Source organism: Streptomyces sp. XY006, assembly GCF_002237655.1.
GTDB lineage: Bacteria > Actinomycetota > Actinomycetes > Streptomycetales > Streptomycetaceae > Streptomyces > Streptomyces levis.
Window position 1 is genome coordinate 1 of sequence record NZ_NOKT01000031.1, and the last position, 107369, is coordinate 107369.

At 71.3% G+C, this 107369-nt stretch carries 104 protein-coding genes, 1 rRNA gene and 1 pseudogene; 65 read left to right on the top strand and 41 right to left on the bottom strand.

The features are described from left to right. The 9 genes from rrf to CHR28_RS29825 form a co-directional block, all read left to right on the top strand. Positions 1 to 92: ribosomal RNA gene (gene rrf, locus CHR28_RS29785) — 5S ribosomal RNA — on the top strand; the annotation flags it as partial. Positions 93 to 153: 61 nt separating this feature from the next. After that, positions 154 to 798: an HAD family hydrolase gene (locus CHR28_RS29790; RefSeq protein WP_094056814.1), complete on the top strand. Its 645-nt coding sequence runs from the start codon at positions 154 to 156 to the stop codon at positions 796 to 798. Positions 799 to 873: 75 nt separating this feature from the next. Continuing rightward, on the top strand, positions 874 to 2091 hold the full coding sequence (locus CHR28_RS29795) for an MFS transporter (protein WP_094056815.1): 1218 nt from the start codon (positions 874 to 876) through the stop codon (positions 2089 to 2091). After that, positions 2042 to 3214: an acetoin utilization protein AcuC gene (locus tag CHR28_RS29800; protein ID WP_094056816.1), complete on the top strand. Its 1173-nt coding sequence runs from the start codon at positions 2042 to 2044 to the stop codon at positions 3212 to 3214. The genes CHR28_RS29795 and CHR28_RS29800 overlap by 50 nt, the downstream gene beginning before the upstream one ends. Before the next feature lie 101 nt (positions 3215 to 3315). After that, positions 3316 to 4131, top strand: coding sequence for a phosphatase (locus CHR28_RS29805; RefSeq protein ID WP_094056817.1), 816 nt, complete (start codon positions 3316 to 3318; stop codon positions 4129 to 4131). A 129-nt stretch (positions 4132 to 4260) separates the two neighbouring features. Continuing rightward, complete coding sequence (locus CHR28_RS29810) at positions 4261 to 4473, top strand: helix-turn-helix domain-containing protein (protein ID WP_004984898.1); 213 nt, start codon at positions 4261 to 4263, stop codon at positions 4471 to 4473. A gap of 155 nt (positions 4474 to 4628) precedes the next feature. Then, positions 4629 to 4727 carry a 30S ribosomal protein bS22 gene (locus tag CHR28_RS29815; RefSeq protein ID WP_003948845.1) on the top strand — a complete coding sequence of 33 codons (99 nt, stop codon included), beginning with the start codon at positions 4629 to 4631 and terminating at the stop codon, positions 4725 to 4727. Between the two features lie 203 nt (positions 4728 to 4930). Next, entirely contained in the window at positions 4931 to 5992 is a 1062-nt protein-coding gene (locus CHR28_RS29820; protein WP_094056818.1) for an NAD-dependent epimerase/dehydratase family protein, read from the top strand. Positions 5993 to 6006: 14 nt separating this feature from the next. Further along, on the top strand, positions 6007 to 7062 hold the full coding sequence (locus CHR28_RS29825; protein ID WP_094056819.1) for a lysophospholipid acyltransferase family protein: 1056 nt from the start codon (positions 6007 to 6009) through the stop codon (positions 7060 to 7062). A gap of 56 nt (positions 7063 to 7118) precedes the next feature. On the opposite strand, the gene CHR28_RS29830 is transcribed toward CHR28_RS29825, so the two are convergent. The 3 genes from CHR28_RS29830 to CHR28_RS29840 form a co-directional block, all read right to left on the bottom strand. Further along, positions 7119 to 8369, bottom strand: coding sequence for a DUF5667 domain-containing protein (locus CHR28_RS29830; RefSeq protein WP_179272603.1), 1251 nt, complete (start codon positions 8367 to 8369; stop codon positions 7119 to 7121). Between the two features lie 236 nt (positions 8370 to 8605). Then, positions 8606 to 9376: an ECF subfamily RNA polymerase sigma factor, BldN family gene (locus tag CHR28_RS29835; protein WP_031117141.1), complete on the bottom strand. Its 771-nt coding sequence runs from the start codon at positions 9374 to 9376 to the stop codon at positions 8606 to 8608. 348 nt (positions 9377 to 9724) lie between these two features. After that, positions 9725 to 10642, bottom strand: a complete 918-nt coding sequence (locus CHR28_RS29840; protein WP_094056821.1) for an HAD family hydrolase — start codon at positions 10640 to 10642, stop codon at positions 9725 to 9727. 169 nt (positions 10643 to 10811) lie between these two features. On the opposite strand from CHR28_RS29840, the gene CHR28_RS29845 reads away from it, so the two are divergent. The 5 genes from CHR28_RS29845 to CHR28_RS29865 all read left to right on the top strand — a co-directional run bounded on the left by CHR28_RS29845 (position 10812) and on the right by CHR28_RS29865 (position 16604). Continuing rightward, positions 10812 to 11081 (top strand): glutaredoxin family protein, encoded by a 270-nt coding sequence (locus CHR28_RS29845; RefSeq protein ID WP_094056822.1) that lies wholly within the window; start codon positions 10812 to 10814, stop codon positions 11079 to 11081. A gap of 312 nt (positions 11082 to 11393) precedes the next feature. Beyond that, a complete protein-coding gene (locus tag CHR28_RS29850; protein ID WP_094056823.1) occupies positions 11394 to 12158 on the top strand; it encodes a redox-sensing transcriptional repressor Rex in 765 nt (254 codons plus the stop codon). Next, positions 12155 to 13909, top strand: a complete 1755-nt coding sequence (locus tag CHR28_RS29855; RefSeq protein ID WP_094056824.1) for a glutamyl-tRNA reductase — start codon at positions 12155 to 12157, stop codon at positions 13907 to 13909. Before CHR28_RS29850 ends, CHR28_RS29855 begins: the two co-directional genes overlap by 4 nt. After that, a complete protein-coding gene (hemC, locus tag CHR28_RS29860; protein ID WP_094056825.1) occupies positions 13906 to 14901 on the top strand; it encodes a hydroxymethylbilane synthase in 996 nt (331 codons plus the stop codon). Before CHR28_RS29855 ends, hemC begins: the two co-directional genes overlap by 4 nt. Continuing rightward, entirely contained in the window at positions 14898 to 16604 is a 1707-nt protein-coding gene (locus CHR28_RS29865; RefSeq protein ID WP_094056826.1) for a uroporphyrinogen-III synthase, read from the top strand. The genes hemC and CHR28_RS29865 overlap by 4 nt, the downstream gene beginning before the upstream one ends. Positions 16605 to 16730: 126 nt before the next feature. On the opposite strand, the gene CHR28_RS29870 is transcribed toward CHR28_RS29865, so the two are convergent. Beyond that, the gene (locus tag CHR28_RS29870; RefSeq protein WP_094056827.1) at positions 16731 to 18119 is read right to left on the bottom strand and encodes an FAD-binding oxidoreductase; all 1389 of its coding nucleotides are present in this window, start codon (positions 18117 to 18119) and stop codon (positions 16731 to 16733) included. A 211-nt stretch (positions 18120 to 18330) separates the two neighbouring features. Between CHR28_RS29870 and hemB the strand changes: the two genes are divergently transcribed. Next, a complete protein-coding gene (hemB, locus tag CHR28_RS29875) occupies positions 18331 to 19329 on the top strand; it encodes a porphobilinogen synthase (RefSeq protein WP_094056828.1) in 999 nt (332 codons plus the stop codon). 23 nt (positions 19330 to 19352) lie between these two features. Here hemB and CHR28_RS29880 read toward each other — a convergent pair whose 3' ends face one another. Further along, on the bottom strand, positions 19353 to 20090 hold the full coding sequence (locus tag CHR28_RS29880) for a DUF4232 domain-containing protein (protein WP_094056829.1): 738 nt from the start codon (positions 20088 to 20090) through the stop codon (positions 19353 to 19355). A 227-nt stretch (positions 20091 to 20317) separates the two neighbouring features. Between CHR28_RS29880 and CHR28_RS29885 the strand changes: the two genes are divergently transcribed. Then, positions 20318 to 21766 (top strand): helix-turn-helix domain-containing protein, encoded by a 1449-nt coding sequence (locus tag CHR28_RS29885; protein WP_094056830.1) that lies wholly within the window; start codon positions 20318 to 20320, stop codon positions 21764 to 21766. 61 nt (positions 21767 to 21827) lie between these two features. Here the strand turns inward: CHR28_RS29885 and CHR28_RS29890 are convergent, their stop codons facing one another. Next, on the bottom strand, positions 21828 to 22310 hold the full coding sequence (locus CHR28_RS29890) for a hypothetical protein (protein ID WP_094056831.1): 483 nt from the start codon (positions 22308 to 22310) through the stop codon (positions 21828 to 21830). Between the two features lie 371 nt (positions 22311 to 22681). Between CHR28_RS29890 and CHR28_RS29895 the strand changes: the two genes are divergently transcribed. Further along, positions 22682 to 23905: an aminotransferase-like domain-containing protein gene (locus tag CHR28_RS29895; RefSeq protein WP_094056832.1), complete on the top strand. Its 1224-nt coding sequence runs from the start codon at positions 22682 to 22684 to the stop codon at positions 23903 to 23905. A gap of 10 nt (positions 23906 to 23915) precedes the next feature. On the opposite strand, the gene CHR28_RS29900 is transcribed toward CHR28_RS29895, so the two are convergent. Genes CHR28_RS29900 through CHR28_RS29910 form a run of 3 tightly spaced genes read right to left on the bottom strand, consistent with a single transcriptional unit; the run spans position 23916 to position 26422 of the window. After that, on the bottom strand, positions 23916 to 24701 hold the full coding sequence (locus tag CHR28_RS29900) for a DUF4253 domain-containing protein (protein WP_094056833.1): 786 nt from the start codon (positions 24699 to 24701) through the stop codon (positions 23916 to 23918). 45 nt (positions 24702 to 24746) lie between these two features. Then, on the bottom strand, positions 24747 to 25598 hold the full coding sequence (locus tag CHR28_RS29905; protein ID WP_094056834.1) for a helix-turn-helix domain-containing protein: 852 nt from the start codon (positions 25596 to 25598) through the stop codon (positions 24747 to 24749). Further along, complete coding sequence (locus CHR28_RS29910) at positions 25595 to 26422, bottom strand: peptidoglycan-binding protein (protein WP_094056835.1); 828 nt, start codon at positions 26420 to 26422, stop codon at positions 25595 to 25597. Before CHR28_RS29910 ends, CHR28_RS29905 begins: the two co-directional genes overlap by 4 nt. Before the next feature lie 313 nt (positions 26423 to 26735). Here CHR28_RS29910 and CHR28_RS29915 point away from each other — a divergent pair, with 313 nt between their 5' ends. Further along, entirely contained in the window at positions 26736 to 27113 is a 378-nt protein-coding gene (locus CHR28_RS29915; RefSeq protein WP_256984490.1) for a peptidase inhibitor family I36 protein, read from the top strand. A gap of 112 nt (positions 27114 to 27225) precedes the next feature. Here CHR28_RS29915 and argS read toward each other — a convergent pair whose 3' ends face one another. Beyond that, positions 27226 to 28989, bottom strand: a complete 1764-nt coding sequence (gene argS / locus CHR28_RS29920) for an arginine--tRNA ligase (RefSeq protein WP_094056837.1) — start codon at positions 28987 to 28989, stop codon at positions 27226 to 27228. A 148-nt stretch (positions 28990 to 29137) separates the two neighbouring features. Here argS and lysS point away from each other — a divergent pair, with 148 nt between their 5' ends. Then, positions 29138 to 30886 (top strand): lysine--tRNA ligase, encoded by a 1749-nt coding sequence (gene lysS, locus CHR28_RS29925; protein ID WP_094056838.1) that lies wholly within the window; start codon positions 29138 to 29140, stop codon positions 30884 to 30886. A 71-nt stretch (positions 30887 to 30957) separates the two neighbouring features. On the opposite strand, the gene CHR28_RS29930 is transcribed toward lysS, so the two are convergent. The 3 genes from CHR28_RS29930 to CHR28_RS29940 all read right to left on the bottom strand — a co-directional run bounded on the left by CHR28_RS29930 (position 30958) and on the right by CHR28_RS29940 (position 34185). Beyond that, the gene (locus CHR28_RS29930; RefSeq protein WP_256984491.1) at positions 30958 to 32214 is read right to left on the bottom strand and encodes a DUF2637 domain-containing protein; all 1257 of its coding nucleotides are present in this window, start codon (positions 32212 to 32214) and stop codon (positions 30958 to 30960) included. Positions 32215 to 32338: 124 nt separating this feature from the next. Further along, complete coding sequence (locus tag CHR28_RS29935) at positions 32339 to 33232, bottom strand: DUF3558 domain-containing protein (protein ID WP_256984492.1); 894 nt, start codon at positions 33230 to 33232, stop codon at positions 32339 to 32341. A gap of 134 nt (positions 33233 to 33366) precedes the next feature. Continuing rightward, positions 33367 to 34185 (bottom strand): hypothetical protein, encoded by an 819-nt coding sequence (locus tag CHR28_RS29940; RefSeq protein ID WP_094056841.1) that lies wholly within the window; start codon positions 34183 to 34185, stop codon positions 33367 to 33369. A 171-nt stretch (positions 34186 to 34356) separates the two neighbouring features. On the opposite strand from CHR28_RS29940, the gene CHR28_RS29945 reads away from it, so the two are divergent. Next, a complete protein-coding gene (locus CHR28_RS29945; RefSeq protein WP_094056842.1) occupies positions 34357 to 35550 on the top strand; it encodes an RtcB family protein in 1194 nt (397 codons plus the stop codon). Positions 35551 to 35560: 10 nt separating this feature from the next. Here CHR28_RS29945 and CHR28_RS29950 read toward each other — a convergent pair whose 3' ends face one another. Further along, complete coding sequence (locus CHR28_RS29950) at positions 35561 to 36337, bottom strand: SDR family NAD(P)-dependent oxidoreductase (protein ID WP_094056843.1); 777 nt, start codon at positions 36335 to 36337, stop codon at positions 35561 to 35563. Positions 36338 to 36455: 118 nt separating this feature from the next. On the opposite strand from CHR28_RS29950, the gene CHR28_RS29955 reads away from it, so the two are divergent. After that, positions 36456 to 36890 carry an ester cyclase gene (locus CHR28_RS29955; RefSeq protein ID WP_094056844.1) on the top strand — a complete coding sequence of 145 codons (435 nt, stop codon included), beginning with the start codon at positions 36456 to 36458 and terminating at the stop codon, positions 36888 to 36890. 22 nt (positions 36891 to 36912) lie between these two features. On the opposite strand, the gene CHR28_RS29960 is transcribed toward CHR28_RS29955, so the two are convergent. Next, positions 36913 to 37248, bottom strand: a complete 336-nt coding sequence (locus tag CHR28_RS29960; RefSeq protein ID WP_094056845.1) for a YnfA family protein — start codon at positions 37246 to 37248, stop codon at positions 36913 to 36915. Positions 37249 to 37285: 37 nt separating this feature from the next. Continuing rightward, positions 37286 to 37693 (bottom strand): winged helix-turn-helix transcriptional regulator, encoded by a 408-nt coding sequence (locus tag CHR28_RS29965; RefSeq protein WP_094056846.1) that lies wholly within the window; start codon positions 37691 to 37693, stop codon positions 37286 to 37288. Positions 37694 to 37817: 124 nt separating this feature from the next. Here CHR28_RS29965 and CHR28_RS29970 point away from each other — a divergent pair, with 124 nt between their 5' ends. After that, the gene (locus CHR28_RS29970; protein ID WP_094056847.1) at positions 37818 to 38708 is read left to right on the top strand and encodes an NADP-dependent oxidoreductase; all 891 of its coding nucleotides are present in this window, start codon (positions 37818 to 37820) and stop codon (positions 38706 to 38708) included. 229 nt (positions 38709 to 38937) lie between these two features. Here the strand turns inward: CHR28_RS29970 and CHR28_RS29975 are convergent, their stop codons facing one another. Next, positions 38938 to 39762, bottom strand: a complete 825-nt coding sequence (locus CHR28_RS29975) for a helix-turn-helix domain-containing protein (RefSeq protein WP_094056848.1) — start codon at positions 39760 to 39762, stop codon at positions 38938 to 38940. A gap of 62 nt (positions 39763 to 39824) precedes the next feature. Here CHR28_RS29975 and CHR28_RS29980 point away from each other — a divergent pair, with 62 nt between their 5' ends. The 5 genes from CHR28_RS29980 to CHR28_RS30000 all read left to right on the top strand — a co-directional run bounded on the left by CHR28_RS29980 (position 39825) and on the right by CHR28_RS30000 (position 45512). Further along, a complete protein-coding gene (locus CHR28_RS29980) occupies positions 39825 to 40457 on the top strand; it encodes a TIGR03086 family metal-binding protein (RefSeq protein WP_094056849.1) in 633 nt (210 codons plus the stop codon). Between the two features lie 22 nt (positions 40458 to 40479). After that, the gene (locus CHR28_RS29985) at positions 40480 to 41556 is read left to right on the top strand and encodes an LLM class flavin-dependent oxidoreductase (RefSeq protein WP_094056850.1); all 1077 of its coding nucleotides are present in this window, start codon (positions 40480 to 40482) and stop codon (positions 41554 to 41556) included. 117 nt (positions 41557 to 41673) lie between these two features. Continuing rightward, complete coding sequence (locus tag CHR28_RS29990; RefSeq protein ID WP_094056851.1) at positions 41674 to 42396, top strand: response regulator transcription factor; 723 nt, start codon at positions 41674 to 41676, stop codon at positions 42394 to 42396. A gap of 54 nt (positions 42397 to 42450) precedes the next feature. Continuing rightward, entirely contained in the window at positions 42451 to 43875 is a 1425-nt protein-coding gene (locus CHR28_RS29995) for a sensor histidine kinase (protein ID WP_094056905.1), read from the top strand. A gap of 371 nt (positions 43876 to 44246) precedes the next feature. Beyond that, positions 44247 to 45512 (top strand): ArgE/DapE family deacylase, encoded by a 1266-nt coding sequence (locus tag CHR28_RS30000; RefSeq protein ID WP_094056852.1) that lies wholly within the window; start codon positions 44247 to 44249, stop codon positions 45510 to 45512. 29 nt (positions 45513 to 45541) lie between these two features. On the opposite strand, the gene CHR28_RS30005 is transcribed toward CHR28_RS30000, so the two are convergent. Then, positions 45542 to 46342: a GNAT family N-acetyltransferase gene (locus CHR28_RS30005; protein ID WP_094056853.1), complete on the bottom strand. Its 801-nt coding sequence runs from the start codon at positions 46340 to 46342 to the stop codon at positions 45542 to 45544. A 228-nt stretch (positions 46343 to 46570) separates the two neighbouring features. On the opposite strand from CHR28_RS30005, the gene CHR28_RS30010 reads away from it, so the two are divergent. Beyond that, positions 46571 to 47983 carry a condensation domain-containing protein gene (locus CHR28_RS30010; RefSeq protein ID WP_094056854.1) on the top strand — a complete coding sequence of 471 codons (1413 nt, stop codon included), beginning with the start codon at positions 46571 to 46573 and terminating at the stop codon, positions 47981 to 47983. A gap of 15 nt (positions 47984 to 47998) precedes the next feature. Here the strand turns inward: CHR28_RS30010 and ccsB are convergent, their stop codons facing one another. The 7 genes from ccsB to hemL form a co-directional block, all read right to left on the bottom strand. Then, positions 47999 to 49078 carry a c-type cytochrome biogenesis protein CcsB gene (ccsB, locus tag CHR28_RS30015; RefSeq protein ID WP_094056855.1) on the bottom strand — a complete coding sequence of 360 codons (1080 nt, stop codon included), beginning with the start codon at positions 49076 to 49078 and terminating at the stop codon, positions 47999 to 48001. Beyond that, positions 49075 to 50805 carry a cytochrome c biogenesis protein ResB gene (gene resB, locus CHR28_RS30020; RefSeq protein WP_094056856.1) on the bottom strand — a complete coding sequence of 577 codons (1731 nt, stop codon included), beginning with the start codon at positions 50803 to 50805 and terminating at the stop codon, positions 49075 to 49077. The genes ccsB and resB overlap by 4 nt, the downstream gene beginning before the upstream one ends. Positions 50806 to 50808: 3 nt before the next feature. Next, positions 50809 to 51582 carry a cytochrome c biogenesis CcdA family protein gene (locus CHR28_RS30025; protein ID WP_094056857.1) on the bottom strand — a complete coding sequence of 258 codons (774 nt, stop codon included), beginning with the start codon at positions 51580 to 51582 and terminating at the stop codon, positions 50809 to 50811. Between the two features lies 1 nt (position 51583). Next, positions 51584 to 52207: a TlpA family protein disulfide reductase gene (locus CHR28_RS30030; RefSeq protein ID WP_094056858.1), complete on the bottom strand. Its 624-nt coding sequence runs from the start codon at positions 52205 to 52207 to the stop codon at positions 51584 to 51586. A gap of 66 nt (positions 52208 to 52273) precedes the next feature. Further along, the gene (locus CHR28_RS30035) at positions 52274 to 53566 is read right to left on the bottom strand and encodes a polysaccharide deacetylase family protein (RefSeq protein ID WP_094056859.1); all 1293 of its coding nucleotides are present in this window, start codon (positions 53564 to 53566) and stop codon (positions 52274 to 52276) included. 174 nt (positions 53567 to 53740) lie between these two features. Continuing rightward, positions 53741 to 54472, bottom strand: a complete 732-nt coding sequence (locus CHR28_RS30040; protein WP_373453401.1) for a histidine phosphatase family protein — start codon at positions 54470 to 54472, stop codon at positions 53741 to 53743. Then, positions 54469 to 55785 carry a glutamate-1-semialdehyde 2,1-aminomutase gene (hemL, locus tag CHR28_RS30045; RefSeq protein ID WP_094056860.1) on the bottom strand — a complete coding sequence of 439 codons (1317 nt, stop codon included), beginning with the start codon at positions 55783 to 55785 and terminating at the stop codon, positions 54469 to 54471. The genes CHR28_RS30040 and hemL overlap by 4 nt, the downstream gene beginning before the upstream one ends. Positions 55786 to 56291: 506 nt before the next feature. Here hemL and CHR28_RS30055 point away from each other — a divergent pair. Then, complete coding sequence (locus CHR28_RS30055) at positions 56292 to 56729, top strand: hypothetical protein (protein WP_003974483.1); 438 nt, start codon at positions 56292 to 56294, stop codon at positions 56727 to 56729. Positions 56730 to 56806: 77 nt separating this feature from the next. On the opposite strand, the gene CHR28_RS30060 is transcribed toward CHR28_RS30055, so the two are convergent. Beyond that, complete coding sequence (locus tag CHR28_RS30060) at positions 56807 to 58144, bottom strand: tyrosine-type recombinase/integrase (RefSeq protein ID WP_058081476.1); 1338 nt, start codon at positions 58142 to 58144, stop codon at positions 56807 to 56809. A gap of 1 nt (position 58145) precedes the next feature. Continuing rightward, positions 58146 to 58442, bottom strand: coding sequence for a helix-turn-helix domain-containing protein (locus CHR28_RS30065; RefSeq protein ID WP_058081475.1), 297 nt, complete (start codon positions 58440 to 58442; stop codon positions 58146 to 58148). Between the two features lie 479 nt (positions 58443 to 58921). Between CHR28_RS30065 and CHR28_RS30070 the strand changes: the two genes are divergently transcribed. From CHR28_RS30070 to CHR28_RS30090, 5 genes are all read left to right on the top strand, one after another. Then, a complete protein-coding gene (locus tag CHR28_RS30070) occupies positions 58922 to 59164 on the top strand; it encodes a helix-turn-helix transcriptional regulator (protein ID WP_094056861.1) in 243 nt (80 codons plus the stop codon). Positions 59165 to 59301: 137 nt separating this feature from the next. Then, positions 59302 to 60552: a DUF3631 domain-containing protein gene (locus CHR28_RS30075; RefSeq protein ID WP_094056862.1), complete on the top strand. Its 1251-nt coding sequence runs from the start codon at positions 59302 to 59304 to the stop codon at positions 60550 to 60552. 220 nt (positions 60553 to 60772) lie between these two features. Further along, positions 60773 to 61630 carry a DUF2637 domain-containing protein gene (locus CHR28_RS30080; RefSeq protein ID WP_094056908.1) on the top strand — a complete coding sequence of 286 codons (858 nt, stop codon included), beginning with the start codon at positions 60773 to 60775 and terminating at the stop codon, positions 61628 to 61630. A 119-nt stretch (positions 61631 to 61749) separates the two neighbouring features. Then, positions 61750 to 62400, top strand: coding sequence for a MobC family plasmid mobilization relaxosome protein (locus CHR28_RS30085; protein WP_094056863.1), 651 nt, complete (start codon positions 61750 to 61752; stop codon positions 62398 to 62400). Next, entirely contained in the window at positions 62397 to 64106 is a 1710-nt protein-coding gene (locus tag CHR28_RS30090; protein ID WP_094056864.1) for a relaxase/mobilization nuclease domain-containing protein, read from the top strand. Before CHR28_RS30085 ends, CHR28_RS30090 begins: the two co-directional genes overlap by 4 nt. A gap of 94 nt (positions 64107 to 64200) precedes the next feature. Here the strand turns inward: CHR28_RS30090 and CHR28_RS30095 are convergent, their stop codons facing one another. Together CHR28_RS30095 and CHR28_RS30100 are read right to left on the bottom strand one after the other, a co-directional pair. Continuing rightward, positions 64201 to 64755, bottom strand: coding sequence for a flavoprotein (locus tag CHR28_RS30095; RefSeq protein WP_094056865.1), 555 nt, complete (start codon positions 64753 to 64755; stop codon positions 64201 to 64203). Continuing rightward, complete coding sequence (locus CHR28_RS30100) at positions 64752 to 66023, bottom strand: helix-turn-helix domain-containing protein (protein WP_094056866.1); 1272 nt, start codon at positions 66021 to 66023, stop codon at positions 64752 to 64754. Before CHR28_RS30100 ends, CHR28_RS30095 begins: the two co-directional genes overlap by 4 nt. 175 nt (positions 66024 to 66198) lie before the next feature. Between CHR28_RS30100 and CHR28_RS30105 the strand changes: the two genes are divergently transcribed. The 7 genes from CHR28_RS30105 to CHR28_RS30135 all read left to right on the top strand — a co-directional run bounded on the left by CHR28_RS30105 (position 66199) and on the right by CHR28_RS30135 (position 72512). Beyond that, positions 66199 to 66636: an ATP-binding protein gene (locus tag CHR28_RS30105; protein ID WP_094056867.1), complete on the top strand. Its 438-nt coding sequence runs from the start codon at positions 66199 to 66201 to the stop codon at positions 66634 to 66636. A gap of 2 nt (positions 66637 to 66638) precedes the next feature. Then, on the top strand, positions 66639 to 67958 hold the full coding sequence (locus CHR28_RS30110; protein WP_179272606.1) for a UDP-N-acetylglucosamine 1-carboxyvinyltransferase: 1320 nt from the start codon (positions 66639 to 66641) through the stop codon (positions 67956 to 67958). Further along, positions 67955 to 69190 carry a phosphatase gene (locus tag CHR28_RS30115; RefSeq protein ID WP_094056868.1) on the top strand — a complete coding sequence of 412 codons (1236 nt, stop codon included), beginning with the start codon at positions 67955 to 67957 and terminating at the stop codon, positions 69188 to 69190. Before CHR28_RS30110 ends, CHR28_RS30115 begins: the two co-directional genes overlap by 4 nt. Next, entirely contained in the window at positions 69190 to 69729 is a 540-nt protein-coding gene (gene dcd, locus CHR28_RS30120; protein WP_094056869.1) for a dCTP deaminase, read from the top strand. Before CHR28_RS30115 ends, dcd begins: the two co-directional genes overlap by 1 nt. Next, a complete protein-coding gene (locus CHR28_RS30125; RefSeq protein WP_094056870.1) occupies positions 69726 to 70262 on the top strand; it encodes a dCTP deaminase in 537 nt (178 codons plus the stop codon). Before dcd ends, CHR28_RS30125 begins: the two co-directional genes overlap by 4 nt. 23 nt (positions 70263 to 70285) lie before the next feature. Beyond that, positions 70286 to 71374 carry a glycosyltransferase family 4 protein gene (locus CHR28_RS30130; protein WP_094056910.1) on the top strand — a complete coding sequence of 363 codons (1089 nt, stop codon included), beginning with the start codon at positions 70286 to 70288 and terminating at the stop codon, positions 71372 to 71374. 94 nt (positions 71375 to 71468) lie between these two features. After that, positions 71469 to 72512, top strand: a complete 1044-nt coding sequence (locus CHR28_RS30135; protein ID WP_094056871.1) for a serine hydrolase domain-containing protein — start codon at positions 71469 to 71471, stop codon at positions 72510 to 72512. Between the two features lie 520 nt (positions 72513 to 73032). On the opposite strand, the gene CHR28_RS30145 is transcribed toward CHR28_RS30135, so the two are convergent. Continuing rightward, on the bottom strand, positions 73033 to 74907 hold the full coding sequence (locus tag CHR28_RS30145) for an ATP-dependent nuclease (protein ID WP_094056873.1): 1875 nt from the start codon (positions 74905 to 74907) through the stop codon (positions 73033 to 73035). Between the two features lie 322 nt (positions 74908 to 75229). Here CHR28_RS30145 and CHR28_RS30150 point away from each other — a divergent pair, with 322 nt between their 5' ends. From CHR28_RS30150 to CHR28_RS30160, 3 genes are all read left to right on the top strand, one after another. Next, positions 75230 to 76120, top strand: a complete 891-nt coding sequence (locus CHR28_RS30150; protein WP_094056874.1) for a phosphorothioated DNA-binding restriction endonuclease — start codon at positions 75230 to 75232, stop codon at positions 76118 to 76120. Between the two features lie 134 nt (positions 76121 to 76254). After that, on the top strand, positions 76255 to 77364 hold the full coding sequence (locus CHR28_RS30155) for an ImmA/IrrE family metallo-endopeptidase (RefSeq protein ID WP_094056875.1): 1110 nt from the start codon (positions 76255 to 76257) through the stop codon (positions 77362 to 77364). A 2-nt stretch (positions 77365 to 77366) separates the two neighbouring features. Beyond that, complete coding sequence (locus CHR28_RS30160) at positions 77367 to 78593, top strand: hypothetical protein (RefSeq protein ID WP_094056876.1); 1227 nt, start codon at positions 77367 to 77369, stop codon at positions 78591 to 78593. On the opposite strand, the gene CHR28_RS30165 is transcribed toward CHR28_RS30160, so the two are convergent. Beyond that, entirely contained in the window at positions 78563 to 79192 is a 630-nt protein-coding gene (locus CHR28_RS30165) for a hypothetical protein (protein WP_143655927.1), read from the bottom strand. The two genes, CHR28_RS30160 and CHR28_RS30165, sit on opposite strands and share 31 nt — an antisense overlap. 444 nt (positions 79193 to 79636) lie before the next feature. Next, positions 79637 to 79786 (bottom strand): annotated as a pseudogene (locus CHR28_RS39035) (helix-turn-helix domain-containing protein); the annotation flags it as partial. Positions 79787 to 80007: 221 nt separating this feature from the next. Between CHR28_RS39035 and CHR28_RS30180 the strand changes: the two are divergent. Beyond that, positions 80008 to 80487 (top strand): DUF7144 family membrane protein, encoded by a 480-nt coding sequence (locus CHR28_RS30180; protein WP_094056878.1) that lies wholly within the window; start codon positions 80008 to 80010, stop codon positions 80485 to 80487. A 12-nt stretch (positions 80488 to 80499) separates the two neighbouring features. On the opposite strand, the gene CHR28_RS30185 is transcribed toward CHR28_RS30180, so the two are convergent. Continuing rightward, complete coding sequence (locus CHR28_RS30185) at positions 80500 to 81228, bottom strand: MerR family transcriptional regulator (protein ID WP_094056879.1); 729 nt, start codon at positions 81226 to 81228, stop codon at positions 80500 to 80502. Between the two features lie 81 nt (positions 81229 to 81309). Between CHR28_RS30185 and uvrA the strand changes: the two genes are divergently transcribed. Both uvrA and CHR28_RS30195 read left to right on the top strand, forming a co-directional pair. Further along, positions 81310 to 83757 carry an excinuclease ABC subunit UvrA gene (gene uvrA, locus CHR28_RS30190; RefSeq protein ID WP_094056880.1) on the top strand — a complete coding sequence of 816 codons (2448 nt, stop codon included), beginning with the start codon at positions 81310 to 81312 and terminating at the stop codon, positions 83755 to 83757. An 88-nt stretch (positions 83758 to 83845) separates the two neighbouring features. Then, complete coding sequence (locus CHR28_RS30195) at positions 83846 to 84244, top strand: DUF6281 family protein (protein ID WP_094056881.1); 399 nt, start codon at positions 83846 to 83848, stop codon at positions 84242 to 84244. A gap of 15 nt (positions 84245 to 84259) precedes the next feature. Here CHR28_RS30195 and CHR28_RS38860 read toward each other — a convergent pair whose 3' ends face one another. Continuing rightward, the gene (locus tag CHR28_RS38860) at positions 84260 to 84868 is read right to left on the bottom strand and encodes a DUF7848 domain-containing protein (protein WP_094056882.1); all 609 of its coding nucleotides are present in this window, start codon (positions 84866 to 84868) and stop codon (positions 84260 to 84262) included. A gap of 105 nt (positions 84869 to 84973) precedes the next feature. Here CHR28_RS38860 and CHR28_RS30205 point away from each other — a divergent pair, with 105 nt between their 5' ends. Together CHR28_RS30205 and CHR28_RS38595 are read left to right on the top strand one after the other, a co-directional pair. After that, on the top strand, positions 84974 to 85924 hold the full coding sequence (locus CHR28_RS30205) for a helix-turn-helix domain-containing protein (protein ID WP_179272605.1): 951 nt from the start codon (positions 84974 to 84976) through the stop codon (positions 85922 to 85924). Further along, a complete protein-coding gene (locus CHR28_RS38595; protein ID WP_256984495.1) occupies positions 85872 to 85985 on the top strand; it encodes a DUF397 domain-containing protein in 114 nt (37 codons plus the stop codon). Before CHR28_RS30205 ends, CHR28_RS38595 begins: the two co-directional genes overlap by 53 nt. A gap of 1 nt (position 85986) precedes the next feature. Here CHR28_RS38595 and CHR28_RS30215 read toward each other — a convergent pair whose 3' ends face one another. From CHR28_RS30215 to CHR28_RS30225, 3 genes are all read right to left on the bottom strand, one after another. Continuing rightward, positions 85987 to 86331: a hypothetical protein gene (locus tag CHR28_RS30215; protein ID WP_094056884.1), complete on the bottom strand. Its 345-nt coding sequence runs from the start codon at positions 86329 to 86331 to the stop codon at positions 85987 to 85989. Then, positions 86328 to 86933 (bottom strand): DUF6232 family protein, encoded by a 606-nt coding sequence (locus CHR28_RS30220; protein ID WP_094056885.1) that lies wholly within the window; start codon positions 86931 to 86933, stop codon positions 86328 to 86330. Before CHR28_RS30220 ends, CHR28_RS30215 begins: the two co-directional genes overlap by 4 nt. A 105-nt stretch (positions 86934 to 87038) precedes the next feature. Next, complete coding sequence (locus CHR28_RS30225) at positions 87039 to 87359, bottom strand: PLD nuclease N-terminal domain-containing protein (RefSeq protein WP_094056886.1); 321 nt, start codon at positions 87357 to 87359, stop codon at positions 87039 to 87041. Positions 87360 to 87426: 67 nt separating this feature from the next. On the opposite strand from CHR28_RS30225, the gene CHR28_RS30230 reads away from it, so the two are divergent. From CHR28_RS30230 to CHR28_RS30240, 3 genes are read left to right on the top strand one after another with little or no spacing between them, the layout of a single operon-like run. Next, positions 87427 to 88878 (top strand): menaquinone biosynthesis decarboxylase, encoded by a 1452-nt coding sequence (locus tag CHR28_RS30230; protein ID WP_094056887.1) that lies wholly within the window; start codon positions 87427 to 87429, stop codon positions 88876 to 88878. Next, positions 88875 to 89777, top strand: coding sequence for a menaquinone biosynthesis prenyltransferase MqnP (mqnP, locus tag CHR28_RS30235; protein WP_094056888.1), 903 nt, complete (start codon positions 88875 to 88877; stop codon positions 89775 to 89777). The genes CHR28_RS30230 and mqnP overlap by 4 nt, the downstream gene beginning before the upstream one ends. A 46-nt stretch (positions 89778 to 89823) precedes the next feature. Further along, complete coding sequence (locus CHR28_RS30240; RefSeq protein ID WP_094056889.1) at positions 89824 to 90396, top strand: Uma2 family endonuclease; 573 nt, start codon at positions 89824 to 89826, stop codon at positions 90394 to 90396. On the opposite strand, the gene CHR28_RS30245 is transcribed toward CHR28_RS30240, so the two are convergent. Continuing rightward, entirely contained in the window at positions 90393 to 91007 is a 615-nt protein-coding gene (locus CHR28_RS30245; RefSeq protein WP_094056890.1) for a rhomboid family intramembrane serine protease, read from the bottom strand. The two genes, CHR28_RS30240 and CHR28_RS30245, sit on opposite strands and share 4 nt — an antisense overlap. Positions 91008 to 91098: 91 nt before the next feature. Between CHR28_RS30245 and CHR28_RS30250 the strand changes: the two genes are divergently transcribed. From CHR28_RS30250 to CHR28_RS30285, 9 genes are all read left to right on the top strand, one after another. Continuing rightward, positions 91099 to 91785 carry a UbiX family flavin prenyltransferase gene (locus tag CHR28_RS30250; protein ID WP_094056891.1) on the top strand — a complete coding sequence of 229 codons (687 nt, stop codon included), beginning with the start codon at positions 91099 to 91101 and terminating at the stop codon, positions 91783 to 91785. Between the two features lie 58 nt (positions 91786 to 91843). Next, on the top strand, positions 91844 to 92299 hold the full coding sequence (locus CHR28_RS30255; protein WP_094056892.1) for an Lrp/AsnC family transcriptional regulator: 456 nt from the start codon (positions 91844 to 91846) through the stop codon (positions 92297 to 92299). 37 nt (positions 92300 to 92336) lie between these two features. Then, a complete protein-coding gene (mqnE, locus tag CHR28_RS30260; RefSeq protein ID WP_094056893.1) occupies positions 92337 to 93500 on the top strand; it encodes an aminofutalosine synthase MqnE in 1164 nt (387 codons plus the stop codon). A 70-nt stretch (positions 93501 to 93570) separates the two neighbouring features. Beyond that, complete coding sequence (locus CHR28_RS30265) at positions 93571 to 94221, top strand: UdgX family uracil-DNA binding protein (protein WP_094056894.1); 651 nt, start codon at positions 93571 to 93573, stop codon at positions 94219 to 94221. A gap of 16 nt (positions 94222 to 94237) precedes the next feature. Then, positions 94238 to 94762: a GNAT family N-acetyltransferase gene (locus CHR28_RS30270; protein WP_094056895.1), complete on the top strand. Its 525-nt coding sequence runs from the start codon at positions 94238 to 94240 to the stop codon at positions 94760 to 94762. Positions 94763 to 94853: 91 nt separating this feature from the next. Beyond that, the gene (locus CHR28_RS30275) at positions 94854 to 95153 is read left to right on the top strand and encodes a DUF4229 domain-containing protein (protein WP_094056896.1); all 300 of its coding nucleotides are present in this window, start codon (positions 94854 to 94856) and stop codon (positions 95151 to 95153) included. A gap of 142 nt (positions 95154 to 95295) precedes the next feature. Further along, positions 95296 to 95397, top strand: a complete 102-nt coding sequence (locus CHR28_RS39040; protein ID WP_344540150.1) for a putative leader peptide — start codon at positions 95296 to 95298, stop codon at positions 95395 to 95397. Positions 95398 to 95472: 75 nt separating this feature from the next. After that, positions 95473 to 96783 (top strand): dicarboxylate/amino acid:cation symporter, encoded by a 1311-nt coding sequence (locus tag CHR28_RS30280; RefSeq protein ID WP_094056897.1) that lies wholly within the window; start codon positions 95473 to 95475, stop codon positions 96781 to 96783. Between the two features lie 94 nt (positions 96784 to 96877). Further along, positions 96878 to 97543 carry a TetR/AcrR family transcriptional regulator gene (locus tag CHR28_RS30285; RefSeq protein ID WP_094056898.1) on the top strand — a complete coding sequence of 222 codons (666 nt, stop codon included), beginning with the start codon at positions 96878 to 96880 and terminating at the stop codon, positions 97541 to 97543. Positions 97544 to 97562: 19 nt separating this feature from the next. Here CHR28_RS30285 and CHR28_RS30290 read toward each other — a convergent pair whose 3' ends face one another. Both CHR28_RS30290 and CHR28_RS30295 read right to left on the bottom strand, forming a co-directional pair. Continuing rightward, positions 97563 to 98489, bottom strand: a complete 927-nt coding sequence (locus CHR28_RS30290; RefSeq protein ID WP_094056899.1) for a MaoC family dehydratase — start codon at positions 98487 to 98489, stop codon at positions 97563 to 97565. Beyond that, the gene (locus CHR28_RS30295) at positions 98489 to 99799 is read right to left on the bottom strand and encodes a 3-oxoacyl-ACP reductase (RefSeq protein WP_094056900.1); all 1311 of its coding nucleotides are present in this window, start codon (positions 99797 to 99799) and stop codon (positions 98489 to 98491) included. The genes CHR28_RS30290 and CHR28_RS30295 overlap by 1 nt, the downstream gene beginning before the upstream one ends. A gap of 103 nt (positions 99800 to 99902) precedes the next feature. On the opposite strand from CHR28_RS30295, the gene CHR28_RS30300 reads away from it, so the two are divergent. The 4 genes from CHR28_RS30300 (at position 99903) to kstD (ending at position 106472) form a co-directional block, all read left to right on the top strand. Further along, positions 99903 to 101192: an acetyl-CoA C-acetyltransferase gene (locus CHR28_RS30300; RefSeq protein ID WP_094056901.1), complete on the top strand. Its 1290-nt coding sequence runs from the start codon at positions 99903 to 99905 to the stop codon at positions 101190 to 101192. Between the two features lie 229 nt (positions 101193 to 101421). Continuing rightward, positions 101422 to 103341: an AMP-dependent synthetase/ligase gene (locus CHR28_RS30305; protein WP_373453402.1), complete on the top strand. Its 1920-nt coding sequence runs from the start codon at positions 101422 to 101424 to the stop codon at positions 103339 to 103341. 115 nt (positions 103342 to 103456) lie between these two features. Continuing rightward, entirely contained in the window at positions 103457 to 104581 is a 1125-nt protein-coding gene (locus tag CHR28_RS30310; RefSeq protein ID WP_094056902.1) for a sugar ABC transporter substrate-binding protein, read from the top strand. Between the two features lie 100 nt (positions 104582 to 104681). After that, positions 104682 to 106472 (top strand): 3-oxosteroid 1-dehydrogenase, encoded by a 1791-nt coding sequence (gene kstD, locus CHR28_RS30315; RefSeq protein WP_094056903.1) that lies wholly within the window; start codon positions 104682 to 104684, stop codon positions 106470 to 106472. Positions 106473 to 106533: 61 nt separating this feature from the next. Here the strand turns inward: kstD and CHR28_RS30320 are convergent, their stop codons facing one another. After that, a complete protein-coding gene (locus CHR28_RS30320) occupies positions 106534 to 107178 on the bottom strand; it encodes a class I SAM-dependent methyltransferase (RefSeq protein WP_094056904.1) in 645 nt (214 codons plus the stop codon). Positions 107179 to 107369 lie beyond the last annotated feature (191 nt).

Genomic DNA, 107369 nt, shown 5'->3' on the forward strand with positions numbered 1-107369 from the left:
CGCCCGGTTACATTCCGAACCCGGAAGCTAAGCCTTACAGCGCCGATGGTACTGCAGGGGGGACCCTGTGGGAGAGTAGGACGCCGCCGAACAATTCTTGGGAAAACCCCCGTATCAATAGATACGGGGGTTTTCTGCGTTTAGGCTCGGCTTATGCGCTATGACCTCGTGATCTTCGACAACGACGGTGTCCTCGTCGACAGTGAGCCCATCTCCAACCGGCATCTCGCCGCCTATCTGACCGAGCTCGGGCACCCGACCACCTATGAAGAGTCCCTGCGCGACTACATGGGCTCCGCCATGCACCGTATTCACGAGCTGGTGGCCGAGCGGACCGGGCGGCGGCTTCCGGCCGACTTCGACGACGTGTTCCACGCCCGGGTTTTCGCGGCCTTCGAGCGGGAGCTGAAGCCGGTGGCCGGTGTCGAGGAGGTCCTGCAGAAGCTGGTCGCCGACTCCGTGCCGTACTGCGTGGCCTCGTCCGGGAGCCATGAGCGGATCCGGGTGGGGCACCGGACGACGGGGCTCGACCGGTGGTTCGACGAGGGGCTGATCTTCAGTTCGGAGGACGTGGGCCGGGGGAAGCCTGCGCCGGATCTGTTCCTGTACGCGGCCGAGCGGATGGGGGTCGCGCCGGAGCGGTGTGTCGTCGTCGAGGACAGTCCGCTGGGCGTGCAGGCGGCCGTCGCGGCCGGGATGGACGTGTACGGGTTCACCGCCATGACGCCGGCGGAGCGGCTGGCCGGGGCCGGGGGGCTCTTCTCCGACATGGGGGAGCTGCCGAGCCTGCTCGTGTGAGGGCGCGGAAGCTGAACCTGATTCATCTTTGACCGGATCTACCCACGGGTAGGCCGGAGCCCTACGCTCGCCGCCATGACTGATGTGCTGCGGCGCGGCAGGGCCTCGTTGGCGTTCGGCTTCCTTGTGCAGGGGGTCGCCTTCGCTCTGCTCGTGACGCGGATTCCGGCCATCCAGGACCGGTACGGGGTCTCCGACGCGCTGCTGCCGGCGTTTCTGGCCGCCGTGCCGATCCTCGCCGGGGTGGGGAGCGTGAGTACCGAGCGGCTGGTGAAGCGGGTGCCGCCGAGCCGGCTGCTGCGGTGGTCGCAGCCCGTGGTGCTGCTGGCGCTGCTCGGTGTCGGGGCCGGGGAGCGGATGGTCGAGCTGGCCGTCGCGCTCGCGGCGTTCGGGCTCGCCGTGGGGATGCTCGACGCGTCGATGAACATGCTCGGCGTGAGTCTGCAGCGGTCGTACGGGCGCAGCATCATGCTGAGTTTCCACGCGGCCTACAGTCTCGGCGGGATCGTCGGGGCCTCGCTGGCCTGGGCCGGGGCGCACTGGGATCTGGCGCTGTGGGTGTCGTATCTGCCGGTCGTGGCGGTGCTGCTGCCGGCGGTGCTGGTGGGCAGCCGGTGGTACGTGGACGACCGGGGCCCGGCCGCCGCGGGGGAGCAGAAGGAGGGCGAGGGCCAGGTCCTCGTCTTCAGGTGGCTGTGGCCGCTGTGTCTGGTGATGACGGTCGCCTACATCGGGGACTCGACCGTCTCCAACTGGAGCGCCAAGTATCTGCAGGACGTGCTGGGGAGCTCGGAGCAGCTGGCGACGGTGCCGTACAACGTGTACATGGTCACCACGCTGCTGGGGCGGGCGATCGGGGACTTCGGGGTGCGGCGGTTCGGGGCCGTGGCGGTCGTGCGGGGCGGGGCGCTGGTGGCGGCCGGGGGGTTCGCCGTGGTGGCCGGGGCGCCGGGGGCGTGGGTGGGGATGCTGGGGTTCACGCTGCTGGGGCTGGGACTGTGCGTGCTGGTGCCGCAGACGTTCGCGGCGGCCGGGAGGCTGTTCCCGGGGGCTTCGGACGCGGCCGTGGCGCGGCTGAACGTCTTCAACTACGTGGGGTTCCTGATTGGTTCACCGTTGGTGGGCGCGCTCGGCGATCTGTGGAGCTATCGCGGGGCCATGCTCGTGCCGATGGTGTTGGTGCTGGTGACGCTGGTGTACGCCCGGTCGTTCGCGCCTCAACCGGACCGATACGGTGGCGGGCATGAGCGGCCGCGCACAGCTGATGTGGGACGAGGCAGTAACGGGCTATGACTTCGGTCCGGGGCATCCGATGGACCCGGTCCGGCTCGCCCTGACCCGGAGACTGGTCGACGCCTTCGGGCTGGACCGGGAGGTGGAGGTGGTCGCCGCGAAGGCGGCCGGGGAGTCGACGCTGCGGCTCGTCCACCGGGAGGACTACATCGCCGCGGTGAGGGCCGCGTCGGCGGATCCGGGGGCGGCGGACCAGTCGTACGGGCTCGGGACGATGGACGATCCGGCGTTCGCGGGGATGCACGAGGTGTCCGCGCTGATCGCCGGGCAGTCGGTCGGTGCGGCGGAGGCCGTGTGGCGGGGTGAGGCGCTGCACGCGGTGAACTTCGCGGGCGGGCTGCACCACGCGATGCCGGGTGCCGCGTCCGGGTTCTGCATCTACAACGACGCCTCGCTGGCCATCGCCCGGCTGCTGGAGCTCGGGGCCGAGCGGGTCGCCTACGTCGACGTGGACGTGCACCACGGGGACGGGGTGCAGGCGGCGTTCTGGGACGACCCCCGGGTGCTGACGATCTCGCTGCACGAGCATCCCCGGACGCTGTTCCCGCAGACCGGGTGGCCGGAGGAGACCGGGGCGGACGCCGCGGAGGGCTCGGCGGTGAACGTGGCGCTGCCGGCCGGGACGGGGGACGCCGGGTGGCTGCGGGCGTTCCACGCGGTGGTGCCGGAGCTGATCGCCGACTTCCGGCCGCAGGTGCTGGTGACGCAGCACGGGGCCGACACGCACTTCGAGGACCCGCTGGCGCACCTGGCGGTGTCGCTGGACGCGCAGCGGGCCGTGCAGGCGGCCTGTCACGACCTGGCGCACGAGCACGCCGACGGCCGCTGGGTGGCCCTGGGCGGGGGCGGGTACGCCGTGGTGGACGTCGTGCCGAGGTCGTGGACGCATCTGACCGCGATCGCGGCGGGGAGGCCCGTGGCGCCCGAGACGGTGATCCCCGAGTCGTGGCGGCAGGAAGTGTTCGCGAAGACGCGGCAGTTGGCGCCCGGGCGGATGACGGACGGGCGCTGGCCGGTGGAGTGGACCGGCTGGGAGCAGGGGTACGACCCCGCCGACCGGCTGGACCAGGCGGTGCTGGCGACGCGGCGGGCGGTGTTCCCGCTGCGCGGGCTGCTGGCCTGAGCGGTCCGGCCGGAAGGGGGCCCGCGGGGGTCCTTACGCCGACCGTGCGGTGTTCGCCCGTTCCCGGGACATCCACGGGCCCGGTCGCGGACGATCGCCGTGTGCTGAGCCCCGAAGCCCTTCGTGCGCATCTGGTCGGCGCGCGGCTCGCCGGGGTGGTGGCGACCCCGCGGGAGGAGAGTCTGCGCCGCTACCGGCTGTTCGCCGCGCGGGATCCCCGTGTGCTGCTCGGTATCGATCCCGAGGGTGCCTGGGAGCAGCGGGACGTGGTCGCCTTGATGGCCGACCGGTGCGGCGTATCGGCCGATGTCCGCCGGACCTCCGGTCAGGATGTGATCGACCCCGGCCGGACGGTGGCCGCGCTGGACGCCTTCGCGGACCGTCTCGCCGAGGTCGCCAGGCGGGGTGCGCCCGTGCTCCTCGGTACCGGTCACCCGCACCGGCTGCTCGGTTTCTACGCCGCTCTGGCAGACGCGCTGTCGGCGGCGGGGTGTGCCGTCCTCACCCCCGCGCAGGGTCGCTGTGTCGACATAACGACCCGGTTCGGTCTACGTACGTACAACCTCGCCTACGTACGAGGAGTCGCGCTGGTGCGGGCCCCCGGCGCGGAACGCCCCGGTTGTGAGCCCGGCGCACATACGCACTCACCGCTCCCGGTTCGTACCGTGCTCGCCGCTGCCGCGGAGGCCGGCGGGCCCCTGCCCGAGCTGGTGATCGGGGACCACGGCTGGGTCTGCGGGGCAGGTCAGCTGGGGTTCGAGGCGATCGGGCCGGCCGATACGGACGACCCGGCGCTGTTCGTGGGGGAGGCCGAGGGGTCCGTGTCCGTCGCCGTTCCACTTGATGACGGCGTGCGGTCTGATTACTACCTGCCGCTTACCCGCTACGTACTCAATCGGGCGTGTCTGTCACAGTAGGCCGCCGATGGGTGCACCTCTTCCCCACTCGCATCACCCGCCCCTACATTGGGGAGTGAGCACGCAGCGACGAAGAGTCACCGGAAGGGGAAGCCGGTGGCCGTCGAGTGCGGAAGGTTCAGGTGTGTCATGGCTGCAGCTGGCGAGAGGCCTCTGAACGAGGTTCAGTTCCTTACCGTGGCGGAAGTCGCCTCGGTGATGCGAGTGTCGAAGATGACCGTGTACCGGCTGGTGCACAGCGGTCATCTGCCCGCGATCCGTGTGGGGCGGTCCTTCCGCGTCCCGGAGCAAGCGGTTCACGAGTACCTCCGCGAGAGTTACGTGGGGGTGGAAACGGCCTGACGGCTGGGGCGGGGTGGTTCCTCACAGGGCACTCGGGATCACCCCGGCCCCCTCGATTACGACCTCAGCGCTCGGGCGGGTAGGCTGGCCCCTCGTAGGTCGTATGGGCCCATGGCGCCCAAACACCGAGTGATGAGAAGTGAGCGAGGGTAGTCGTGGGCTCTGTTATCAAGAAGCGGCGCAAGCGGATGGCGAAGAAGAAGCACCGCAAGCTGCTCAAGCGCACGCGCGTTCAGCGTCGTAACAAGAAGTAGGTTCGCGACGCGGACGCCGCGAGAGCGTTGCTGTGGCCCCCCACCCACGGGTGGGGGGCCACACGCATGTCCGGCTCCCGCATCCGGCTGCTTCCGTCACTTCGCGCATCGGGCGGTCATCACAGCGCAACACCGACCCGCTAAGTTGGCGTCACGGGGGAACGCGGCGGGACAAGAGGTTTTCTGGAAGGAAGGCGCGGATCTTGGGCAAGGTCGTGCTCGTCACCGGAGTGGCCCGCCAGCTGGGGGGCCGGTTCGTCCGGCGGATCCAGCGTGACCCCGAGGTGGACCGGGTCGTCGCCGTGGACGCGGTGCCGCCCGAGCACCACCTGGGCGGTGCGGACTTCATCCAGGCCGACATCCGCCAGCCCGGCATCGCGCGGGTGCTCGCCGAGACGGGCGCCGACACGATCGTCCACCTGGACGTGACGGGCACGCCGCTGGGCAGCGGCAGCCGGGCCTCCCTGAAGGAGACCAACGTCATCGGCACCATGCAGCTGCTCGGTGCCTGCCAGAAGTCCCCGAGCGTGCAGCGGCTGGTCGTGAAGTCCAGTACGAACGTCTACGGTTCGGCGCCCCGCGATCCGGCCGTCTTCACCGAGACGACCCCGCCCAAGTCCCTGCCGAGCGGCGGCTTCGCCAAGGACACCGTCGAGGTCGAGGGCTACGTACGGGGGTTCGCGCGCCGCCGGCCCGATGTGGCCGTGTGCGTGCTGCGGTTCGCCAACATCCTCGGCCCGGCCGCGGACACCCCGCTCGCCTCGTACTTCGCGCTGCCGGTGCTGCCGACGGTGTTCGGCTACGACCCGCGGCTGCAGTTCGTGCACGAGGACGATGTCATCGAGGTGCTGCGGATCGCCTCGCACGAGCCGAGGCGCGGCACGCTCAACAGCGGCACCTTCAACATCGCCGGTGACGGTGTGCTGCTGCTCTCCCAGTGCTCCCGGCGCCTCGGGCGCCCCACGGTGCCTCTGCTGCTCCCGGCGGTCACCTGGGCGGGCTCGCTGGTGCGTACGCTGGGGATGTCGGACTTCTCGCCCGAGCAGATCCGGCTGCTCACCCACGGCAGGGTCGTGTCCACGGGACAGATGCGCGAGACGCTGGGATTTCAGCCCAAGTACACGACCGCGGAGACGTTCGCGGACTTCGCCCGCAGCCAGGGCCCCGGGCTGCTTCCGCCGGAGGCCGTCGCGGCGGCCGTCGACCGGATCGCCGCGCTGCCCCTCGCGGGCGGCGGTCAGCCCCCGACGCCGAGCGCCAACTGAGGAGCGCATCAACGATGGCGGATGCCAAGGTCATTCCGTTCGACGACGACCGGTCCCGGGGGAGCGGCGCGCAGCGCCCCCAGCGGCGCCGGAGCGGGGGGAACCGCCGCCCGGGCTCGGAGTCCGCGGCGGTCCGGGAGGTGCACCCCCTGCCCACCGGGCCCGCTGAGCAGGATGATGTTCCCGTGACAGCGGAGGAACAGCGGCCGGAGCGGCCCCGGGACGCCGAGAGCGGCCTAGAGCGGCGGATCGCGGGCGGCCTGTCCTTCCTGCGCCGCCGCCTCACCGGTGACTACGAGGTCGACGACTTCGGCTACGACGAGGAGCTCACCGACCAGGTCCTGATGTCCCTGCTGCGCCCGCTGTACGAGAAGTACTTCCGGGTCGAGGTGAAGGGCGTGGAGAACATCCCGTCCGAGGGCGGCGCCCTGATCGTCGCCAACCACTCCGGGACGCTGCCGATGGACGGCCTGATGATGCAGGTCGCCGTGCACGACAACCACCCGGCGGGCCGGCATCTGCGGCTGCTCGCGGCGGATCTGGTGTTCATGCTGCCGGTGGTCAACGAGCTGGCCCGCAAACTGGGCCACACCCTGGCGTGCGCGGAGGACGCGGCCCGGCTGCTGGAGCAGGGCGAACTGGTCGGGGTGATGCCGGAAGGCTTCAAGGGCCTCGGCAAGCCCTTCGCGGACCGCTACAAGCTGCAGCGCTTCGGCCGCGGCGGTTTCGTCTCCACGGCCCTGCGCGCCGGGACGCCGATCATTCCCTGCTCGATCGTCGGGGCCGAGGAGATCTACCCGATGATCGGCAACGCCAAGACGGTCGCCCGGCTGCTGGGCTTCCCGTACTTCCCGCTCACGCCGACCTTCCCGTGGCTGGGCCCGCTCGGGGCGATCCCGCTGCCGACCAAGTGGACGATCCAGTTCGGCGAGCCGATCCCCACGGGCGGCTATCCGCCGGAGGCGGCCGAGGACCCGATGCTGATGTTCAACCTGACCGACCAGGTCAGGGAGCAGATCCAGCACACGCTGTACAAGCTGCTGGTGCAGCGGCGGTCCGTGTTCTTCTGAGGTACGACGATGGGGCGCCCCTCGCTGGAAGGGGCGCCCCATCGTCGTACCACCGGCTAGTCGGCGTCCTCGCTGTCGATGCCCAGACCGGGCAGCAGGCCCGGCAGGAGCGGAGGGAGCGTCACATCCGGCTCGGGGGCGGGAGTGGCGCCGTCCGCGGACGGGGAGGTGCTGGCGTCGGTGTCCTTCGGCGGGTCGAGGAGGCCGCCGGTGTTGCCGCCGAGCAGGCCGTCGTCCTCGCTGCCTGAGCCGGTCGAGCGGCTGGGGCTGCCGCTGCCGGTGCTGCCTTCCTCGCTGTGCCGGCCGCCGCCGTCGCTGGGACGGGTCGAGCGGTCCGTGCCGGAGGAGCCGCTGGGGGCGGACTCGGAGGCGCCCTGCCGCTTGCCGTCGCCGCCGCCCGTGGCCGGGGGCTCGGGCAGCAGGGACCGCAGCGGGGCCACGTCCTCCTCTATGGCGTCGAACACCGAGGACACCTGGTCGCTGACGTCCCCGAGCTGGACGGGGAGTCTGTCGCGCAGTTCGCCCCAGGCCTCGCGGTGGGAGCGGGAGAACGCCGACAGGGCCTGGATGGGGCCCAGCGAGTCCGGGTCGCGCTCGTACGCCTCGCTCAGCAGCCGGTGGCCCTCGGAGGCGTCGTGCCGCATCCCGGACAGGGCGCGGCGGATCTCGCCGAGGGACTCGTGGTCCAGAGGGCCGCTGCGGCCGCGCTCCATCAGGCGACGGGCTTCGCTGAGGCGCGTGGAGGCGTGGTCGAGGTAGACCCGGCCGCGCTCGTCCGCTCCGTCGGCGAGGCCGAGCTTGACGTCCTCGATGCCGCGCTTGAGGCCGTAGAGCGAGTCGCCGGGCAGGGCGTCCGAGCTGGCGGCGGAGACTCCGCCGAAGGCGCTCGCGGCCACGCCGACGCTCAGTCCGCCCGCGGTGAGGCCCTTGGCGAGGCGGGACCGGGGCCGGAACTTCTTCAGGGAACTCGCGCGGTGAGCGCCACGGGCGCGGGTGGAGCGCTGCTCCGGGACCGCGCGGTCCGTCGCCCCGCCTCCCGCGGTGCCCTCCTGCAGCATGGCCTCGAACGCGGCCACCAGCTGGGCCCGCTGGACGACCTTGACCTCCGGGTCCAGCTCCGGCTTGGGCAGCGCGCCGAGACCGGAGGCGAGCGCCAGCAGGCGCCCCCCTTCGGTCGCTTCCGCGGCTGCCGGGGCCGGTGCCGCGCCCTCGGACTGCTCGGCCGCCGCCGTGCCCGGCTCGGACTGCTCCTCCAGGGCCTGGGCGAAGGCGTTCGCCCGCCGGTGCGCCGATACGTTCGCGATCACTGGCGGCACCTCCTCTCGTCATGACGGTCGACTCCCCAGGGGGTCCTGAGGGTTGCACACCCTGATGACAACCACACGATCGAGTGATCGGAGTCGGCCAGGGGGTGACCACAGGGAGCCTGCATCCCGCACAACGAGCGGCGCGGCACTTGGGTTACGGACGTCGGACGATCGAATGCCGAAGTCAACGGACTTTCACGGACTGTGAGTTGACTGTCGCCGTGCGTGCGGGGCGGTCAGCGGGCGTCTTCCGGGAGGAGCCGGGCGAGGGTGCGCACGGCCCGGTACTGGAGGGTCTTGATGGCGCCCTCGTTCTTGCCCATGACCCGGGCGGTCTCGGCGACGGAGAGGCCCTGGAGGAAGCGGAGCGTCACGCACTCCTGCTGCTGGGGGTTGAGTCGCCGCACCGCGTCGAGCAGGGCGGCGTTGGAGAGGGACTCCAGGACGGAGTCCTCGGGGGAGCGCTCGACCTCGTTGGCGTCGAGCATCTCGCCGGTGGTGACCTCCAGCCGGAAGCGGCTGGACTTGAAGTGGTCCGCGACGAGGTTGCGGGCGATCGTGACGAGCCAGGCGCCGAAGTCGCGGCCCTGCCAGGTGAACGTGCCGATGCGGCGCAGGGCGCGCAGAAAGGTCTCGCTGGTGAGGTCCTCGGCGGTCGCCTTTCCTCCGACCCGGTAGTAGATGTACCGGTAGACGGTGTCGCTGTACTGGTCGTAGAGGCGGCCGAAGGCGTCGGCCTCGCCGGCCTGGGCGCGCTCGACGAGGTCCATCATCCGGGCGCTGTCGCTGTCCGCCGCCGGGCGGCGGGCGGTGGCCGCCCCGGACGGGCGGCCTCGTCTGCCGACCGCGGCGCTGCCGTCGGCCAGTGCGTAGCACGGACCGACGGGCGCGGCGGTGGCGAATGCGGGGACGGCGTACGCGGTGGGGACGAAGCCGCGCAACAGGTCGAGGACCGTTGCGCGCAGCGTAGCCAGGCCCGAGGCGTCAACCCCGACGTGTGGGTACACGGGACTCCCAGAGGCAGAGCTTCCATCACGTGCAGTGCGGGACCTTTCACCCGTCGTAGCGACGGAGGGGTACCGGTTTGCGTCTGAGGAGAATAACGCTTCGTGCAGGCACTGCTACACCGAGTTGCTCAAATCATCGATTACGTCGCTTCCGTAACCGATTGACGCCGTATCAAGTGCCGGAGCGTGAACGGTTGTTGATCGGAAAGGTTCGGATCGGGGCTGAGTCCAGGGCGTGTTGTGGCCGTGTCCAGCCAAGAGGACTGGACACGAGGTTGTGGGGGTACGCCAGTTGGATTTACGGGGTTTGTCATCCCGTAAACGAAGGTGTCCCGCTTTGATCGACCGTCAGCGACGGCGGCGGTGCAGGGCGATCGCGGCCGCCGTGCCGCCGGCCACCGCGCCGACGCCCGCGGCGGCGGGGATGCCGACCTTCGCGGCCTTGCGGCCGGTGCGGTAGTCGCGCAGGCGCCAGTCCAGCCGGCGGGCGTGCTTGCGCAGCTTGGAGTCCGGGTTGATGGCGTAGGGGTGGCCGACCAGCGAGAGCATCGGGATGTCGTTGTGCGAGTCGCTGTAGGCGGCGCAGCGGCCGAGGTCCAGGCCCTCGGCGGCGGCCAGGGCGCGCACGGCCTCGGCCTTGGCGGGGCCGTGCAGCGGCTCGCCGACGAGCTTGCCGGTGTAGACGCCGTCGACGGACTCGGCGACCGTGCCCAGGGCGCCGGTCAGGCCGAGGCGGCGGGCGATGACCGTGGCGATCTCCACCGGGGCGGCCGTGACCAGCCATACCTTCTGCCCGGCGTCCAGGTGGGCCTGGGCGAGGGCGCGGGTGCCGGGCCAGATGCGCTCGGCCATGTACTCGTCGTAGATCTCCTCGCCGATCGACTGCAGTTCGGCGACGCGGTGGCCCTTGACGATGGACAGGGCCGATTCGCGGGCCTCCTGCATGTGCTCGGGGTCCTCGACGCCGGCCAGCCGGAACCACGCCTGCTGCCAGGCGAAGCGGGCGAGCTCGCGGGTCTCGAAGAACTTCCGCTTGTACAGACCCCGTCCGAAGTGGAACAGGGCGGCGCCCTGCATGACGGTGTTGTCCAGGTCGAAGAAGGCGGCGGCCCGGTCGTCGCCGTGCACCGGGAACTGCGGTTCCTCGGTCGTGCCGGCGACTTCCTGGGAGGACTTGCGTGCTGCCTCCGCCGAGGCCTCGCCTGCCAAAACGCTCCGCGCCGTGGCGGAACGCCTACGGGGGGTGAGCCATCCGAGAGCGGCCATGGCGTGAGCATAGCCAGTTTGTTCGGGGGTTCCGGAGTCGAGAGGTTTGGACCCTGTGAACTCTCGGCGAGCGTGTCGTTAAAGATGCCGTGCGGGCCGGGCGCGTCCGGCGTGTCCGCTGGTCTTCCGCGGGACTTCCGCTCGTTCCCGGGCGCGCGACAATGGCGGAATGAGCCCTCTCTTCCGCCGCGAGCCCCCTCGGGACCGGCTCGTCACGCTGATCCGCAAGCCCGGCTGTCATCTGTGTGACGACGCACAGGTCGTCGTGGAGAAGGTCTGTGCCGACCTGGGCGTTCCCTGGGAGCAGAAGGACATCACCGAGGACCGGGAACTGCACGACCAGTACTGGGAACAGATCCCGGTCGTGCTGGTGGACGGCGCGCAGCACACGTTCTGGCGCGTGGACGAGGGCCGCCTGCGCAGGGCGCTGACCGACTGAGCGCGGCCGTGAGCGGACTGACCGAGCAGTACAAAGTGGCCGGAACGTCGCTTAGGATCGATGGTGACTTGGTCTCGGGGGCGGGATTCACTGAGGAAGTGTGTGGTTTTGCCCCCAGAAGACAAGGAACGGTGGTGCCTGTGCGCCGGTTCCCCACCCGTGCGCCGGGGGCGCGTGAGCCCGGTCACGTTGGGCGGGCAAATCGGACACCATCTTTGTGCACGCGTTCACAAAGACATAGCCTGCATTCGACGGGGCGGTCATGTAGGGACGTATGACCGCCTACAGCCCCGCTCTACCCGCAGGAGCACCGTGGCAACTGGCCGAACTCACCGACCGGCGACCCGCAGCCGAGGGATTCCCGAGGCCACCGTCGCCCGGCTTCCGCTGTACCTCCGCGCGCTGACCGCACTGTCGGAGCGCTCGGTACCCACGGTCTCCTCCGAGGAGCTCGCGGCCGCGGCGGGAGTCAACTCCGCGAAGCTGCGCAAGGACTTCTCGTACCTCGGCTCGTACGGCACCAGGGGTGTCGGCTACGACGTCGAGTATCTCGTCTACCAGATCTCCCGCGAACTGGGGCTCACCCAGGACTGGCCGGTTGTGATCGTCGGTATCGGCAACCTCGGCGCCGCCCTCGCCAACTACGGCGGGTTCGCCTCCCGCGGCTTCCGGGTCGCCGCGCTGATCGACGCCGACCCGGCCATGGCCGGCAAGCCCGTCGCCGGGATCCCGGTGCAGCACTCCGACGACCTGGAGAAGATCATCCAGGACAACGGCGTGTCGATCGGTGTCATCGCCACCCCCGCCGGTGCCGCCCAGGCCGTCTGCGACCGGCTCGTGGCCGCCGGGGTCACCTCCATCCTGAACTTCGCGCCGACCGTGCTGTCCGTGCCCGACGGCGTCGACGTGCGCAAGGTCGACCTCTCCATCGAACTGCAGATCCTCGCCTTCCACGAGCAGCGCAAGGCCGGTGAGGAGGCCGCCGCCGCCGACGGTGGCGTCCCGGCCGCCGCCGCCCGCGGCGAGTCCGCCGACCAGGGACCCGACGGGGACATGCCCGCCGTGATGCCGGCATGAGCCTCCTCGTCGTCGGACTCAGCCACCGCAGCGCCCCGGTCAGCGTCCTGGAGCGGGCCTCGCTCCCCGCGGACGCCCAGGTCAAGCTGCTCCAGGACACCGTCGCCGCCGAACCGGCGACCGAGGCCGCGGTGCTCGCCACCTGCAACCGCATCGAGCTCTACGCCGACGTGGACAAGTTCCACGCCGGTGTCGCCGAGCTGTCCACGCTGCTCGCCCAGCACAGCGGGGTCGGCCTGGAGGAGCTCACTCCCTATCTCTACGTGCACTACGAGGACCGGGCCGTCCACCACCTGTTCTCGGTGGCCTGCGGCCTGGACTCGATGGTCGTCGGCGAGGGGCAGATCCTCGGCCAGATCAAGGACTCCCTGGCCCGGGCGCAGGAGCTGCACTCCGCGGGCCGGCTGCTGAACGACCTGTTCCAGCAGGCCCTGCGCGTCGGCAAGCGCGCCCACTCCGAGACCGGCATCGACCGCGCCGGCCAGTCCCTGGTCACCTTCGGCCTGGAGCAGCTGGCCGGGGGCGGCGACGTCCAGGAATGGGCCAAGGGCAAGAAGGCCCTGGTCATCGGGGCCGGGTCGATGTCCTCCCTGGCCGCGGCCACGCTCGCGCGGGCCGGGGTCGCCGAACTCGTCGTCGCCAACCGCACCTTCGACCGCGCCGAGCGGCTCGCGCAGATCCTCAGCGAGGGCGACGACACGGACGTGCTGGCCCGCGCGGTCCCGATGGAATCGGTGCCGGTCGAGCTGACACGTGCCGACGTCGCCGTCTCCTGCACCGGCGCCACGGGCCTGGTCCTGACGGCCGAGGCGGTCGCCCGGGCCGTCGAGGGCCGTGCGCCCGCGCCGTCGGCCGACGCCGACGGACCGGTGACACCGGGCGGCAGCGGCCGTACCGCCGCGCCGGACGCGCCGCAGGGCGGGCTGCCCGCCACCGGCCCCGGCACCGACGACGGCTGCCCGCTGGACCTCTCCGCGGTGCAGGGCACCGCCGGGTTCTCCGTGCTGGGCGAGGCCGCCGTGGCCGGGATGGCCGCCGCCGACCTCGAACAGCACGCGGCGTGGGTGGACAACGGCACGCCCGGCGGCGGCCAGCGGGCCGCGGCCCCGGCGCGCCCCGGCACCCTCGACCCGGCCGCGGACACCGACGCCATCGCCGCGCTCGCCGCGACCGTGGCCACCGTCGGCCGGATCCCCGAGCGGCGCCGCCCCGAGCCGGCCGAGGAGCCGCACCGGCCCGAGCCCGTGCTGTTCCTGCTGGACCTGGCCATGCCGCGCGACATCGACGCGGCCGCGCACCGGCTGGCCGGGGTGCGGCTGGTGGACATCGAGTCGCTCGCGGAGGCCTCCGCGGACGCTCCGATGGCTGCCGATGTGGACCAGGTCAGGCGTATCGTCTCCGACGAGGTCGCGGCCTTCGGGGCGGCGCTGCGGGCCGCGCACATCACGCCGACCGTGGTCGCCCTGCGCACCATGGCCGCCGATGTCGTGGCCAGCGAGATCGCCCGCCTGGACGGACGGCTGCCCGGCCTCGACGACAAGCACCGGGCGGAGATCACCCAGACCGTGCGGCGCGTGGTCGACAAGCTGCTGCACGCGCCGACCGTGCGGGTCAAGCAGCTCGCGGCCGAGCCCGGCGGCGCCGGGTACGCGGACGCGCTGCGCACCCTGTTCGACCTCGACCCCGAGACGGTGGCCGCCGTCTCCCGAGCCGAGGACAGCACCACCCAGAGAGACCGAGGCCCGGCATGACTGACAAGGCGCTGAGGCTCGGCACCCGACGGAGCAGACTCGCCATGGCCCAGTCCGGCCAGGTGGCCGAGGCCGTGAGCCGGGTGACCGGGCGGCCCGTGGAGCTCGTCGAGATCACCACGTACGGCGACGTCTCACGTGAGGCGCTCGCCCAGATCGGCGGCACCGGCGTGTTCGTGACCGCCCTGCGCGACGCGCTGCTCAGGGGCGAGGTGGACTTCGCGGTGCACTCCCTGAAGGACCTGCCGACCACGCAGCCCGACGAACTGGTCGTGGCCGCCGTGCCCGAGCGGGAGGACCCGCGTGACGTCATCGTCGCCCGGGACGCCCTGAAGTTCACCGACCTGCCCTCCGGGGCGCGCATCGGCACCGGTTCGCCGCGCCGCATGGCCCAGCTCAACGCGTACGCGCGCAGCCACGGCCTGGACATAGCGACGGTTCCGATCCGCGGCAACGTCGACACCCGCATCGGGTTCGTGCGCAAGGGCGAGCTCGACGCCGTCGTGCTGGCCGCCGCCGGGCTGAACCGGATCGGCCGCGGTGACGAGGTGACCGACTTCCTGTCGGTCGACACGGTTTTGCCCGCCCCCGGCCAGGGGGCCCTGGCGATCGAGTGCACCGCGGCCGACGCGGACCTCGTCGCCGCGCTCGCCGAACTCGACGACCCGTTCACGCGGGTCGCCGTGACGGCCGAGCGGTCACTGCTCGCCGCCCTGGAGGCCGGCTGCAGCGCCCCCGTGGGCGCGCTGGCCGACCTTCCCCCGCTCTCGGCTCCGCTGGAGCGGGGGGACCGCCAGGCCAACGGGCAGATTGTCAAGGAAATGCGCCTGCGCGGCGTCGTCGGGACCACCGACGGCACGCGCATGGTGCAGCTGTCCACCACCGGTCCCGTGCCCGAGACGCACGACGGGGCAATGGCGCTCGGTCGCGAACTCGCGGCCGAGATGCTCGCCCAGGGCGCGGCCGGTCTGATGGGGGAGCGAGCACAGTGAGCCCCACCACCCTTTCCGCCGGTCCTGAACACGGGCACGTCACCTTCCTGGGTGCCGGACCCGGAGATCCGGGACTGCTGACTCTGCGCGCCGTCGAGGCACTGGCCAACGCGGACGTCCTCGTCGCCGAGCACGAAGTGCTCGACGTCGTACGTCAGCACGCCAGGCAGGGCGTCTCCGAGGTGCACACGGACGCGGATCCTTCCCAGGAACCGACTCCGGGCACAGGAACGCCCCAGCTGACGGTAGTTGACGGCACGTCAACCACCGCGCCCGTCCCCGTGGTGCGGGATGCCGCACATCTTGTCATGGAGGCCGCGCGGGGCGGCAGGCGGGTCGTGCGTGCGGTGTCCGGTGACCCGGGCCTCGACACGTACGCGGCCGAGGAGATGCTGGCGTGCGCCGCCGCCGGGGTGCCCTTCGAGGTGGTGCCCGGTATCGCGAGCGCCGTCGGTGTGCCCGCGTACGCCGGTGTGCCGCTGCGGGACGCGCAGGGCGCGGACGTGCGGTTCGTGGACGCGCGCACGGCGTCGGACCGGTGCTGGACGGAGGTCGGCGCCTCGGACGGCACGGTCGTCGTGTCCACGACGCTGGACTGCGTCGCCGCGGCCGCCGGCGAGCTCGTCTCCGCCGGGCGCAAGCCGGACACCCCGATGACGGTCACCGTCGCCGGTACGACCACCCGGCAGCGCACCTGGAGCGCCACGCTCGGCACGATCGCGCAGACGCTGAAGCAGGCCAAGGTGCTGCCCTCGCCCGAGGGCGGCCGGCCGGTGATAGCCGTGGTCGGTGAGCGTTCCGCCGCCGCCCAGCGCGACCAGCTCGCGTGGTTCGAGTCCAAGCCGCTGTTCGGCTGGAAGGTGCTCGTGCCGCGGACCAAGGAGCAGGCGGTGTCGCTCTCCGACCAGCTGCGGTCGTACGGGGCCGTGCCGCACGAGGTGCCGACGATCGCCGTCGAGCCGCCGCGCACGCCCCAGCAGATGGAGCGCGCGGTCAAGGGCCTGGTGACGGGCCGTTACGAGTGGATCGCCTTCACCTCGGTGAACGCGGTCAAGGCCGTGCGGGAGAAGTTCGAGGAGTACGGGCTCGACGCGCGTGCCTTCGCGGGCATCAAGGTCGCGGCCGTGGGTGAGCAGACCGCCAAGGCGCTGATCGCCTTCGGTGTGAAGCCGGACCTGGTGCCGAGCGGTGAGCAGTCGGCCGCCGGGCTGCTGGAGGACTGGCCGCCCTACGACCCGGTGTTCGACCCGATCGACAGGGTCTTCCTGCCCCGGGCCGACATCGCCACGGAGACGCTGGTCGCCGGGCTGATCGAGCTCGGCTGGGAGGTCGACGACGTCACGGCCTACCGGACCGTGCGGGCCTCGCCGCCGCCGGCGGAGACCCGCGAGGCGATCAAGGGCGGTGGCTTCGACGCCGTGCTGTTCACGTCGTCCTCCACCGTGCGGAACCTGGTCGGCATCGCCGGCAAGCCGCACAACGTCACGGTGATCGCCTGTATCGGCCCGGCCACGGCGAAGACCGCCGAGGAGCACGGGCTGCGGGTGGACGTCATGGCTCCGGAGCCGTCCGTGCTCAAGCTGGCGGAGGCCCTGGCCGACTTCGGCGCGAAGCGGCGGGCTGCCGCCCTGGAGGCGGGCGACCCGGTCACCCGGCCGAGCGAGCGGCGGCCGGGGGCCCGGCGCCGGCGCTCTACGACCTAGCCGGACGGACGACCCGGCCGGGCCGGGCCGACGAGCTGACCGGAGCGGCGATCCGGCCGGGCTGACTACCCGGCCGGGCGTCCCCGCCGGAGTGGCGGGTCGGGTGGGGGCTTGGGGTGGTTGTGGTTACGCGGGGGTTATCGCGTGGCCGTAGCGTAGGAGGTTGTCCGGGTCGTACGTGGCCTTGTCGTGGCGTAGGCGGGCGTAGACCTCCGGGGTCCAGGCGCGGGCGATGTCCTGTTCGTCGCCGGGTGTGCCGTGGATGTTGACCATGGTGCGGCCGGTGCCGTAGGGGGCCATGGCCGCGTACAGGCGGCGGGTCGCCTGTTCGACGGCCTCCGCCACGGGCGGCGCGGGCATGATCCCGACCGACTCCATGAAGTACCGGGCGTCACGGGCGCAGACGGCGTCCTCGACGGGGGCCGGGCGGGCCAGTGCCCCGCCCATGTGCCGCAGCGAGGCCACCAGCAGCGGGTGGTCCGCGCCGACGGCCGGGCCGACCTGCTCCAGGAACGCCCTCAGGGCGTCGGGCGGCAGGTCGCGCAGGAGCATGCAGCACTCCCGTGCGGGGAGCGGGTCCTGGGGCTCCATGTGGATGCGGTCCAGGGCCGCGTACTCCATCTCCTCCACCAGGTCGACGGCGACCGGTGCCGCGCGGCGCAGCGGGGCGATCAGCGCTTCGCCCTCGGCCGTGTCGCCCGGCCAGGCGATCGCGACCCGGGCCCAGAAGCCGCCGCGCAGGGGCTCCGGGATCTGGGGGATGGGCGGCAGGCGGAGTACCGAGAACATGCTGCACATCTCGTCCGGGACCGTGCGGGTCCAGTCCGACCAGGCGTGCAGCAGGGCCTCGGTGTGTTCGGCGTGCCAGTGCAGGCCGCCGCCGTAGAGGCGGGGCAGCGGGAGCAGTTCGGTGACCAGTGAGGTCACCACGCCCACGTTGCCCTTGCCGCCGCGCAGGGCCCAGAACAGTTCCGGCTCGTGGCGGGGGTCCGCCTCGCGCAGGACTCCGTCCGGGGTGACCACCTGGAAGGAGCGGACCAGGTCGGCGGCGTAGCCGTAGGCCCGGCCCAGGACCGGGAGTCCCCCTCCGAGGGCGTAGCCGACGACGCCCGCGTCGGTGGAGGTGCCGCACAGGCCGGCCAGGCCGTGGGGCGCGCAGGCCGCCGTCACATGGCTCCACTTCGCGCCCGCGGCGATCCTGGCGGTGCGGGTGGCGGGGTCGACCTGGACGTCCGTCATACGGGACGTGGTGATCAACAGGCCGTGCTCGATGGGGAAGTTGGCGCCGTGGCCGGTGGCCTGGACGGCGACGGGGGTGTGGGTGGCGTGGGCCCAGCGCATCGCGGCGACGACGTCGTCGGTGCCGGTGGCTCCCACGACGACGTCCGGGGTGTGGAGGGAGGCCAGGTTGAAACCGGTGACCTCGTCGGCGCAGGCGTCGTCGCCGGGGCGCAGGACGGGGCCGGAGATCTCCGAGAGGGCGAAGAGGTCGGGGGTGTGGTGGGGGGCGGTCATCGCGTCCTCCGTGGGGGCGGGTACGGAGGGACGGCGGCGGCGAGGAGAGGGGGACGGGCCGTCGGGGTCCTTGTGTTCGCTGTTTTCAGGATGGACCTCGGGGGTGGCGGGCGCATCGCGGGATGCGGGGCTCCTGGTGCGGTGCGCGGGCCGCCGGGCTCCGACACCGCGTCGGCATCGGGACGTATGGGGCGGGCGTAGCGTAGAGGGCATGACGACGTACGGATCATTTCCCGGTACGCGGCCGCGGCGGCTGCGGAGCAACCCCGTGATGCGTCGGATGGTCGCCGAGACCCGGTTGCACCCCGCCGACCTCATCCTTCCCGCGTTCGTGCGCGAGGGCGTCAGCGAGCCGGTGCCGATCGCGGCCATGCCCGGGGTCGTGCAGCACACGCGGGACAGTCTGAAGAAGGCGGCCGCCGAGGCGGTCGCGGCCGGGATCTCCGGGATCATGCTGTTCGGCGTGCCGGAGGAGTCGAAGAAGGACGCGCTCGGGACGCCGGGGACCGATCCGGACGGAATCCTCCAGGTCGCCCTGCGGGACGTGCGGGCCGAGGTCGGCGACGAACTGCTCGTCATGTCCGACCTGTGCCTCGACGAGACGACCGACCACGGCCACTGCGGGGTGCTCGACGCGCAGGGGCGGGTCGACAACGACGCGACCCTGGAGCGGTACGCCGAGATGGCCCAGGTGCAGGCCGACGCCGGCGCCCACGTGGTCGGCCCCAGCGGCATGATGGACGGCCAGATCGGCGTCATCCGCGACGCCCTCGACCAGATCGGGCGCGAGGACGTCGCCATCCTCGCCTACACCGCGAAGTACGCCTCCGCCTTCTACGGGCCCTTCCGCGAGGCCGTCGGCTCCTCTCTCCGGGGAGACCGCAAGACCTACCAGCAGGACCCCGCCAACGCGCGCGAGTCCCTGCGCGAGCTCGCCCTCGACCTGGAGGAGGGCGCCGACATGGTGATGGTCAAGCCGGCCGGGCCCTACCTGGACATCCTCGCCCGGGTCGCGGACGCCGTGGACGTGCCCGTCGCCGCCTACCAGATCTCCGGTGAGTACTCGATGATCGAGGCCGCCGCCGAGAAGGGCTGGATCGACCGCGACCGGGCGATCCTCGAGACCCTGACCGGCATCCGGCGGGCCGGGGCGCGGAACATCCTCACCTACTGGGCCACCGAGGTGGCCCAGAAGCTGAGGGATCAGTAGGGCGGTGAGCTGCGGGGCCGGGCTCAGTAGGACAGGGCCTGGTCCATGTCGTGCAGCCAGTACGTGACGCGCAGGGTGCTGTCGTAGTACACGCCCTTGGCCGGCAGGGCCGGGAGCGCGGAGGGGCCGCCGCTGCTGTTCGGCGTGCGGCCCTGGAAGCCGACCGCGAGCTTGCGGCCGGTCGTGCCGGCCTCGCCGCTGCCGTCGGCCGCCGACAGCGCCACGCCCGCGTAGCCGGACTCGCCGGGGGCCAGGGTCGTCACCGCCTGCGGCTTGGAGTCCTCGATCGCCTGCGGGGCCCACTGCATCTCGTCGAAGCGGAGCACCGGGTAGTAGGTGAGGTCGCAGGTCGCCGAGCCGGTGTTCCTGACCGTGATCAGCATGTGGTTGAGCGGGCGGGGCACCGGCCGGGCCGTGACGGTGGTGTTGGAGCCGTTGCAGGAGACGCGCGTCCGCTCGGCCGGCTTTCCGGCCTTCCCGGAGCCCTTGCCGGTGGTGCCGGTGGTGTCGCCCGTGGTGCTGTTCGTGGTGCCGGTGGTGCCGTTCGTGTTCGTGGTGCCCTTGGAGGCCTGCTGCGGGTCCTGGGCGTTCCCGGTGTTCTTCGTGGGCTCGGCGGCGGGCCGGTCCCCGGTGCCGCTCGCGCCGGGCGTGACCGACGCGCTCGCCGCCGCACCCTCGTTCTGCGTGCCCGTGCCGTCCTCGCATGCCGTGAGGGCGAGGGCGGCCAGGAGGGCGACGGGCAGGGCGTGGTACTTGCGCATGGCTGGGTTCCTTTCGGACAAAGGCGGTTGGGAAGAAGGCCCAGGCGGGTCGCTCGACCGGCGGGCCGGGAGCGGCGTGCTTGGATGACCAGAGCTTGTGGGGTGATCCGTCCCGGCCGCCACACTCGGCGGGCCATCAGGGACGCTGGAACGCCCGCACGGGGTTTGACCAGGGAAAACGACCGTTCCCTGGAACGGCGGAACGGGACACGGGGGCGGGAGGAACGGTGTCGGAGAGCACGGCAGCGGGGGAATTCGCGGCGTTGCTGCGGGAGTTGAAGGAGCGCTCCGGGCTGAGCTACGGGGTGCTCGCCAAGCGGCTGCACATGAGCACGTCGACGCTGCACCGGTACTGCAACGGGGACGCCGTACCGGCCGACTACGCGCCCGTGGAGCGGCTCGCCCGGCTGTGCAAGGCGTCGCCCGCGGAGCTGGTGGAGCTGCACCGGCGGTGGGTGCTGGCGGATGCGGGGCGTGGGCGCAAGGGGGGAGCGGGGCCTGACGCGTCCAAGTCCCTTGCGGGCGAGGGGTCTGAGGGGCCGGGTTCGGGTGGTGCGGAGCCGGGCAGTGCCGCGCCCGAGGGTTCGCCCAAGGGTTCGGGCGAGGGCGCTGTGAGCGAGGGAGCTGCGGGGGAGGGTGCTGCGGGCGAGGGCGTAGCGGGCGGAGAGGCCGGGGGTGAGGGGCCGGCGGAGAGGCCGGTGGAGGTGCTCTCGGCCCCGCCCGTCGGCCGTCGTGCGCGTCGGCCGCGGCCCGCCGTCCTCGCCGGTGTCGCGCTGGCCGTCGTACTCGGCGGGGTCGGGCTCGCCGTGGCCGTGCCGTCCGGGGGGACCGACGGCGACGGGCGGAGCGGTCCGGCGGCCGCGTCGGACCGGGATGCGCGGCGCGACGGCCCCGCGGCCGTCTCCGTGTCGCCCTCGGGCCGTTCGGCCTCACCGTCCGGGCAGAGCAAGGAGGAGGGGAAGGACAAGGGGAAGCGGGCCGCAGCGTCCGCCGCTCCCTCCGCCTCGGCCACCGGCACGGACCGTCCCGGCCGGGACGCCGCCCCCGCCGCCGGCCCGGCTCCGCTGACCGTGGACACCGAGCCGCATGCCTGGGAGAGCCCCTGCTCCCAGCGCTACCTGGTGAATCTGCCGCCGGGCCGTGTGGTGCCGCCGCCGCTGGAGCAGGACGCGCCGGGCTGGGTGGCGGCGATGGACGCCGTTCCGTCGGGGCAGCAGCTGCTGAAGATCACCGTGCAGGGCACCGGGGACGAGACGGTGGTCCTCAAGGGGCTGACGGTCCGGATGGCCGGCAAGCGCGCGCCGCTCGCCTGGAACGACTATGCCATGGGCTATCCGGGCGTGGGCTGCGGCGGCGGGGTGCCGACCCGGTACTTCACGGTCGCCCTCGACGCGGCGCGGCCGGCCGTGGTGCCGGAGGCGGGCCACGACGACTTCCCGTTCAAGGTGAGCGAGTCCGACCCGGAGGTCTACTACATCAGCGCCGACGCCTCCGCCTACGACGTCAGCTGGTACCTGGAGTTGCGGTGGTCCAGCGGCAGCCGGCAGGGCACGCTGACCGTGGACGACCGGGGCCGGCCGTTCCGTACGAGCGGCAACAACGGGCGACCGGCGTACGAGTTCCCGCTGGGCGGCGAGAAGTGGGTGAAGGCCGGCACGACCGAGTCGTCGTCCTGACGCCCAGGTCCGGACCTCGAACAGGCCGTCAGTAGCCGGGACTTGGGGGGACGAGGGGCGCCTAGGCGTCGCCCCGGCTCAGCCGCGCGCAGCCCCATGCACCGGCCACGACGGTCAACGCCGCCAGGCCACCGATCACCCCGGTGTACGCGCCGGGGTCCAGGCCCACCCCGTCGCCCTCGTCCTCCAGCGGACCGGCCATTCCCCGGGGGTCGTACAGCACGCGCAGCCGGTCGCCCGGCTCAAGCCGCCCGGGGTCGCAGCCGTCCGTCAGCGGAGGGGAGATCTCCCGGCCGTCGCGGGTGCGCAGCGCGCACTCGTCGGTCTTGCCGTTGTCGACGTCGACCACAACGGCCTCGGTCCACCGGCCGCGTTCCTGCAGCCCCCGTTCCTCGGCCGCCTCCCGGGTGACGACCGCCAGCACGATGGCGGCGGGCAGGGTGATGACGAGGGCTCCGATGGCGAGTTTGGGGGGCTTTCTGTGCCTGATGCGGCGGAGCAGTACGCAGGGGACGACGACGAGGGCCAGGGGGATCGCCAGCACTGAGGTGAGGAAGGCCGGGGCACGTGAGAAGGGTGGCAGGGGGAGGGTCGGGGCGAGCCATGCCAGGGACACCGAGGCCGCTGTGCACGCGCTGGTGAACAGGAGCCAGTGGAGGGGGCGCGTTCGGCGTCGAGGAGATGGGTGACCGGCCCGGTCGGCCGTGCGGGCGGTGGTGCCGAGGGCGCGTGGGTTCGCGGGCGTTGGCATGCGGCTCTCTCCGTGCGGCGGCTGTCGACGGAAGAGCGTACGGGCGCGGAGGTCCGGCGGACCGGCGGCCGGGTGGCTGTCCGTATTCCGGAAGTCTGCTTGTAGGCAGCATGTATGTCCCTAGGCTGCGGGCACGTCGTCGCCGCTGTCGAAGGAGCCGTGTCATGACCGTCGCCGAGAGCGTTCCCGTCCACTCGCCCGTGCCGCCGCTGGCCGGGCGGGCGCGGGTGGTCGGTGGTTCTCCCGTGCGGGACATCCTCGCCGTCACCGCGCGCCCGGAAGTGATCAACTTCGCGGGCGGGCTGCCGGCGCCGGAGCTGTTCGACGCGGAGGGCATCGCCGACTCCTACCGGGCGGTGCTGGCCGAGCAGCCCGCGCGGGCGCTGCAGTACTCCACGACCGAGGGCGATCCCGCGCTGCGGGCCGCCCTGGCCGCCCGCACCACCGCCCGCGGGCTGCCCACCGGACCCGACGACCTGCTCGTCACCACCGGCTCCCAGCAGGCCCTCTCGCTGCTGGCCACGGCCCTGCTCGAACCCGGGGACACCGTCCTCGTCGAGAACCCCTGCTATCTGGCGGCGCTGCAGGCCTTCGGGTTCGCCGGAGCCCGGATCGTGCCCGTGCCCGGCGACGAGCACGGGCTCGACCCCGAGGCGCTGGAGGAACTGGTGGTGCGCGAGCGGCCCAAGCTGCTCTACACCGTGCCCACCTTCCAGAACCCCACCGGCCGTACGCTGCCCGCCGACCGGCGCGCGGCCGTGGCCGCCGTCGCCGCCCGGCGCGGGCTGTGGATCGTCGAGGACGACCCCTACGGCGAGCTGCGCTACGAGGGCGAACGCCTGCCCTGGATCGCCTCCCGGCCGGGCGCCGAGGACCGCACGGTGCTGCTGGGCAGCTTCTCCAAGGTGATGGCGCCCGGGCTGCGGCTGGGCTGGCTGCGGGCGCCCGCGGAGCTGCGGCGGGCCTGTGCCGTCGCCAAGCAGGCCGCCGACCTGCACACCCCGACCGTCAACCAGCTCGCCGCCGCCCGCTACCTCGCCGACCACGACCTGGACGCCCACGTCAGGCGCGTCGCCGGGGTCTACCGCGCACGCCGTGACGCCATGCTCGCCGGGCTGGCCGGGGCGCTGCCCGAGGGCTCGGCCTGGGACCGGCCCGAGGGCGGCATGTTCCTCTGGGCGCGGCTGCCGGAGCCGTACGACACGACCGCGCTGCTGCCGCGCGTGGTGCGGCACGACGTGGCCTACGTCCCGGGCGCCCCCTTCCACGCGGGCCGGCCCGACCGGAGGACCCTGCGGCTGTGCTTCGTCACGCAGACCCCGGAGGAGATCGGCGAAGGGCTGCGCAGGCTGGGCGAGGGGCTGCGGGAGGGTGCGGCGGAGGTCTAGGACCCGGCGGTCAGTCCCACCAGAAGTGCCAGGTCCGGCCGCCGAGGACCTGCTGCTCGGCGTAGGCCCGCAGGGACGGCTGCCTGCCGTGCCGGATGGTGTCCGGGCAGAACGCGACGTGCTCGGCGGCGACGGCCTCCGCGTCGGCGAGCGTGACCGGCGGGGCGGCGACCGACACCAGCAGATGGTCGAAGCCGAGCGCCGTGACGCGTATGCCGAAGCGGTCCTCCCAGTCGCGCAGGACCGCGCCGAGCCGGGCCGCGTCGCCCTCGTGGTGCACCGCGCCGGTCCAGCCGATCGCCGCCGGGATGTCGGCGCTGCGGCGGGCCGGGACGAGGGCCAGGCGCGGGTCCTTCAGGGGGCCGCCCGCGTCCAGCAGGGCCTCCGCGACGTCGGCGGCCACCGTGTCCGGGTCCCGTCCCGCCGGGGGCGCGGTGTCGGCGCCCGGCCAGGGGGCGCCGTCCGCCGCGTGCTCCTGCCAGTACTCCGCGAGGACCTCCCCGGCGTCGTGGTCCCCCGGGTACGACATGTCCGCGGGGGCCAGCTCCCAGCGGTCCGGGCCGCCGTGGCCGCCGCCGACGTCGAGTACGACCGGCAGCAGACCCTTGCGCCGGGCCGGCTCCAGCTCCCGCCAGTCACCCGGCCGGGCCCGCTCCCGCGCGCACCACAGCAACGGCTCGTGCCAGGGCCCCTCGGCCGTGGTGTCGACGAACGCACCGGCGGGCAGCCGCAGTCCGAGCGCGCGGCCGCCGGGGTCCGCCGCCAGGGTGGGCAGGGGGTTCGGGAGAGTCGCCATGGGGGTGACTGTAGGGCCGGCCACTGACAACGCGGCCGGCCGTCCTCACAGGCGTGCCTCGAAGCACTCGCCCCGGGCTCCCGTCACCGGGTGGAAGCAGGCGCGCAGCACCGTGCCCGAACGGGCCGCGGTCATGGGCGTGTAGACGTACGACTGCGCGGCCAGACCGTCGGTGATCTCGGCGGAGTGCGGCCGGCCGGCACCCGCCGCGTTCAGCTCCAGGCGGTCGCCGATGCGCGTGCTCCACATCCGCGCCCAGCCGGCCCCGCACTTGGCGCTGTAGCGCAGTTCGAGGTGGGCCCCCGTGGCCGTGCGGTGCGAGGCGAGGGTGAGCGGGTCCGTGCCGCACTTCATGAGCATCGGGCTCCCGCCCTCGCAGGCGCTGCCCCGGCAGCGGGGCGCCGGGACCGACGGCGACGGCGACGGCGGGCGGGGTTCCGTGGACTGGCCCGCGAGCAGCACCAGGGCGACCGCGAGACCGCCGGCGGCCAGCGCGCACAGCGCGGCCGGCACCGCCATGAACCGGCCCCGGCCGCCCGCCCGTCCGCCCCGCGCGACCACCTGCGCGCCCGGCGGCTGTGACACGGCCGGGGACGCGCGGGGGGCCTCGGGGCCGGGCGGCGGCGCGGCGGCCCGCCCGCTCCACTCCGACTCCGCCAGCTCCCACAGCGCCAGACACCGGCCCTCCGGCTCGCCCGCCAGCCGGCACAACTCCCGTACCGCCTGGTCCGGCGGCAGCGTCTTGCCGTTGAGATAACGCTCCCAGGACGACTTGCTGAAGGTCGTCCTGTCCGCCAGGGCCGCCAGACTCAGACCCGTGCCGTCCTTCAACTCCCGGAGCCTGCACACCAGTCGGGCACGCTCCGGGGGCAGCCCGGCCGGCGGGGTCGGTGTCATTCCCGCAGCGCCTTCCAGGTGTGCGGGCCGATGATGCCGTCCACGACCAGACCGGAGCGCTTCTGCAGGTCCCTGACCGCGCGTTCGGTGTGCGGGCCGAAGATGCCGTCGACGGCCCCCGGCGCAAGCCCCGCCTCCCGCAGCAGGCACTGGGCCTCGGCGACCTCCGGGCCCGCGTGCCCCTTCGCCAGGACGGCTTTCACGGTGCGGCTGTTGCCCGCGTACCACCGGCCGTCGATCCGCTGTGAGCGGCAGGTGTACACCGGGCGTTGCGACTCCCGGGCCGCTGCCGGGGCCGACGACACCGTGGCGGTGGGCGGGTCGGCCGCCACCGGCTCCTCGCCGTCCGTGAGCCGCACCGCCAGCAGGACCGCCGCGGCGACCGCCAGCACCAGCGCGACCGAACCGGCGACCAGCGTGACGCGCAGCGCCCGCCCGTGTGCCCCGGCCGGACCCGCCTCCGGACCCGGCTCCCAGTCCATATGCGGGTGCGCCTTCAAGTCCGCCCCCGGGTCCGCCGGCGCCGGTGGGCGCGGTTCCGGCGTCACGTCCGGGGTCCTGCCCCACACCTCGGCCGCGACCTCGTGCAGCGCCAGCAGCCGGACCGGGTCGTCACCGCCGAGCCGGGCGATCGCCTCGACGGCCTCCCGGGACGGCAGCGACCTGCCGGACAGGTACCGCTCCCAGGACGACGTGCTGTAGCCCGTCTTCGCGGCCAGCCGGCGCAGGCTCAGTCCGCTGCGGTCCTTGACCCGGCGCAGCCCCACCACCAACTGGCGGACCCGCGGGTCGAGTTCTTCGGGCAGCCCTTTCCAACGCGACATGTTCCCCCACTCGCGTTCGCGCGGACCGTGGTCAGCGGTCCCTCACCGCCGCATTCTGCAACAGCATCCACGCGGAGCCCCGTACAACGGTTCCGTTGCCCCCGCCCGCCCCCTCCCGATTCGGCCACGCCCCACCGTGAGCGTCCCGCCGCACCGTCCCGGCGCAGGACGTCCCCGCAGGTCAGTGTGTGGGACGTCCCGCGAGGACGTCACTTTCGGGGCGATGGTGGCGGATCGGGGCCCGGGAGCCGCAGTCTCGTTCCCGAGCCGGCCGGTGCGGTCGGCCGACCACGAAGGGGGACACACCATGCGTATGACCGACAGGTTCGCCGTCCTGGCCGGGGGCCTCGCGCTGACGGGCGGTCTGCTGGCCGGCACCGCGGGTACGGCCGGTGCGGCACCGGCCGCGCCGCAGGCCGCCTCGGACTGTCCGTCGGGCTGGTTCTGCGTCTGGGCCGGGCAGAACTACACGGGCCGTATGCAGAAGGTCGCCGGCACCAACAAGGACCTGACCCAGTTCGCCGTGTTCCAGAACTTCAAGTCCTGGTACAACCACGGCGCGTCCTGCGACTTCAAGTGGTTCTCGGAGAAGAACCACGGCGGTTCCAGCGGCATCGTCCCGCGGGGCTACAAGGAGACCGGCAGCGTGAGCCGCTACATGAAGTCCAACACGTGGGTGAACTGCCGGTGATCCACGGCTCCTGAAAACGCCGAGGGCGACACTCACGGGGGAGTGCCGCCCTCGGTCCGGCCGTGCGTCCCGGTCCCGGCCGTGCGTCCCGGCCGTGCGTCCGGGTCCGGGCTCAGAGCCGCTCGGGCGTCCGGATGCCCAGCAGGGACATGCCCCGGTGCAGCGTGCGGGCCGTGATGTCGCACAGGAACAGGCGGTTCTCGACCTGCTGCGGCGTCTCGGCCTTCAGCACCGGGCACTTGTCGTAGAACGTCGTGTACAGCGACGCCAGTTGGTACAGGTACGCCGTCATCTTGTGCGGGGCGTACTCCCTCGCCGCCTCCGTCACCGTCTCCGCGAACGCGTCCAGGTGCAGGCCCAGGGCGCGCTCCGCCGCGTGCAGCTCCAGCTCCGGGTGGGCGGCGGGCCTCACCTCGCCGGCCTTGCGCAGGATGGACTGGATCCGGGCGTAGGCGTACTGCAGGTAGACCGACGTGTCGCCGTTGAGCGAGACCATCTGGTCCAGGTCGAACTTGTAGTCCCGGTTGGCCGACGTCGACAGGTCCGCGTACTTCACCGCGCCGACCCCCACCTGGGCGCCCCGCTCGGCGATCTCCTCCTCGGAGAGGTCCTGGGCCTTCTCCCGGACCACCGCCGAGGCGCGGTCGATCGCCTCGTCCAGCAGGTCGACCAGGCGGACCGTCTCGCCCTCACGGGTCTTGAACGGCTTGCCGTCCTTGCCGAGGACCGTGCCGAAGGCCAGCTGGTACGCCTTCACGTCGTCGTTGAGCCAGCCCGCCTTGCGGGCCGTCTCGAAGACCATCTTGAAGTGCAGGGACTGGCGGGCGTCCACCACGTAGATCAGGGAGTCGGCCTTCAGGTTGAAGACGCGGTCCCGGATCGCCGACAGGTCCGTCGCCGCGTAGCCGTAGCCGCCGTCCGACTTCTGCACGATCAGCGGGACCGGCTTGCCGTCGGGGCCCTTGATGTCGTCGAAGAAGACGCACAGCGCGCCCTCGGAGCGGACCGCGACCCCGGACTCCTCCAGCAGGCGGCAGGTCTCGGCGAGCATGTCGTTGTAGCCGGACTCGCCGACGATGTCCGCGTCGCGGATCTCCATGTCCAGCTTCTCGAAGACGGAGAAGAAGTAGATCTTCGACTCGTCGACGAACTTCTGCCACATGGCGAGGGTCTTCTCGTCGCCCGCCTGGAGGTCCACCACCCGGCGCCGGGCCCGTGTCTTGAACTCCTCGTCGGAGTCGAACAGCTTGCGGGAGGCCTTGTAGAGGCGGTCGAGGTTCGACATCGCCTCCTCGCCGGACACCTCGGCCGACCCGTGGTCCAGCTCGTGCGGGTGCTCGTCCAGGTACTGGATGAGCATGCCGAACTGGGTGCCCCAGTCGCCGATGTGGTGACGCCGGACCACGTTCTCGCCCGTGAACTCCAGCAGCTGCACCACCGCGTCGCCGATCACGGCGGACCGCAGGTGACCGACGTGCATCTCCTTCGCCACGTTCGGCTGCGCGTAGTCGATCACCGTCGTGCCCGGGTTCTCCGCCCGCGGCACGCCGAGGCGGCCCGTGTCGTCCGCGTACCGCGCGGACAGGTTCTCGGTGATCGCCCGGTCGGAGACCGTGATGTTGAGGAAGCCCGGCCCGGACACCTCGATGTCCTCGAGCAGCCCGCCCGACTCCACCTGCGCGACGACCTGCGTCGCCAGCTCCCGCGGGTTGGCCTTCTCCTTCTTGGCGAGGGCCAGGATCCCGTTGGCCTGGAAGTCCGCCCGGTCGCTTCGTCGCAGCAGCGGGTCCGCGGAGCCGGCCTGCGGCAGAGCTGCCGACAGGGCCGCCGCGAGGCGCTGGTGGACGGAGTCGCTGAGGGACGTGACCGAGGCCATGGGCGAGGGTGCCGTTCTCCTGGGGGATTCGATGGACCCGGCCAGTATCCCACGGGGGTAAAGCCGTTTTTCCGGGCGCGGGCCGGTCTGGGACAATGGGGCGGTCAGCCGTGCGACCGTACCGGCTGCCCGATGCAGAAAGAAGGACGTGCCGATCGTGGCTCAGAGCACCGAGACCACCGACTGGGTCTCCCGTTTCGCGGATGAGGTCATCGAGGAGTCGGAGCGCCGGGCCCCGGGCAAACCCGTCGTCGTCGCGTCCGGCCTCTCCCCGTCGGGCCCCATCCACCTCGGCAACCTCCGCGAGGTCATGACCCCGCACCTCGTCGCCGACGAGATCCGCCGCCGGGGCCACCAGGTGCGCCACCTGATCTCCTGGGACGACTACGACCGCTACCGCAAGGTGCCCAAGGGCATCGCCGGAGTGGACGAGGAGGAGTGGCAGGCGCACATCGGCAAGCCGCTGACGTCCGTGCCCGCGCCGAAGGGCTCCGCGCACGCGAACTGGGCCGAGCACTTCAAGGCCGCGATGATCGAGTCGCTGGCCGAGCTCGGCGTCGAGTTCGACGGGATCAGCCAGACCGAGCAGTACACCTCCGGTGTGTACCGCGAGCAGATCCTGCACGCCATGAAGCACCGCGGCGACATCGACGCCATCCTCGACCAGTACCGCACCAAGAAGGCCCCGGCCAAGAAGCAGCAGGGGCAGAAGCCGGTCGACGAGGCCGAGCTGGAGGCCGCCGAGGGCTCCGGCGCCGCCGCCGAGGACGACGGCAGCTCCGGCTCCGCCGGGTACTTCCCGTACAAGCCGTACTGCGGCAACTGCGAGAAGGACCTCACCACCGTCACGTCCTACGACGACGACTCCACCGAGCTGACCTACGCCTGCACGGCGTGCGGCTTCTCGGAGACGGTCCGGCTGAACGAGTTCAACCGCGGCAAGCTGGTCTGGAAGGTCGACTGGCCCATGCGGTGGGCGTACGAGGGCGTGATCTTCGAGCCCTCCGGCGTCGACCACTCCTCGCCGGGCTCGTCGTTCCAGGTCGGCGGGCAGATCGTCGGCATCTTCGGCGGCAAGCAGCCCATCGGCCCCATGTACGCCTTCGTCGGCATCTCCGGCATGGCCAAGATGTCCTCCTCCAAGGGCGGGGTGCCCACCCCGGCCGACGCCCTGAAGATCATGGAGCCGCAGCTGCTGCGCTGGCTCTACGCCCGCCGCCGGCCCAACCAGTCCTTCAAGGTCGCCTTCGACCAGGAGATCCAGCGGCTCTACGACGAGTGGGACCGGCTCGACGCCAAGGTCGCCGACGGCAGCGCCCTGCCGGCCGACGTGGCCGCGCACTCCCGCGCGGTGCGCACCGCCGCCGGTGAGCTGCCGCGCACGCCCCGGCCGCTGCCGTACCGGACACTCGCGTCCGTCGCGGACATCACCGCCGGGCACGAGGACCAGGCGCTGCGCATCCTCAGCGAACTCGACCCGGACCAGCCGCTGACCTCGCTCGACGAGGCCCGCCCGCGGTACGACAAGGCCGAGGCCTGGATCAACACCCACGTCCCCGCCGACCAGCGCACCATCGTGCGCGACGAGCCCGACACCGAGCTGCTGAAGTCGCTCGACGAGCAGGGCCGCGCCTCCCTGCGGCTGCTGCTCGACGGACTCGCCGACCACTGGTCGCTCGACGGGCTGACCCACCTCGTCTACGGCGTGCCCAAGGTGCAGGCCGGCTTCTCCGCCGACGCCACGCCGAAGGAGCTGCCGCCGGAGATCAAGACCGCCCAGCGGTCCTTCTTCGCGCTGCTGTACCACCTGCTGGTCGGCCGGGACACCGGGCCGCGGCTGCCCACGCTGCTGCTCGCGGTCGGGCAGGACCGGGTGCGGACCCTGCTCGGCGCGTAACGAGCGGACAGCGAAGAGGGGCCCTCGTCCGAGGGCCCCTCTCTTCTTTCGTTCCGTCTCCTCCGTCGCCGTCAGGCGATGTGGTCCTCCTCCAGCTCCGCCGAGTGGCGCTTCTGGAACCGCTCCACGAGGGACTTCAGCTCACCGGGGCTCAGCGTCGTGCCGTAGGTGGCCTGGATGTTGTCGCCCAGCGCCCGGGGCGTGGGGTAGCTGCCGTCGATCGACTGGCGGAACACCTGGTAGTACGCCTCCTCGTCCGGCTCCGGGGCCGGGGGCGTGCCACCGCCCTCGCCGAGCTCGCGCGTGCGGTTCGGGCCCACCGGGATCGGGAAGCTGCCGGTGTCGTCCGCGGACGGCGGCTCACGGTCGTACTCGGGCTGGTACTGCTCGGCCTCCTGCTGCTCCGCGATCCACTGCGCGTAGTGCTCGGCCGGGTCGTAGTCCGGGTCGTAGCCGCCCTGGTACTCGACCTCGCGCGGGGTGTTGAACCACGGGCTCTGGTCCGGCTCGGCGTCCTGGTACGGGTACTCCGCCTCGGGACCGCTGTCGAGCTCCAGGCGCTGCTCGCCGGACGGCGCCGCCCGGCGCGGCTCGGGGGCCGGTCCCGCCGCACGACGGCCCGCCGTCACCTCCGCCTGCGGCGGGGGCGGCGGGATCAGCGCCGGCTCGATGCCGGCCGCCGCCAGCCCCGCCGGGGCCGTCTCCGCCAGCGGCACGCCGTAGCGCGCCAGCCGCAGCGGCATCAGCGACTCCACCGGAGCCTTCCTGCGCCACGCCCGCCCGAAGCGGGAACGCAGCCGCGCCTGGTACACCAGGCGCTCCTGCTCCAGCTTGATCACCTGCTCGTAGGAGCGGAGCTCCCAGAGCTTCATCCGGCGCCACAGCAGGAACGTCGGGACGGGGGAGAGCATCCAGCGGGTGAGGCGGACGCCCTCCATGTGCTTGTCGGCCGTGATGTCGGCGATACGGCCGATCGCGTGCCGGGCCGCCTCGACCGAGACGACGAAGAGGATCGGGATGACCCCGTGCATGCCCACGCCGAGCGGATCCGGCCAGGCCGCGGCGCCGTTGAAGGCGATCGTGGCCGCCGTCAGCAGCCAGGCCGTCTGACGCAGCAGGGGGAACGGGATCCTGATCCACGTCAGGAGCAGGTCCAGGGCCAGCAGGACGCAGATGCCCGCGTCGATGCCGATCGGGAAGACGTAGGAGAAGTTCCCGAAGCCCTTCTTCAGGGCCAACTCGCGGACCGCCGCGTACGAACCGGCGAAGCCGATGCCGGCGATGATCACGGCACCGGCCACGACCACGCCGATGAGAACGCGGTGCATCCGAGTCAGCTGCAGTGGCGCGGCCACCCGTACTCCCCTCCCCTTGCGTGTTGTTGCGCGCAACAGGGTGGCACATGTGTGCGGGGAACGGGTGGCCGGATCCCGTCGGGCTTGTTCGGCCCCGTTACGCGGCCTTCTTGGACGGCGACTTCGACGCGGCCTTCGAGGGCTCGTCCGAGGCGTCACCGGAGGCCGGCTTCGACGCCGACTTCGACGGGGACTTCGACGGCGACTTCGAGGCGGACTTCGACGGGGAGCCGCTCGCCTTGCCGCCACCCGAGCCGTTGGCCTCGGACACCGCCGCGACGGCCTCCTTGGCGGCCTTCTTCGCGTCCTTCAGCAGGTCGTCGGCGCTCGGCGTCTTGTCGCCCGCCAGGCCGGCGCCGTTGTAGTCGAGGGTGACGACCACGTTCTCCACGCGCGCCACGATCGTCTGCTGCTTGAAGGTGCCTTCCTTCTTCTTCAGGTCGTAGTGGACGGCCGTCGCCTGGTCACCCGTACCGGACACCGGCTCCGACTTCACGCCCTTGGCGCCGTCCACGGCCTGCACGTCCTGGACCTGCTTCGCGTAGTACTCCTGGGCCAGCTTGTCGGCCGGGCCGCGGGTGACGTCCGACTCGAAGCGCAGCATCGACACGTTCAGCCAGCGGAACTGCGAGCCCTTCACGCCGTTGTTGTCGAGGCTGTTCCAGGAGCAGCTGGCACGCGTCGAAATATCGTCCGACTTGCCCTCCTTGCCCGACTTGCTCTCCGGGACGAGGTCCTCCAGCGTCTTCTTCGACAACGCCTTGCACGCCTCGGGAAGCTTGCCGTACGCCGCCGCCTCCACGGTCGGCGACGGGCTCGCGGACGCCGACGCGGCGGCCTTCTCGGCCTTGTCCGTGCTCTCGCCGGAGCCGGAGTCCGAGGAGCAGCCGGCGGCGACCAGCATCACGGGGACGGCGGCCGCGCAGACAAGGACGCGGCTCAGACGCTTCGCTCGCTGCTCTCGCTCTTCTCGCTGTGCTCGTCGCTGCATGGTTCCTTCACTCATGACGCTCGTGGTTCCCTGCGGTCGGAACGGGTCCGAGTGGTCACCGTACGCGGTGAGGCAGCGGTGTGTTCTTCCTTCGGGTGCTTTGCGGGCGCCCGTGAAGGGGCGGTGAAAGGGCCTCAGCCGCTCAGCGAATCCGCCAGCCGGGAGGCCAGTTTCTGGGCCCTGTCCTGCATTTCTCCGCTGTCCGGGACCACGCCCACGGCCGCCGGCTGCTCCACGTACTCGATGGTCACGATGACGTTGGACGTGCGGAACGCCACAGTCACCGTCCGCTGCTTGGCGGTCGAACCGGAACTGCTCAGCTCGTCGTCGAGGAACGCCTCGTCGCCCAGGTCCTCCAGCACGCGCGGCCGGAGCTCCGTCGGGGTCGTGGACGGCGATCCGCTCGGCGATCCGCTCGGGGAGTCGCTGGGCGATCCGCTCGGGGCGGCCGAGGCGCCGCCCGCGGGGGTGCTGCCCGCGGCGGCCGACTCCGTGGTGGTCGGCTCGGGCAGGTGGGCCGCCGCCTCCTGCTCCGCGAACAGCTGCTCGGCCTGGCTGTCGTCGCTGACGGCGTTGTCGTAGGAGACGACCCGCTCGAAGTCGACGAGCAGGTGGTCCGTGGCGTCCCGGGAGTCGACCTTCCAGCGGCAGCCGACCTTGCGGTCGGTGTCGAACGTCGACGTCGGCGTGCCCTCGTAGGCCCGCTCGCGCTGCTCCTCGTCGGCGATCTGCCGGATGCCGGGCAGGAGTTCGTCGAGGGTGCCCTCGCCGACCGCGGTGCACGGCTCGGGCAGCGTGCGGTAGCGGCCGGGCTCGGCGGCGGGGGACGCCGTGCCCGTGTCACCCGGGTTGGAGTCGTCCGTGGTGCCGCCGTCGCCCGAGGCGCCGGTGCAGCCCGCCAGCAGCACCGCGAGGAGCGCGGCGATACCGGACGCGTACGCCTTCCGTTGCACGTGGTGGCTCCTCTCGACGCGGAAATCGGCTTGCCGCCGTGGGGCGGCCGATGAACACAATGTGTATCGCACGCACTGCCGTGGACGCCGGTCCGGAATCCCTTTCGTCGACCTTGGCTCCGGTATTTGCTCTTGAGGACTTCTGCTCGTTTACGGGGGATTGAGGACGTTATGTCGTATGTAGAGATACCTGGTGCGAAGGTGCCGATCCGGATGTGGGCCGACCCGGCCACGGTCGAGAACGGCGCGCTCCAGCAGCTCCGCAACGTCGCCACGCTGCCGTGGATCAAGGGCCTGGCCGTCATGCCCGACGTGCACTACGGCAAGGGCGCGACGGTCGGCTCGGTCATCGCCATGCGGGGCGCGGTGTGCCCGGCGGCGGTCGGCGTCGACATCGGCTGCGGAATGTCGGCGGTGAAGACGTCCCTGACGGCCAACGACCTGCCCGGCGACCTGTCCCGCCTGCGCTCGCGCATCGAGCAGGTGATCCCGGTGGGCCGCGGCATGCACGACGACCCGGTCGACCCCGGTCGCCTGCACGGCTTCGGCACGGCGGGGTGGGACGACTTCTGGGGCCGTTTCGACGGGGTGGCGGAGGCGGTCAGGTTCCGCTCGGAACGCGCTGCCAAGCAGATGGGGACGCTCGGATCCGGCAATCATTACATAGAACTGCTGTTCGATGACGAGGGTTCGGTGTGGCTGATCCTGCACTCCGGTTCCAGGAACATCGGCAAGGAACTGGCCGAGCATCACATCGGCGTGGCCCAGAAGCTCCCGCACAACCAGGGCCTGGTCGACCGGGACCTGGCCGTCTTCGTCGCGGACACCCCGCAGATGGCGGCCTACCGCAACGACCTGTTCTGGGCGCAGGAGTACGCCAAGTACAACCGCTCGATCATGATGGCGCTCCTGAAGGACGTCGTCCGCAAGGAGTTCAAGAAGGCCAAGCCGACCTTCGAGCCGGAGATCTCCTGCCACCACAACTACGTGGCGGAGGAGCGGTACGAGGGCATGGACCTGCTCGTGACCCGCAAGGGAGCGATCCGGGCGGGTTCCGGCGAGTACGGGATCATCCCGGGCTCCATGGGCACGGGTTCGTACATCGTGAAGGGCCTCGGCAACGAGAAGTCCTTCAACTCCGCGTCGCACGGCGCGGGCCGGCGCATGAGCCGCAACGCGGCCAAGCGCCGGTTCTCGACGAAGGACCTGGAGGAGCAGACGCGGGGCGTGGAGTGCCGCAAGGACTCCGGTGTCGTGGACGAGATCCCGGGTGCCTACAAGCCGATCGAGCAGGTCATCGACCAGCAGCGCGATCTGGTGGAGGTGGTGGCGCAGATCAAGCAGGTCGTCTGCGTCAAGGGCTGACCGGCCGGCGCTACGCCTCCCGGTGGACCTTCGTGTTCGACGCCTGGGCTCGGGGGCGGACCACCAGGAGGTCGATGTTGACGTGGGCGGGGCGGGTGACCGCCCAGGTGATGGTGTCGGCCACGTCGTCTGCGGTGAGGGGGGCGGCGACGCCCTCGTAGACCTTGGCCGCCTTCTCCTCGTCGCCGCCGAAGCGGGTCAGGGCGAACTCGTCCGTCCTGACCATGCCGGGGGCGATCTCGATGACGCGGACCGGCTGTCCGACGATCTCCAGGCGCAGCGTCTCGGCCAGGACGTGGGCGCCGTGCTTGGCGGCGACATAGCCGGCGCCGCCCTCGTAGGTGGCGTGGCCCGCGGTGGAGGAGACGACCACGACCGTGCCGTCGCCGCTCGCGATGAGCTTGGGCAGCAGGGCCTGGGTGAGGTTGAGCGTGCCGATGACGTTCGTCTCGTACATCTGCCGCCAGTCGGCCGGGTCGCCGGTCGCGACCGGGTCGGCGCCGAGCGCTCCGCCCGCGTTGTTCACCAGGACGCCGATGGTCCGGAAAGCGGTGGCGAACTCGTCGACGGCCGCGCGGTCGGTGACGTCCAGCGGGTAGGCCGTGGCCTGGTGGCCCGCCGCGGTGATCTCCTCGGCCAGGGCCTCGATGCGGTCCTTGCGGCGCGCGGTGAGGACCACGCGGTAGCCCGCGGCGGCGAGTTGGCGTGCCGTGGCGGCGCCGATGCCGCTGCTCGCACCGGTGACGACGGCGATGCGGGAGGCTGCGGGCGGGACGGCGGTGGCCATGGGAGCTCCTCGGGTGGGTGGGCCGGCCGGCTGGTGCGCCGGGCTCGCGGCCAGGATAGAAGGGGCCCGTGGTGGGAGAATGAGGGCGGGTGATCCCCTGTCTTCCTGGAGGTGGATCATGGGCGAGGCTCGTGAGGTCATGGACCGGCTCACGGACGCGGTCACCACGCACCCCGATCTGAAGGTCGTCGCCGACCTGTACGCCGAGGACGCGGTCGCCTTCACTCCCGACGAGGGCGAGCTGCGCGGGCGCGACGCCATCGTCGCGTACTGGCGGACGATGACGGAGGCGGTTCCCGGCGCGACGTTCCGGCCGCTGCACTCCTACGAGGCCGGGGACACGGCCATCGACGAGGGGATCTACAGCGGGCGGAACACGGGGCCGCTGGAGCTGCCGAACGGGGAGACGCTGCCTCCGACGCAGAAGGAGGTGCGGATCCGCGGGGTGGACATCGCCACCGTGAAGGACGGGCGGATCGTGGACTACCGGCTGTACTTCGACGAGATGGACTTCCTGGGGCAGTTGGGTCTGCTGCCCGACGAGCCGTTCTGAGCCCCCGGCGGCCTGGCCGCGGTCAGTTCCCCCGCGGGGCGTACATGATGACGGCCATGCCCGCGAGGCAGATCAGCGCGCCCGTGATGTCCCAGCGGTCCGGGCGGTAGCCGTCGGCGACGACGCCCCACAGGATCGAACCGGCGACGAAGATCCCGCCGTAGGCGGCGAGGACGCGGCCGAAGTGGGCGTCGGGCTGGAAGGTCGCGACGAATCCGTAGGCGCCGAGCGCGAGGACGCCGCCGGCCGCCCAGAGCCAGCCTTTGTGCTCGCGCACGCCTTGCCAGACCAGCCAGGCGCCGCCGATCTCCAGCAGCGCGGCGAGGGCGAAGAGGGAGGCGGAGCGCAGTACGGACATGGCGGTCAGCTTCGCATGCCCGGGTGCGGCGCCCGGCTTAGGCGTCGGCGTTCTCCGCGTCGTAGCGCTCCCGGGCGTCCCTGACCTCGTCGAAGTGGGTCTCGGCCCAGTCCTTCACGGCGGTGAGCAGCAGGGCCAGGTTGCTGCCGAGGGGGGTGAGTTCGTAGTCGACGCGGACCGGGACGGACGGGGTGACGCTGCGGGTGAGGATGCCGTCGCGCTCCAGTGAGCGCAGAGTCTGCGTGAGCATCTTGGGGCTCACGCCGGCGATCTTGCGGCCGAGGTCGCTGTAGCGCAGGGGGCCCGGGGCGAGGGCGGAGACGACGAGGCTGACCCACTTGTCGCTGATGCGGTCCAGGAGCTGGTTGGTGGGGCAGCTCTTGAGGAAGGCGTCGTACTCGATGCGGGCCTGTTCGCGCCGCTGGGCCGCGGTCGTGGTCGCCATGGCTCACCTCCGGGGTAGGTACGCACTCCCAGGTAACTACTTACCGATGGATAGTAACTCTTCCTAGGGTTGCGGTCAGTGGCCGGGAGGAGATCCCGGTACCGACGAGCCAAGGGGAGTCGCTGTGCGTGCGGTTGTCGTGAATTCGTTCGGTGGGCCGGAGGCCGTGGAGGTCGTGCGGACGGAGGTGCCGGAGCCGGGTGCCCGGCAGGTGCGGATCAAGGTGGCGGCGGCGGGGCTGAACCCGGTGGACGCCGGGGTGCGGGCCGGGGTCTTCGGGGGAGCGGGGAAGCGGATCGGACTCGGCTGGGACGTCGCCGGGACGGTGGACGCGGTGGGCGTGGCCAGTTCGTGGCGGGTCGGGGACGAGGTGGTGGCGCTCGACTACGGCATGGTCAAGCCGCTGGGCACCCATGCCGAGTACGTCGTCGTGGACACGGACGCCGCGGCGCTCGCGCCCGTCTCGGTGGACGCCGTGCACGCGGCGACGCTGCCGCTGAACGCGCTGACCGCGGCGCAGGCCCTGGATCTGCTGGAGCCGGAGCCGGGGCAGTCGCTGCTGGTGACCGGGGCGGCGGGGGCGGTCGGCGGGTACGCGGTGCGGCTGGCCGCGCACCGGGGGATACCGGTGACGGGGCTGGCGCGGGCGGCGGACGAGGAGTTCGTACGGTCGCTGGGGGCCGCGCATGCCACGGCTGACACGGTCGCCGAGCGGGGCTTCGACGCGGTGCTGGACGCCGCGGTGCTCGGTGAGCCGGCTCTGGCGTGGGTGCGCGACGGGGGCCGCTACCTCGGCCTCATTCCGCAGGCCGAGCCCGCCTCGGTGCGGGGGGTGCGCACCGGTGCGGTCGAGGTCAGCGCGGACGGGGCGCGACTGGCGGAGCTGGTGCGGCTGGTCGACGAGGGGGTGCTGACCACGCGCGTGGCGGAGACGTTCGCCCTGGACGACGCCGCGAAGGCACACGCGCGGCTGGACGAGGGCGGGCTGCGGGGGCGGCTGGTACTGGTGCCCTGAGCGGACGGCGTGCAGGGCGGTCCCCGGCCGCCGAGGGGGTGCGGCTCGGGTCGCCGCCGGGCGGTCGAGGGCGGTGGGCGCGGGGCGGGTGGGGCGTCGGAAGGCTGGTGCGGAGGCCGGTCGTCCCCCGGTCCCCGCCGCGGTCGCCGCCGAGCGGTCCAGCGCCGTGAGCGTGCAGGCGCGGCGGGTCGGTGGGAAGGGGGTGGGGCTGTCGGATCGGCCGGGGGTGTCAGCGGGGTGTGGTCGCTTCCGCCGTGTACGCCGTGGGCGGTACTCCCACCGTGGCCGTGAAGTCGCGTACCAGGTGGGCCTGGTCGGCGTAGCCGAGGTCGGCGGCGAGGGCGGCCCAGTCGACACCGGTGCGGGTGCCGGCCTGTTCCAGGGCCTCGTGAATGCGGTAGCGGAGGATGATCCACTTGGGGCTGACGCCGACCTGGGCCGCGAAGAGCCGTTGCAGCGCCCGTACGGACAGGCCCTGGGCGCGGGCGAAGTCGCCGACGCGGCGCACGGTCCGGTCGGCCCGGATGCGCCGGACCAGGTCGATCGCGAGGTCGGCCTGGGGGTCCCGGGCGCAGGGCAGGGAGAGCAGGAAGGCGTCGAGGGCGGCCACCCGGGCGCGGTCGCCGGCGCCGGTGACGATCGCGCGGACGGTGTCGTCGGTGATCCGCGGGAACACCTCGCGGGCGGGCAGCGCGCGGCCCGTCCACCGGGACGCCGGCGCCCCGGGCGTGTAGGGCCGGAAGCCGCCCGGGCGGAACTTCACCCCGCAGACCCGGCCGCGGCCGGTCAGTTTCCTGGTGTAGAGCCCGAGGGCGACGCCGGTGACCTCGGCGTAGGGCGGTCCTTCGTCCTCGTCCCACTGGAAGGTCAGGTTGACGGACGGGTGCGGGACGATGTGGGAGGCGTAGGGCGCGGGCAGGTCCCAGTCGATCAGCCAGTACCACTCGATGTACCGGCGCAGCGGCTCGGCGGGCTCGTGGCGGCGGAACCGCACGCGGCTGAGCAGCCCGGACGGGTCGACGATCCCGCGGGTGTCGCGACGGGGTGCCTCCATGGCCGGATCGTACGTCGCGTTTCTTCAAGAAGGGCGGCCCCGGTCCTCTCTACGGTCGGGGCATGGACACGAACCATGTGCGGACGTACGGCATCGGTGAACTGCTGGAGCTGGCCCGGGAGCGGGCGGTGCCGGTGGTGCGGGGCATCGGGGACGGGGCACTCGCCGCTCCCACACCCTGTGCCGAGTACGACGTGAAGGCCCTGGTCGACCATCTGTTCCAGGTGATCGTGCAGTTCCAGCGGCTGGCCGCGAAGCAGGCGTCGGACTTCGGTGAGCCGGCCGACGCGGTCTCGGCCGGCCCCGACTGGCGCGAGCGGCTGGCGCGGGAGGCGGAGCGGCTGGTGGCGGCCTGGTCGGCGCCGGGTGCGGAGGAGGGCACGACCGGCGCGATGGGCATGCCCGCGCGGCTGGTCGGCTCGATGGCGCTGCTCGATCTGACGGTGCACGTGTGGGACCTGGCGCGGGCGACGGGCCAGGACGACCCGGGTGCCGACGAGGCGGTGGTCGCGGAGCTGGCCGGCGCGGTGGACGAGCTCGCCCCGACGGCCCGGAGGATGGGCGTCTTCGGGGAGCCGGTGCCCGAGCCGGAGGGCGCGTCGGCGTTCGAGCGGCTGCTGGCGCGGACCGGCAGGAATCCGTCCTGGGAACAATCCGGGGCGGGACGGCGCTCTCCAGGTATGGTTGAACAGTAAACAACCTGGAGGGTGAGCGACCATGCAGTTCGGGATCTTCAGCGTCGGGGACGTCACGCCCGACCCGACCACCGGCCGGACACCGACCGAGCGTGAGCGGATCAAGGCCATGGTCGCGATCGCGCTGAAGGCCGAGGAGGTGGGCCTGGACGTGTTCGCGACCGGGGAGCACCACAACCCGCCGTTCGTGCCGTCCTCCCCGACCACGATGCTCGGCCACATCGCCGCCCGCACCGAGCGGCTGATCCTGTCCACGGCCACCACCCTCATCACCACCAACGACCCGGTGAAGATCGCCGAGGACTACGCGATGCTCCAGCACCTGGCCGACGGCCGGGTCGACCTGATGATGGGCCGCGGCAACACCGGGCCGGTCTATCCCTGGTTCGGGCAGGACATCCGCAAGGGCATCGACCTCGCCCTGGAGAACTACGCCCTGCTGCGCCGGCTGTGGCGCGAGGACGTCGTGGACTGGCAGGGCGAGTTCCGCACCCCGCTGCAGGGCTTCACCTCCACCCCGCGCCCGCTGGACGGCGTGCCCCCGTTCGTCTGGCACGGCTCGATCCGCTCCCCGGAGATCGCCGAGCAGGCCGCCTTCTACGGCGACGGCTTCTTCCACAACAACATCTTCTGGCCGGCCGACCACACCAGGCGCATGGTCGAGCTGTACCGGGAGCGCTTCGCGCACCACGGCCACGGCACGCCCGAGCAGGCGATCGTCGGGCTCGGCGGACATGTGTTCATGCGCAGGAACGCCCAGGACGCCGTCCGCGAGTTCCGGCCCTACTTCGACGTCGCACCCGTCTACGGACACGGGCCCTCGCTGGAGGACTTCATGGACCAGACGCCGCTGACCGTCGGCTCGCCGCAGCAGGTCATCGAGAAGACGCTGGCCTTCCGCGACTACGCCGGCGACTACCAGCGCCAGCTGTTCCTGATCGACCACGCCGGACTGCCCCTGAAGACCGTCCTGGAGCAGATCGACCTGCTGGGCGAGGAGGTCGTACCGGTGCTGCGCAAGGAGTTCGCCGTCGGCCGCCCGGCGGACGTGCCGGACGCCCCGACGCACGCCAGCCGGCTCGCCGCGAGCCGGCGCTGAGGGCACGGCGGGCACCCTGCCCAAGGGTGCCCGCCCCCTGGTGAGAGGGCAGTAAGAAGGACGCCCCGGCGCAGCTCGTCCGGTACCGCGGGCCCGGCGGCGGGGCACACTGGACGCGTGCCCCACACCGTGCTGCTCGCCGAAGACGACCGCGCCATCCGCAACGCCCTGGAGCGCGCCCTGACCCTGGAGGGCTACCGGGTCGTGGCCGTCGCCGACGGAGTCGAGGCACTGGCGCAGGCCCACCGCAACCGCCCGGACGTCCTCGTCCTGGACGTGATGATGCCCGGCATCGACGGGCTCCAGGTGTGCCGTGTGCTGCGCGCCGAGGGCGACCGGACACCGGTTCTGATGCTGACCGCGCTCGTGGAGACCGCCGACCGGATCGCGGGGCTGGACGCGGGCGCCGACGACTACGTGGTGAAGCCCTTCGACGTGGAGGAGGTCTTCGCCCGGCTGCGGGCCCTGCTGCGCCGCACCAGCCCGGTCGCCGCCGTGAGCGCGGCCGCCCCCGCCGAGGCGCCCCGGCCGGTGCCCGAGCGGTTCGTCGAGGCCGCCGGCATCCGCATGGACCCGCAGGCCCGCCGCGCCTGGCGGGGCACGCGCGAGCTGGAGCTGACCCGCACCGAGTTCGAGCTGCTGGAACTGCTGGTCCGCAACGCGGGCATCGTCCTGGACCACTCCACGATCTACGACCGCATCTGGGGCTACGACTTCGGCCCCGGCTCCAAGAACCTCGCCGTCTACGTCGGCTACCTGCGCCGCAAGCTCGACGAGCCGGACGCGCCGCAGCTGATCCACACGGTGCGCGGCGTGGGTTACGTGCTGCGGGAGGACTGAGTGGGCCGCCCCGGCAGGCTGCCGGCCCTCGGCCGGCTTTCGGCCTTCGGTCGGCTGTCGGCCCTCGGTCGGCTGTGGGCCGGACGCCGGCCGAAGCTGGTCTCGCTGCGCACCACCTTCGCGGTGTCGTTCGCGGCGGTGACGGCGGCCGTGACGATCCTGGTCGGCATCCTGTCCTACAGCGCGGCCGCGCGGCTGGTGCGGGTGGACCAGCAGACCGTGTTCGACGAGGTCGTGCAGGACCTGCGGGACGAGGTCAGCCAGAACCGCATGGCGCCGGGTGACTTCTCCTCCGCCTCGCCGGGCCACGACCTGGTGCGGCCCGCCCGCACGGACGTGCAGGTGCTGGGCCCGGACGGGCGGATCGTCGACCCGGGCAGTCCGGGGCTGCCGGTCGTCCGGGCCGATGTGCGGATCGCCGCGGCGGCCGACTCCGGCCGGGTGGTGCAGCACAAGGACGTCGACGTCGGCGACGACGTCTACCGCGTGGCGACCGTCTCCCTCGGCGGCGGCCGGGGGGCGGTGCAGATCGCGCAGGAGTTCAGCGACGTCGAGGACCTGCTGCGGGCACTCCAGCGGCGCACGCTCGTGCTGGTGGCCGCGGTGGTGCTCGGCGCCGGGCTGTTCGGCTGGTGGCTGGCCCGGCGGATCACCCGCCGGCTGGTCGTCCTCACCGACGCCGCCGAGGACGTCGCCCGCACCCGCCGCCTGGGCATCGAGGTGCCCGTGGCCGGACACGACGAGGTCGGGCGGCTGGGCCGGGCCTTCGACCGCATGCTGGGGCGGCTCGCCCAGTCCGAGGAGGACCAGCGCCGCCTGGTCCAGGACGCCGGCCACGAGCTGCGTACGCCGCTGACCTCCCTGCGCACCAACATCTCCCTGCTGCGCCGCATCGACGAACTCCCGCCCGCCACCCGCGAGGAACTGGTCGCCGACCTCGGGCAGGAGGCCCGTGAGCTGACCGACCTGGTCAACGAGCTGGTCGACCTCGCGGCCGGGCAGTCCGACACGGAACCGCCGCGGCGGGTGGACCTCGCCGACCTCGCGGAGGAGGTCGCGGCCGTCGCCCGGCGCCGCAGCGGCCGGCGGATCGTGCTGCGCGCCGCCGGCGACACCACGACCGACGGGCGGCCCGGGATGCTGACCCGGGCGCTGTCCAACCTCGTCGAGAACGCCGTGAAGTTCGACCAGGGCGGCACGGCCCCCATCGAGATCGTCGTCGCCGGGCCCGCCCGGCCCGGCGCGATCCGGGTCGAGGTCCTCGACCGGGGCCCCGGCATCGCGGACAGCGACCTGGACCGCGTCTTCGACCGCTTCTACCGCGCCGCCGACGCCCGTTCCCTGCCGGGCTCCGGGCTGGGCCTGTCCATCGTCCGCGAGGTGGCGCTCGCACACGGGGGCGCGCCGTTCGCCCTGCGCAGAGAGGGAGGCGGAACGGTGACCGGCTTCACGGTCGGCGGGGGCATCCCGGAGGACTGACACCCACCCGCGCCCGTCACGACACAGCCCCGGCCGGACTCCGTCACGGTCAGGCTCCGGCGTGACCGGGTTCCGGCGCGGTCAGGCTCCGCCCCGGCCGGGAGCCGCAGCGGTCAGGTTCCGGCGCGGCCGGGAGCCGCCCCGACCGGGCACCGACGCGGTCAGGCTTCGTCCCTGCCGGGTTCCGCCGCGGTCGGGCTCGCCGTCCGCAGGCCGTTCCCGCACGCTCGCCGTCCGCAAGGTCGTTCCCCGTCCGGGTTCCGTCCGCAGAGTCGTTTTCCGTACGGGTGTTCATGGGCGGCCCCGCCTGAGCAGATATCCGGGGCGAGGGCGTGAGTGGCGCGGCCTCGGGTGAGGGGAGGACCGGGAGCGTGTTGAGTGACGAGGAGGCCGCCGCCCTGGCGGAGATCGACGAGGCGGCCCTGGCCCGGACCCTGCAGGAGCTCATAGCCGTGCCCAGCGTGACCGGCAGCGCCGCGGAGTCGGAGCTGCAGCACCAGCTGGCGGGCCGGCTGGAGTGGCTGGGCCTGGAGACCGACCTGTGGTCCATGGACCTGCCCGCCCTGCGGGCCCACCCGGACTTCCCGGGCACGGAGGCGCCCCGCGACGAGGCGTGGGGCCTGGTCGGCACCACACCCGACGGCGGCGACGGGCCCACCCTCGTCCTCCAGGGACACGTCGACGTCGTCCCGCCCGGCGACCGCACCGCCTGGGACGGCGACCCGTTCGTGCCCCGGGTGACCGGGGACGTCGTGCACGGGCGCGGCGCCTGCGACATGAAGGCCGGCATCGCCGCGCACCTCGCCGCGCTGGGCGCGATCCGCGCGGCCGGGATCCGCCTGCGCGGCCGGGTCGCCGCGCACTTCGTCGTCGGCGAGGAGGACGGCGGCCTCGGCGCCTTCGGCACCCTGCAGCGCGGCCACCGCGGCGACGCCTGCGTCATCGCCGAACCCACCGCGGGCACCCTGATCACCGCCAACGCGGGCGCCCTGACGTTCCGCGTCACCGTGCCCGGCCGGGCCGCCCACGCCAGCTCCCGCGAGCGGGGCGTGAGCGCGATCGACGCGTACCTGCCGCTGCACCGGGCCCTGGCCCGCCTGGAGACCGCACGCAACGCCGACCCCGACCCGCTGCTGGCCGAATACCCCATCCCCTACGCCCTGTCCGTCGGCACGGTGCGCTCCGGCGACTGGGCGAGCAGCGTCCCCGACCTGCTGGTCGCCGAGGGCCGGCTCGGCGTGCGCCTCGACGAGGACCCGGCCGACGCCCGCCGCGCCCTGGAGGAGTGCGTGGCCGAGGCCTGCGCCGCCGACCCGTGGCTGCGTGCCCACCCGGCGGCCGTGACCTGGCCCGGCGGCCAGTTCGCCCCCGGCCGCCTGCCCGACGGCCACGCCCTGCCCGGCGTCCTGCGCGGCGCCTGGTCCGACACGGCCGGCGGCCCCGCCCTGCGCGAACGCGGCGCGACCTACGGCAGCGACCTGCGCCTGTACACCGCCGCCGGCATCCCCACACTCCAGTTCGGCCCGGGCGACATCCAGGTGGCGCACAGCGCGGGCGAGCGGGTGTCGATACGGGAGACGGTGGCGGTGGCCCGGGCACTGGTGGTGGGGGTGCTGCGGACGGTGGGGACGAAATGAGGGGCCCCGGGCTGGTCCGGGCCGGGCGCCTACCCCTTGAGCCCGTAGAACCGGATCGGGGAGTTCGGTTCGAAGCCGATGCGGGGGTACACCGGGGCACCCGCCGCCGTCGCGTGCAGGGTCGCGCGGGTCAGGCCGGTGGCCCTGGAGCCCTCGTAGAGGGCCTTGCGGGTCACCGCTTCGCCGTAGCCGCGGCGTTCCCAGGCCGGGTCGGTGGCCACGAGGATGACGAAAAGGCGCCCCTGGGCCGCCACGGTGGCCGCGCAGGTGACGGGGACGTCGTCGCGCAGGCCCAGGTAGGCGTGCACCTCGCGCTTCCAGAGCGTGGAGCCGGCGAGGCCGTCGCGGCCGTCCTCCGCCGGGAAGCCGTAGGCCCGTGAGTTGAGGTCCGCGTAGGCGCGCAGCCGCGACTCGTCGGTGACGCGCGCGAACGTCAGGTCGGGGTGGGACGGTTCGGGCAGGGACGGCAGGTCGGCGGCCATGCCGGTGCCGGGGAAGGCGTAGGCGAGCCCGGCCGCGTCGGCGGCCTCGTCGAGCCCGGCGCGGGCCGGTTCGTCGAGGAGGTCCTCGAAGACCCACAGGAACCCGGGCCGCTCCTTCGCGCGCATCACCTCCGCCGCCTCGGCGAGCCGCTGCCGGGTCGGCCCGGCGTCCGCGCCGACGTCCGTCAGCGTGACGCAGTTCCAGAACGCGAACCGGCTGTCGGCCCACCGGACGGCGATGCCCGGCAGGTCGCGGACGTCCGCACGCGGGTCGCGGTCGAGCACCATGGCCCGCCAGACCAGGGCGAGTTGTTCCATCGACTCGACCGAGTCCGCGTGACGGCGCATGAAACCCCCAGGGGCGTCGAAAGGGTGCGAGCCGCAGGGACAGTACACGGCCCGCCACCGCCCGGGGGCGCGTACCGGACAGGCGTCAACCCGGGGCAACGGCGCGGTCTCGGATCGTCGTTCGAGATGCCATCCGTTCCCCTGAAATACGGCCCCAGGCCGTGTGTCCGGCAGCCGGCTCGTCATTGAGTTGATCGGGTCTGTCCCAACTGCGAACGGAGACGCCCTGTGCGAATGTCTGATATCCAGCGCTGCGATGTCCGGCCTGGACGACTCGTCGAATGGACGCTCAGTCCGGCGACCGTCGCGACGGCGAAGGCGCTGCCGGAGGACTCCCGGCCGCCCGCCTACATCCAGGAGTCCCATCTGAGGACGGCGCGTTCGGTGCGCGAGGACGGCCTGTTCGTGCCGACCTGGCTCGGCGCCGCCTTCGACCTGCCCGGCCGGGCCGATCTCGACGCGCTGGGCGCGGCGCTGCGCGGCTGGACGCTGCGCCACGAGACGCTGCGCAGCGGCTTCCGCTGGGCGGGCGGGCCCGGCGACTCGATCCGCCGCTTCACGCTCGACGCGGACTCCGTGTCCCTGCACCGCGAGGACGTCGGCGACTTCACCGACCCGGCGGCCCTCGCCCAGCACCTCCAGGACCGCTTCGACACCACCGCGGACGCCCTGCGCTGGCCCAACCTCATCTACACGGCCGTCGTCCGGGACGACAGCACCAGCGTGTACATGGCCTTCGACCACAGCAACGTCGACGCGTTCTCGATCTACCGCATCCCGGCCGAGATCCACGAGCTGTACGCCGCCCACCGCAGCGGACGCACCCCCGACCAGACACCGGTCAGCAGCTACGTCGACTTCTGCGAGGCCGAGCGGGCGGACGCGGACCGGATCGACGCCGACCACGAGATCGTCGCCCGCTGGCGGGAGTTCATCCAGCGCTGCGACGGGCGGCTGCCGAGCTTCCCCGTCGACCTCGGCCTGGAGCCCGGCGGCGCGCTGCCCACCCAGAAGCTGATGCGCGAGATGCTCGTGGACGCGGACGCCGCCGCCGCGTTCGAGGCGTACTGCCGCCCCTGCGGCGGCACCCTGGTCGGCCTGCTCGCGGCGACCGCGCTGATCGTCCACGAGATCGGCGGCGAGTCCGTCTACCGCACCGTGGTGCCCTTCCACACCCGGGCGAGGTCGGCGTACTCGGACTCCGTGGGCTGGTACGTCGGCGGCGCGCCGATCGAGGTGCCCGTGGCCCGCACGCCCGACTTCCCCGCCGCGCTGACGACCGTGCGCAACGCCCTGCACACCGCCCGGCCGCTGGCCCGCATGCCGCTGGCCCGGGTGCTGCGGCTGCTCGGCGCGGACTTCCGGCCGACCTCCCCCGACATGTACTCGATCGTGTCGTACACCGACACCCGCGGGATCCCGGACTCCACGAACTGGACCGAGCGCAACGCCTACGGGCTGATCCGGGTGTCCTACGGCGACCAGGTCTGCGCCTGGGTCACCCGGCTGCACGAGGGGCTGTGGTTCGCGGCCCGCCACCCGGACACCGACGTCGCCCACAAGAACCTGCGGCTGTACGCCGACCGGTTGCGCGACATCGTCCTGTCGGTCGCGGACCGCGCCCCCCACACCAGGCGGTGAGACGAACGGGTCGTCCTACACGCCCGCGTACGAGTGCAGGCCGGAGACGAACATGTTCACGCCGTAGTAGTTGAACAGCCAGCAGGCGAAGGCGAGCAGGGCCAGGTAGGCGGCCTTGCGGCCCTTCCAGCCGGCCGTCGCGCGGGCGTGCAGGTAGCCGGCGTAGGCGACCCAGGTGATGAAGGACCAGGTCTCCTTGGGGTCCCAGCCCCAGTAGCGGCCCCAGGCGTCGCCCGCCCAGATGGCGCCCGCGATGATCGTGAACGTCCACAGCGGGAAGACGGCGGCGTTGACGCGGTAGGAGAACTTGTCCAGGGAGGCGGCGGAGGGCAGCCGCTCCAGGACCGAGGTCGCGAAGGTGCCGGGACGGCCGCCGCTCGCCAGCTTGTTCTCGTAGGAGTCCTTGAACAGGTACAGGATCGTGCCGACCGCGCCCACGTAGAAGACCGCGCCGCAGAAGATCGCGGTGGAGACGTGGATGTACAGCCAGTACGAGTGCAGCGCCGGGACCAGCTGGTCGCTCTCGGTGTACAGCACCGTGACGGCGAGGCCCAGGTCGAGCAGGACGGTGGTGGTCAGGAACAGGCCGAGCCAGCGGATGTTCTTCTTCAGCGCCAGCAGCCCGAGGTACACGCCGACGGCGACCGTGGAGAAGGTGATGTTGAACTCGTACATGTTGCCCCACGGCGCCCGCTCCACCGAGGCCGCGCGGGCGATGACGCCGCCCAGCTCCAGCAGGAACGCGAGCACGGTGAGGGAGATGGCGATGCGGCCGTACAGGTCGCCCTGTTCGTCCCCGCCGTGCGCCCCCGGGCCGTCCGGCACGTCGCGCTGGCCGGCCGCGGCCCGCACCGTGACCTTCGGCCGCTCCAGCACGGCGGTGCCGCCCGCCTGGTTGACCGTGACGGCGGGTGCCTTCTTCGCCTCGGGCTTCGCCGTGAGCGCGGCCGCCGTGCGGGCGACCTTGCTGCGGCTGCCGAAGAGCCATTCGGCGATGTACGCGAAGAAGGCCAGGGTGTAGACGGCCATCGCGGAGTAGATCAGCGTATTGCTGAGGTTGGCCAGGTTCTCGTTGGTCGCGGCGGCGAGCGTCACTGCTTGTCAGCCCCTTCGGCAGGTACGGGGGTCGTGGTGCCCGGCTCCTGGGCGGGGTCGGGGGAATCTGCGGGGTCGGGCGCGGCCGGCGCCTGGTCGTACAGGGTCCCGGCGAGGTCCCCCAGTTCCTCGGGGACCTTCGCGGACTCGCTGCGGCCGAGGCCGGCCATCTCGACGACGGTGACGCCGTCGGCGCCCCGGACCGCGCGGACCCAGACGCGGCGGCGCTGGATGAACAGCGAGCCGGCCAGGCCGAAGATCGCGGCGACGGCGCCGCCCAGGGCCCAGCCGCTGGCGGGCTGCTGGGAGATCTGGAACTGCGCCCACTCCTTGATGTCCTTCTCGAAGGTGATCGAGCCGGCGCCGTCGGGCAGCTGCATGGTCTGGCCGGGCTTGAGCAGCTTCTTCAGCAGCTTGCCGTCGGAGTCCTTGAACTCCTTCATGTTCTTCTTGTCGAGCTGGTAGACGCTCTGCGGCAGGCCCGAGTCGACGCCCAGGTCGCCGTGGTAGGCGTTCAGCGCGAGCACCGGGCTCATCAGCGCCGGGAACTGGGAGACCATCGCGCCGCCGTTGTAGGTGGGCACGAAGAACGCCTGGAAGCCGAGCTGTTCCTTCTCGCCCTTGGCGTTGCGGTAGCCGTCCATGACCTTGACGGCGCCGGAGGAGGTCGCGAAGCCGTCGAGCGGCAGCAGCGGCACGGCGTCGCGGTAGACGACCTCGCCCTTGCCGTCGCGGACGGTGACGACCGGGGCGTAGCCGTGGGCGGCGAGGTAGACCTTGGTGTCGCCGATGGTGAGCGGCTCGTTGACCTTGACGGTCTGGTGCCGGTCCTTGCCGTAGGCGCCCTCGCTGTAGTCGACGGTCGCCTGGTACGTGCGCGGGGTGCCCCGGTTGGGGCCGCTCATCTCGTAGGTGCCCGTGAAGTCCTTCAGGCGGAAGCTGAAGGGGTTCAGGTCGTCCTGGGTGAAGAGGTTGCCGGACTTGAAGTCGTCGTACTGCGTGAGGGTGTTGGAGAAGCCGTCGCCCTCGACGACCAGCTTGAAGCCCTCGGCCTTGAACAACTGGCCCCAGGCGAAGGCGATCAGCATCACGATCAGGGCGAGGTGGAAGACGAGGTTGCCGACCTCGCGCAGATAGCCCTTCTCGGCGGCGACCGCGTCCCCGGCGAGGTGCGCCCGGAAGCGGCGCCTCTTCAGCAGGGCCAGCGCGGCCTCGCGGACCTGCTCCGGCTCGGCCGTCGTACGCCACGTGGTGTGGGCGGGCAGCCGGGTCAGCCGCTTGGGCGCGCCCGGCGGGCGGCCGCGCAGCTGGCCGACGAACTGCCAGGTGCGGGGCACGATGCAGCCGATGAGCGAGACGAACAGCAGGATGTAGATCGCGGAGAACCACACCGAGCTGTAGACGTGGAACATCCCGAGCTTGTCGTAGACGTCACCGAGGGTGGGGTTGTTCTTGCGGAACTCGGCGACCTTGGTGGCGTCGATGCCGGTCTGCGGGATCAGCGAGCCGGGGATCGCGCCCAGCGACAGCAGCAACAGCAGCAGCAGCGCGACCCGCATGGAGGTCAGCTGCCGCCAGAACCAGCGGGCCCAGCCGATGACGCCCAGGGACGGCAGACTGGGCGCCTCCTCCTTGGGGGCGGTGGACAGCTGGGCTCCGGCGTCGCCGAGGTCCTGGTCCTCGGAGCCGCCGGCGGGGGCCGGGTCGGTGGTGCTGGTCTTGCTCATCGATCAGATCCCCACAGTGAAGCCGTTGGACCAGGACTGCATGTCCTGCACGATGACGTCCCAGGCGCCGGTCAGCAGCAGCAGACCGGTGATGATCATCATGCTGCCGCCGATGCGCATCACCCAGACGTAGTGGCGCTTGACCCAGCCGAAGGCGCCCAGCGCCTTGCGGAAGGCGACCGCGGCGAGCACGAACGGCACACCCAGGCCGAGGCAGTACGCCACCGTCAGTATGGCGCCGCGGCCCGCGCTGCCCTGGTTGGAGGAGAGCGCCAGCACGGAGGCGAGCGTGGGGCCGATGCAGGGCGTCCAGCCGATGCCGAACAGCGCGCCCAGCAGCGGCGCCCCGACCAGGCCGGTCACCGGCCGCTTGTGGAAGCGGAACTCGCGCTGGGTCATCCAGGGCATCAGCCCCATGAAGAACACGCCCATGAGGATCATGAGCCCGCCCAGGACCTTGGAGAGCACGCCCCGGTTGGCCTGGAGCGTGTCGCCGAAGTAGCCGAACAGCGCGCCGGAGGAGACGAACACGGCGGTGAAGCCGAGCACGAACAGCGAGGCGCCGGCGACCATCCGGCCGCGCCGGGCCTCGGCCAGGTCGGTACCGGTGACGCCGGTCACATAGGAGAGGTAGCCGGGGACGAGCGGCAGGACGCAGGGGGAGAAGAAGGAGACGAGACCGCCGAGCAGCGCGATGGGCAGGGCCGCCAGCAGGGCGCCGTTGAGCACCGTGCCGTTGTAGCCCGTCGCCGCGAGCGTGGTGACTGCGGAGGTCACGTCACTTCTCCGCGAGGACCGGGGCGATCATCTTGCGGAGCTTCTCCTCGCTCAGCGCCTGGAGCGAGCGGGCGGCGATCTTCCCCTCCCGGTCGAAGACGAGCGTGGAGGGGATCGCCTGCGGGTTGAGCGTGCCGCGCTCGAAGCGGAGCATCAGCTTGCCCGTCGGGTCGTACAGGCTCGGGTACGTCACCCCGTAGGCCTTCTCGAAGGCGAGGGCCGGGCCGGTGCTGGTGTCGCGGGTGTTGATGCCGACGAACTGGACGCCCTGGTCCTTCAGGTCCTGGGAGACCTTCTGGAAGCCGGGCGCCTCGGCGCGGCAGGGCGGGCACCACGAGCCCCAGACGTTGACGACGACGACCTTGCCCTTGTAGTCGTCGACGTCCAGCTGCTTGCCGTCGACGGTCTTGCCGGACAGGTCCGGGGCGTCGGCGCGCTCGCCCTTGTCGGCGGTGGCGATGCCGTCCTTGCCCAGGACGAAGTTGGTGTCACCGCCGCCGCCCGACGTCCCGCCGGAGCTGCACGCGGACAGGACCAGCGCCGCGGCCGCGGCACCGGCGGCGAGCAGGGCGGCGCGGCTACGGGTGCGGTTCGAGCACTGGGGGGCGCGGCTGGCGGCACTCATGTGAAAAGTTTCGCATGTCCGTTCCGGGGATCTCGCCCACCCCCCTTGCGGGCGGAAAACCGCATTTCAGGCGGCGTTCGAGGAGGGCGAACCCGAGCCCGTGGGGGTCGCCTTCAGGAACTCCCGCCAGCCGCCCGCCGGCTGCTGCCCGACATCGAGGGTCCGCAGCTTCGCCAGCACCTCGGGCCGCTGCGCGTCCATCCAGTCGACGTACTGCCGGAAAGAGACGAGACGCACATCGCCGCCCTTGTCCTTCTCGCGCGCCATGTGCTTGAAGGCCTCCTCGACGGCGTCCATGTAGATGCCGCCGTTCCACTGCTCGAAGTGGTTGCCGATGAAGAGAGGTGCCCGGTTTGTCTCGTATGCCCGCTTGAAGCCCTGGATGTAGGCCTGGGCCGACTGCTCGCGCCAGCCCGGGTAGTTGTGCGCGGGCGCCTTCGTGGAGTTCAGGGACTGGTTGGCCAGCATGTTGTAGTCCATCGAGAGGACCTCGAAGCGGCGGCCGGGGAAAGGTATCTGCTGCAGCGGCAGGTCCCAGATGCCCTGCCGCTTCACGGGCCACACCTGGCGGCCGCCCGGGGAGGAGGCGTCGTAGCGCCAGCCCAGCGCGCGGGCGGTGGGCAGCAGGTTGTCCTGGCCGAGCAGGCACGGCGTGCGGCCGCCGACGAGCTCCTTGTCGTAGTCGAACGGCAGCGCCGGCAGGTCCGTCCAGCCGGTGTTGGTGCGCCACTGCTTCACGAAGGACTTCGCCTGGTCGATCTCGCTGCGCCACTGGCGGGGCGTCCAGTTCTTGACCGAGCCGTGGGACTCGCCGCAGAAGTGGCCGTTGAAGTGCGTGCCGATCTCGTGGCCCTCCAGCCAGGCGCGGCGGACGTTCTTCAGCGTGTCCTTGATGTGCGCGTCGGTGAGGTAGCCGATGTCGGAGGCGCCGCGCGGGTTGTTCGGCGGGTCGTAGAGGCGCTTCTTCGACTCGGGCAGCAGGTACAGCCCGGACAGGAAGAACGTCATGCTCGCGCCGTGCTCCTTGGCCAGGTCGAGGAAGCGCGGGAAGAGGCCGTTGCCGACCTCGCCGGCGCCGTCCCAGGAGAACACGACGAACTGCGGGGGCGCCTGACCCGGCTGGAGCGGCTCGGGCTTCGCGGGCTGGTGGGGCTGCTTGCCGGTGTAGGCGGTGGAGCCGTCGCCGATGGGGCGGGCGGTGGGCTCGGGCTTCGGCTTACCCTGCGCGCTGTCGCCGCCGGAACCGTCGGCATGGCTCGAATCGTCCGACCCCGTGAGGCCGGCGCACCCGGCGAGCGAGACAGCGGCGGCGGCTCCCGCGCCGATTGAGAGCATTCCCCTGCGGGAGTAAGGGCGCATGGCTTCCCCGATCCGTCACGTTCTCTGGTGGTCACCCAGTCAGAGGACGTGACGGTCGAGGAGGTTCCGCCCAAATGCGCAGATTCCGTAACGAAGGAGTCGAAAGCGATCGGAAAGGGTCAGGCCCTGTACCGATCAGGCCCTGTACCGGTCGGGCCCAGTACTGGTCCGGCCCTAGGCGCCGAACGCCTTGTCCTTGCCCTTCACCGGCTTCGCCCCCGCGAGGAGATGCGCCGGGACGAGATCGCGGGCCGGCTCGTTGTAGCCGACGGAGACGATCCGGTCGCCCCGGTACGTGAAGGTCGTCAGCGAGGCGAGCGTGCACTGCCGCTTGCGCGGGTCGTGCCACAGCCGCCGCCGCTCGACGTAGGACCGCACGATCCAGATGGGCAGCTGGTGGCTGACCACGACCGCCTCGTGCCCGCGGGCCTTGTCCTTCGCCGCGCCCAGCGCGCTCATCATGCGCACGACCTGGTCCACGTACGGCTCGCCCCAGGACGGCCGGAACGGGTTGACCAGGTGCCGCCAGTTGCCGGGCTTGCGCAGCGCCCCGTCCCCGACGCCGAACGTCTTGCCCTGGAAGATGTTCTCGGCCTCGATCAGCCGCTCGTCCGTGGCGAGGTCCAGCCCGTGCGCCTTGGCGATCGGCTCGGCCGTCTCCTGCGCGCGCTCCAGCGGCGAGGCGACGACGTACGTCACGTCCCGCCCGGCCAGGTGGTCCGCGACCCGGTCGGCCATGCGGCGGCCCAGCTCGGAGAGGTGGTAGCCGGGCAGCCGGCCGTAGAGGATGCCGTCCGGGTTGGCGACCTCGCCGTGCCGCATGAGGTGGACGACGGTGATGTCCTGGTCGCTCGTGCTGCTGCTCGTGCCGCTCAGGTCGCCGTGGGGGCTCGTCACGTCGCTCATGCCGTCGCCTCCGCCGCCGCGCGGGCCGCCGCCGGGAGGGCGTCGGCGATCTTCTGCACGGCTCGCTCGTCGTGCGCCGTGGACACGAACCAGGACTCGAAGGAGGACGGCGGCAGGTAGACGCCGTTCGCGAGCAGGGAGTGGAAGAACGCGGTGAAGCGGAATGACTCCTGCGTCTTGGCGTCCTCGTAGTTGCGCACGGGCCGGTCGGTGAAGAACACGGAGAACATGTTCGAGGCGGTCTGCAGCCGGTGGGCGACGCCCTCCTTGGTCAGGGCCTCGGTGACCAGGCCCTGGATCTCCTTCGACACGGCGTCGACCTTCGCGTAGGCCGCGTCGTCGAGCAGCCGCAGCTGGGCGAGGCCGGCGGCGGTGGCGACGGGGTTCCCGGAGAGGGTGCCGGCCTGGTAGACGGGCCCGGCCGGGGCCAGGTGCGCCATGACGTCCGCGCGTCCGCCGAAGGCCGCGGCGGGGAAGCCGCCGCCCATCACCTTGCCGAAGGTCATCAGGTCCGGGACCACGCCGTCGACCCCGAACCACCCGGCGCGGCTGGTCCGGAAGCCGGTCATGACCTCGTCGGAGATGTAGAGGGCGCCGTTCTCGGAGCAGAGGTCCTTCAGGCCCTGGTTGAACCCCTCGGCGGGCGGTACGACGCCCATGTTGCCCGGGGAGGCCTCGGTGATCACGCAGGCGATCTCGCCGGGGTGGGCCCGGAAGGCCTCGCGGACGGCGTCGAGGTCGTTGTAGGGCAGGACGATGGTGTCGCCGGCCTGGGCGCCCGTGACGCCCGGGGTGTCGGGCAGCGCGAAGGTGGCGACGCCGCTGCCGGCCGCGGCGAGCAGCGAGTCGACGTGGCCGTGGTAGCAGCCCGCGAACTTGACCACCTTCGTGCGCCGGGTGAAGCCCCGCGCGAGCCGGATCGCGGACATGGTCGCCTCGGTCCCGCTGGACACGAGCCGGACCTGCTCCAGCGGCGCGACCCGGGCGACCATCTCCTCGGCGAGCGCGACCTCGCCCTCACCGGGCGTGCCGAAGGACGTGCCCCGGGCGACGGCGTCCTGCACGGCCGCGATCACCTCGGGGTGCGCGTGCCCGAGGATCATGGGACCCCAGGAACACACGAGGTCCACATACTCCCGGCCGTCCGCGTCCGTCAGATACGGGCCCGTCCCGGACACCATGAACCGTGGCGTGCCGCCGACGGCCCGGAAGGCCCGGACCGGGGAGTTCACGCCGCCGGGTGTGACGGCCGCCGCGCGGTCGAACAGAGCCTGCGAGGCCGGTGCTTCATACGGATATGACAGTTCGCTCATGACCTGCGACTTCTCCGACCTTCTCCGACGTAGTCGGGCTCCGGGTGCCATTGACCTGTTCAGGGTAGGCCAGCGGGCCGGGGGCGAGGGCGTGGGACGACCGGACCCCGGGCCCCCGTCGTCTGCGAGACTGGGACCTGATACACACAGCTCGGCCGGCTCCACGCTGGTCGAAGGCTGCGAAGATCCTGCGGACAGATGTTTCAGCGCACGTTTCGGCGGGCGGCCGTGGGGGAGGTCACTGACACGATGATCGGGTTGCGCGGCGGGGGCGACGCGTTCTGGAAAAGCAGTCGGGTGGAGATATGCATCGCGGTGGCGGACTGGGCGAGGGGACCGATGACCTGGGTCCTCGACGTGCCCGGCGGGGAAGGCACCGGCGCGAAGCGGAGGACACGCAGGAGACACGGCAGGCCCAGGGTCGGCCGAGTGAACCGGAGCGCCTCGACGGACGTACTGAACGCCGAGTGGACGATCTTCGGTCCGGGAGCGGGAATGGTGGTCGGGTGGGGGTGACGTACAAGTACTTCGGCGCGCCCGACGGCGCCACCGCGGCCCGCGTCCCGATCTCGATGCGTCCCGAGGAACTCGGCGGCGACGAGCTCGGCATGAACGGCATGTTCACGAAGATCAAGCCGGAGACCATGGCGGCGATGGTCCTGACGGGCATCGAGGGCGTCCCGCTGCACAAGGTCCCGCCCCTGGAGCTGGTCGTCCTGCACCCGGACTACGCGGTCGTCAAGCTCCCCATGACGGTCGTCGACCCCCTGCGCGGCATCGGCGAGGAGGCGGTCGGAGCGGCGGCCTTCATCTGGTCGACGGTCCCGGACCGCGGCGGCCCACGAGACGCGTTCAACGTCTACCAACTGCTGCACGAGTGGCAGGACTTCTCGCATCGGTTGCATGAGGCGGGGCACCAGCCGTATTGCTTGGTGTGGCCCTGATCGGCTCTGAGCTGGGGTTTCTTGCGGGTTGGGCGGGGTCTTCGGACCTCGCCCTTTTTGGTGCCGGGGGAGGGCCGTCAGGCGGCCAGGGCACATTGAGGGCACATTGGTTTTGCTGGGGGTGCTGATGTGCCCTGGGCTGCGGGTGGGTCGCCGTCGTTTTCCGCCTCGGCTTCCGTTTCCGTGAAGGCGTCGTCGATCGCCTTGCGGGTGCGGGTCTCGCTGGACGGCAGCAAGTGCGTGTACGTCCGGAGCGTGAAGCCCGGGTCCGAGTGGCCGAGGTACTCGGAGAGCGCCTTTATGCTCTCACCCGCGTCCAGGAGCACGGAGGCGTAGGCGTGCCGGAGGGCGTGCATCCCGTCTTCGGGGGCCGCCTGGAGGTACCTCGCACCGCGCTCGCGGGGAGGGATCACGCCGGCGGCAGCCAGAGCGCGCTTCCAGTCGCCCATGTTGAAGACGCTGCGGTTGTAGGCCCGCCCCTTCTGGTCGACGAAGAGGAGACGGAAGGTCTTCGGCTCGCCGTCCGGCTTGGCCCACGGCAGGGTGACCTCGACCGGCGGGAACTCCTTCGTGTGGGCCTTGAGGGCGGCAGCAAGCTGGGCCGGTAGAGGCACAGATCGGATCTTGTTCCCCTTGGGCAGGGCGAAGACGGGCTTCGTGCCGACGAGCCGTACCTGGCGGTTGACGTGGATCCAGCCGGTCTTGAAGTCGATGTCCTCGACGGCAAAGCCGAAGACCTCGCCCTGACGCAGGCCGCAGCCAAAGGCGAGCTTGCCGCCGGCCTGGAAGCGCTTGGGCAGGCCGGCGAGGACTGCCCGGACGCGCTCCAGAGGCCAAGGGATGATCTTCTTCTTGGTCGCGGTCGGCAGCTTGACCGACTTCGCCTTGCAGGGGTTCTTCGGCAGGAGCCCATCCTCCACGGCCGCGCCGAGGATACTGGAGAGGATGTCGAAGATGCCCTCGATCGTCGACACCTCCAGGCGGGCGTCCTGGAGGGTGCGGATCCAGCCCTGGATGACCGAGGGCTGGTTGAGGGAACGAAGCTCGCGTCGCCCGAGGTGCTCGACGATGTGGTTGCGGACCGTTGCCTCGTAGCGGAGGGCTGTCGTCGGACCGACGGAGTTCGCGTCCAACCACTTCTGTGCGTAGGCGCCGAGCGTCTGCTTCGTCTCGGCTGGCACGACGTAGGAACCGCGCCGGATCTCGACGTCGACCTCAGCGGCCCGGTTGTCCGCCTCAGCCTTGGTGTCGAAGTTCTCCTTGCGCTGGCGGCCGTCCAGATCGCGGTAGCGGACCTGCCACCGCTTGCCGACGCCATGATCGGCGGTGGGGACCATCTGCCGCGTACGGCTCTTGTGTTCACCGCACTCGGCCTCGGTGGGCTTGGGGTGGGACTTGTGCCAGCGGTCGTACACGTCAGCCAAGAAGGACCCCCTGAATGCGCTCCCAGGTCCGGAGCGGAGAGGTCTCCAGAGGCAGCAGGACTGCGTGCGAGACGCCGAGGGCGGCGGCGATCGCGACGAGGTCGTCGACGTCACAGCGGCGGTGGGCGCGCTCGGTGCGGCTGAGGGCTGTGTTACACATCGGGCGGCCCAGCGCGGTGCATCGGGCAGCCAGCTGGTGCTGGGTCAGGCCGCGCGCGATGCGTATTCGCTCTATGGCGTGGGCGGCGTGGAGGCCGGCGGGGCCTATTTCAACGGGTCGAGTTGCCATGACAGGTAGCTGTAACTTGCAGCCGACCTTTATGGCAAGAGTTGGCTCTAAAACTCTACAAAAGTCGTTGCAGGGTGACCGTGGGGCGGCGTGGCGTTTATCTCGCCCATTCACGAGGCACGGACGAGTAATTCCGGGAGTCGCCGTGCTAACTTGCCGTCACGCGTGAACTTTGGGCGTTTTGAGCCGGTAACCGATGATGTGCTCACCGCTTGCTTCAGCTCACCTGATCACCTGCCCAGACAGGCTCCGGCCTGCACCAACCGACGAGACGGGCCCGGTCGGTGCCCCCCGGGCGATCAGGGATGAGGAGGTAGTCGCCAACTTTTTGGTCAACGGCCGATCCACCTCTACGGTTATTACCCCTCCCAGCCACGCCGAGGGAATTAGTGGAGAGTTTTAGAACCAACGCTGGACTTCTTCGCTGGCGGTGTGGCTGTGTTGTCCAGGCACGCTGTCCAAGACCGAAAAGGAGCCCTGTGCCGAATACCTCTCTCCGCAGCGCGAACGCCCCTTCCTCCGCCGACGCTGCCCGGCGCGGCCCGTTGGCCACCCCGGCGGAAGTCGCTGCCTATCTCGGGGTGCCGGTGAAAACGCTCTACCAGTGGAAGTACCGGGGCCTCGGCCCCAACGTGCACAAGGTCGGCCGCCACCTCCGCTACCGCTGGTCCGAGGTGGACGCCTGGGTGAACGCCCAGTCCGCGTACGACCTCACGGCCTGAAGCCGCCCTGCCGGGACAGCGAAGCGGCTCTCCGCGAGCCACCGCCGAGAGCCACAGAGTCCCCGCCCCCATCGCCCTTGAACGATCGAATCGGTGGGCCGGGCCTTGCCCGTCCGGCCCACCGGGAAGGAACGCCTATGGACGAATCTACGTCCCCCGACTCCTCCGCCGCATCCTCGATACCCACCTGGCCGCCCGTCGCCGCCCTGGGCCAGGACGCCACCGCGAAAGCCTCGACCTCGGAGGACGACGAGCCAGGGCAGCCCGGAGAAGGCGCACAGCTACTGGACGAGCTGCAGGAAGCCATCGCGCGGTACGTGATCCTGCCCAGCAGTGAGGCGCTGACCGCCGTCACGCTGTGGGTGGCGGCCACGCACATCCAGCCCGCCCTCCAGCACGCACCTCGCCTCGCCGTGGTCGGGCCTGCGAAGCGGTGCGGTAAGTCCCGCCTGCTGGACGTGCTCACCGAGACTGTGCGCGAGCCGCTGATCACGGTCAACACCAGCCCGGCGGTGGTCTTCCGCGCCATCGGTGCGGACCCGCCCACCCTGCTGGTGGACGAGGCCGACACCATCTTCGGCAGCATCAAGGCCGCCGAAAAGAACGAGGAGCTGCGTGGCCTCCTCACCGCCGGCCACCAGCGCAACCGGCCCGCCCTGCGGATCTCCGGGCCGGAGCACAAGCCGCAGGCGTTCCCCACCTTCGCCATGGCCGCGCTCGCCGGCATCGGGGACCTGCCGGACACGGTCATGGACCGGGCCGTGGTGATCCGAATGCAGCGGCGCAAGCCAGGTGAGCGGGTGGAACAGTTCCGCTCCCGCCGCGACATACCCGCCCTGCACGCCCTACGTGACCGGCTGACTGCCTGGCTGCGCCCGCTGATGGACACCGCAGCCGACCTGGTGCCGCCGATGCCGGTGCAGGACCGTGCGGCCGACACCTGGGAACCGCTGGTGGTCGTCGCCGAACTGGCAGGCGACTCCTGGCCGGAGCGAGCACGCGAAGCGTGCGTGGCCATGTGTGCCGCCGAGGTCGGCCAGGACGACGAGTCCAACGTGAAGACACGCCTGCTGAAGGACATCCGCCGCGTCTTCGCGTGCTACGGCGATCCTGACACCGTGCGCACGCGGGACCTACTGGAAGAGCTACTCAAGGACCAGGAGGCGCCGTGGGCGGAGTACCGCAACACCGGTCTGACCCCGCGCTACCTGGGGATCCTGCTGAAGGACTTCGGTATCCAGGCAGCCGTCCTCCGCTTCGAAGGCGGACGGCAGGCCCGGGGATTCGCCCACGCACAGTTCACCGATGCCTGGGCCCGCTACTGCCCCGAGGAGCAGCCACCCGACGGCGGTGAGACCACACGTCACGGGTCGGCCGTACACCCGTAAACACCCGTCGCACACGTCGCACCGCAGGTCATCCCCGTGACGGGTCCGGCAACTGTGACGGGTCCTCCCGTATCACGCCAGGTTCCCGTACCTGCCCTGACCAGGCATGCGACGGGTGCGACGAGTCCGCCGCCCTCCCCACTGGCAACCCCGCACCGTGCCTAGGCACCCGTCTCCCCCTGGAGTACCACGCTTGCCCTCACGCACCGCCCAAGCCCCCGTGCCGCCAGTGACCGTAGCGATCCGCCTCGGGGTCGCCCTGGTCGGCACGATCGGCTTCGCCCTCTCCTACGACGCCCTGCGGCAGATGGCCGTCGCCATCCACATCCGCGGAGTCCTCACCTACGCCTTCCCCCTCGTGATCGACGGGTTCATCGCCATCGGCGTCGCCGCCCTGCTCATCCTCCGTACCGCGCCCTGGCGTTCTCGCCTGTACGTCTGGGCACTGGTCGGCCTCGCCACCGTCACGAGCATCTGGGCGAACGCTATGCACGCCGTCCGCCTCAACCAGCAGGCACACACCGCCGGGCTCCATCTGGACGATGTCACCGTCGGCGCCCTGTCCGCGATAGCTCCGCTCGCCCTGGCCGGCGCGGTCCACCTCGACCTCGTCATCCGCCGCCACCCCACGAGTCTGCGCGAAGAGGCCGCCGCCACACCGGGCCACAACTCCTCTGGCCACAGCCACAACGGCACGCACAGCGCCATGCGGCCTGCCCGTTCGCAAGACGATGACTTCCTGCCAAAGGAGGCACAGAGCTCGCGTGACGTGGCCGAGCGCCCAGACCTGGCGGAGGCAGCCGCCAACGTGCCGCGGGCCCCGAAGCCGCTCTCCAAAGACGAGGGCCACGAACGGGATGTCACCTTCGACGAACTCCTCGCCATCGCCCGCACCGCACCGCTGGGACGCGGGGACCGTGCCTCACGCCGCAACATCGAGGCGGCCATCCGAGCCGCTGAGTACCGCATCGGCAAGGACCGTCTCACTCAGCTCAAGGACCGAGTACAGGCCGACCTCGACCGGGCTGCCCGCCAGCGACAGGCCGAGCCCGACACGGCCCCCGTCGGCACGCGCTGAGGGCCGCCGCCCCACCCCGATCGACCCCCTCCGCTCGTTCCCGCACAGCCCGGAGCGGGGACGAGCGGCCCACTAGGCGACACGGCCTCGCCCCCCAACACCGCACGGAGAACCCCTCAATGCACGACCAGCACCCCGAACTCGCCACCGACCGGACGCAGATGATGACCATCGCCACCAGCGCAGCAAGGTATGGCGTTGGACCGTCCAAGGGCCGGTCCGACGCAGGCACCTCCGCCCCGGGGGTGGCGGAGGGCCTCGGGCACCAGGGGGTGCCCGAGGAGGTAACGCCCGGCGACGCAGCCGAACAGTCGCCCGCCGCCCCCGCCGACGAAGTCACCCTGCGTCGCATCGCTCGCCGCCGTACCCGCGAGAGCGTCCAGCGCAAGCAACGTGTCGATGTCCGCTACAGCAGCGATGAGAAGGCCCGGATCCTTACCCGTGCCCGCAAGATGGGCATCGCCGGCGCCCACCTCGTCGGCGCCGTGATCACGGCCTACCTCGACGGTGATCTCGCCGTGGGCCTGGCCGGGCAGCGCACCCAGCTCGATGACTGCCTCGACAAGCTCGACGCCCTACGGGCCGAAGTCGCGCGCATCGGCAACAACGTCAACCAGATCGCGCACCGCCTCAACGCCGGAGGCGATCCACACCCTGTGGACGCCATCGTCCTCGCCCAGACCGAACGCACCCTGGTCGCCGTCTGCGGCGCCATCAGCGACATCGCGCAGACCATGAACCACGCCGTCTCCGTGAAGGCGGCCTGGTGATCGCCAAGATCGGCAGCGGCAAGAGCACCGCCGGTCTGATCCGGTATCTGTTCGACACGAAGAAGGCCAAGGACCACACCGACCCGCACCTGGTCGCCTCCTGGGACGGCTTCGCTCCCGATCCCGGCCGCGCCGACGGCTTCGACGCCACAAAGAAGCGGCTCGTGGCCGACCTCGACCTGCGGGTTAAGCAAGCCCGCCGACTGGGCCGGGCGCCCGAGCGGCACGTGTGGCACTGCTCGGTACGTGCCGCCCCCGGCGACCGGCACCTCACCGACGCCGAGTGGGCGGACATCGCGCGCCGCGTTGTGGCAGCCACTGGCATCGCGCCACAAGGCGATCCGGACGGGTGCCGGTGGGTCGCCGTCCGCCACGCCGACGACCACATCCACATCGCCGCCACCAAGGTCCGTGGCGACCTGCGCATCGCCCGCCACTGGAACGACTACCTGACCGCCGACAAGGAACTCGCCGCCATCGAGAAGGAATACGGCCTCAAGCAGGTCGTACGCGGCGACCGCACCGCCGCCAAGCGCCCCACCCGCGCCGAGACGGAGAAGGCCCGCCGCGTCGGCAAGACCCAGACCTCCCGCGAACGCCTGCGCACCACCGTCCGCCAGCTAGTGTCCATCGCCACCAGCCCGGAGGAGTTCCTCCTTCTGCTCGACGGCGTCGAGGGCGTCCTTGTGGACGTGCAGCACTTTCCCTCCGGTGACGTGCGCGGGTACAAGGTCGCCGTGGAGGGCGATACCAACGCCACTGGTGAACCCGTCTGGTTCTCCGGTGCCAAACTCGCCCCCGACCTGTCCTACCCCAAGATCCGCGAACGCCTCACTGCCATCGACGTCGCGCCCGTCACCGAGCCGGGCTGCCGACGCAAGCCCAATCCCTGGCACCAGGCCACCGCCGCGGCCGGGCGCATCCCCCACCACCTCGACCACGGCGACGACGCAACCGCCCAGGCCCACATCGCGGCCCTTGGCGAAGCCATCGACATCCTGCCGCTGCTCGCCCCCAGCCACCTTCGGCCACATCTGCAGCAGGCCGCCACCGCGTTCGAACGCGCCGCCCGCTCCCGCATCCGCGCCCAGCAGGACCAGGCACGCGCTCTCCGGGGCGCTGTCCGCGCCCTGCGCACCACGCCAGTCACCGGCGACGGCTCCGGCCTGGCGATGTTCCTCGACATCGCCGTCCTCGTCGTCATCGCCGCAGCGCGCTGGCACCAGGTCCGCCGGCACGACCAGCAGGTCGCCGCCGCGCACCAAGCCCTGCTCCACCTGCATGCCGCCTACCGACAGGCTGCTGCCGAGCCGCTGGCCGCTCTGGCCCAGCGCCAACCACCGGCCCGCACCATCGAACGGCACGCCCAGCGCGTCCTCGTGATGCTGCCCCATCACGCCCAGCAGACCCTCGATGACCCCGCCTGGCCTGCACTGGCCGCCGCCCTAACCGAAGCCGAGACCGCCGGCCACGACCCTGACCAGCTCCTCCAGCACGCCGCCCGCCAGCGCACCCTGGACGACGCCCGCTCCACCGCCAGCACCCTCACCTGGCGCATCCAACGCCTCGCCGCCCGACAGGCCCCCAGCGCCCGAGCACGAACCGCGCAAGCCGACACGTATGTGACACCACGACCGGCACAGCCTGGCCAGACGCCGCCGAGCCCGTCACAGCCTGGGCCTGCGGCCCCCGCGCGACACCGGTAATTCCGGCACTGGCGGCCTCGCGCCCGTGAGGCCGCCAGTGGGTGGAAAGACACCTCTCCCTCGTCCGCTTCCAGCTTTCGAGTGACGGAGGGCGTCACCGCGCCGTGCTGACCAGAGGCTCCAGCAACTCCAGCGCTTCGTCCCAGCGGAAGCGTTCCGTCGCTCCGCCAGCCCTCGGCCGGTGCGGTTCGCATGAGCCGATCAGAACACCCATGCCCCGCAGCCGATCCAAGCTCTGCTGGTAGGCGGGATGGGCGGCCTGGGCGGAGTTCAGGTAAGGCAGCACCACAGTCGGGATGTCCATGCCGTACGCCTCGCACAGGATGCCCAGGGCGAGGGTGTCGGAGATCCCGGCGGCCCACTTGTTGATCGTGTTGAAGGTGGCGGGAGCCACGGCGATCGCGTCCGCCGGGGGCAGGGGGCGCGGGTCTCCCGGTGAACGCCAGGCGGAACGGATGGGGTAGCCGGTCTGTGCCTCGATCGCCTTGGTGTCGATGAAGCCGAGTCCCTGCGGTGTGGCGACGACGCCGACGTCCCAGTTGGCCTCCTGGGCGGCGGTGATGAGCTTGCCGACATCTCGGGCAACGCCCGCAGCGCACACGACGACGTACAGGAAGGGCTTCTTGTCCGGAGCGGTCGGTTCGGTCACGCGGGGACTCCCAGTTGGCGACTGAAGTGGTGCAGTTCCGGCAGGGTACGTCGGCGGTCGCGGGCGGCCATATCGGCGACCAGGTGGCGGACATCGGGGCGGCGGATGTCCTGGGCGGCACAGGTCTCGGCGATGCGCAGGGCCTGGTAGCCGTCGGCGAGGCGGCCCTGCTGGCTGTAGGCGCGGGCCGCCTCGACCCATAGTGCGGCGCGGCGCTCGGGGACCGGGATGTGCCGACGCATGAGGGGCCGGGCCGCCTGAAGGGCGAGGCCGGCGTCGCCGAAAGCCACCAGAGCGCTCAGCTCGTGCAGGGCGACATTGGTCGGGCTGAAGGTGGCCCAGGCGTCGGGCCGGTCGAGAGTGACGTAACGCGAGACTTCTTTCGCCTCGGTGAGGAATTCCTTCGTGGCCGCGCGATCACCACGACTGCTGGCCGCGGTCACACCGCGCAGGAGCAGCAGTCCCACGGCGGCAAGGTACTTCGGTGAACGCCGGTCGTAGGAGCCGGTGAGCTGGTCAGCGGTGTGCCGAACCAGCGTGACTGCCTCCGTGGCGTGCTTCTCACGGACCAGAACGTGGGCCTGGACACGGACGCTGGAGGCGAGGACCACCGGATCACCCGAGCGTTCGGCCTCGGCCATCGCCCGGCCGACGGCGAGCCATGCGTTGCCCTGGTCGTGCTGCTTGAGCAGCAAGCTCGTCGTCGTCTGGTACGCCGTGGCCAGGAGCCGGGACACCGTGTCCCCGTCCGTCGCATCACCGACCGCCAGTCGCAGGTCGGCAATCAGGCTCGGGAGGGTGCGCTCCAACTCCGTGTATTGGCAGGTGTGGAAGAGCCTCAGTGCTGATCCGACGCGTTCGTACAGGACGGCCGTGTCCTGGGGGCCACCGGTGCCCGCAGGGCCGGGACCGGGCAGGAGGGCCTGGACGAGGGCGGTGTGCGAGGCCGAAGAGCCGGCCGGGGCCGCGAGCGCTGCGATGCTCGCGGCGAGGAAGGTGCGGCGGTGCATGTCGTCAGCTTCTCGATCGGCGGCGGAGACGTCCTGAGACGGGGCGAGGCCCAGCTCATGAGGCGGGATGTTCAGTTCCTGCGCGATGGCGCGTAGTACGCGGATGTCCTCCGTGCCGCGACCGCTCTCCAGACGGCTCACCTTGGACTGGTGATACCCCAGCGCTGCGGCCACGCCGTGCTGTGAACGCCGCTGTAACACCCGCGCCCGACGGATCCGGTCTCCGATCCGTCTCGCTTCCCCATGCGCGTCGGCCATCTGCCACGGCTCCTTCCGCCGTCGCTGATCCTGCCTGCTCAATCGAGCATAGATCAGCCGTAGTTGGCCGTGATGCAGCCCCTGCATAAGTCATGCATCGCCCGCGTCAGGTCTCACCACTCACGGCGACGGACTGGTTGCTTGGTGTGGCCCCACCTACACCGGGAGGCCGCTCATGGAAGCGCACCAGCTCGCTCTTTCCCTACCCGCGACGCCCGCCGCAGCAAGCCAGGCCCGGCACCAGGCCGTGGACGCGATAGCGGGCTGGGGCTCGGGACTGGGCGCCGAGGTGGTGCACACAGCCGAACTGCTGGTCAGCGAGCTCGTCACCAACGCGGTCCAGTACGCCGGCACCGGATCCGTCTCGCTCGCGGTCTGTCTCGACGAGGCCGTCCTGCGGATCGAGGTCTGCGACACGAGCCCGGTCCTGCCCCAGCCGGCTCTGCCCGACGCGGACAGCGAGGGCGGCCGGGGTCTGTTCCTCGTCGCCGCTCTCGCCGACCGGTACCACGCCGAACCGACGAAGAACGGCAAGTTCTGCTGGGCCGAGATCGATCTGACCAGCAAACCCAGCCAGGAAGTCGCCTGTTTCCTGCCCCTCCAGAGGAGTTGATGATGACGACCACCCACGCCCCCGGCGTGGCCGCCGAGGTGATCGCCGTACGCCCCGGGCCGCCGCTCGCCGGCACCGTGAGCGTCGACGGCTCCAAGAACGCCGCTCTGCCGCTCCTGGCCGCCGCGGCGGCCCTCGGTCGCCCGGGCCGATTGAGCAACGTCCCGGACAGCACGGACGTCCAGATCATGCTCACTCTGCTGCACCAGGCGGGTTGGCATGTCACGCAGCCCGTCGGCGAACCAGCCACTTACGTGATCCTGCCGACGGAGGCATCTCAACGACTGCCCGATCTGGCGCAGGCAGCCCACATCCGCGCCTCGTACTACCTCGTCCCCGCCCTGCTCGCGCGTTACGGCCAGGCGCGGCTGCCTTGGCCGGGTGGCTGCCGGATCGGTGCGCGCGGGATGGAGCTGCACTTCAAGGTGTACGAGGCGTTCGGCGACCGGAGCCGGCAGGACAGCTCCGGGTACGGCATCGAAGCCCTCAGCTCTCACACGGGCACCGTCTCCATCGCACTGCCCTTCCGCTCTCGCGGTGCGACCGTGGCCGCGATACTGCGCGCCCTCACAACCGGCCGCCCCTTACGGCTGGGCCAACCCAACCTCTCACCCGAAGTCCTGAGCGTGCTCGACGTCCTGAGTTCGGTGGGCTGGGAGACACGGGCCGGCGAACATGTACTCACTCTCTCGCCGCCCTCCTCGTCACCGACTGCTCCCGCTGCCTGGGCAGTGCCCGGAGACAAGATCGAGGCAGCCACGCTGGCCTGCGCGATCGCCGCGACGCGCGGTACTGCCCGTATCGACGGCGTGCAGGGCAAGGACGTAGGCCCGTTCGTGGCTGCCCTTCATCAGCTCGGCATCCCCGCAGACGCAGCATCGGATGGCCTCACTGTCCGCGCCCAGGAGGCAGTACCCACTGGTCGTCCCCTGCGGGCCATCGCTTCCCTGAGCCCGGCGGGCCTCGACGCCGACTTCGAACCACCGCTCATGGCACTCGCCCTCGGACTGCCCGGCACGCATCTGTTCGCCGACGCCATCAATCCCGGCCGCCACGGCAACCTGCTGCCTCAGCTGTCCCGCCTGGGCGCCGAGATCGAGGAGATCTCTCCCACCGAATGCCGTCTGACCGGGCCCCAGCAGCTGACGGGCGCGGGCGTCGAAGCAACCGACATCCGTACCGGTTCCGCCCTCATGGTTGTCGGTCTCACCGCCCGAGGCGTCACCACCATCGGCGGCCTCGACCAGCTGCGCCGCGGCCACGCCGACCTGTCCGGCAAGCTGCGCATCCTGGGCGCCGACATCTGCGAGGTCACCCCATGACCACCGACGGTCGGAACCTGCGCCAGATCGTCGCCACGACCGACGTCCATTCCGCTTTCGACAACGCCGCGCCCTTCCTGACCCACCTCCACGCGCTACGCCCGACCTCGCTCATCGTGGACTGCGGCGACTTCTTCGAAGGCAGTGGGTACTACCGCCTCGGTCGCGGCGCGATCGAGCGGGAGATCCTGCTCGGGCTGTACGACGTGCTGGCCCCTGGCAACCATGGCTGGCCCCACCACTTCGACCCCGACCTTCACCGGCGCACTGTCTGCGCCAACGCCGTCGATGCCAACACTGGCGACGCTCTCTTCAGCCGCCTGCACATGGCCGACATCGATGGACGGCGCGTCGGCGTAACCGCCGTAATCGGTCAACAAGCCTTCCACTCGATCCCGGCCGCCCAACGAGCCGGCCACTGCGTCACCGATCCCCTCCAGGCCCTGCGCGAGGTGATTCTCGCCCACGTTCACGAGGTGGACAGCTGGGTTCTGCTCAGCCACTCCGGCTTCGACGAGGACCGGAAACTCGCGGCGGCTTGTCCGTTCCTCGACGTGGTCTTCGCCGGGCACTGCCACAGCGATCAGTACGGGCCCGTCCGAGTCGACGGCACCCTGGTCGTCAAGGGGCGGGAGCTCGCCGAAGGCTATGCGATCGCCACGCCCGTGGGCGCGGGATGGGGCGCGGGCACTACATCCTTCCCGGATCAGGTCCCGAGCTTCGTCCCTGCGGAGCTTGCGGGCCTGCGCTCACGCATCGAGGACGTCGGACAGCAGCTGGCCGCCGTCCTCGGCGCCATCAGTCCGACCTACCGCCACCAGCCCCTCGACCGGCGCAACGTGCTCCTGGACCTCGCCGCCCGCCTGCGTACGGCACTCGGGGCAGACGCGGTCATCCTCAACGAGACGGCACTACGCGCCGTACCCCTCGGCGACACCGTCACCCAGGGCCACCTGCTCTCCATCGAACCGTTCGGCAACCAGCTGGTGCACGCCCAAGTACCTGAGCTGGCACGCAGCGACCTCCCCGGCTGGCTGTCACAGCTGACCACCCAGACCGGCCCGCTCGTCACCGCCCCCGATCCCTTGCCGGATGCCGTCACCACCGTGCTGACCACCGACTACCTCGCCGACACCTACCTCGGCGAGCGCACGCACGAGGCCGGCCTGCGTCTGGACCAGGCTGTCCAGCACGTCCTCACCGCTCCCGACACCGCGGAAGGAGGCCGTTAATGATCCTCACCGGCCCGGAGATCACCGCAGCCGCTCACGACGGCCGCCTCCGCATCACCCCCTTCGCCGCCGACCAGGTCAATCCCAACAGCTACAACGTGCGTCTGGGGCCCACCCTGATCACCTACACAGGCCCTGTCTTGGACGCCCACCGGCCCAACCCCACCCGCGAATCCAACATCGGCCCGGACGGGCACATCCTCCAGCCGGGCGAGCTCTACCTCGGCCACACCCTCGAAGAGGTCGGCTCCGACACGTTCGTGCCGCTGCTGTTCGGCCGCTCCTCCGTCGGACGTCTCGGCCTGTTTGTCGAGATCACCGCCCCCATCGGCGACATCGGCTTCCACGGCCAGTGGACGCTCATGCTCACCCCGATCCGACCGCTGCGCGTGTACGCCGGCATGAAGATCGGGCAGATCATGTTCTTCCTCTCCACCGGCGCCATCGACCTCTACCGGGGCAAGTACCAGGCCGCCGCAGGACCGCAGCCCTCCGCCTACTGGCGAGACCTCGCCCGGCTCCAGGTGGTGGCATCGTGATTCTCACCGGGCCCGCCATCGCCGCCGCCGTCGAGGCCGGCGAGATCACCATCGACCCGTACGAGCCCAGCCGCGTCTCCCCCAACGCCTACGACTGGCGCCTCGGCAACACCATCCGCGTCTGCGACGGCGACCTCGACGCTGCAATGCCCACCACCTTCACCGAGCAGGCCATCCCCGACGTCGGCCTGGTGCTGCGCCCTGGCCTGCTGTACCTGGGCATCACACTGGAGCGGACTGGTTCGGAGACGTACGCGCAGATGCTCAACGGCGACCGCACCACCGGCTCCCTGGGCATCTGGGTCCACGTGTCGGCTCCGCTTGGGCACCAGGGCCACGCGATCCGCTGGACGCTGGAGATCCGCGCCGTCCGACCGGTGCGCGTGTATCCAGGCATGACCTTCGGCAAGCTCGTCTTCCTCACCACCTTCGGCGCCCCGGCCAGCTACCAGCAGCAGCCCGCCAAGTACGCGTCCACGGAAGGCATCGACATCTCGCGCCTCTACGAGGAGATCGACGGAGGAGCGCGGTGAACGCCAGCTCGGCCACCGGCCCGATGGCCGCCACCTTCCTGGATCTCCCCGTCGGAAGCCCTGGCGGCAGCGTCGAACTCTTCCTCGACCTCTACACCGGCGAGCAACCCCTCATCCCGGCCCGCGCCTTCATGCTCGCACCACCTGGTCACGCTCCCCGTCCACCCGCCGGCCTCAACCTGCTCCCCGCAGCAGGCAAATGCCTGGAAGGAACAGCCTTCAGCCGCTACGTCACCACCCTGCGCAGAGCGCTTACAGCCACGCTCGATCCCACACGGATCGACGTCCTCCACTTGCAGCACCTCGCGTTCGGCGCCACCCCAGCCCTCATCCGCGCCCTACCCGCACACCCCCGGATCGCCCTCGTCCACGGCACGGACCTGCTCTTCGCCGAGACCCACCGAGACCAGCTCCAAGTGCTGCGCGAGACAGCCAGGGCCGCCGACTCCATCGTGGTCCCCACCAACGCGATGGCCGACCGCCTCCTCAAGCTCGCCCCGCAGATCGAACGCCGCAAGATCACCCACATCCCCTGGGGCATCCCCGACCACCTGCTTACCGCCCCGCCCGCCCGGCCAGCACGCACCTCCACCAGCCACCTGCGGCTCCTGTACGCAGGACGCCTGACCGCCGAAAAGGGTGCCGAGGCCCTGATCAAGAGCCTGGCTCCCGTGCCCGGCGTCGAGCTGAGCGTCGCAGCGCCCAAAGCCCAGTTCCACGCACTGGCCCCGCTACTGCAACGAGCCGGCGTACGAGTCCGCTACCTCGGCTGGCTCCGCCGCCCACAGCTGTGGAAAGCCTTCACCGAACACGACGTGCTCGTCGTGCCGTCCACCACCTTGGAGGCCATGGGACTGGTCGCGCTGGAAGCCCAGGCATGCGGGCTACCCGTCCTCTACCAGCCCGTCCCCGGCCTCAACCAAGCCCTCGCCGCTTCCGGCATGGCCACCGACTTCACCCACTCCGCCGCACTCGCGCGCGACCTCGACCGGCTGAGAAAGACACCTGGGCTGCTGACTGCCCTGCGACAGGCGGGCTATGCAAACGCGGCACGCTATCCCCTCTCGGCGACCGCACGGTTGCTGACCGACCTCGGCCGACAGCTCACTTGAACCGACCGCCAGACGACCCGACACGTCACTACCCGAACCGCTCCGCGAACGTCACTACGCTGACCGACGGGACACCCCGGCGAAGAGGGAGACCATGACGTACGACCGCGACCGCATCGAAGCCCTCCTCGACGAGGGAGTCCGCGACAAGGTGTACCCGGGCGCCGTGTGGGCCGTCGGCGATGCCACCGGCACCCTCGCCCACGGCACCACCGGCGTCCTCGACCCCGACGAGCCGGAGGTGCCGATGCGCACCGACACCGTCTTCGACGCCGCCAGCCTCACCAAGATCCTGGCCGTCTGGTCCTCCATCGGGGCCCTGTGGGAGGACGGCACCCTCGACCTCGACCAGCCGCTCGGCAGCTTCTGGCAGGAGGTCACCGGGCACCCACTCGGAGCCGTCACCGCCCGGCAGCTGCTGACGCACACCGCCGGCGTCCCACTGCGGGCGCAGCTGAAGAACCTCTACGGCACCGACCCCCACGAGATCCGCCGAGGCGTCCTCCAAGAACAACTCCATCGGACACCCGGAGAAGCCGTCGAGTACACCGACCGGGCCGCCCTCATCCTCGGCTACCTCGCCGAACACCTCTCCGGCCGCCCCTTGGACCAGCTGGCCACCGCCCGCACCTGGCACCCCCTGGGCATGACCGGCACCCGCTTCGGCCCCCTGCCCGCCGACCTCGCCGCCCGCTGCGCCCCCACCGAACTCGACCAGGACACCGACACCCACCTCAAGGGAGTCGCCCACGACTTCTCGGCCCGCCTCCTGGGCGGCGTCTGCGGCATTGCCGGCGTCTTCACCGTCCTCGACGACCTCGCCACCTTCCTCCAGTACATGCTCGCCCCCGCAGCGTCACAGCTCCGGGCTGGCTTCGGCATCGAGTGGATCAACAGGTCCCTGGCCATCGAGACGGGGCAGCTCCAGCCCGCTCGCGGCCTGTTCTGGCACCCAGCTCCCGGTACCACCACCGAGGAGGACGTCTGGGTCCACTACGGCTTCACCGGCACGGGCATGTGGATCTCCCCCACCAAGGACCGCTGGGCGGTGCTCCTGACCAACAAGCTTTACTACACAAGGGATCGTGGGCCATTGACTGAGGTTCGCAACACCTTCCGCGAACTCGCCTTCAATTGATGTTTCAAAAAGGGGCCCAGCCCCATCCGACGTCCACCACCCGGTGTTGAGCGCAACGCTGCCCACCCGCCTGCTAGACGGCTGACCTTACTCGGACAGCGGTCATCGCCGGTGTCCGAAGGTAAGTGGACACACAGTGCGTTGCAGCTGAGACCGAACGAGCGCTGCCAATGCGACGGAGTTAACCGAATCGGCTCCGGTGGCCCACCCATTGCGTCCGCTTTAGCGTGGAATGCACCGCTCTTCAGATAGGGGTGATGTCAGTGCCATAGGGAAGACTCTGGATGTGGGGGAGGGAGACTCATGACTGACCAGCAAAATGGCTCTGACCAGCGCATACCTGCTCCGAACGGTTGCCGATGGTGTGGGCTTGAGGCGCGGGAGCATGCGCAGCGCTGGAAGCCTCCGGTGGGGTGGCACAAGTGGGAACCGCCGACATTGGAACAACGCAAGGAACGCATGCTCGCACGGCGGCGGCGCCGCAGCGGTACCAGTGAGACCAGGTCAGCGCTGCGCGCTCTTACCCTGCGGCCAGCTTTCTGATCTCGCCGAAGATCTCCCGCAGCTGTGCGGGCACCTCATCAGGGCTGGTGAGCGTGCTCACCAGCCCGAACATCATGTCGGGTTTGCCGCTGGGCCCGCTCGTGCTGTCATTGCGGAGCATGTTCAGCACTTCCTTACTGAACTTCTTGCCGCGCTGAGCGGTGAAGTCGTCCTTGGTCCACGGCTCGCCGCCCTTCGGCCAGAGTTCGTTGGCGGTCGCGGCCCACAGATCGTCCGGGAACAGTTCCTCAAGCTCATTGAAGGCGTCCGGCTCGCCCACGAAACGGACAACGTCGCTGAAAGCACTGCCGAAGAACTGCTGGAGTCGGGCTTCCTTGAAGAGCCCCTTGGGCAAGGTGCGGCTGTCGGCGTCCACCATGAGCATCACGGAGCGACCATGCGCGACCAGATAGTGAGCGAGGTGCAGGGCCCCCTCATTGTTGAAGCACGCCCACAAGGCGATGCCGGCCGACTGGAGAGACTGGCCCTCCGACAGTCGGAACAGCATGGGGATCACCCGCTGTTCGGTGTCACCCTCGACAGCCAGAAAGCAACGCTCATGCAGTAGAACGGAGTTTCGAAGACCGACCGCCGCGGCCATGCGCCCCAGGTGCACGTCGATGCCGTCGTGGGTGTCGGCCCCCAGCCGCTCGATCACCGTCCGTCCGCGCTCCAGTCGCAGATGCACGACGTCGGCGATGTCGACACCGTCGATGAGGTTCATGGAGTGGGTGGCGACGATTACGTTCACATGGGGCAGCGCGCTCTGGTCACGGATGAGCTGCATGATCTTGCGCTGGTGCCCGTAGTCGAGGTGTGTGTCCGGCTCGTCGTAGATCACAATCGTCTGCACCGGAGGCGGGACATCTTCGGCGGCCTCAGGGTCAGCTGAGGAGTCGACGTCGGCGAACTCCTCGCGCGTGAGCAGTTGGCTGTTCCACTCCCAGATCGCCAGGGAGATACGTCGTGCGCTACCTAGGCCGGAACGATCCAGGCCCACGGTCTCGCCCTTCGTACGGGCGATTCGCAGCGGCGCACCCCGGAAACCGTGAGTGAACGAGACCACAGGCTCGACATCAACGTCTGTGAGGTCGTCGCAACGGCTCTGAATGTGCTCGCACAGAGACCGGGCGTCGTCCTGAAGTCGCTCCTTGATCCCGGCCTCGATCGACTGCAACTGGCCCTCAAGCGTGGGGTCCGCCATATGGGCCTGGTAGCGGCCCATCAGCGCGGTCTTCACCGCAGCGTCGGGATCGGCCGACTTCCCGTCGAACGGCATCAGCCGGGGCATGCGGCGCTCCATCTCCCTCGGAGCAGGAACCCAGCCCGACGTTGAGGCGTGAGCCATGCCGTACCTGCATAGGGCTGGCTCGATGTCGCCGCGCCTTATGGACGACAGCTCAGGAAGCAACTGCTTGGCGAGGGCCCTCACCTCGTTGAGGGACAGCTTGGAAGGGTCACGCAGTCGTTCGTCGTCCGCGAGCGGCGCCCAGCACTCAAGGACGGGGTCCTCACCGTTGACAGCGCCCCGCCGTACGCGCAACTCCTCGGTCGGGAAGCCGAACGTTTCCAACTCCCAAGAGTCAAGGGTGAACTGCCCCTCAACCCATGTGGTCGAACACCGCAGGAGAGGCGCCGAGTCATCGACGTCCACGCCATCCGAAGCGTCGAGCTCGTACGTACGATCGTCCTCGGTCAACTGCTCATTGCCCACAAGGAACGCCAGCGCGGCAAGCACCGCGCTCTTACCGCCGTCGTTCTGGCCGGCGAGGATGGTAGGTGTGCTGACCGGAATGTCACGGACGTCCTTGAGGGATCGGAATCCGCACACGGTGAAGCTGTGCAGGTGCACCGTTCTCAGCCGCTCCGTTCCCTAGCGCCTCGGGGCAGACGCAAGCCACCAGGGGCGCCTCGCCCCAGACATCGACCTGGGCAACAGCCAACCCAGGCGCATCATCTTATGTCTTGTGGAGATAGCCTGTTGGCGCTGTGAACGGATCTGACCGATTCAGACCGACACCGCACGAAGCCTGCCTGCCTCGGGCTCAATATCACGGCTCACGGGGCCTTCATCGCCCCCGAACCGCACCACGCCCGCGTCCTGTTCTCAGGCATGCAGCCGTCCTGAGCAGTGTCCACACGTGTGCGGGCAGGCCCGTCTACGATCAGCCGCCATGGACTGGCTGGAGCGGATAGCGAAGCTGAGGCAGTGGACCAGGAGCGGTACCCGCGCACCGCACAAGCCGCTGCTGCTCCTGTACGCCCTCGGCCGGTTCCAGGATGATGCCGACAGCGGCCTGCAATACACCGCGGTGGAACAGGACTTGCAGCGCCTGCTGACCGAGTACGGCCCACCCAACAAGACGACACCCGCCTACCCCTTCCACCACCTGGCCAGCGACGGCGTATGGGAAGTCCGCACCGATCGCGGACCGGGAAGCCCTGGAAGCGGGGTACGGGACCTCCGCGAGACGGGCGCCACCGGACAGCTAGCGCCGGCCTTGAGAGCGGCGCTGCGACGCGAACCGGACCTGCTCGGCAGAATGGCGCGATTGCTGCTCGACCTGCACTTCCCACCCTCCCTGCACGCGGAACTGTGCGAAGCCGTCGGCCTGGAGCTGGAGCCGGCGGAGGCCGAGCAGCTCTCGGCCGTACGCAGGCAGCGGGACCGGAGGATGCGGGAGCTGGTGCTGACCGCCTACGAGTACCGGTGCGCCTTCTGCGGATACGACGGCAGGATCGGCGCGGTGCCCGTCGGGCTGGAGGCCGCCCACGTGCGCTGGTGGGCATTCGGAGGCCCCGACGAGATCGAGAACGGGCTGTGCCTGTGCTCGCTGCACCACAAGCTCTTCGACAAGGGCGTCCTCGGCCTGGGAGACGACCAACGCATCCTGGTGTCACAACGCTTCGTTGGCCACAGCCCCGCCGCCCGCGACCACGTCATAGCCCTCGCGGGCCGCCCACTCATCGGCCCCCAGCCGGGTGCTCGCCCTGTTGCCGCAGTTCACTGCGACTGGCACGCCCGACAGGTCTTCCACGGCGAACCGCGCCCTGCCACTGCCTGAACGCTGCTGCGCCCACAATCAACTGTTCAGAGAGTGGCCCTCACTTGCAGCGCTACTTTCATGATATGACGCCGAATCAGTCACGGAATATTTTGTGCTACTGTTTTGAGGTCTGATACGAGGTGGTGTCGTGTATGGCGATCACTGAGCTGCAGGCGCAGCCCGGGATGCTCGTGCTGGCGCGCGAGTCCCGCGGGCTGACGCAGGCTGAGGTCGCCGCGGCTATGACCAAGGCGTCGCCAGGCGGCGCCACGCCGGTTTCCCAGGGCTACGTAAGCCGAGCCGAGGCTGGTCGTCTCGTCGTCACACATGAGCGTCTTGAGCTGTACGCTGCCGCGCTTGGCTACCCTCCTGAGTTGCTGTGCCTGGATCCGCAGGTCAGCGGCATCGGGGTGGGCCTGGTCCACCACCGCAAGAAAGCAGCTCTGACTGCCTCCGCTCTGCGACGCGTGCACGCCCATGTGGCGCTCTCACGGATTCAGCTGAACGGCCTGGCGTCCGCAGCGGCATTGCCGCCAGTCTCACATCGCTTCTTCAGGGTCCCACTGGATGACCTCACCACCCCGAAGGACGCTGCCCGGCGAGTCCGCAGGGAGTGGAGCGTGGCCCCCGGTCCGGTACCCGACATGGTCGCGGTGCTGGAGAATGCCGGCGCACTGGTGATCACCCGCGACCTGGACAGCGACCTGTTGGACGCCGTAAGCCAGTGGGAAGCGGGCGGGCGTCCTCTGCTCCTGGTCAACACCCGGGCACCGGGCGACCGACGTCGCTTCAGCATCGCGCACGAGCTGGGTCACCTGGTGATGCATGACGAGCCGGGCACAGGGTCCACGCAGGAGAAGCAGGCCGACGCCTTCGCTGCCGAGTTCTTGATGCCTGCCTCCGATATCCGGCAGGCGTTCTCCGGCGGCGTCGATCTGGCCAAGCTGATGGAGCTGAAGCGGGTTTGGGGTGTCTCCATGAGCGCGCTGCTGCGCCGTGCCCAAACGCTCAACGCCGTCAGCGAGTGGCAGTACCGCACCCTGATGATCGAGATGTCAGCGCTCGGCTACCGGACCGCAGAGCCTGTTGATGTCCTCCCTGAGCAGCCGCAGCGCCTCGTTGCCCTTGTCAACACCTTGCTGACCGACCGCCAGATGACTCTGGAGGATGCGGCTGCCTGCGCGCACCTGCTTCCTGAAGACTTCCAGCGCCTGTACGTCGAGGGCGCCGGTTCATCATCATTCCCTGCCTTCCGAAGGTGACCATGACCGACCGTTCCGCCCCGCTGCCTCGTCCGCGCTCCGATCTGACCGAGCCTCCCGACGCTGTGGGTGCGCCAGACCGGCCGGACAGCCTGAACGGTCTGCAGGGCCGCATGCTGATCCAGGTCAGCGCCGCCCGGCTCGGCTACGTCCAGGGGCAGGTCGACCCGGTACGCAGTGGGCTCATCCTGTGTGGCACCGACGCCGTGAAGAAGGCCGGCACCCTGCGATACAGGGAGGGCTACGCCGCTCCACTCCTGACCGACCCAGCGGTGTACGAGGTCAGCGCCGCGACCGAGGAGAACCCCTTCCCCTACGACGTCGAGCCCACGCTCTTCCTCGACGATCCCCTGGAACTGTCTCTGGCGGAGCAGCGGGACGCCGGAGCAACGCTCCCCATGACCCCCACCGGCTACATCAGGGCCGAGGACTCCGATGCCCTCCGGGCCGCCGTGACCCGTGTCCTGGAACTCGACGACCCAGAGGTGATCTTCGCCGCTCCGGTGGATGTCTCCTGGCTACGCGACGAGGAATCGACCCGCCAGCTCATCGCCTACCTGCGGATGGTCAAGGGGCCGAAGGCCATCATGCTGGGCGGACAGATGGACCCCCTGGCGCGTTACGCCAAGGCCGTAAGCCATCTCAAGCAGGTCATCGAGGAAGTCCCCGGGGCTGCCCTGCTACGCACGGATCTCGCGGCATTCGGCGCGCTGGCCTTCGGTGCCGCCTTCACAGCCTTCGGCGCCAGCAGCCGCTACCGGCACGTCGTCGCCCCCGGCGAAAAAGCGCAGACCAACAAGAGCATCCCCGTCCAGTCACCGCACGTTCTCTTCCCCGACCTGATGGCCTTCTTCCTGGGTGAGACGATCGCCAAGCGTTACGGTGGCGCCGAAGCTCCGGTCTGCTTCTGCTCGGCCTGTGTCGGCAAGCTCGCACTGGACGCCTTCACAAGCAACCGCGGCGAGCTTCCTGCCGCAGCGGCGGCACACAACGTCGCGGTCCTCATGGAGTGGCTGCGTGCCCTGACTTCGGTCAAGCCCGGCACAGCACGCCAGCAGTGGTGGTTCGACCGCTGCCGTAAAGCTCTCGATCAGTACGAACTGATCAACACGTCCATCAGGCAGCCGAAGGCGTTCAAGCCTCCGGCGCAGCTCGATCGATGGGCGTTGACCGCTCCCGAAACCGCCAAGACACCGGCTCAGACAGCCGCCGCCGAGCGTAGGCGCTGATACACATCCTCGACGAACCACCAGGCCGCAGCGGTGTGCCGGGGCGGCCTGTAGTCCTCCGGCTCCAGTACCAGCTCGACCTCGTCTCCAGAGGCGACGAACACGCCGATGCCGTAGAAGTCGGCCTCGACGAGGACCTCATCCAGTCGGGCTGGAAGACGGTCCAAGAGCATGGCCCGGCGGCAGAAGGGAGCAAATTGGCCCGCTCGCTCAAGGCCCTGGCGCCACCCGGAAGCGCGAACCACAGCAAGATCCACCTGCAGGGGCCGCACGGCACGTCGGGTGACCGTCTTCCGGTCTCGCTCCACCGCTCCCGACGGCAGCCCTCGCACCGCCCTCCGCGCCGGCGAGTCCAGCGATTGCAGCGGAACAGGAACGCCCACCGGGAGTGTCAGCAGGCACTCAAGATCGGGCAGCTTATCCACCCGGGCGGCGGAGACTTCCTCGCGCCGCGCATGCTCGCCCTCGTTCAGGCGGTAGAAGCACAGCGCCTCGGTCCCGAAGACAGAAACAGTTCGGGCCTGCCCGCCCGGCTCCAGCAAGGCGCGAGAAGCCTCCCGCACAGAACCGCCCGTCAGGGAACTCGCCAAGGTCACCATGGCCCCCACCCTGCCTCACTGGGATTCGACCGCATGCAGCGGCCCCGCGTTCATCCAAGCCGTATGCGTACGGGTACACCCACCAAACAGCTCAAGACGCCTCGCGGACACTGCCCGACTGGGATCCTTCTCCGCATCACTGCCCTCATCACGGCGCCCTAGGCGCGAAAGCTGGGCCTGAACGCGCCTCCCCAGCCACGTCCCCGGAGGGCACATCCAGGGCACATGAGCCTGGGAAACGGCGTTGACCCGTGAGAACTACCGAGACGAGTTCCCGCAGGTCAACGCACGTTTCACCGAGAATGCACAGGTCACAACCCCGCCTCTTCCAATCGCTGCATGAGTGGCAGGACTTCAGCCACCGCCTGCACGAGGCGGGACACCAGCCGTACTGCCTGGTCTGGCCCTGAGCCGCGGTCCCGGAGGGCACCTGCGGTCACCCGCGGGCGCCCTCGGACGTGAGACCGGGCCCTCCCGTCGACGGCTCGGGCGGCGTGCGGTGTGGGAGACCTGGGGCTGAGTCATCCCGGCCCGCTCCGCCAGCTCCGCCTGGGACAGACCGAGCCCGATCCGGCGGTCACAGACCGCCTGCCCCTCCGGTAGAGGCGGAACGGAAGCAGTTCCGTAGGCGCGACCGGAGTGAACACGAGGAACGGGCCGCCGACCAGGGTGCTGGAGTGACAGGCATCGCCCCTGTCACCCCGTCCGCTCACACCTCACCCGCGTCGGGAGAGGCACCCGGTCCCGGCCGTGCTCATGCTGAAGGCAGCGCACGCGGGCTCCACCGTCGCGCACATCATGAATCGAGGCTCACGATGACCGCGACAGACACCATGCCGGAGCACAGGGCGAAGCAGGAATGGGCCTCCGGTCTGACGGCCTTCGCGGCCGTGATGCTCTTCCTGGTCGGCCTGCTCGACATCTTCCGGGGCATCATGGCCGTCGCCGAGGACGACATCTTCGTCACGACGCGCAACTACGTGTTCGCGTACGACCTCACCGGCTGGGGCTGGATCCACCTCGCTCTGGGCGCGGTCGCCGTGATCGTCAGCATGGGGCTGCTCCGCACCGCCACCTGGGCGCGTGTGACCGGCGTCGCCCTCGCCGGACTCGTCATCATCGCCAACTTCCTCTCCGTGCCGTACTCCCCGGTGTGGTCGGTCGTGATGATCGCGCTCTCGGGCTTCATCATCTGGGCCCTGTGCGTGGTCCGGCGCGGCAACCTCTACGACCTGTCCGGGGAGCCCTGGCCCTACGAGGAGCGCGTGTCCTACGAGCGGCGCCCACCGGTTTAGCGCGGACACCCTTCAGGCCGAGCCGGAGCCGGCCGGCCCGTCCAGGTAGGTGTGCAGTGCCCCCGCACCCTTGATCATCCCCCGCGTGCGGGCCGTGAGGGTTTCGGTGCGGGTGGCGATCGCTGCTCGAAGGGCCTCCGTGCTGCCCTCGCGGCGCAGGCCGTCCAGGATCGGCTTGATCTGGGTGAAGAGGTAGTGGCTGCGGCGCAGGGTGTGGATCAGGCGGGCGTCGCGGACGTCCGGCGGGTCGTACGTGCGGTAGCCCGTGGCGCGTTCGCGGGACGGGGTGAGCAGGCCCGCGGCCTCCCAGACGCGGAGGGCGGACGTGCGGACGCCCAGCAGGGCGGCCACCTCGCCGATGCGCAGTCCGCCTGAGCGGGGGAGGGGGGCCGGGGGCTCCAGGGCCAGCAGTTCCAGGGCCTCGCTCGCCGCCCGCAGGGACACCCGCTCCTCGTGCAGCGCCGCGTGCGCGGCGTCGACCAGGGCGAGCGCGCCCGGGACGTCCCCGTCGTGGACCGCGCGCATGATCGCCGTCGCCGTCGCCGGGCCGTAGCCCCGGAGCATCGCCCGGTACGCCAGGAGTGCGCGGCGGTGCACGTCCCCGAAGACGCGGTAGCCGGACGCGGTGCGCGCCGCCGGCGGAACCACGCCGGCGTCCTCGTAGTTGCGGATCTGCTGCGTCGAGACACCGGCCAGGCGGGCCAGGTCGACGGGGCGCAGGCGGCGTTCCTCTTTCGTCATCGATTTGAAGGTTACGGCAGGGGCAGTGGCCTCCAGTGAGTGAAAGTCTCAACACCGCAGTTCAATGGAACACTTGAAGGAATGGACTCCTGCATTCATGTCACCGGTGCGCGGCTGAACAACCTGAAGAACGTCTCCCTCTCCCTGCCGAAGAACAAGCTGGTCGTCATGACCGGTCTGTCCGGCTCCGGCAAGTCCACCCTCGCCTTCGACACCCTCCACCGGGAGGGCCAGCGGCAGTACCTGGAGTCGCTGGGCATGGTCACCGGCTACGTCAGCAAGCCCGCCGTCGACTCGATCACCGGCCTGTCCCCGTCGATCAGCGTCGACCAGCACCACACCAACCGCAGCCCCCGCTCCACGGTCGGCACGGTCACCGAGGTCTTCACCTACCTGCGTCTGCTGTGGTCGCGCATCGGCGTCCGGCCGTGCCCGGGCTGCGGGCAGAGCATCCCGCCCTCGTACGCCGACGGCACCGAGCCCGACGAGGACGCCGAGGCCGAGCAGCGGCCCTGCCCGCACTGCGGCACGCTCGTGCCCGAACTCGTCATGGGCTCCTTCTCGTTCAACAAGCCCGCGGGCGCCTGCCCGGCCTGCACCGGCCTCGGCGAGGTCATCCGGCCCGACGTGCAGCGCCTCGTCGACGGCGGCCGGTCGGTCGCCGACGGGGCGGTACGGGGCTGGAACGCCAAGTACACCGCGTGGGCCCTGCCGGTGCTGCGCGCCGCCGCCGCCCACTACGGCCTCTCCTTCGCCCCGGACCGGCCGGTCGACGAACTCGGCGCCGCACAAAGGGACCTGCTCCTGCACGGCGTCGAAAGCCCCCGATTCCGGCGGCACTTCCCCGGCACCGAGCCGCCGAAGACCGTCTCGGCGGGCCGTTTCGAAGGGGTCGCGACGGCCCTGCTGCGCCGCTACGAGGACCGCGCCGACGACCCCGACTACCGCGAACGGGCCGAACAACAGGGCCTGGTGCGCCGGCCCTGCACGGACTGCGGCGGCACCCGGCTGCGGCCGGAGAGCCGGGCGGTGACCGTGCACGGCATGACCATCGTGGAGGCCGCGCAGCTCCCGCTGACCGACCTCGGCACCTGGCTCGCCGGGCTGCGCGAGCGCTCCGGCGGGGACGAGTGGCTGCTCGTCGAGCCGGTCGTCGCCGACCTGGCGGAACGGGTCCGGCGCCTGGTCGACGTCGGCGTCGGCTACCTCGCCCTCGGCCAGGCCACGCCCAGCCTCTCCGCCGGGGAGACGCAGCGGCTGCGGCTGGCCGCCCTGCTCGGCTCCGGACTCACCGGCGTCCTCTACGTCCTCGACGAGCCGACCATCGGCCTGCACCCCTCCGACACCGCCCGCCTGATCGGCGTCCTGCGCCGCCTGCGCGACCTCGGCAACACCGTGCTGGTCATCGAGCACGACCTGGAGGTGCTGCGCGCCGCGGACCACGTCGTCGACGTCGGCCCGGGCGCGGGCCGGGACGGCGGCCGGATCGTCGCGGCCGGCACGCCGGAGGAGGTCGCCCGCACCGAGGGCTCGGTGACCGGCGCGTACCTGTCGGGTCGGCTTCCCGCCCCCCGGTCACGCGCCCGCGGCGACGGCGACACGGCCCTGGTCGTGCGCGGGGCCCGGGCCCACAACCTCAAGGACCTCACCGTACGGATCCCGCTGCGCCGCCTGGTGACGCTCACCGGACCGTCCGGCTCCGGCAAGTCGACGCTGCTGCTGGACATCCTCGGCCGGGCCGCCCGCCGCCACTTCCACCGGGCGGGCGACCTGCCCGCCGAGCACGACGGCATCGACGGCTGGGAGCACCTGTCCAAGGCCGTCCTCATCGACCAGGAGCCCATCAGCCGTGTCCCGCGCTCCAACGCGGCGACCTACTCGGACGTCTTCACCCCCATCCGCGAGGTCTTCGCCGCCCGCAGCCGAGGGGCGTTCACCGCCGGGCACTTCTCCTTCAACGTGCCCGGGGGCCGCTGCGAACGCTGCGAGGGCGCGGGCGTCCTCACCGTCCGGATGCACTTCCTCCCCGCGGTGGCGGTGCGCTGCCCCACGTGCAAGGGCCGCCGCTTCCGGCCGGAGGTGCTGACCGTCCGCCACGAGGGACACGACATCGCCGAGGTGCTCGCGGCGACGGTGGACGAGGCGCTGACCGTGTTCGCGGACGTCCCGGCGGTCGCCGCCCGGCTGCGCCGCATGGCCGACGTCGGCCTCGGCTACCTCCCGCTCGGCCAGCCCGCCACCACCCTCTCCGGCGGCGAGGCCCAGCGCCTGAAACTCGCCAGGGAACTGGGCCGGCGCACGACCGGCCGCGCCCTGTACCTCCTCGACGAACCGACGACGGGCCTGCACTCCGCCGACACCGCCCGCCTCCTCGACGTCCTCCAGCGTCTCGTCGACGCCGGGCACTCGGTCGTCACCATCGAGCACAACACCGACGTCATCCGGGCCTCCGACTGGCTGATCGACCTCGGCCCGGAGGGCGGCGCGGGCGGCGGACAGCTGATGGCCCAGGGCGCACCCGGCGACTGAACGTTTCCGGGCCCCCGCCCGTCTTCGTCGCGTGATCGTCGTACCGGAGCAGGGCTCCAGAAGGAGACGTACCGATGAAGGCGTACCGATGAAGGCGGGCCGGCTGGCCTGGGCCCCGGCGGTGGCGGCCGTCGCCGCCGCCCTGAGCGCGGGCTGCGCGCCCTCGTCCCCGGACGGCGGCGCGCAGCCCGCACCCTCGTGCGCCTACGTCGTCGAGTACGACGGCCGCACCTACCTCGGCAGGGAGGAGACCACCGTGCCCCTGGGGCGTTCACTCGGCCCCGCGACCCGCCCGGCCTGCGACGACACGCCCGGCGACGGCGACGACGGCGAGGGCCCGGTCGCGACGACCGCATACGCCGTGCGGGGCGTGGACCCCGCGGTCGCGGTCGCGGTGGCCGACGACGGCGGCACCCACCGCCTCGTCGTCGCGGAGTCCGTCGAGGACCTCCCGACCGAGCTGCGGAAACTGACCGGGGGCTCCTGAGACCCGGCCGGGGCCTCAGCCGCCCTGCCGTTCCAGCACCGCGTAGTCGGCGAAGCTGCGGCGGTAGCGCAGGTGCCGGGTCTCCTGGGTGTGCCTGCGCTGCCACTCCTCCACCTCGCCGGGCGCCCGGCAGGGCCCCGAACTCGCCCCGCAGTCCGCGTCCTCGCCCGAGACGCAGTACGCCTGGTACTCGGGCAGGGCGGACGCGTCCTGCACGATCGTGTACGGCACGTACCGGAAGACGCGGCGCCCCGCCGACTCCCCGCCGTGCTCCTCGCGTTGGTGCTTGCGCAGCAGGACGTTCGTGTCCGTGACGGCGCTCGCGTCGAACGCCGCCCGTGCCCTGTCCCGCCGGAGCGACAGCTCCTCGCACGCCGCGCAGCCCCGCACCGGCAGCGGAGGCCGGTTCGGATCAGCCGACAGCCCCTCCCTGGAACGGTCGTTGGCCGCGCGCACGCCCGCGCTGAGCCGTTCGTCCAAGGTCGCCTCCCGGATCCGCGCCGCGTCCGCCTGCCACTCCCGGCCGCCGCCGACCGGGCGCAGCATCGCGTACGGGCCGGTTCTGTCCCGATACTCGCCGACCCTGTTCGTCTGCGGGTCGTAGACGAGCGTTCCCGGTTCCATTTCGCGCACCTCCGTCACTCTGGGTGTATCGAGCGTTGCGCACGGGAATGGCTCGCTTCAATGCTTGGCGTGTGACACCGGTGCACTGTCACGGAGGGGGCTGCCGTGGGCCGACGCAATGGCGCAGCGGAGTCGGGGGCGAGTACGGCCGCCGTGTTCGGAGAGGTGCTGCGGCACTTCCGCGAGGCCGCGCTGCTCACGCAGGAGGCTCTGGCGCGGCAGATCCCGTGCGACCGCTCCCACGTGGCCCGCGTGGAGGCCGGTACGCGGGTGCCGCAGGAGTCCTTCGCCAAGGCGTGCGACGAACTCCTCTCCACGGGTGGGGTGTTGGCGCGGCTGTGGGCGAGGATCGACTGGTACCCGCAGGTGGAGCATCCCGACTGGTTCCGGCGACGCGCCGAGATGGATGAGGAGGCCATCGCTCTCCGGGAGTACCAGGAGCGTGTCATGCCGGGTTTGTTGCAGACGGCGGACTACGCCCGGGCGTTGTTCTCCTTGCTCGTCAGCGGGGAGGAAGTGGAGGAGCGCGTGCGGGCTCGACTGAGTCGGCAGCAGCGCTTCCTTGCGGATGAGGGCCCGCTCTACATCGTCGTCCTCGACGAGAGCTGCCTGCGCAACATGATCGGCAGCGCGGCCGTGATGCGGGACCAGTGCGCCCACTTGCTCAGCGTCGGCAAGCGACCCAACATCCGCGTCCAGGTCGCACCGGCCGGCCGCCTCGGCTTGTTCCGTCCCAGCGGATCCATGTCCCTCATCAAGCTGCCTGACGGGCACGACTGGGTCTATTCGGAATCGCTGGATCGCGGCCACTTCAACGACGATCCGACCCTCTTCGCGCGGCACAGCCGCACCTATGATGTGCTCAGGGCGGACGCCCTGTCAGCTCCCGAGTCCGCCGCTCTGATCCGCGAGACGATGGAGAGGTACGCGCATCATGGACCGGACCGAGCTCACCTGGGTCAAGAGCAGCTACAGCGACGCCAACGGCGGCAACTGCATCGAAATAGCCCCCGGTTACGACGAAACCGTTCCCGTCCGCGACAGCAAGAACCCTGACGGACCGGTCCTGGTCGTGACCCGGTCCGCCTGGTCCGCGTTCCTGTCCGCCCTGCTCTGAGCTACTGCCCGCTCAGCATCTGCAGGATCCGGTTCGCGGCCTCCGCGACCGGCTGCCCCACGGCCCCCACGGCCGCCGCGATCGCCGCGACGGCCATCAGCGCCCGGTGCCGCTCCTGCGGCGGCGCCGTGTCCGCGGCCAGCACCGGCAGGGACTCGTCGATGAGCTGCACGCTGGGCTGCGGCAACTGCTCGCGCAACTCCCGTACGCCCTGGAGCAGTTCGGCCAGGGCCAGCCGCAGCGCGGGGTCCGGCTCGCCGGTCGCGCCGTGCTTCACGATGCCCGTGTTGCCGCTGCCGCCGTGCATATTGACGTTGTCGCCGTAGTAGTAGTTGTTGCCGCTCATGCCGCGATCCCCACGTTGCCGGTGCCGCCGTACATGTTGACGTTGTCGCCGAAGTGGTAGTTCGACGGCGAGTTGATCGTGAGGCGCTCCACCGTCACCTGGAACTCGGTGTCGGGGTTCTCCAGCGCGCCCGCGACGTAGCCCACCAGCCGGTCGAGGTGCTGCGGGTCCCGGCTGGTGACCATCGCGGTGGACGGGCCGGCCGTCTCGACGGCGAGGACGTAGTGCGACTGGGCCGTCACGACGGAGAGCATCTCCACGAAGAAGTAGATCAGCGCCGCGATCGAGCAGATCCACACGAAGACCAGCAGACCGCCGGCCGCCGACTCGTCGGCGAGGTAGGTCAGGCCGCCGATGATCGACAGGCCGATCGCCACGGCGAGGGTGATCCCGGCGCGGGTCAGGAAGCGGAAGACCGCCTCCTTGCGCTTGGGGTGGAGCGTGAAGGTGTAGACCCGGGCGATGTTCCGCAGCGGGTAGGCGGCACCGCCGACCCATAACAGGCGCTTGTGGACGCGGAGTTCGACGTCGGTCAGGGCGCGGGGCGGAGTGGCGGGCGGGGGCGGGACGTCCCACTGCCCGGGTGGCTGCTGCGTTTCCATGGAGTCCCCCTGAAGGCCGGTGAGCACGAGGTGACCGCGGTCACTGTGGGAACACCATTGACGACCATGCGTGCCAGGAGGGCAACCCGTTTCTCACAAGCCCGGTCAGGACTCGTCGCGCCGGGGGTCGTCGTCCTTCTTCTTGTCGTCGTCGAGGGACTTAAGGAAGTCGGGGTTGTCGTCCGGCGCCACCCACTGCTGCCGGGAGCGGCCGCCCCGGACGCCGGACCAGCCCTCGGCGGCCGGGCTGCGCTTCTTGCCGGCGATCAGCCAGGAGATCGAGCCGACGAGCGGGAACAGCAGCACGAGGATCGCCCACAGCGGCTTGGGCATGTGGCGGATGTCGTCGTCCTTGGTGCTGATGCAGTCGATGAACGCGTACACGCTCAGCGCCAGCGGCACGAGGAACATCAGTACCCGGAGCATGCGCGGCCTCTCAGCAAAGCGGTGGGTGGTTCCAGGCCAGCGTAGCCGCTCGGGGATACTGGACCCCATGGCTTACGACGATCTTCGCTCCCTGCTCAGGGCGCTGGAGCGCGAGGGCGACCTCAAGCGCATCAAGGCCGAGGTGGACCCGTACCTGGAGGTCGGGGAGATCGTCGACCGGGTGCAGAAGTCCGGCGGCCCGGCGCTGCTCTTCGAGAACGTGCGCGGGTCGAGCATGCCCCTCGCGATGAACGTGTTCGGCACCGACCGGCGGCTGCTGAAGGCCCTGGGCCTGAAGTCCTACGCGGAGATCTCCGAGCGGATCGGCGGGCTGCTCAAGCCCGAGCTGCCGCACGGGTTCGTCGGCGTGCGGGAGGCCTTCGGGAAGCTCGGCGCGATGACGCACGTGCCGCCGAAGAAGGTGAAGGACGGCCCCGTGCAGGAGGTCGTGCTGACCGGGGACGACGTGGACCTGGAGCGGCTGCCGGCGCTGTTCACCTGGCCGAAGGACGGCGGGTCGTTCTTCAACCTGGGGCTCACCCACACCAAGGACCCGGAGAGCGGCGTGCGCAACCTGGGCCTGTACCGGCTCCAGCGGCACGACAAGCGCACCATCGGGATGCACTGGCAGATCCACAAGGACAGCCGGAACCACTACCAGGTGGCGGCCCGGCGCGGTGAGCGGCTGCCGGTCGCGATCGCCTTCGGCTGCCCGCCCGCCGTGACGTACGCCTCCACCGCGCCGCTGCCCGGGGACATCGACGAGTACCTGTTCGCCGGGTTCCTCGCGGGCAAGCGGATCGAGATGGTCGACTGCAAGACCGTCCCGCTGCAGGTGCCGGCGCAGGCGGAGGTCGTGATCGAGGGCTGGCTGGAGCCGGGCGAGATGCTGCCCGAGGGGCCGTTCGGCGACCACACCGGCTTCTACACGCCGCAGGAGCCCTTCCCGGCGCTGAAGATCGACTGCATCACGATGCGGAAGCGGCCGCTGCTGCAGTCGATCGTCGTGGGCCGCCCGCCGACGGAGGACGGGCCGCTGGGCCGGGCGACGGAACGCTTCTTCCTGCCGCTGCTGAAGATCATCGTGCCGGACATCGTGGACTACCACCTGCCGGAGGCGGGCGGCTTCCACAACTGCGCGATCGTCTCGATCGACAAGAAGTACCCCAAGCACGCGCAGAAGGTCATGCACGCCATCTGGGGCGCGCACATGATGTCGCTGACCAAGCTGATCGTGGTCGTCGACTCCGACTGCGACGTGCACGACCTGCACGAGGTGGCCTGGCGGGCGCTGGGCAACACGGACTACTCCCGGGACCTGAGCATCGTCGAAGGCCCCGTCGACCATCTGGACCACGCCTCCTACCAGCAGTTCTGGGGCGGCAAGGCCGGGATCGACGCGACGAAGAAGTGGCCCGAGGAGGGCTACACGCGCGACGGCGGCTGGCCCGACATGGTCGAGTCGGACCCGGAGACGGCGGCGAAGGTGGACCGCCGCTGGAAGGAGTACGGCCTGTGAGTTCCGCTTCCGCCGCGATCCCGCAGCCGGGCCGCACCAAGGCCTTCCTGCGGCTGGTGATGATCGAGCACTCGGTCTTCGCGCTGCCCTTCGCGTACATCGCCGCGCTCACGGCGATGTACCAGTGGGACAAGAACATCCACTGGGGCAAGCTGCTGCTGGTCACCGTCTGCATGGTCGGCCTGCGCACGTTCGCCATGGCGGTCAACCGGATCATCGACCGGGAGATCGACGCGCGGAACCCGCGCACGGCGCAGCGGGAGCTGGTGACCGGCGCGATGTCGGTGAAGCACGCCTGGACGGGTGCGCTGATCGCCCTGGCGGTCTTCCTGGGCGCGGCGGCCCTGCTGAACCCGCTGTGCCTGGCGCTGGCCCCCATCGCCGTGATCCCGATGGTGGTCTACCCCTACGGCAAGCGGTTCACGAACTTCCCGCAGGCCATCCTCGGCCTGGCCCAGGCGATGGGCCCCATCGGCGGCTGGCTGGCGATCACCGGCTCCTGGTCCTGGGACGCGGTCATCCTCGGCCTCGCCGTCGGCATCTGGATCGGCGGCTTCGACCTGATCTACGCCTGCCAGGACGTGGAGACCGACCGCGAGATCGGCGTCAGGTCCGTCCCGGCGCGCTTCGGCATCCCGGCGGCGATCTGGGGCGCGCGGGTCTGCCACGCCCTGACGACGGCCCTGTTCGTCTGGTACGCCCTGGCCACGGACGCGGGGGCCTTCTTCTGGCTGGGCCTGCTGATCGTCGCGGCGGCGTTCCTCTACGAGCACTCCATCGTCCGCCCCCACGACCTCTCCCGCGTGAACAGGGCGTTCTTCAGCGTCAACGGCTTCATCGGCATCGCCCTGTTCGTGTGCGCCCTGCTGGACCTCCTCGTGCGAGGTCTGACCGTGTGACTACGGTGCGGCCTACCATCGGGTGCAGGATCCCAAGGAGGCCGCCATGACCGTCTCGGACATCGACCGCCTGCACTCGCAGCTCAGCAAGCTGGAGGACATGTTCCCCGGCTATCTGACGGAGATTGTCGAGGGCAGCATCGTGATGAACCCGGTCAGGCCGTTCCACGGGAAGACCATCCAGCGGCTGTGGAACATCGTCGAGGGACAGCTGCCTCCCGAGTGGGCCCTGGTGAGCGACGTCGCCTTTCCGTTCGACGACGCCAACGAGTTCTGCCCCGACCTCGCCGTCATCCCGGCGGAGGCGGAGGACGAGAACCACAGTGCATACCCGGCGGATCTGATCGAGCTCGTGGCCGAAGTGGTGTCCCCGGAGAGCATTCGCCGCGACTACGAGGTGAAGCCTCGCTGGTACGCCTCCCGCGGTATCGCCAACTACCTGGTCCTCGACCCGCTCCAAGGGCACCTCGTGACCATGTGGAACCCCGGCCCCGACGGCTACCGCGGGCGCGACACCCTTCCGTACGGTCACGAACTGACCCTCGACTCCCCGCTCGGCAAGCTGATCATCCCCACCACCCACCTGCCGGTCGACCGCAAGGCGCGCGACCGTGGCTAGGGGCGTTCCTCCCAGGTGAGGGCTCGGCTCGTCACCCGGCGGCGGAAGACGAACGCCGCTGCCACCCCCGCCAGGAGGCCCAGGAGGTGGCCCTGCCAGCTGATGGCCGTCTGGGTCGGGGCCAGGCCCGACAGGATCGAGCCGCCCCAGATCGCGGCGATCAGGACGCCGGCCAGGATGCCCCAGGGGCGGCGCTCCACGAAGCCGGTGACCAGGAGGAAGCCGAAGAGACCGAAGATCAGGCCCGACGCGCCCGCCGTGTTCGTGTGCGCCGGGGATATGAGCCAGACGCCCAGACCGTCGACGAGGACGATCAGCGCGCAGACGAGCAGGAAGCGCCGGAGCCCCGAGAGCGCCGCCAGGAAGCCGAGGACCAGCAGCGGCAGCGTGTTGGACATCAGGTGCGCGAAGCCGAAGTGGACGAAGGCCGACGGGACGACGTCGGTCAGCTCGGACGGCTCGCGCGGGGTGATGCCGAAGCGGTCCAGCGCGTGACCCGTCGCCACGTCGACCACTTCCAGCAGCCACAGCAGGGCGATCCAGGCCACCATCAGCTTGCCCGCGGCCAGCGCGCGGTCGCTCGCCGACCGGCCTTCACGCGGACCCGGCATGGCGACCCCCAGTGCTCGCTCGTCCCCTTTGAGCAACGCCCCGTACCCCTTGGCCGGTTCCCACCCCGCGGCGCCGGATAGGCTCGGGGTCGTGAACCCAGTCAAGCCAGGCGAGACGCCGCGTACGCCTTGGATCGTAGGGGTGTCCGGTGCCTCCGGCACCCCGTATGCCGCCGCCGTGCTGCGGGCCCTGCTCGCCGCCGGTGAGAGCGTCGACCTCGTGGTGTCCCGGGCCTCCCGGCTCACCCTCCTCGACGAGACGGGCATCTCGTTCCGGGACGCCCATTGGCGCGACGACCTGCGCGAATGGCTCGCCCGGGGCGCCGACGGCAAGCCGGACACCTTCTCCGTCGACCTCGACGCCGTACGGCACTGGAGCGCCGGCGACCTGGCCGCCGGACCCTCCTCGGGGTCGTACCCCACCAAGGGCATGCTCATCGTGCCCGCCTCGACGGCGAGCGTGGCCGGGGTCGCGCTCGGCCTGTCGAAGGACCTGTTGCAGCGGGCGGCGAGCGTGACCCTCAAGGAGGGCCGCAGGCTGGTCGTGGCCGTACGGGAGACCCCGCTGAACGGCCAGACCCTGCGGCACCTGGTCACCCTCGACGACGCGGGCGCGACCGTGGTGCCCGCCTCACCCGCCTTCTACGCGGGCGCGACGCACATCCAGGACCTGGTGGACTTCGTCGCCGGACGCGTACTCGACGCGGCGGGCGTGCCGCACACGCTCTACCGCCGTTGGCAAGGTGAGCTCGGCGGCGGAGCACACCGCGCCGGCTGAGCGGACACACCGGAACTCATCGGACCACAGACAACTTCAGCGGAAGGCTTCGATCGCAATGGACGCGGTGGACAGGCAGCTCATCCAGGCCCTGAGGGAGAACGGCCGGGCCTCCTACGCGGAGCTGGGACGCCTCGTCGGCCTGTCGGGACCCAGCGTCACCGACCGCATCAACCGGCTGGAGGCGGCCGGCGTCATCACCGGCTACCGGGCCACCGTCGACGCGGCCTCGCTCGGCCTCGGCGTCACCGCCCTCATCGGCATCTCCCTGTCCGACGCCACGGACCACGAGGACGTGGCGCAGCGGCTGCGCGATCTCTCGGAGATCGAGGACTGCTGGTTCATCGCGGGTGACGACTCGTACATGCTCAAGGTGCGGGCGGCGGACGTGGACGGCCTGGAGAAGATCATCCGGCGGCTCAGCGGGACCAAGGGCGTCTCCCGGACCCGTACGACCATCGTGCTCTCCACGAAGTGGGAGAACCGGGTCGGGGAACTGCCCGAAGAGGTCTAGTCGTACGGTTGGGACGTCTCCGTAGAAAGGTGTGGGCATGGATCTCGGGCTCAAGCGCGAGCTGGAGGAGAAGGTCAGGGCCGGTGAGCGCCTGACCCGTGAGGACGGCATCGCGCTGTACGAGTCGGACGACCTGGCCTGGCTCGGCGGCCTCGCGCACGAGGTGCGCACGCGCAAGAACGGCGACGTCGTGCACTTCAACGTCAACCGTCACCTCAACATGACGAACGTGTGCACGGCCTCCTGCGCGTACTGCTCCTTCCAGCGCAAGCCGGGGGAGAAGGACGCGTACACGATGCGCATCGAGGAGGCCGTCAAGCTCGCCAAGGCGATGGAGTCGGAGAACCTCACCGAGCTGCACATCGTCAACGGGCTCCACCCGAACCTGCCGTGGCGGTACTACCCGCGGTCGCTGCGGGAGCTGAAGGCCGCCCTGCCGAACGTGTCGCTGAAGGCCTTCACGGCCACCGAGATCCACCACTTCGAGACGATCTCCGGGATGAGCGCGTCCGAGATTCTGGACGAGCTGATCGACGCGGGTCTGGAGTCGCTGACCGGCGGTGGCGCGGAGATCTTCGACTGGGAGGTCCGGCAGCACATCGTCGACCACCGCACGCACTGGGAGGACTGGTCCCGGATCCACCGGCTGGCGCACGAGAAGGGCCTGAAGACCCCGTGCACGATGCTGTACGGGCACATCGAGGAGCCGCGGCACCGGGTGGACCACGTGCTGCGGCTGCGCGAGCTGCAGGACGAGACCGGCGGCTTCCAGGTCTTCATCCCGCTGCGCTACCAGCACGACTTCGTCGACATGAAGGACGGCAAGGTCCGCAACCGGCTCCAGGCCCGGACGCAGATGGCGACGGGGGCGGAGGCGCTGAAGACCTTCGCGGTGTCGCGGCTGCTGTTCGACAACGTGCCGCACGTGAAGGTGTTCTGGGTGATGCACGGCGTGCAGACCGCGCAGCTGGCGCTGCAGCACGGTGCGGACGACATGGACGGGTCGGTCGTCGAGTACAAGATCACGCATGACGCGGACAACTTCGGCACGCCGAACAAGCTGACGCGTGAGGACTTGCTCGACCTCATCCGTGATGCCGGGTTCCGGCCCGTGGAGCGGAACACGCGGTACGAGATCATTCGGGAGTACGACGGGCCCGACCCGTCGATTCGCGATGCGCCGCAGGCCATGCGGGTGTGAGTGCGGCTTTCCGCGCGTGGGGGTTGCTCGCGCAGTTCCCCGCGCCCCTGAGGTGGGTACCCGGAAGGGCATGGTTGCCGCCGGGGCGCCGGAAGACGCCTGTACCGCTGAACCCTTCGTTCCCGGTCGGGGCGGGCTTGCCGCTCTGCGGCGGGCCGCCGCCGACTGCCGGGGATGTCCCCTGCATCGCGACGCCACTCAGACCGTGTTCGGGGCCGGGAACACCGACGCCCGGGTGATGCTTGTGGGGGAGCAGCCCGGGGATCAGGAGGACCGGCAGGGGAAGCCGTTCGCCGGGCCCGCGGGCAAGCTGCTCGACCGGGCCCTGGCGGACGCCGGCATCGACCCGGGCGAGGCCTACGTCACCAACGCCGTGAAGCACTTCAAGTTCACGCAGGCCGAGCCGCGCAAGCGCCGGATCCACAAGGCGCCGAACCTGCGCGAGATGACCGCGTGCGGGCCCTGGCTCGCCGCGGAGCTGGCGGTCGTGGAGCCGGAGCTGATCGTCGTGCTGGGCGCCACCGCCGGGAAGGCGCTGCTCGGGTCCTCGTTCCGGGTCACGCAGGTGCGCGGGACCGTGCTGGAGGAGGAGATCCACGGGCGGCCCGAGCGGCTGGTGCCGACCGTGCACCCCTCGGCGGTGCTGCGGTCCGACGACCGGGAGGCGGCCTACCGGGGGCTGGTGTCGGACCTGGAAGTGGCGGCGCGGGCCCTGTCGTAATAGCTACAATCCCGGCATGCCCCTTACCTTCACGCTGGATCCGGCCGTCACCCCGGAGCTCCGCGACGGCATCCTCGACCTGTGGACCGACGTCTCCAACGCCGGCGGGGCCGTCGGCTTCGTGCCCCCGGTGACGCGCGAGGACATCCGGCCGCAGCTGATCACGCACTTCGCGTCCATGGCCGAGGGGCGGGTCCGGCTGCTCGTCGGGCGCGACGAGGAGGGGCGGGTCGCGGCCACCGCGTTCCTCACCTTCAACACCCACCATCTGATGACGCACTGGCTGTGGCTGTACACGGTGATGGTGCATCCGCGTCACCAGGGCAAGGGCTACGGCCGTGATCTGCTGGCCGCCGCCGCCGACGCCGCGCGCGGGATCGACGGGATCGAGGCGATCCGGCTCACCTGCCGGGGCGGGCTCGGCCTGGAGCGGTTCTACGCCTCGTGCGGCTACAAGGAGGTCGGGCGCATCCCCGGCGCCATCCGGGTCGCGCCGGGCGACGACCGCGACGACGTGATCATGCTGCTCCCGCTGCACTGACCCCCCTGCAAGATCGGCCGTCCGGCGTGCTTCACTGGACGGTGCCCCTTTGGGTGTGTTCCGGCCGTTCGAAACGGAAGAGTGGATTGAGATGCTCCGCTACACGCTGATGCGCCTCGGTGTCTTCGTGGGCTGCCTCGTGGTCGTCTGGGGCGCCGTCTACTCGGGCCTCGCCCCGCGCGGCCTCGGCGACAGCAACGGCCTGTGGGTCGTCCTGCTCGCCCTGCTGATCTCCGCGCCGATCAGCTTCGTCGTGCTGCGCAAGGAGCGCGACCGTGCGTCCATCCAGGTCGCCCAGCGGGTCGACCGGATGAAGGCCAACCTGGACGCCAACCGCAACCAGGAGGACGTCGCCGACGACACCGCCCGGGCCCAGGGGCAGACCTCGTAAGGTCCCCTCCGCAGGCGAACAGCGCCCCGTTTCCGCACATGCGCGGACACGGGGCGCTTTGCCTTTGTATGGGTGTGTGTGTCCCGTCACCTGTCAAAGCCAGGCTTTGGGGTCCTCAAAGCTCAGGTGTTAAGGTCTGTGTATGAAGTCAGCAGTCGTGCCTCATTCGCCTTCGAGCGCTCCGCTCGTGGCACGGCTGCACGTGGATCTCTGTCGGTGCGCGTCCGCTTTCTGTCGTCCCTGACGTAACGCAACCCCCGTCGTCTCCCACGTCAGTTCTCCCCCCGCCGTTACGCGTCCCCCCAACGGAGTCAGTCGCGTGTCCTCACACACGAAGTCCTTCAAGGTGCCCTTCTGGGCCCAGATACTCGCCGGTCTCGTCCTGGGCGTGCTGCTCGGCTGGCTCGCCCGCAGCCAGGACCTGTCCTGGCTGGTCACCACCCTGGAGAAGGTCGGCGACACCTTCATCGGCCTGCTGAAGCTGGCCGTCGCCCCGCTCGTCTTCTTCGCGATCCTGGTCTCGATCACCAACCTGCGGAAGGTCAACAACGCGGCCCGCCTGGCCTCGCGCACCCTCCTGTGGTTCATGATCACGTCGCTGATCGCGGTGAGCATCGGCCTCGTCATCGGCCTGGTGACCAACCCCGGCTCCGGTACCGGCCTCACGCCCAAGGACGGCGGGAAGCCCGAGACCACCGGCTCCTGGATCGACTTCCTGACCGGCATCGTGCCGACGGACGTCATCACGCCGTTCACCGAGCTGAACGTCCTGCAGATCGTCTTCATGGCCGCCGTCGCCGGTATCGCCGCCCTGAAGCTCGGCGAGAAGGCCCAGCCGATCCTCACCCTGAGCGAGTCCGTCCTCAGCCTGCTGCAGAAGGCGCTGTGGTGGGTCATCCGGCTCGCCCCGATCGGCACCATCGGCCTGATCGGCTACGCCATCGCCACCTACGGCTGGGACCTGATCGGCAAGTACGCGACCTTCACCGCCGACATCTACATCGGCTGCCTCCTCGTGATGTTCGGCGTCTACCCGACGCTGCTCGCGACCGTCGCGAAGGTCAACCCGGTCCAGTTCTTCAAGGGTGCCTGGCCCGCCATCCAGCTGGCCTTCGTCTCCCGCTCGTCCGTGGGCACCATGCCGCTGACGCAGAAGGTCACCGAGCGGCTCGGCGTGCCGAAGGAGTACGCCTCCTTCGCGGTGCCGTTCGGCGCCACGACCAAGATGGACGGCTGCGCCGCGATCTACCCGGCCATCGCCGCGATCTTCGTCGCCCAGATCTTCGACATCCAGCTGGGCGTCGGCGACTACCTGCTGATCGCGTTCGTCTCGGTGGTCGGCTCCGCCGCCACGGCCGGTCTGACCGGCGCGACGGTCATGCTGACCCTGACCCTGTCCACCCTCGGCCTGCCGATGGAGGGCGTGGGCCTGCTCCTGGCGATCGACCCGATCCTGGACATGATCCGCACCGCGACCAACGTCGCCGGACAGGCGCTGATCCCGGTTCTGGTCTCGGCCCGCGAGAAGCTGCTCGACCGGGACGCCTACGCCACGGCCGACGGTTCGGACCTCGCCCTGGACGACGAGCCGCGTGACGCGCGGCCCGAGCGGGTGCCTGCCGCCGCCTGACGCGCCGGACGCACCGACCTGACGGGCCCCCCGGCCGGCCCTCCTCCGGTTCTTCCGGCGGAGGGGCGGCCGGGGGGCCCGTACGCTAAGCGGTATGGGTGCCGTGAAGACGAAGCGGATGCCGCGTGCGGTCCGTGAACAGCAGATGCTGGACGCCGCCGTGCGCATCTTCGGCCAACGCGGCTACATGGCCGCCTCGATGGACGAGATCGCCGAACTGGCGGGCGTGTCCAAGCCGTTGGTCTACCTGTACCTGAACTCCAAGGAAGACCTCTTCACCGCCTGCATCCGCCGGGAGGCCCAGGCACTGGTCGAGGCGGTGCGCGCCGGAGTCCGGCGGGACCTGCCCGCCGACCGGCAACTGTGGGAGGGCCTCGGCGCGTTCTTCGCGCACACCGCCGAGAACCCCGACGCCTGGTCGATCCTGCACCTCCAGGCCCGTACGCACGGCGAGCCCTTCGCCGCCGAAGTCGCCGCGATGCGCGAGGAGATCGTCGCGTTCGTGACGCAGCTGATCCTGGCCGGCGCCCGCGAGGCGCACCGCGACCCGGACCTGCCCGAGCGCGAGGTCGCCGGACTCGCCGAGGCCCTGGTCGGCGCCGCCGAGTCCCTGGCGGCCTGGGCCAACGCCACGCCGGGTGTCACCGCCCGGCAGGCCGCCGCGACCCTGATGAACTTCGCCTGGGCCGGCCTCGGCGGCCTCATGGAGGGGCGGCCCTGGTCCCCGCCGGGCGAGGGCACGGACACCCGGGCCGGGTAGCCGCCCGGCCGGTGCCCCCTCAGCCGGGAAGGACCTCCCCGGTCACATGCACCCGGTCGTCCCGGCCCCGCAGTGCGAACCGGGGGCCCTTCGCCGCGTAGGTCACGGTCCCCGGCAGGAGCACCGGCGCCCTGAAATCCGCGCGGACGCGGCAGGAGTCCGGTGTGCCGTGCGCGGCGAGGCAGCGCGCCGCCGTCCACATGCCGTGCGCGATGGTCCGGGGGAAGCCGAACAGCCGGGCGGTGAGCGGGTGGAGGTGGATGGGGTTGCGGTCCCCGGACGCGGCCCCGTAGCGCCGCCCGACATCGGCGGCGAGCCGCCACTCGGCGACGGGGGGCAGCGGCTCGGCGGCGGGGGGCAGCGGCTCGGTGACGGGGGGCGTGGGTCCGGCGGTGGGGGGCGTCGGCTCCGCGGCGGGGGGCTGCGGCTCGTGCCTCTCCTCCTCCCGGCGGGCCTGGGTGGGGCGCCCGTGCCGGGCCAGGTACGTGCTGCGCGACTCCCACACCACGTCCCCGCCGTCGCGCACCTCGGTGACCACCGTCGCCTCCGTGCCGCGCCGGTGCGCGGCCAGCGCCTCGACGTGGACGGCGAGTTCGTACGTGCCCGTGGCGGGCATCCGCGCGTGCCGCGTGATCGTGATCGACGTGTGGACCAGGCCCAGCAGCGGCAGCGGGAAGGCCCGCTCGCTCATCAGCCGCATGGCCGGCGGGAAGCCCAGCACGTGCGGATACGTCACCGGCAGCGCGTCCTCCCCGGTGGGGAAGCCGCACACCCGCTCGTACGCCGCGAGCCGCGCGAGGTCGACGCGCAGGCCGGGCAGGACGAGCCGGGTGCGGGGGAACGCCGCGTCGGGGGCGGGCCGTTTGAAGGGGGACAGCAGGGCACCGCGGGCCAGCAGCGGGGCGAGGGAGGGGGAGGCGGTGAGGACGACGGGGGTGTCGGTCATCACGCCCCCAGCAGGCTCTGGCCGCAGACGCGCACGACCTGGCCGTTGACCGCGCCGGAGGCCGGGTGGGCGAGCCAGGCGGTCGTCTCGGCGACGTCGGCCGGCAGGCCGCCCTGCGCGAGGGAGTTCATCCGGCGGCCCGCCTCGCGGATGAACAGCGGGATCGCGGCCGTCATCTTCGTCTCGATGAAGCCGGGCGCCACCGCGTTCACCGTCACGCCGTGCTCGTCGAGCGCGCGCGGGGCCAGAGAGCGGACGAGTCCGACGACGCCCGCCTTGCTCGCCCCGTAGTTCGTCTGGCCGGTGTTCCCGGCCAGCCCCGCGATCGAGGCCGTGGCGACGACGGAGCCGCCGCGCTTGAGCGTGCCGGCCTTCAGCAGGGCGTCCGTGGTGCGCAAAACGCTCGCCAGGTTCACCTCCAGCACGGAGATCCAGCGCTCGGCCGGCATGTTCACCAGCCGCCGGTCACGCGTGATGCCCGCGTTGTGGATCAGCAGGTCCAGGCCGTCCGGGAGGGCCTCGGCGATCCGCGCGCCCGCGTCGGCGGTGGTGATGTCGAGGGGCAGGGCGGTGCCGCCGATCCGGTCGGCGACGCGCCGGGCGTCCTGTTCGGCCTGCGGCACGTCGAGGACGACGACCCGGGCCCCGTCCCGCGCGAGCGTCTCGGCGACGGCCTCCCCGATGCCCCGGGCGCCGCCGGTGACCAGGGCGGTGCGGCCGGCCAGGGGACGGTCCCAGTCCAGGGCGGCGGGGCTCTCGTGCGGCGGGCCGACCTCGATCACCTGGCCGCTGACGTAGGCGGACTTGGGCGACAGCAGGAACCGGAGCGTCGACTCGGCGGCGGCCGCGTCCGTCAGCCTGACCAGGTTCACGGTCCTGCCCCGGCCGATCTCCTTGCCGAGCGAGCGCGTGAAGCCCTCCAGGGCCTGCTGGGCCGCGGCCTGGTGGTGGTCGGCCGGGTCGAGCGGGGCGCCGAGCACGAGCACGCGGCCGCTCGGGGCGACCGACCGTACGACCGGGTGCAGCGCGGCGTGCACCTCGGCCAGGCCCTCGACGTCCCGCACGCCGGTCGCGTCCAGGACGACGGCGGCCGGGCGGTCGTCCGCCCCGCCCGGGCCGAGGCCCGTCCGGGCCAGCACCGGGGCCAGGTCCAGGCCGGACGTCCCGGCCGTCAGGTGGCGCAGACCGCCGTCCAAGGCGGGGTGCTCGGGGGACCAGCGGACCAGCGCCGCGGGCTGCGGCAGCCCGAGCCGGCGGGTGAGGAAGCGGCCGGGCGCGGTACCCGTGAGGCGTAGATAGCGGTCGGCCATTCCAACTCCTGGTTCCGGCGAAGCAGTGGTGGGGGCAACAGTGCTTACTCTGGAGTAAGGTTACCGGAGGTAAGGCTATGGCACGGACGAGGAGCAGGTCGAGATGAGCCCCCAGCAGCTGTCGCCGTCGGTCCGGCGCGTGGCGATCGTCGGCGGAGCCCGCATCCCCTTCGCCCGCTCCGACAGCCCCTACGCCACCGCCTCCAACCAGCAGATGCTCACCGCCGCCCTCGACGGCCTCGTCGAGCGCCACGGCCTGGACGGGCCCGGCGCGGTGGGCGAGTTCGTCGCCGGGGCGGTCCTCAAGCACAGCCGCGACTTCAACCTGGCCCGCGAGACGGTCCTCGGCTCGAAGCTCCACCCGAGCACCCCCGCCTACGACATCCAGCAGGCCTGCGGCACCGGCCTCCAGGCGGTCATCGCCGCCGCCAACAAGATCGCCCTCGGCCAGACCGACTCGGCGATCGCGGGCGGCGCCGACACCGCGAGCGACGCGCCCCTCGGCGTCAACGACGCGCTGCGCCGCATCCTGCTGGAGGCCCGCCGGGCGAAGACGCCGGGCGGCAGGCTGAAGGCCCTGGCGAAGGTGCGCCCGGGCCACCTCGTCCCCGACATCCCGCGCAACGCCGAGCCGCGCACCGGCCTGTCCATGGGCGAACACGCCGCCGTCACCGCCCGGGCCTGGGGCATCGGCCGCGCGGCGCAGGACGAACTCGCCGCGGCCAGCCACCAGCGGCTGGCGGCGGCCTACGAACGCGGCTTCTTCCAGGACCTGGTGGTGCCCTTCCGCGGGCTCGCCCGCGACCAGAACCTGCGCCCCGGCTCGACGGCGGAGAAACTCGCCGCCCTCAAGCCGGTGTTCGGCCTCGACCACCCCGAACCCACCATGACGGCCGGGAACTCGACCCCGCTGACCGACGGCGCGGCGACCGTACTGCTGGCGAGCGAGGACTGGGCCCGCGAGCGCGGCCTGGAGCCGCTGGCGTACCTCACCGCGTACGAGACGGCGGCCGTCGACTTCGTCGGCGGGGACGTCGCGGGCGGCGAGGACGGCCTGCTCATGGCACCGGCGTACGCCGTCCCGCGCATGCTGGAGCGGGCCGGGCTGGGCCTGGACGACTTCGAACTCGTCGAGATCCACGAGGCGTTCGCCTCCCAGGTGCTGGCGACGCTCGCCGCCTGGGAGAAGCGGGGCCTCGGCACGGTCGACCGGGCCCGGCTGAACGTCGCGGGCTCCTCCCTCGCCACCGGGCACCCCTTCGCCGCCACCGGCGCCCGGATCGTCGCCACGCTGGCCAAGCTGCTCTCCGAACGGGACGCGCCCGCACGGGGGTTGATCTCGGTCTGCGCGGCGGGCGGACAGGGCGTGACGGCGATCCTGGAACGGGCCTGAGCCGGCGGCCGCCGGAAGCTGAGAGACCCTCACATAACCTCCGAGCATGCACAGGCCCGGCTCCGGACCATTCCCGAACCCGCACAAGGCCGCCACGTGAGCGCCGTACGATCCCGTTCCTACCGGCAGTAACCCCTTTCTGGGGATTCCGCCGGTTGAGCGCCTCGGCGTGCGAGGCACGTACGTCATGCAGCAAGCAGTCCATCGCTGCACGCCCCAGGAGCCGCCCGTGTCCACTGCGTATCCCTCCTCCGCCTACGGCGACGTGTACGGCGGACCGGTCCTGGTCGCGCCCGAGGTCAAGCGGCTCGACGGGGCGGTACGCGAGGCGTCCGTGCCGCCGCTGGCACCGCCGTGGACGCACGGGTCGCTCGCCGACCTGCCGTTCGACAACGCGAGCGCGGACCCGGACGCCGTGGTGCTCAGCCGCAAGGACGCCGACGGCAACTGGAACGACGTCACCGCGGCACAGTTCGCCGACCAGGTGGCGGCCGTGGCGAAGGGGCTGATCGCCGAGGGGCTGACACCGGGCGACCGGGTCGCCGTGATGGCCCGCACGATCTACGAGTGGACCGTCCTCGACTTCGCCGCCTGGGCCGCCGGACTGGTCACCGTCCCCGTCTACCCCACCTCCTCCGTCTTCCAGGCCCGCTGGATATTGCAGGACTCCGGCGCCGTCGCGCTCATCACCGAGACGACCGCACAGGCCGCCGCCCTCGGCCCCGAACGCGAGCGGCTGCCCGACCTCAAGCACCTGTGGGTCGTGGAGAAGGGCCACGTGGACCGCCTCGCCGAGGCCGGGGCACACCTGAACGACCAGGAGGTCGAGGTACGGCGCGGCATGCTCGGCCCCGACACCCTCGCCACCCTCGTCTACACCTCGGGCACCACCGGCCGCCCCAAGGGCTGCGCCCTCACCCACGGCAACTTCTTCGCCGAGGTCGACAACGCCATCGAGCTGCTCTACCCCGTCTTCAAGGACCGGACCAGCGAAGAGGCCTCGGTCCTGCTGTTCCTGCCCATGTCCCACGTCTTCGGCCGCATGGTCGCGATCGCCTGCGTCCGGGCCCGCGTCCGGCTCGGGCACGCGCCGAGCATCAAGGCCGAGGACCTGCTGCCGGACCTGGCCGGCTTCCGGCCGACCTGCCTGCTGGCCATCCCGTACATGCTGGAGAAGGTCTTCAACTCGGCCCGCGCCAAGGCCGAGGCGAGCGGCCGGGCGGCGTCGTTCGACCGTGCCGTGTCCGTGGCGCAGCGCTACGGAGAGGCGGTGGAGGCCCGCCAGACGGGCACCGGCCCCGGCCCCTCCCGCGCCCTGAAGACCGCCCGCGCCTTCTACGACCCGCTGGTCTACCGCCGCATCCGCGGCGCCATGGGCGGCCGGGTCCGCTACGCGATCTGCGGCGGCTCCCCGCTGGGCCGCCGCCTCGCCGCGTTCTACGCCGGTGCCGGCATCGAGATCTTCGAGGGCTACGGCCTCACCGAGACCACCGGCGCGACGACCGTCACCCCGCCCCTGAAGCCCCGCCTGGGCACGGTCGGCTGGCCACTGCCCGGCACCCGCGTGCGGATCGCCGCCGACGGGGAGATCCTCGTCGCCGGCGACCACGTGCTGCGCGGCTACTGGGACCCGCAGGCCGGCGGTGTCGTGTCCGCCGCGCCCGACGGCTGGCTCGCCACCGGCGACATCGGCGAACTGGACGACGAGGGCTACCTCACCATCACCGGCCGCAAGAAGGAACTCCTGATCACCGCGGGCGGCAAGTCCGTCGCCCCGGCCCCCCTGGAGAACTGGCTGCGCTCGCACCCCCTGATCTCCCAGTGCATGGTGCTCGGCGACGGCCGCCCCTACGTCACCGCGCTCCTCACCCTGGACGAGGCCGGCATCACCCACTGGCGCCGCATGAACGGCAAACACCCCGTCCCGCCCGTCCTCCTCGCCGACGACGAGGAACTGCGCGCCATCCTCCAACGCGCCGTCGACGAGGCCAACAAACTCGTCTCCCGCCCCGAGTCCATCCGCCGCTTCACGGTCCTCCCCCAGGACTTCACGGAGGAGGAGGGCCACCTCACCCCGTCGATGAAACTCCGCCGCGACACGATCCTGCGCGCGTTCGCGACGGAGGTGGACGGCCTGTACCCGCGGTAGGGCACCTTTGCGGAGTCTTCACACCTGGTTCTTGACGACGCACGGCGTCTGCCCGTTGGCTTTCTGCCACCCCACCTCGTCGCGATGCTCCCCCCACCTCCGGAAGGCACCACCAGTGAAAGCGCGTTACACCCGCCGGGCCGCTGTGCGTCATCTCTCCATAGGTCTGGCGGTCTCCGTGTCGGCCCTGTCCCTCGCCGCGTGCGGGGACGGCGGGAGCGGCGACTCGGCCGACGGGAAGAAGAGCAACGACATCACCGTGGGGCTGCTGCTGCCCGACAAGGACACGGCGCGCTTCGAGCGGTTCGACTACCCGCTCATCAAGCAGGAGGTCGCCTCCCTCACCGAGAACCGGGGCAAGGTCCGCTACGCCAACGCCGAGGCGAGCGTGTCCAGACAGAGCGAGCAGTTCCGGCAGATGATCGCCGACAAGGTGGACGTCATCCTCGTCGACGCGGTGAACTCCAAGGCCATCGCCCCGGACGTGCGGAAGGCCAAGGCCGCGGGCATCCCGGTCGTCGCCTACGACCGGCTCGCCGAGGGCCCCGTCGACGCGTACGTCTCCCACGACAACGAGCTCGTCGGGCAGGTGCAGGGCCGCGCGATCCTCGGCGAACTGGGGGAGAAGGCCGAGAACAGCAAGGTCGTCATGATGAACGGCGACCCCGCCGACCCCAACACGGCCCGGTTCAAGGACGGCGCGCTGAGCGAACTCCAGGGCCAGGTCGACATCGTCGCGCAGTACGACACCAAGGAGTGGAAGCCCGCGATCGCCAAGGCCAACATGGCCAAGGCGATCAAGGCGGTCGGGCTGAACGACATCGCCGCGGTCTACTCGGCCAACGACGGCATGGCCGGTGCCGTCATCGAGGCGCTGGAGGAGGCGGGCGCCACCAGGATGCCGCCGGTGACCGGGCAGGACGCGAACCTGGACGCGGTGCAGCGCGTGGTGTCGGGGGAGCAGTACATGACCGTGTACAAGTCCTTCCTGCTGGAGGCGACCAACGCCGCGAAGATCGCCGTGGCCAAGGTCCAGGGCCGGTCGATCGAGTTCGCCGCGCTGACCCGCGAGACGGTCGACAGCCCGACGCAGAAGAACATCCCCGCGATGCTGGTGCCGGTGGTCGCCCTCACCCGGGACAACATCAAGGAGACCGTGATCACCGACGGCGTGTACACGGTGAAGGACATCTGCACCGCGAAGTACCGGGCGGACTGCGCGGCCATCGGCCTCGAATAGGACGATCCCGGAACTGCCCTGCTGTGTGCGGGCCTTGACTTCTTCAGGCCCCCGCGCGACAGTCCCCTCCCTTCGTGTTCCTCCCCGGGCAGGAGCGGCCATGACCACCAGCGCGAACTCCGCGGGGACGGCCGGCGGCCCGTCCCGAAGACGACTGCTGGCCGGGGCCGCCGGGGCCGCCGGGGCCGGGCTCGCGGTCACCGCGGGAGGGCGGCAGCGGGCGCGGGCGGCGGACCTCCCGCCGCTCGGCACGTACGACGTCGTCGTCATCGGCTCCGGCGCCGCCGGGATGACCGCCGCGCTGACCGTGGCACGACAGGGCCTGAGCTGCGTGGTCGTGGAGAAGGCACCGACCTTCGGCGGCTCGGCCGCCCGCTCCGGCGCCGGAATCTGGATTCCGAACAACGAGGTGATCCTGGCGGCCGGCGTCCCGGACACCCCCGCGAAGGCGGCCGCCTACCTCGCCGCCGTGGTCGGCCCCGACGTCCCCGCCGACCGGCAGCGCGCCTTCCTCGCCCACGGCCCGGCGATGCTCTCCTTCGTCATGGCCCACAGCCCGCTGCGCTTCCGCTGGATGGAGGGCTACAGCGACTACTACCCGGAGCTGCCCGGCGGCCTGCCGGGCGGCCGTTCCGTCGAACCCGACCAGCTCGACGGCACCGTCCTCGGCCCCGAACTGGAGCGGCTCAACCCGCCGTACCTGGACGTCCCGGCCGGCATGGTCGTCTTCAGCGCCGACTACAAGTGGCTCGCCCTGGCCGCCGTGAACGCCCGGGGCGCCGCCGTCGCCGCCCAGTGTCTGGCCCGCGGCACGAAGGCGGCCCTGCTCGGGCAGAAACCCCTGACCATGGGGCAGGCCCTCGCGGCCGGGCTGCGGGCGGGGCTGCGCTCCGCCGGGGTGCCGGTGTGGCTGAACACGCCCCTGACCGATCTGCACGTCGAGAACGGCACGGTCACCGGAGCCGTCGTCACCCGCGACGGCGCGCCGGGCCTGGTCCGTGCCCGCCGGGCCGTCATCGTCGGCTCCGGCGGCTTCGAGCACAACGCGGCGATGCGCGAGCACTTCCAGCGGCAGCCCATCGGCACCGACTGGACGGTCGGCGCGAAGGAGAACACCGGCGACGGCATCCGGGCCGGACAGCGGCTCGGCGCCGCGCTCGACCTGATGGACGACGCCTGGTGGGGCCCGGCGATCCCGCTGCCCGGTCAGCCCTGGTTCTGCCTCGCCGAACGCACACTGCCCGGCGGGCTGCTGGTGAACGGGGCGGGCCGGCGCTTCGTCAACGAGGCCGCGCCCTACAGCGACGTCGTCCACACCATGTACGACGTGCACGACACCGACCCGGCCATCCCGTGCTGGCTGATCGTCGACCAGAACTACCGCAACCGGTACCTCTTCAGGGACATCGCCCCGGCCCTGCCGCTGCCCGGCGGCTGGTACGACTCCGGCGCCGCGCACAAGGCGTGGACGCTGGACGCCCTGGCCACGTCGATCGGCGTCCCGCCGGCGGCCCTGCGCACCACCGTCGACCGCTTCAACACCCTCGCGCTGCGCGGCCGGGACACCGACCACCACCGCGGCGACAGCGCCTACGACCACTACTACACGGACCCCGCTGTCCTCCCGAACTCCTGCCTCGCCCCCCTCTGGCTCCCGCCCTACCACGCCTTCCGCATCGTCCCCGGCGACCTCGGCACGAAGGGCGGCCTGCGCACGGACGCCCGCGCCCGGGTCCTGCGCGAGGACGGCACGGCCATCCGCGGCCTGTACGCGGCAGGCAACGCCAGCGCGGCCGTCATGGGCCGCAGCTACGCGGGCGCGGGCTCGACGATCGGCCCGGCGATGACGTTCGGATACGTGGCGGGAAGGGATGCGGCGGGGGCACTGTGAGACCGGCCCGCCCGCCGCGTCGCGCACGGCGGGCGGGCCGGGGGCGGTTCGGCTGCGGTGGTTACGTGCTTGGTTTGCGGGCCACCAGTGCGGCCTGGGGGACCGGCTCTCCGTGCTCCTCGTCGGCCTCCCGTACCGTCCGCGCCCGTACGGTGAAACCGGCCCCTTCCAGCAGCGCGGCCATGCGCTCCGGGCGTCGGCGGTGGAAGCTCAGGGACACCCGGTGGCCGAAGGCCTCCTCGTAGCGGCGGGGCTCCTCGCCGCACTGGAAACCGAGGAGCAGGTGCCCGCCCGGGCGCAGGACGCGGTGGAAGCCGGCGAAGAGGGCGGGCAGGTGCGGCGCGGGTGTGTGGATGGTGGAGTACCAGGCCACGACGCCGTCCAGTGACGCGTCCGGCAGGTCCAGGTCCAGCATCGAGCCCTGCCGGAACCGCAGCGCCGGGTGCTCGCGCCGGGCGATCGCCAGCATCGACTCCGACAGGTCCAGCCCGAAGACCGACAGCCCCCGTGAGGCCAGGTACGCCGTCACGCGCCCGGGCCCGCATCCGAGGTCGGCGACCTCGCCGCCCTCGCCCACCAGCTCCGCGAACCCGTACAGCAGCCCCAGGTCCAGCGGTGTGGTGGCGTCCCGGAACCGCTCGGCGTACTCCTCGGCGACGGTGTCGTAGAAGGTACGCGTCTCACTCAGGAAGTCGGCGTCGGTCATGGGCCGTGACCCTACTGCCGACCACCGACACCGCCCCGGCCCGCCGGAGACACCGCCCCGGCCCACCCCAGACACCGGCCCGGATCATCTCGCGCACCCCCGGCCCACCCCAGACACCGGCTCGGATCATCTCGCGCACCCCCGGCCCGCTCCCGACACCGGCTCGGATCATCTCGCGCACCCCCGGCCCG

Bases quoted from the DNA above. Each gene is read 5' to 3' on its own strand.
- CHR28_RS29955 (WP_094056844.1), top strand. From the start codon at position 36,456: ATGGGCGAGGCTCGTGAGGTCATGGACCGGCTCACGGACGCGGTCACC.
- CHR28_RS30105 (WP_094056867.1), top strand. From the start codon at position 66,199: ATGGAAGCGCACCAGCTCGCTCTTTCCCTACCCGCGACGCCCGCCGCA.
- CHR28_RS29795 (WP_094056815.1), top strand. From the start codon at position 874: ATGACTGATGTGCTGCGGCGCGGCAGGGCCTCGTTGGCGTTCGGCTTC.
- CHR28_RS30130 (WP_094056910.1), top strand. From the start codon at position 70,286: ATGGCCGCCACCTTCCTGGATCTCCCCGTCGGAAGCCCTGGCGGCAGC.
- CHR28_RS29930 (WP_256984491.1), bottom strand. From the start codon at position 32,214: ATGCACCGCGTTCTCATCGGCGTGGTCGTGGCCGGTGCCGTGATCATC.
- CHR28_RS30075 (WP_094056862.1), top strand. From the start codon at position 59,302: ATGGACGAATCTACGTCCCCCGACTCCTCCGCCGCATCCTCGATACCC.
- CHR28_RS30185 (WP_094056879.1), bottom strand. From the start codon at position 81,228: ATGACGAAAGAGGAACGCCGCCTGCGCCCCGTCGACCTGGCCCGCCTG.
- CHR28_RS29965 (WP_094056846.1), bottom strand. From the start codon at position 37,693: ATGGCGACCACGACCGCGGCCCAGCGGCGCGAACAGGCCCGCATCGAG.
- CHR28_RS29900 (WP_094056833.1), bottom strand. From the start codon at position 24,701: ATGGCGACTCTCCCGAACCCCCTGCCCACCCTGGCGGCGGACCCCGGC.
- CHR28_RS30180 (WP_094056878.1), top strand. From the start codon at position 80,008: ATGACCGCGACAGACACCATGCCGGAGCACAGGGCGAAGCAGGAATGG.
- CHR28_RS29790 (WP_094056814.1), top strand. From the start codon at position 154: ATGCGCTATGACCTCGTGATCTTCGACAACGACGGTGTCCTCGTCGAC.
- CHR28_RS30300 (WP_094056901.1), top strand. From the start codon at position 99,903: ATGAGCCCCCAGCAGCTGTCGCCGTCGGTCCGGCGCGTGGCGATCGTC.
- CHR28_RS29825 (WP_094056819.1), top strand. From the start codon at position 6,007: ATGGCGGATGCCAAGGTCATTCCGTTCGACGACGACCGGTCCCGGGGG.
- CHR28_RS29870 (WP_094056827.1), bottom strand. From the start codon at position 18,119: ATGACCGCCCCCCACCACACCCCCGACCTCTTCGCCCTCTCGGAGATC.
- CHR28_RS29960 (WP_094056845.1), bottom strand. From the start codon at position 37,248: ATGTCCGTACTGCGCTCCGCCTCCCTCTTCGCCCTCGCCGCGCTGCTG.
- CHR28_RS29950 (WP_094056843.1), bottom strand. From the start codon at position 36,337: ATGGCCACCGCCGTCCCGCCCGCAGCCTCCCGCATCGCCGTCGTCACC.
- CHR28_RS29945 (WP_094056842.1), top strand. From the start codon at position 34,357: ATGTCGTATGTAGAGATACCTGGTGCGAAGGTGCCGATCCGGATGTGG.
- CHR28_RS29880 (WP_094056829.1), bottom strand. From the start codon at position 20,090: ATGCGCAAGTACCACGCCCTGCCCGTCGCCCTCCTGGCCGCCCTCGCC.
- CHR28_RS29840 (WP_094056821.1), bottom strand. From the start codon at position 10,642: ATGGCCGCTCTCGGATGGCTCACCCCCCGTAGGCGTTCCGCCACGGCG.
- CHR28_RS30085 (WP_094056863.1), top strand. From the start codon at position 61,750: ATGCACGACCAGCACCCCGAACTCGCCACCGACCGGACGCAGATGATG.
- CHR28_RS38860 (WP_094056882.1), bottom strand. From the start codon at position 84,868: ATGGAACCGGGAACGCTCGTCTACGACCCGCAGACGAACAGGGTCGGC.
- resB (WP_094056856.1), bottom strand. From the start codon at position 50,805: ATGAGCAAGACCAGCACCACCGACCCGGCCCCCGCCGGCGGCTCCGAG.
- CHR28_RS30065 (WP_058081475.1), bottom strand. From the start codon at position 58,442: ATGGCAACTCGACCCGTTGAAATAGGCCCCGCCGGCCTCCACGCCGCC.
- CHR28_RS30275 (WP_094056896.1), top strand. From the start codon at position 94,854: ATGCTCCGCTACACGCTGATGCGCCTCGGTGTCTTCGTGGGCTGCCTC.
- CHR28_RS29985 (WP_094056850.1), top strand. From the start codon at position 40,480: ATGCAGTTCGGGATCTTCAGCGTCGGGGACGTCACGCCCGACCCGACC.
- CHR28_RS29800 (WP_094056816.1), top strand. From the start codon at position 2,042: ATGAGCGGCCGCGCACAGCTGATGTGGGACGAGGCAGTAACGGGCTAT.
- dcd (WP_094056869.1), top strand. From the start codon at position 69,190: ATGATCCTCACCGGCCCGGAGATCACCGCAGCCGCTCACGACGGCCGC.
- CHR28_RS30290 (WP_094056899.1), bottom strand. From the start codon at position 98,489: ATGACCGACACCCCCGTCGTCCTCACCGCCTCCCCCTCCCTCGCCCCG.
- hemC (WP_094056825.1), top strand. From the start codon at position 13,906: ATGACTGACAAGGCGCTGAGGCTCGGCACCCGACGGAGCAGACTCGCC.
- CHR28_RS30115 (WP_094056868.1), top strand. From the start codon at position 67,955: ATGACCACCGACGGTCGGAACCTGCGCCAGATCGTCGCCACGACCGAC.
- hemL (WP_094056860.1), bottom strand. From the start codon at position 55,785: ATGAGCGAACTGTCATATCCGTATGAAGCACCGGCCTCGCAGGCTCTG.
- kstD (WP_094056903.1), top strand. From the start codon at position 104,682: ATGACCACCAGCGCGAACTCCGCGGGGACGGCCGGCGGCCCGTCCCGA.
- CHR28_RS29980 (WP_094056849.1), top strand. From the start codon at position 39,825: ATGGACACGAACCATGTGCGGACGTACGGCATCGGTGAACTGCTGGAG.
- CHR28_RS30255 (WP_094056892.1), top strand. From the start codon at position 91,844: ATGGACGCGGTGGACAGGCAGCTCATCCAGGCCCTGAGGGAGAACGGC.
- CHR28_RS29975 (WP_094056848.1), bottom strand. From the start codon at position 39,762: ATGGAGGCACCCCGTCGCGACACCCGCGGGATCGTCGACCCGTCCGGG.
- CHR28_RS30040 (WP_373453401.1), bottom strand. From the start codon at position 54,472: ATGAGCGACGTGACGAGCCCCCACGGCGACCTGAGCGGCACGAGCAGC.
- uvrA (WP_094056880.1), top strand. From the start codon at position 81,310: ATGGACTCCTGCATTCATGTCACCGGTGCGCGGCTGAACAACCTGAAG.
- CHR28_RS30320 (WP_094056904.1), bottom strand. From the start codon at position 107,178: ATGACCGACGCCGACTTCCTGAGTGAGACGCGTACCTTCTACGACACC.
- CHR28_RS30035 (WP_094056859.1), bottom strand. From the start codon at position 53,566: ATGCGCCCTTACTCCCGCAGGGGAATGCTCTCAATCGGCGCGGGAGCC.
- CHR28_RS29935 (WP_256984492.1), bottom strand. From the start codon at position 33,232: ATGCAGCGACGAGCACAGCGAGAAGAGCGAGAGCAGCGAGCGAAGCGT.
- CHR28_RS30165 (WP_143655927.1), bottom strand. From the start codon at position 79,192: ATGGTGACCTTGGCGAGTTCCCTGACGGGCGGTTCTGTGCGGGAGGCT.
- CHR28_RS30135 (WP_094056871.1), top strand. From the start codon at position 71,469: ATGACGTACGACCGCGACCGCATCGAAGCCCTCCTCGACGAGGGAGTC.
- CHR28_RS30285 (WP_094056898.1), top strand. From the start codon at position 96,878: ATGGGTGCCGTGAAGACGAAGCGGATGCCGCGTGCGGTCCGTGAACAG.
- CHR28_RS30270 (WP_094056895.1), top strand. From the start codon at position 94,238: ATGCCCCTTACCTTCACGCTGGATCCGGCCGTCACCCCGGAGCTCCGC.
- CHR28_RS30265 (WP_094056894.1), top strand. From the start codon at position 93,571: ATGGTTGCCGCCGGGGCGCCGGAAGACGCCTGTACCGCTGAACCCTTC.
- CHR28_RS30150 (WP_094056874.1), top strand. From the start codon at position 75,230: ATGGACTGGCTGGAGCGGATAGCGAAGCTGAGGCAGTGGACCAGGAGC.
- CHR28_RS30220 (WP_094056885.1), bottom strand. From the start codon at position 86,933: ATGGAAACGCAGCAGCCACCCGGGCAGTGGGACGTCCCGCCCCCGCCC.
- CHR28_RS29810 (WP_004984898.1), top strand. From the start codon at position 4,261: ATGGCTGCAGCTGGCGAGAGGCCTCTGAACGAGGTTCAGTTCCTTACC.
- CHR28_RS29895 (WP_094056832.1), top strand. From the start codon at position 22,682: ATGACCGTCGCCGAGAGCGTTCCCGTCCACTCGCCCGTGCCGCCGCTG.
- argS (WP_094056837.1), bottom strand. From the start codon at position 28,989: ATGGCCTCGGTCACGTCCCTCAGCGACTCCGTCCACCAGCGCCTCGCG.
- CHR28_RS29910 (WP_094056835.1), bottom strand. From the start codon at position 26,422: ATGTCGCGTTGGAAAGGGCTGCCCGAAGAACTCGACCCGCGGGTCCGC.
- CHR28_RS30230 (WP_094056887.1), top strand. From the start codon at position 87,427: ATGGCTTACGACGATCTTCGCTCCCTGCTCAGGGCGCTGGAGCGCGAG.
- CHR28_RS30005 (WP_094056853.1), bottom strand. From the start codon at position 46,342: ATGCGCCGTCACGCGGACTCGGTCGAGTCGATGGAACAACTCGCCCTG.
- hemB (WP_094056828.1), top strand. From the start codon at position 18,331: ATGACGACGTACGGATCATTTCCCGGTACGCGGCCGCGGCGGCTGCGG.
- CHR28_RS30195 (WP_094056881.1), top strand. From the start codon at position 83,846: ATGAAGGCGGGCCGGCTGGCCTGGGCCCCGGCGGTGGCGGCCGTCGCC.
- CHR28_RS30100 (WP_094056866.1), bottom strand. From the start codon at position 66,023: ATGGCCGACGCGCATGGGGAAGCGAGACGGATCGGAGACCGGATCCGT.
- CHR28_RS30295 (WP_094056900.1), bottom strand. From the start codon at position 99,799: ATGGCCGACCGCTATCTACGCCTCACGGGTACCGCGCCCGGCCGCTTC.
- CHR28_RS30245 (WP_094056890.1), bottom strand. From the start codon at position 91,007: ATGCCGGGTCCGCGTGAAGGCCGGTCGGCGAGCGACCGCGCGCTGGCC.
- CHR28_RS29905 (WP_094056834.1), bottom strand. From the start codon at position 25,598: ATGACACCGACCCCGCCGGCCGGGCTGCCCCCGGAGCGTGCCCGACTG.
- CHR28_RS30160 (WP_094056876.1), top strand. From the start codon at position 77,367: ATGACCGACCGTTCCGCCCCGCTGCCTCGTCCGCGCTCCGATCTGACC.
- CHR28_RS30030 (WP_094056858.1), bottom strand. From the start codon at position 52,207: ATGAGTGCCGCCAGCCGCGCCCCCCAGTGCTCGAACCGCACCCGTAGC.
- CHR28_RS30110 (WP_179272606.1), top strand. From the start codon at position 66,639: ATGACGACCACCCACGCCCCCGGCGTGGCCGCCGAGGTGATCGCCGTA.
- CHR28_RS30240 (WP_094056889.1), top strand. From the start codon at position 89,824: ATGACCGTCTCGGACATCGACCGCCTGCACTCGCAGCTCAGCAAGCTG.
- CHR28_RS29845 (WP_094056822.1), top strand. From the start codon at position 10,812: ATGAGCCCTCTCTTCCGCCGCGAGCCCCCTCGGGACCGGCTCGTCACG.
- CHR28_RS29915 (WP_256984490.1), top strand. From the start codon at position 26,736: ATGACCGACAGGTTCGCCGTCCTGGCCGGGGGCCTCGCGCTGACGGGC.
- CHR28_RS39040 (WP_344540150.1), top strand. From the start codon at position 95,296: ATGAAGTCAGCAGTCGTGCCTCATTCGCCTTCGAGCGCTCCGCTCGTG.
- CHR28_RS30155 (WP_094056875.1), top strand. From the start codon at position 76,255: ATGGCGATCACTGAGCTGCAGGCGCAGCCCGGGATGCTCGTGCTGGCG.
- CHR28_RS29855 (WP_094056824.1), top strand. From the start codon at position 12,155: ATGAGCCTCCTCGTCGTCGGACTCAGCCACCGCAGCGCCCCGGTCAGC.
- CHR28_RS30225 (WP_094056886.1), bottom strand. From the start codon at position 87,359: ATGCTCCGGGTACTGATGTTCCTCGTGCCGCTGGCGCTGAGCGTGTAC.
- CHR28_RS30215 (WP_094056884.1), bottom strand. From the start codon at position 86,331: ATGAGCGGCAACAACTACTACTACGGCGACAACGTCAATATGCACGGC.
- mqnE (WP_094056893.1), top strand. From the start codon at position 92,337: ATGGATCTCGGGCTCAAGCGCGAGCTGGAGGAGAAGGTCAGGGCCGGT.